The sequence below is a fragment of the Pseudomonas sp. PDM22 genome, assembly GCF_014851965.1.
In the GTDB taxonomy this organism is placed as follows: Bacteria; Pseudomonadota; Gammaproteobacteria; order Pseudomonadales; family Pseudomonadaceae; genus Pseudomonas.
The window spans coordinates 1-113,040 of sequence record NZ_JACVAR010000012.1; the positions used below are offsets into that span (position 1 = coordinate 1).

The 113,040-nt window shown below is 66.9% G+C and carries 101 protein-coding genes; 47 read left to right on the forward strand and 54 right to left on the reverse strand.

Features of this window, described 5'->3' with window-relative positions; translation table 11 throughout:
• Positions 1-186 precede the first annotated feature (186 nt).
• Positions 187-1,047 (reverse strand): LysR substrate-binding domain-containing protein, encoded by an 861-nt coding sequence (locus tag IB255_RS29405; protein ID WP_151186702.1) that lies wholly within the window; start codon positions 1,045-1,047, stop codon positions 187-189.
• A 149-nt stretch (positions 1,048-1,196) separates the two neighbouring features.
• Here IB255_RS29405 and IB255_RS29410 point away from each other — a divergent pair, with 149 nt between their 5' ends.
• Both IB255_RS29410 and phnX read left to right on the forward strand, forming a co-directional pair.
• Entirely contained in the window at positions 1,197-2,312 is a 1,116-nt protein-coding gene (locus IB255_RS29410) for a 2-aminoethylphosphonate--pyruvate transaminase (protein ID WP_081516747.1), read from the forward strand.
• Positions 2,313-2,344: 32 nt separating this feature from the next.
• Positions 2,345-3,172, forward strand: a complete 828-nt coding sequence (gene phnX / locus IB255_RS29415) for a phosphonoacetaldehyde hydrolase (protein WP_192211235.1) — start codon at positions 2,345-2,347, stop codon at positions 3,170-3,172.
• Positions 3,173-3,286: 114 nt separating this feature from the next.
• Here phnX and IB255_RS29420 read toward each other — a convergent pair whose 3' ends face one another.
• Positions 3,287-3,889 carry a helix-turn-helix domain-containing protein gene (locus IB255_RS29420; protein ID WP_081516749.1) on the reverse strand — a complete coding sequence of 201 codons (603 nt, stop codon included), beginning with the start codon at positions 3,887-3,889 and terminating at the stop codon, positions 3,287-3,289.
• A 52-nt stretch (positions 3,890-3,941) separates the two neighbouring features.
• Here IB255_RS29420 and rhtA point away from each other — a divergent pair, with 52 nt between their 5' ends.
• A complete protein-coding gene (gene rhtA, locus IB255_RS29425) occupies positions 3,942-4,817 on the forward strand; it encodes a threonine/homoserine exporter RhtA (RefSeq protein WP_081516750.1) in 876 nt (291 codons plus the stop codon).
• A 198-nt stretch (positions 4,818-5,015) separates the two neighbouring features.
• On the opposite strand, the gene IB255_RS29430 is transcribed toward rhtA, so the two are convergent.
• Positions 5,016-6,419, reverse strand: a complete 1,404-nt coding sequence (locus tag IB255_RS29430) for an MATE family efflux transporter (RefSeq protein WP_192211236.1) — start codon at positions 6,417-6,419, stop codon at positions 5,016-5,018.
• A 143-nt stretch (positions 6,420-6,562) separates the two neighbouring features.
• On the opposite strand from IB255_RS29430, the gene pdxB reads away from it, so the two are divergent.
• Positions 6,563-7,711, forward strand: coding sequence for a 4-phosphoerythronate dehydrogenase PdxB (pdxB, locus tag IB255_RS29435; RefSeq protein ID WP_081516752.1), 1,149 nt, complete (start codon positions 6,563-6,565; stop codon positions 7,709-7,711).
• A gap of 21 nt (positions 7,712-7,732) precedes the next feature.
• On the opposite strand, the gene IB255_RS29440 is transcribed toward pdxB, so the two are convergent.
• Complete coding sequence (locus IB255_RS29440; protein WP_045207896.1) at positions 7,733-7,915, reverse strand: PA1571 family protein; 183 nt, start codon at positions 7,913-7,915, stop codon at positions 7,733-7,735.
• A gap of 247 nt (positions 7,916-8,162) precedes the next feature.
• Between IB255_RS29440 and IB255_RS29445 the strand changes: the two genes are divergently transcribed.
• The 8 genes from IB255_RS29445 to ubiM all read left to right on the forward strand — a co-directional run bounded on the left by IB255_RS29445 (position 8,163) and on the right by ubiM (position 16,653).
• On the forward strand, positions 8,163-9,302 hold the full coding sequence (locus IB255_RS29445; protein WP_192211237.1) for an ATP-NAD kinase family protein: 1,140 nt from the start codon (positions 8,163-8,165) through the stop codon (positions 9,300-9,302).
• Between the two features lie 215 nt (positions 9,303-9,517).
• The gene (locus tag IB255_RS29450; protein ID WP_151186710.1) at positions 9,518-9,919 is read left to right on the forward strand and encodes a GFA family protein; all 402 of its coding nucleotides are present in this window, start codon (positions 9,518-9,520) and stop codon (positions 9,917-9,919) included.
• A 49-nt stretch (positions 9,920-9,968) separates the two neighbouring features.
• Positions 9,969-11,084 carry a saccharopine dehydrogenase family protein gene (locus IB255_RS29455; protein WP_168190474.1) on the forward strand — a complete coding sequence of 372 codons (1,116 nt, stop codon included), beginning with the start codon at positions 9,969-9,971 and terminating at the stop codon, positions 11,082-11,084.
• 165 nt (positions 11,085-11,249) lie between these two features.
• Positions 11,250-11,807, forward strand: a complete 558-nt coding sequence (gene msuE / locus IB255_RS29460) for an FMN reductase (protein WP_081516756.1) — start codon at positions 11,250-11,252, stop codon at positions 11,805-11,807.
• Between the two features lie 10 nt (positions 11,808-11,817).
• On the forward strand, positions 11,818-12,963 hold the full coding sequence (gene ssuD / locus IB255_RS29465) for an FMNH2-dependent alkanesulfonate monooxygenase (protein ID WP_081516757.1): 1,146 nt from the start codon (positions 11,818-11,820) through the stop codon (positions 12,961-12,963).
• A gap of 72 nt (positions 12,964-13,035) precedes the next feature.
• Positions 13,036-14,241, forward strand: coding sequence for an acyl-CoA dehydrogenase family protein (locus IB255_RS29470; protein ID WP_081516758.1), 1,206 nt, complete (start codon positions 13,036-13,038; stop codon positions 14,239-14,241).
• On the forward strand, positions 14,238-15,356 hold the full coding sequence (locus IB255_RS29475; RefSeq protein ID WP_081516759.1) for a sigma-54 interaction domain-containing protein: 1,119 nt from the start codon (positions 14,238-14,240) through the stop codon (positions 15,354-15,356). Before IB255_RS29470 ends, IB255_RS29475 begins: the two co-directional genes overlap by 4 nt.
• A 124-nt stretch (positions 15,357-15,480) precedes the next feature.
• Positions 15,481-16,653, forward strand: coding sequence for a 5-demethoxyubiquinol-8 5-hydroxylase UbiM (ubiM, locus tag IB255_RS29480; RefSeq protein ID WP_081516760.1), 1,173 nt, complete (start codon positions 15,481-15,483; stop codon positions 16,651-16,653).
• Positions 16,654-16,830: 177 nt separating this feature from the next.
• Here ubiM and sfnG read toward each other — a convergent pair whose 3' ends face one another.
• Positions 16,831-17,925 carry a dimethylsulfone monooxygenase SfnG gene (gene sfnG, locus IB255_RS29485; RefSeq protein WP_192211238.1) on the reverse strand — a complete coding sequence of 365 codons (1,095 nt, stop codon included), beginning with the start codon at positions 17,923-17,925 and terminating at the stop codon, positions 16,831-16,833.
• Positions 17,926-18,223: 298 nt separating this feature from the next.
• On the opposite strand from sfnG, the gene IB255_RS29490 reads away from it, so the two are divergent.
• Positions 18,224-18,544, forward strand: a complete 321-nt coding sequence (locus tag IB255_RS29490) for a DUF2025 family protein (RefSeq protein WP_081516762.1) — start codon at positions 18,224-18,226, stop codon at positions 18,542-18,544.
• Between the two features lie 148 nt (positions 18,545-18,692).
• Here IB255_RS29490 and IB255_RS29495 read toward each other — a convergent pair whose 3' ends face one another.
• The 4 genes from IB255_RS29495 to IB255_RS29510 all read right to left on the reverse strand — a co-directional run bounded on the left by IB255_RS29495 (position 18,693) and on the right by IB255_RS29510 (position 23,605).
• On the reverse strand, positions 18,693-19,919 hold the full coding sequence (locus IB255_RS29495; RefSeq protein ID WP_081516763.1) for a c-type cytochrome: 1,227 nt from the start codon (positions 19,917-19,919) through the stop codon (positions 18,693-18,695).
• Positions 19,916-21,679: a GMC family oxidoreductase gene (locus IB255_RS29500; RefSeq protein ID WP_081516764.1), complete on the reverse strand. Its 1,764-nt coding sequence runs from the start codon at positions 21,677-21,679 to the stop codon at positions 19,916-19,918. The genes IB255_RS29495 and IB255_RS29500 overlap by 4 nt, the downstream gene beginning before the upstream one ends.
• Before the next feature lie 7 nt (positions 21,680-21,686).
• Positions 21,687-22,433 carry a gluconate 2-dehydrogenase subunit 3 family protein gene (locus tag IB255_RS29505; protein WP_081516765.1) on the reverse strand — a complete coding sequence of 249 codons (747 nt, stop codon included), beginning with the start codon at positions 22,431-22,433 and terminating at the stop codon, positions 21,687-21,689.
• Positions 22,434-22,846: 413 nt separating this feature from the next.
• Positions 22,847-23,605, reverse strand: a complete 759-nt coding sequence (locus tag IB255_RS29510; RefSeq protein WP_081516766.1) for an SDR family NAD(P)-dependent oxidoreductase — start codon at positions 23,603-23,605, stop codon at positions 22,847-22,849.
• Positions 23,606-23,749: 144 nt separating this feature from the next.
• Between IB255_RS29510 and IB255_RS29515 the strand changes: the two genes are divergently transcribed.
• Positions 23,750-24,673 carry a LysR family transcriptional regulator gene (locus IB255_RS29515; protein ID WP_081516767.1) on the forward strand — a complete coding sequence of 308 codons (924 nt, stop codon included), beginning with the start codon at positions 23,750-23,752 and terminating at the stop codon, positions 24,671-24,673.
• Here IB255_RS29515 and IB255_RS29520 read toward each other — a convergent pair.
• Entirely contained in the window at positions 24,670-25,311 is a 642-nt protein-coding gene (locus IB255_RS29520; protein ID WP_081516768.1) for an HD domain-containing protein, read from the reverse strand. The two genes, IB255_RS29515 and IB255_RS29520, sit on opposite strands and share 4 nt — an antisense overlap.
• Positions 25,312-25,621: 310 nt before the next feature.
• A complete protein-coding gene (locus IB255_RS29525; RefSeq protein WP_081516769.1) occupies positions 25,622-26,857 on the reverse strand; it encodes an NAD(P)/FAD-dependent oxidoreductase in 1,236 nt (411 codons plus the stop codon).
• A 161-nt stretch (positions 26,858-27,018) separates the two neighbouring features.
• Between IB255_RS29525 and IB255_RS29530 the strand changes: the two genes are divergently transcribed.
• From IB255_RS29530 to IB255_RS29570, 9 genes are all read left to right on the forward strand, one after another.
• The gene (locus IB255_RS29530) at positions 27,019-29,220 is read left to right on the forward strand and encodes an OsmC domain/YcaO domain-containing protein (RefSeq protein ID WP_081516770.1); all 2,202 of its coding nucleotides are present in this window, start codon (positions 27,019-27,021) and stop codon (positions 29,218-29,220) included.
• Positions 29,221-29,522: 302 nt separating this feature from the next.
• Positions 29,523-30,023 (forward strand): VOC family protein, encoded by a 501-nt coding sequence (locus IB255_RS29535; RefSeq protein ID WP_081516771.1) that lies wholly within the window; start codon positions 29,523-29,525, stop codon positions 30,021-30,023.
• 28 nt (positions 30,024-30,051) lie between these two features.
• A complete protein-coding gene (locus IB255_RS29540) occupies positions 30,052-30,441 on the forward strand; it encodes a VOC family protein (protein WP_081516772.1) in 390 nt (129 codons plus the stop codon).
• Positions 30,442-30,585: 144 nt separating this feature from the next.
• On the forward strand, positions 30,586-30,870 hold the full coding sequence (locus tag IB255_RS29545; protein ID WP_081516773.1) for a hypothetical protein: 285 nt from the start codon (positions 30,586-30,588) through the stop codon (positions 30,868-30,870).
• 145 nt (positions 30,871-31,015) lie between these two features.
• Positions 31,016-31,516 carry a thiol peroxidase gene (tpx, locus tag IB255_RS29550; protein WP_081516774.1) on the forward strand — a complete coding sequence of 167 codons (501 nt, stop codon included), beginning with the start codon at positions 31,016-31,018 and terminating at the stop codon, positions 31,514-31,516.
• 216 nt (positions 31,517-31,732) lie between these two features.
• Entirely contained in the window at positions 31,733-33,031 is a 1,299-nt protein-coding gene (locus IB255_RS29555) for an MdtA/MuxA family multidrug efflux RND transporter periplasmic adaptor subunit (protein ID WP_081516775.1), read from the forward strand.
• Positions 33,028-36,150 carry an MdtB/MuxB family multidrug efflux RND transporter permease subunit gene (locus IB255_RS29560; protein WP_081516776.1) on the forward strand — a complete coding sequence of 1,041 codons (3,123 nt, stop codon included), beginning with the start codon at positions 33,028-33,030 and terminating at the stop codon, positions 36,148-36,150. The genes IB255_RS29555 and IB255_RS29560 overlap by 4 nt, the downstream gene beginning before the upstream one ends.
• Positions 36,150-39,266, forward strand: a complete 3,117-nt coding sequence (locus IB255_RS29565) for a multidrug efflux RND transporter permease subunit (protein ID WP_081516777.1) — start codon at positions 36,150-36,152, stop codon at positions 39,264-39,266. The genes IB255_RS29560 and IB255_RS29565 overlap by 1 nt, the downstream gene beginning before the upstream one ends.
• Positions 39,263-40,738, forward strand: a complete 1,476-nt coding sequence (locus IB255_RS29570) for an efflux transporter outer membrane subunit (RefSeq protein WP_081516778.1) — start codon at positions 39,263-39,265, stop codon at positions 40,736-40,738. Before IB255_RS29565 ends, IB255_RS29570 begins: the two co-directional genes overlap by 4 nt.
• Positions 40,739-40,745: 7 nt before the next feature.
• On the opposite strand, the gene IB255_RS29575 is transcribed toward IB255_RS29570, so the two are convergent.
• From IB255_RS29575 to IB255_RS29605, 7 genes are all read right to left on the reverse strand, one after another.
• Complete coding sequence (locus IB255_RS29575) at positions 40,746-41,039, reverse strand: hypothetical protein (RefSeq protein WP_081516779.1); 294 nt, start codon at positions 41,037-41,039, stop codon at positions 40,746-40,748.
• Positions 41,040-41,065: 26 nt separating this feature from the next.
• Complete coding sequence (locus tag IB255_RS29580) at positions 41,066-41,662, reverse strand: C40 family peptidase (RefSeq protein WP_081516780.1); 597 nt, start codon at positions 41,660-41,662, stop codon at positions 41,066-41,068.
• Between the two features lie 145 nt (positions 41,663-41,807).
• Positions 41,808-42,470, reverse strand: coding sequence for a C40 family peptidase (locus IB255_RS29585; protein ID WP_230986104.1), 663 nt, complete (start codon positions 42,468-42,470; stop codon positions 41,808-41,810).
• A 126-nt stretch (positions 42,471-42,596) separates the two neighbouring features.
• Positions 42,597-43,022 (reverse strand): VOC family protein, encoded by a 426-nt coding sequence (locus IB255_RS29590; RefSeq protein ID WP_081516781.1) that lies wholly within the window; start codon positions 43,020-43,022, stop codon positions 42,597-42,599.
• Positions 43,023-43,042: 20 nt separating this feature from the next.
• On the reverse strand, positions 43,043-43,504 hold the full coding sequence (locus IB255_RS29595; protein WP_081516782.1) for a hypothetical protein: 462 nt from the start codon (positions 43,502-43,504) through the stop codon (positions 43,043-43,045).
• Positions 43,505-43,596: 92 nt separating this feature from the next.
• Positions 43,597-43,920 carry an antibiotic biosynthesis monooxygenase family protein gene (locus IB255_RS29600; protein WP_081516783.1) on the reverse strand — a complete coding sequence of 108 codons (324 nt, stop codon included), beginning with the start codon at positions 43,918-43,920 and terminating at the stop codon, positions 43,597-43,599.
• A complete protein-coding gene (locus IB255_RS29605; protein ID WP_081516784.1) occupies positions 43,917-44,663 on the reverse strand; it encodes a CTP synthase in 747 nt (248 codons plus the stop codon). The genes IB255_RS29600 and IB255_RS29605 overlap by 4 nt, the downstream gene beginning before the upstream one ends.
• 108 nt (positions 44,664-44,771) lie before the next feature.
• Here IB255_RS29605 and IB255_RS29610 point away from each other — a divergent pair, with 108 nt between their 5' ends.
• Positions 44,772-45,644 (forward strand): LysR family transcriptional regulator, encoded by an 873-nt coding sequence (locus tag IB255_RS29610; protein WP_081516785.1) that lies wholly within the window; start codon positions 44,772-44,774, stop codon positions 45,642-45,644.
• A gap of 48 nt (positions 45,645-45,692) precedes the next feature.
• On the opposite strand, the gene IB255_RS29615 is transcribed toward IB255_RS29610, so the two are convergent.
• Positions 45,693-46,079, reverse strand: a complete 387-nt coding sequence (locus IB255_RS29615) for a hypothetical protein (protein ID WP_081516786.1) — start codon at positions 46,077-46,079, stop codon at positions 45,693-45,695.
• Positions 46,080-46,305: 226 nt separating this feature from the next.
• On the opposite strand from IB255_RS29615, the gene IB255_RS29620 reads away from it, so the two are divergent.
• Entirely contained in the window at positions 46,306-46,632 is a 327-nt protein-coding gene (locus IB255_RS29620; RefSeq protein ID WP_081516787.1) for an I78 family peptidase inhibitor, read from the forward strand.
• A gap of 67 nt (positions 46,633-46,699) precedes the next feature.
• Here IB255_RS29620 and IB255_RS29625 read toward each other — a convergent pair whose 3' ends face one another.
• Complete coding sequence (locus IB255_RS29625) at positions 46,700-46,957, reverse strand: hypothetical protein (RefSeq protein WP_081516788.1); 258 nt, start codon at positions 46,955-46,957, stop codon at positions 46,700-46,702.
• Positions 46,958-47,079: 122 nt separating this feature from the next.
• Entirely contained in the window at positions 47,080-48,003 is a 924-nt protein-coding gene (locus tag IB255_RS29630; RefSeq protein ID WP_081516789.1) for a LysR family transcriptional regulator, read from the reverse strand.
• A 123-nt stretch (positions 48,004-48,126) separates the two neighbouring features.
• Between IB255_RS29630 and IB255_RS29635 the strand changes: the two genes are divergently transcribed.
• Complete coding sequence (locus tag IB255_RS29635; protein WP_081516790.1) at positions 48,127-48,885, forward strand: 3-oxoacyl-ACP reductase family protein; 759 nt, start codon at positions 48,127-48,129, stop codon at positions 48,883-48,885.
• 31 nt (positions 48,886-48,916) lie between these two features.
• On the opposite strand, the gene IB255_RS29640 is transcribed toward IB255_RS29635, so the two are convergent.
• Complete coding sequence (locus IB255_RS29640; RefSeq protein WP_081516791.1) at positions 48,917-50,005, reverse strand: FUSC family protein; 1,089 nt, start codon at positions 50,003-50,005, stop codon at positions 48,917-48,919.
• A 211-nt stretch (positions 50,006-50,216) separates the two neighbouring features.
• Here IB255_RS29640 and IB255_RS29645 point away from each other — a divergent pair, with 211 nt between their 5' ends.
• Entirely contained in the window at positions 50,217-52,280 is a 2,064-nt protein-coding gene (locus IB255_RS29645) for a putative bifunctional diguanylate cyclase/phosphodiesterase (protein ID WP_081516792.1), read from the forward strand.
• A gap of 5 nt (positions 52,281-52,285) precedes the next feature.
• Here IB255_RS29645 and IB255_RS29650 read toward each other — a convergent pair whose 3' ends face one another.
• Entirely contained in the window at positions 52,286-53,152 is an 867-nt protein-coding gene (locus IB255_RS29650; RefSeq protein ID WP_081516793.1) for a LysR substrate-binding domain-containing protein, read from the reverse strand.
• A 109-nt stretch (positions 53,153-53,261) separates the two neighbouring features.
• Here IB255_RS29650 and IB255_RS29655 point away from each other — a divergent pair, with 109 nt between their 5' ends.
• Genes IB255_RS29655 through IB255_RS29665 form a run of 3 tightly spaced genes read left to right on the forward strand, consistent with a single transcriptional unit; the run spans position 53,262 to position 55,595 of the window.
• A complete protein-coding gene (locus tag IB255_RS29655) occupies positions 53,262-53,897 on the forward strand; it encodes an ankyrin repeat domain-containing protein (protein WP_081516794.1) in 636 nt (211 codons plus the stop codon).
• A gap of 25 nt (positions 53,898-53,922) precedes the next feature.
• Positions 53,923-54,378, forward strand: coding sequence for a nucleoside deaminase (locus tag IB255_RS29660; RefSeq protein ID WP_081516795.1), 456 nt, complete (start codon positions 53,923-53,925; stop codon positions 54,376-54,378).
• Between the two features lie 8 nt (positions 54,379-54,386).
• Positions 54,387-55,595: a CynX/NimT family MFS transporter gene (locus tag IB255_RS29665; protein ID WP_081517065.1), complete on the forward strand. Its 1,209-nt coding sequence runs from the start codon at positions 54,387-54,389 to the stop codon at positions 55,593-55,595.
• 54 nt (positions 55,596-55,649) lie between these two features.
• Here the strand turns inward: IB255_RS29665 and IB255_RS29670 are convergent, their stop codons facing one another.
• The 6 genes from IB255_RS29670 to IB255_RS29695 all read right to left on the reverse strand — a co-directional run bounded on the left by IB255_RS29670 (position 55,650) and on the right by IB255_RS29695 (position 63,580).
• The gene (locus tag IB255_RS29670; RefSeq protein ID WP_045207810.1) at positions 55,650-55,850 is read right to left on the reverse strand and encodes a hypothetical protein; all 201 of its coding nucleotides are present in this window, start codon (positions 55,848-55,850) and stop codon (positions 55,650-55,652) included.
• 117 nt (positions 55,851-55,967) lie between these two features.
• Positions 55,968-56,162, reverse strand: a complete 195-nt coding sequence (locus IB255_RS29675; RefSeq protein ID WP_081516796.1) for a hypothetical protein — start codon at positions 56,160-56,162, stop codon at positions 55,968-55,970.
• Between the two features lie 265 nt (positions 56,163-56,427).
• Entirely contained in the window at positions 56,428-57,855 is a 1,428-nt protein-coding gene (locus tag IB255_RS29680) for an efflux transporter outer membrane subunit (RefSeq protein ID WP_081517066.1), read from the reverse strand.
• Positions 57,856-57,860: 5 nt separating this feature from the next.
• A complete protein-coding gene (locus IB255_RS29685) occupies positions 57,861-61,064 on the reverse strand; it encodes an efflux RND transporter permease subunit (RefSeq protein ID WP_081516797.1) in 3,204 nt (1,067 codons plus the stop codon).
• Between the two features lie 109 nt (positions 61,065-61,173).
• Positions 61,174-62,409 carry a multidrug efflux RND transporter periplasmic adaptor subunit MexE gene (gene mexE / locus IB255_RS29690; RefSeq protein WP_081516798.1) on the reverse strand — a complete coding sequence of 412 codons (1,236 nt, stop codon included), beginning with the start codon at positions 62,407-62,409 and terminating at the stop codon, positions 61,174-61,176.
• 256 nt (positions 62,410-62,665) lie between these two features.
• Positions 62,666-63,580, reverse strand: coding sequence for a LysR family transcriptional regulator (locus IB255_RS29695; protein ID WP_017517481.1), 915 nt, complete (start codon positions 63,578-63,580; stop codon positions 62,666-62,668).
• A gap of 313 nt (positions 63,581-63,893) precedes the next feature.
• Here IB255_RS29695 and IB255_RS29700 point away from each other — a divergent pair, with 313 nt between their 5' ends.
• The 3 genes from IB255_RS29700 to IB255_RS29710 all read left to right on the forward strand — a co-directional run bounded on the left by IB255_RS29700 (position 63,894) and on the right by IB255_RS29710 (position 68,067).
• Positions 63,894-64,913: a zinc-dependent alcohol dehydrogenase family protein gene (locus IB255_RS29700; protein WP_081516799.1), complete on the forward strand. Its 1,020-nt coding sequence runs from the start codon at positions 63,894-63,896 to the stop codon at positions 64,911-64,913.
• A gap of 440 nt (positions 64,914-65,353) precedes the next feature.
• The gene (locus IB255_RS29705) at positions 65,354-65,812 is read left to right on the forward strand and encodes a (2Fe-2S)-binding protein (protein ID WP_081516800.1); all 459 of its coding nucleotides are present in this window, start codon (positions 65,354-65,356) and stop codon (positions 65,810-65,812) included.
• Between the two features lie 11 nt (positions 65,813-65,823).
• The gene (locus IB255_RS29710) at positions 65,824-68,067 is read left to right on the forward strand and encodes a xanthine dehydrogenase family protein molybdopterin-binding subunit (protein ID WP_081516801.1); all 2,244 of its coding nucleotides are present in this window, start codon (positions 65,824-65,826) and stop codon (positions 68,065-68,067) included.
• A gap of 55 nt (positions 68,068-68,122) precedes the next feature.
• Here the strand turns inward: IB255_RS29710 and ptrC are convergent, their stop codons facing one another.
• Positions 68,123-68,314, reverse strand: a complete 192-nt coding sequence (gene ptrC, locus IB255_RS29715) for a type III secretion system co-regulatory protein PtrC (RefSeq protein WP_081516802.1) — start codon at positions 68,312-68,314, stop codon at positions 68,123-68,125.
• 207 nt (positions 68,315-68,521) lie between these two features.
• Here ptrC and IB255_RS29720 point away from each other — a divergent pair, with 207 nt between their 5' ends.
• Positions 68,522-68,857, forward strand: a complete 336-nt coding sequence (locus tag IB255_RS29720; RefSeq protein ID WP_024762270.1) for a ribonuclease E inhibitor RraB — start codon at positions 68,522-68,524, stop codon at positions 68,855-68,857.
• 272 nt (positions 68,858-69,129) lie between these two features.
• On the opposite strand, the gene IB255_RS29725 is transcribed toward IB255_RS29720, so the two are convergent.
• From IB255_RS29725 to IB255_RS29740, 4 genes are all read right to left on the reverse strand, one after another.
• A complete protein-coding gene (locus IB255_RS29725; RefSeq protein ID WP_192211239.1) occupies positions 69,130-69,789 on the reverse strand; it encodes a DsbA family oxidoreductase in 660 nt (219 codons plus the stop codon).
• Positions 69,790-69,962: 173 nt separating this feature from the next.
• Positions 69,963-72,374: a TonB-dependent receptor gene (locus tag IB255_RS29730; RefSeq protein WP_081516804.1), complete on the reverse strand. Its 2,412-nt coding sequence runs from the start codon at positions 72,372-72,374 to the stop codon at positions 69,963-69,965.
• Between the two features lie 210 nt (positions 72,375-72,584).
• On the reverse strand, positions 72,585-73,520 hold the full coding sequence (locus tag IB255_RS29735) for a FecR domain-containing protein (RefSeq protein WP_081516805.1): 936 nt from the start codon (positions 73,518-73,520) through the stop codon (positions 72,585-72,587).
• Positions 73,520-74,023 (reverse strand): sigma-70 family RNA polymerase sigma factor, encoded by a 504-nt coding sequence (locus IB255_RS29740; protein ID WP_081516806.1) that lies wholly within the window; start codon positions 74,021-74,023, stop codon positions 73,520-73,522. Before IB255_RS29740 ends, IB255_RS29735 begins: the two co-directional genes overlap by 1 nt.
• Before the next feature lie 258 nt (positions 74,024-74,281).
• On the opposite strand from IB255_RS29740, the gene fusA reads away from it, so the two are divergent.
• A complete protein-coding gene (gene fusA / locus IB255_RS29745) occupies positions 74,282-76,390 on the forward strand; it encodes an elongation factor G (RefSeq protein ID WP_081516807.1) in 2,109 nt (702 codons plus the stop codon).
• A 94-nt stretch (positions 76,391-76,484) separates the two neighbouring features.
• On the opposite strand, the gene IB255_RS29750 is transcribed toward fusA, so the two are convergent.
• Positions 76,485-77,960: an ATP-binding protein gene (locus IB255_RS29750; RefSeq protein ID WP_081516808.1), complete on the reverse strand. Its 1,476-nt coding sequence runs from the start codon at positions 77,958-77,960 to the stop codon at positions 76,485-76,487.
• Between the two features lie 226 nt (positions 77,961-78,186).
• Between IB255_RS29750 and IB255_RS29755 the strand changes: the two genes are divergently transcribed.
• From IB255_RS29755 to IB255_RS29800, 10 genes are all read left to right on the forward strand, one after another.
• A complete protein-coding gene (locus IB255_RS29755; protein WP_081516809.1) occupies positions 78,187-79,338 on the forward strand; it encodes an acyl-CoA dehydrogenase family protein in 1,152 nt (383 codons plus the stop codon).
• A 31-nt stretch (positions 79,339-79,369) separates the two neighbouring features.
• Positions 79,370-79,741 (forward strand): hypothetical protein, encoded by a 372-nt coding sequence (locus tag IB255_RS29760; RefSeq protein WP_017516776.1) that lies wholly within the window; start codon positions 79,370-79,372, stop codon positions 79,739-79,741.
• Between the two features lie 3 nt (positions 79,742-79,744).
• Entirely contained in the window at positions 79,745-80,245 is a 501-nt protein-coding gene (locus IB255_RS29765) for a nuclear transport factor 2 family protein (protein WP_412548139.1), read from the forward strand.
• Positions 80,242-81,393, forward strand: a complete 1,152-nt coding sequence (locus IB255_RS29770; RefSeq protein ID WP_081516810.1) for an amidase — start codon at positions 80,242-80,244, stop codon at positions 81,391-81,393. Before IB255_RS29765 ends, IB255_RS29770 begins: the two co-directional genes overlap by 4 nt.
• A gap of 10 nt (positions 81,394-81,403) precedes the next feature.
• Positions 81,404-82,687 carry an aromatic ring-hydroxylating oxygenase subunit alpha gene (locus IB255_RS29775; RefSeq protein ID WP_081516811.1) on the forward strand — a complete coding sequence of 428 codons (1,284 nt, stop codon included), beginning with the start codon at positions 81,404-81,406 and terminating at the stop codon, positions 82,685-82,687.
• Positions 82,684-83,181 carry an aromatic-ring-hydroxylating dioxygenase subunit beta gene (locus IB255_RS29780; protein WP_081516812.1) on the forward strand — a complete coding sequence of 166 codons (498 nt, stop codon included), beginning with the start codon at positions 82,684-82,686 and terminating at the stop codon, positions 83,179-83,181. Before IB255_RS29775 ends, IB255_RS29780 begins: the two co-directional genes overlap by 4 nt.
• 10 nt (positions 83,182-83,191) lie before the next feature.
• Positions 83,192-83,932: an SDR family NAD(P)-dependent oxidoreductase gene (locus tag IB255_RS29785; RefSeq protein WP_081516813.1), complete on the forward strand. Its 741-nt coding sequence runs from the start codon at positions 83,192-83,194 to the stop codon at positions 83,930-83,932.
• Positions 83,933-84,268: 336 nt separating this feature from the next.
• On the forward strand, positions 84,269-85,219 hold the full coding sequence (locus IB255_RS29790) for a PDR/VanB family oxidoreductase (protein WP_081516814.1): 951 nt from the start codon (positions 84,269-84,271) through the stop codon (positions 85,217-85,219).
• Between the two features lie 255 nt (positions 85,220-85,474).
• Positions 85,475-86,179: a ferric reductase-like transmembrane domain-containing protein gene (locus tag IB255_RS29795; RefSeq protein WP_081516815.1), complete on the forward strand. Its 705-nt coding sequence runs from the start codon at positions 85,475-85,477 to the stop codon at positions 86,177-86,179.
• Positions 86,176-86,547, forward strand: a complete 372-nt coding sequence (locus IB255_RS29800; protein ID WP_081516816.1) for a cytochrome c3 family protein — start codon at positions 86,176-86,178, stop codon at positions 86,545-86,547. The genes IB255_RS29795 and IB255_RS29800 overlap by 4 nt, the downstream gene beginning before the upstream one ends.
• A 158-nt stretch (positions 86,548-86,705) precedes the next feature.
• Here IB255_RS29800 and IB255_RS29805 read toward each other — a convergent pair whose 3' ends face one another.
• Together IB255_RS29805 and IB255_RS29810 are read right to left on the reverse strand one after the other, a co-directional pair.
• Positions 86,706-87,491 (reverse strand): carbon-nitrogen hydrolase family protein, encoded by a 786-nt coding sequence (locus tag IB255_RS29805; protein WP_081516817.1) that lies wholly within the window; start codon positions 87,489-87,491, stop codon positions 86,706-86,708.
• 102 nt (positions 87,492-87,593) lie between these two features.
• On the reverse strand, positions 87,594-89,276 hold the full coding sequence (locus IB255_RS29810) for a flavin monoamine oxidase family protein (RefSeq protein ID WP_081516818.1): 1,683 nt from the start codon (positions 89,274-89,276) through the stop codon (positions 87,594-87,596).
• A 216-nt stretch (positions 89,277-89,492) separates the two neighbouring features.
• Between IB255_RS29810 and IB255_RS29815 the strand changes: the two genes are divergently transcribed.
• Positions 89,493-89,930, forward strand: a complete 438-nt coding sequence (locus IB255_RS29815) for an Lrp/AsnC family transcriptional regulator (RefSeq protein WP_218035509.1) — start codon at positions 89,493-89,495, stop codon at positions 89,928-89,930.
• A gap of 139 nt (positions 89,931-90,069) precedes the next feature.
• Here the strand turns inward: IB255_RS29815 and lysA are convergent, their stop codons facing one another.
• From lysA to IB255_RS29870, 11 genes are all read right to left on the reverse strand, one after another.
• The gene (lysA, locus tag IB255_RS29820) at positions 90,070-91,314 is read right to left on the reverse strand and encodes a diaminopimelate decarboxylase (RefSeq protein ID WP_081516820.1); all 1,245 of its coding nucleotides are present in this window, start codon (positions 91,312-91,314) and stop codon (positions 90,070-90,072) included.
• 79 nt (positions 91,315-91,393) lie between these two features.
• Positions 91,394-92,329 carry a LysR family transcriptional regulator gene (locus IB255_RS29825; protein ID WP_081516821.1) on the reverse strand — a complete coding sequence of 312 codons (936 nt, stop codon included), beginning with the start codon at positions 92,327-92,329 and terminating at the stop codon, positions 91,394-91,396.
• Positions 92,330-92,455: 126 nt separating this feature from the next.
• Positions 92,456-93,058 carry a hypothetical protein gene (locus IB255_RS29830; protein ID WP_081516822.1) on the reverse strand — a complete coding sequence of 201 codons (603 nt, stop codon included), beginning with the start codon at positions 93,056-93,058 and terminating at the stop codon, positions 92,456-92,458.
• Positions 93,059-93,396: 338 nt separating this feature from the next.
• Positions 93,397-96,486, reverse strand: a complete 3,090-nt coding sequence (locus IB255_RS29835; RefSeq protein ID WP_081516823.1) for an error-prone DNA polymerase — start codon at positions 96,484-96,486, stop codon at positions 93,397-93,399.
• Entirely contained in the window at positions 96,483-97,892 is a 1,410-nt protein-coding gene (locus tag IB255_RS29840) for a Y-family DNA polymerase (RefSeq protein ID WP_081516824.1), read from the reverse strand. The genes IB255_RS29835 and IB255_RS29840 overlap by 4 nt, the downstream gene beginning before the upstream one ends.
• 2 nt (positions 97,893-97,894) lie before the next feature.
• Positions 97,895-98,509, reverse strand: a complete 615-nt coding sequence (gene imuA, locus IB255_RS29845; RefSeq protein ID WP_081516825.1) for a translesion DNA synthesis-associated protein ImuA — start codon at positions 98,507-98,509, stop codon at positions 97,895-97,897.
• A 331-nt stretch (positions 98,510-98,840) separates the two neighbouring features.
• Positions 98,841-101,156: an ATP-dependent DNA helicase gene (locus tag IB255_RS29850; RefSeq protein WP_192211240.1), complete on the reverse strand. Its 2,316-nt coding sequence runs from the start codon at positions 101,154-101,156 to the stop codon at positions 98,841-98,843.
• Entirely contained in the window at positions 101,153-102,793 is a 1,641-nt protein-coding gene (locus IB255_RS29855; protein WP_192211241.1) for a VRR-NUC domain-containing protein, read from the reverse strand. The genes IB255_RS29850 and IB255_RS29855 overlap by 4 nt, the downstream gene beginning before the upstream one ends.
• 341 nt (positions 102,794-103,134) lie before the next feature.
• Positions 103,135-104,076, reverse strand: coding sequence for a class I SAM-dependent methyltransferase (locus IB255_RS29860; RefSeq protein WP_192211242.1), 942 nt, complete (start codon positions 104,074-104,076; stop codon positions 103,135-103,137).
• A gap of 59 nt (positions 104,077-104,135) precedes the next feature.
• Complete coding sequence (locus IB255_RS29865) at positions 104,136-104,627, reverse strand: AAA family ATPase (protein WP_081516829.1); 492 nt, start codon at positions 104,625-104,627, stop codon at positions 104,136-104,138.
• Positions 104,624-105,040, reverse strand: coding sequence for a YybH family protein (locus tag IB255_RS29870; RefSeq protein ID WP_192211243.1), 417 nt, complete (start codon positions 105,038-105,040; stop codon positions 104,624-104,626). The genes IB255_RS29865 and IB255_RS29870 overlap by 4 nt, the downstream gene beginning before the upstream one ends.
• A gap of 272 nt (positions 105,041-105,312) precedes the next feature.
• Between IB255_RS29870 and IB255_RS29875 the strand changes: the two genes are divergently transcribed.
• A complete protein-coding gene (locus IB255_RS29875; RefSeq protein ID WP_192211244.1) occupies positions 105,313-105,933 on the forward strand; it encodes a DUF4157 domain-containing protein in 621 nt (206 codons plus the stop codon).
• 2 nt (positions 105,934-105,935) lie between these two features.
• On the opposite strand, the gene IB255_RS29880 is transcribed toward IB255_RS29875, so the two are convergent.
• The 6 genes from IB255_RS29880 to IB255_RS29905 all read right to left on the reverse strand — a co-directional run bounded on the left by IB255_RS29880 (position 105,936) and on the right by IB255_RS29905 (position 112,897).
• Positions 105,936-107,429 carry an efflux transporter outer membrane subunit gene (locus tag IB255_RS29880; protein ID WP_192211245.1) on the reverse strand — a complete coding sequence of 498 codons (1,494 nt, stop codon included), beginning with the start codon at positions 107,427-107,429 and terminating at the stop codon, positions 105,936-105,938.
• A gap of 45 nt (positions 107,430-107,474) precedes the next feature.
• A complete protein-coding gene (locus IB255_RS29885) occupies positions 107,475-107,783 on the reverse strand; it encodes a hypothetical protein (protein ID WP_192211246.1) in 309 nt (102 codons plus the stop codon).
• A gap of 68 nt (positions 107,784-107,851) precedes the next feature.
• Positions 107,852-108,955 (reverse strand): ABC transporter permease, encoded by a 1,104-nt coding sequence (locus IB255_RS29890; protein ID WP_081516834.1) that lies wholly within the window; start codon positions 108,953-108,955, stop codon positions 107,852-107,854.
• Between the two features lie 5 nt (positions 108,956-108,960).
• Positions 108,961-110,103, reverse strand: coding sequence for an ABC transporter permease (locus IB255_RS29895; RefSeq protein ID WP_081516835.1), 1,143 nt, complete (start codon positions 110,101-110,103; stop codon positions 108,961-108,963).
• Positions 110,100-111,896: an ATP-binding cassette domain-containing protein gene (locus IB255_RS29900; RefSeq protein ID WP_192211247.1), complete on the reverse strand. Its 1,797-nt coding sequence runs from the start codon at positions 111,894-111,896 to the stop codon at positions 110,100-110,102. Before IB255_RS29900 ends, IB255_RS29895 begins: the two co-directional genes overlap by 4 nt.
• Positions 111,896-112,897, reverse strand: a complete 1,002-nt coding sequence (locus tag IB255_RS29905; protein ID WP_192211248.1) for an HlyD family efflux transporter periplasmic adaptor subunit — start codon at positions 112,895-112,897, stop codon at positions 111,896-111,898. Before IB255_RS29905 ends, IB255_RS29900 begins: the two co-directional genes overlap by 1 nt.
• Between the last annotated feature and the right edge of the window lie 143 nt (positions 112,898-113,040).

The following is a 113,040-nucleotide window of genomic DNA, read 5'->3' on the forward strand; positions in this document are numbered from 1 at the left end:
TCAGGGAGAGGGAGCAAATCGTGCCGGCTGACGCTGTGGTTTCATCCGGCACCGAACGGTCCCCTCTCCCCCTGGGAGAGGGTTAGGGTGAGGGCCGATCCGAGCACAGATCTATCCGGTAGGAGCAAGCCATGCCCGCGATCGCGCGCAGGGCGGCGCTCCTGCAGTCGATTCAGGCGATGACCCTCAGCCCTCCGCCAATTCCAGAAACGCACTGACCACCCGCAACCCCCGGCGCCGCTCCAGGCAGCCGATGGCGTGGCGGTTGAGCAACCCATCGCCACCCAGTGGAATGGCCTTCACCCGTGGGTCCGGGCTGACCTCCAGCGACGACACGATGCCGATCCCCAGCTCCGCTGCCACCGCTTCGGTCACGGCCTCGCGGCTGTCCAGTTCCAGCAGCACGCGGGGCTCGACCGATGCCGCCGAGCAGGCCGCATCGAAGGTGCGCCGGGTGATTGAGTCAGGCTCGCGCAGCACCATGATCTGCCGGTCCAGCTCCCCCAGCGGTAGTTCGCCAGCATGCTCGCTCCAGGCGTGGCTGGCCGGCACCAGGGCGCAGATGCGCGACTCCACCAGCTCGCGCAGGAACAGTCCGGCGCGCGGCTCCACCTCGGTCAGCACGGCGATATCGACGTGCTCGTCCATCAGCGCGGCAAGGGTTTCCTGCGCATTGCCCAGGCGCAGGTTGACGGTGATGCCGGGGTAGCGCGCGCGCAGCCGGGCAAGCATCGGCATCACCAGGTGCGGGCCGTCGGCGGCCACTTCGATACGCCCGGTCACCAGCTCGCGGCTGGCGTCGAGCACGGCTTCGGCTTCCTCCTCCAGGGCAAACAGGGTGCGACTGATGGCCGACAGGCGTACGCCATCTTCTGTCAGCTCCACGCCGCGCGCGGTGCGGCGGAACAGATTGACCTGGTAGTGCTCCTCCAGCGCCTTCACGTGCCCGGTCACGGCCGGCTGGCTGATGAACAGGCGCTCGGCGGCGCGGGTGAAGCTGCGTTCGCGGGCGACGGCGTCGAAGGCGCGGAGCTGGAAGAGGTTCATGAGGTATATGTCCGGCTTATGCAGTGCATCGTGATAAACAATTTGAACGATATCTTCCCGGCCGGCAAGTTATGCCCAGGCCGCCGCGATCCCGCCCCGGCCCAACCGAATTCAGCCCTGACGACGTTCCCACGAAAGAGGAATCGAGCATGAGCACTGCCGAGCGAGCCCCCATCCTGCTGACTCCCGGTCCGCTGACCACGTCCCCCCGCACCCGTCGCGCCATGATGGTCGACTGGGGCTCCTGGGACCGCGACTTCAACGACCTGACCGCCGACGTCTGCAAGCGCCTGCTGGCGATCATCCACGGCGAGGCGAGCCACACCTGCGTGCCCCTGCAGGGCAGCGGCACCTTCTCCGTCGAAGCCGCCATCGGCACCCTGGTACCGCGTGACGGCAAGGTGCTGGTGCTGATCAATGGCGCCTACGGCAAGCGACTGGCGAAGATCTGCCAGGTGATCGGCCGTGAGTTCAGCACCTTCGAAACCGAAGAAGACGTGCCGACCACCGCCGCCGACGTGGACCGCCTGCTCAGCGCAGACCCGAGCGTCACCCATGTGGCGCTGATCCACTGCGAAACCAGCACCGGCATCCTCAACCCGCTGGCCGAGATCGCCAGGGTCATCGAATCCCACGGCAAGCGCCTGATCATCGATGCCATGAGTTCCTTCGGCGCGCTGGACATCGACGCCCGCCACATCCCCTTCGATGCGCTGATCGCCGCTTCCGGCAAATGCCTGGAAGGCGTACCAGGCATGGGCTTCGTCTTCGCCCGCAGCACCGCCCTGAACGCCAGCGCCGGCAATTGCCACTCGCTGTCCATGGACCTGCAGGACCAGCACGCCTACATGGCCAAGACCGGCCAGTGGCGCTTCACCCCGCCGACCCACGTGGTGGCCGCGCTGCACGAAGCGCTGAGCCAGTACGAGGAAGAGGGCGGTCTCGCGGCCCGTCATCAGCGTTACGCAAACAATTGCCAGACTCTGCTGGCGGAGATGGCCGAACTGGGGTTCCGCAGCTTCCTGCCGGCCGAGATCCAGGCGCCGATCATCGTCACCTTCCATGCCCCCAGTGACGCCCGCTACACCTTCACCGAGTTCTACAACCGGGTGCGCGAGAAGGGCTTCATCCTCTACCCGGGCAAGCTGACCCAGGTGGAAACCTTCCGCGTCGGTTGCATCGGCCAGGTCGACGCCAGCGGCATGCGCGCCGCCGTCGCGGCCATCGCCGAGACGCTGAAGGAAATGGAAGTCTTCGAAATCTGACGCCCGCCCGAATTCCCACAGGATTGAACGCCATGAATTACGCACAACCCAAGCAACTGCAAGCCGTCATCCTCGACTGGGCCGGCACCGTGGTCGACTTCGGCTCCTTCGCGCCGACCCAGATATTCGTCGAGGCCTTCGCCGAGTTCGGCGTCCAGGTCAGCCTGGAAGAAGCCCGCGGCCCGATGGGCATGGGCAAGTGGGACCACATCCGCACCCTGTGCGACATCCCGGCCATCGCCGAACGCTACAAGGCCAAGTTCGGTCGCGTACCGAGCGACGATGACGTCACCGCCATCTACGAGCGCTTCATGCCGCTGCAGATCGAGAAGATCGCCGAGCACTCGGCGCTGATTCCCGGCGCGCTGGATGCCATCGCTGCGCTGCGCAAGGGCGGTCTGAAGATCGGTTCCTGCTCCGGCTACCCCGCAGTGGTGATGGAGAAGGTCGTCGCCCTGGCGAAGACCAACGGCTACGTCGCCGACCATGTGGTCGCTACCGATGAAGTGCCCAACGGCCGTCCGCACCCGGCCCAGGCACTGGCCAACGTGATTGCCCTGGGCATCAACGACGTGGCGGCCTGCGTGAAGGTCGATGACACCTGGCCGGGCATCCTCGAAGGCCGCAGTGCCGGCATGTGGACCGTGGCGCTGACCTGCTCGGGCAACGCCCTGGGTCTGACCTATGAGCAGTACAAGGCGCTGCCGGCGGAGAAACTGGAGCAGGAACGTCGCCGCATCGGCCAGATGTTCGAAGGCTCGCGCCCGCACTACCTGATCGACACCATCGCCGAACTGCCGGCGGTGATTGCCGACATCAATGCGCGCCTGGCGCGGGGTGAGATGCCGCAGGGCAGCTGACGCCTGGTGTTCTTGAAAAAGGCCCGCTTTGTGCGGGCCTTTTCATGGGGGTAGTGCATACGGTCGCGGGCCATGCCCGCGATCAGCGCCGACAGGCGCGACTGTCAGCAGTAATCAGTTCACAACGTTCCGCACAAACCGCACCAGCACATCCCCATGGTTCTGGTAGGAAAACGGCTGGTTGCTCTTGAATACGTGGAAACCGCCGGCGTCGACCTCCACCGTTTCCTCGGCAAGGACGATGGTCAGCCGGCCTTCGATGACATAGGCCATGTCGTACCAGCCTTCGGCATCGGGCTCGGCGTTGTAGCGGTCGCCGGGGGCGAGCGTCCAGTGCCAGAGCTCGGCCTGACGGGTGGCGGGGGTGCTGGCGAGGAGGGTGCCGCGGCTGTCGGCCTGTTGGCCGCCCCAGGCGACGGCGTCGACGCGGGACAGGCCGCCGGTGGACGGCGGGCGAACCAGGTCGGCGAAGGTGACTGTCAAAGCGGCGGCGATGCGGTCGAGGGTAGCGAGGCTGACGTTGGTGTCGCCGCTCTCGATGCCGACCAGCATCCGCCGGCTGACGCCCGAGGCCTTGGCCAGCGCGTCCTGGCTGAAGCCGGCATTGCGGCGGTGCGTCTTCACGTTATCGGCGACGTGCACCAGCACGCTGGGACGTTCGGAAGGAGTGGGCAGTATATTGCTCATTCTGGCCTTTTTGCGCATTATGTTGCGCATAACAGTCAACCAAGAAATCCCAACCGTTGCAACGCCTGTTCAGGTCCGCATCATGCCTCGCTCTCGCTTTATTTCCACTGCCTTCCCCATTCTCATCCTGATCGTGTCCATGGCCTCGATCCAGACCGGCGCATCGGTCGCCAAGAGCCTGTTCCCGGTGCTCGGCGCCGAAGGCGTGACCTCCATGCGCCTGATCTTCGCGGCCATCCTCCTGCTGGCGATCCTCCGCCCGTGGCGCACCTCGCTGCGCGGCAAGCCGCTCAAGCCGCTGTTCATCTACGGCGTGACGCTGGGCCTGATGAACCTGACCTTCTACATGGCGCTGCAGACCATTCCGCTGGGCGTTGCCGTGGCGCTGGAGTTCACCGGGCCGCTGGCAGTCGCGCTGTTCTATTCGCGCAAGCCGATCGACTTCCTGTGGATCGCCATTGCCGTGGTCGGCCTCGGCCTGCTTCTGCCGATCGCCGACTTCGGCCACGGCATCGACCCCAAGGGCGCCGCGCTGGCGCTGGGGGCGGGCGTCTGCTGGGGGCTCTACATCATCTTCGGCCAGCGCGCCGGTAACGACCTGGGCGCGCAGGGGGCTGCGCTGGGCATCAGCATCGCGGCGATCTGCGTGGCGCCCATCGGCCTTGCGCACAGCGGCATGGCGCTGTTCGATATCAGCCTGTTCCCGGCGTTGCTGGGCGTGGCGATCCTCTCCAGCGCCTTGCCCTACACCCTGGAAATGGTGGCGCTGACTCGCCTGCCGGCGCGGACTTTCGGTACCCTGATGAGTATCGAGCCGGCCTTCGGCGCGCTGTCCGGCCTGGTGTTCCTGGGCGAGCAGCTGACTTCGCATCAGTGGATCGCCATCGGCGCGATCATCGTCGCCTCGGTGGGCACGACGCTGAGCAGCCGGCCGAAGCCGGCGCTGGTTACCGACTGATCCTCCCTGCGCTACGAAGAAGCCGCCCTTGGGCGGCTTTTTGCTTTTGTAGGATGGGTGGAGCGCAGCGATACCCATGCTGTCCGTGCACGGGACTGATGGGTATCGCTGCGCTCCACGCCATCCTACGCAGTGTTTTTCCTGCACGACTCCCAAATAAAAAAGCCGCCCTCGGGCGGCTTTCTGCGTTGTGGGCGATCAGCCCGCCGTGCGCATCTCGTTCAGCACGATCTGCCGCCTGGCGCTGCGCGACAGGCGAATGCACAGCATCACCGCGGCGCAGGTCAGACCGACGATCAGGCCCTCCCACAGGCCGCGCGGGCCGGTGGGCTCCTGCAGCCAGTGGGTGAGGCCGAGGCTGTAGCCCACCGGCAGGCCGATGCCCCAGTAGGCGAACAGGGTCATGATCATGGTCGCGCGGGTGTCCTGGTAGCCGCGCAGGGCGCCGGCGGCGGTGACCTGTACGGCGTCGGAGAACTGGAACAGCGCCGAGAACACCAGCAGCGTGGCGGCCAGCGCCAGCACGTCCGGGTCCTGCGTGTAGAGCCCGGCGATATGCTCACGCATCAGCAGCATGCCGCTGGCGGAAATGCAGGCGTACGCCAGCGCCGCGCCCATGCCCACGCCGGCAGCGAAACGAGCATCGCGCGGCGCACCGGCACCGAGCGACTGCCCCACGCGGACGGTGACGGCCATGGCCAGCGAGTAGGGGATCATGAACACCAGTGCGCTGAAGTTCAGCGCCACCTGGTGGCCCGCCACCACTTTCTCGCCGAGTTCGCCGATCAGCAGGGCGATCACCGAGAAGATGCTGGACTCGGCGAACACCGCGATGCCGATGGGCAGGCCGACCCCTACGAGGCTGCCGATCACCTGCGGCTTCGGCAGCTCCCAGTGGCTGAACAGCTGGCTCGGTTTGTAGACCTTGGCCCAGTTCACCCAGACCAGCATGCCCAGCAGCATGAACCACATCACCGAGCCGGTGGCCCAGCCGCAGCCGGGGCCGCCCAGCGCCGGGAAGCCGAGGTGGCCGTAGATCAGCACGTAGTTGATCGGGATATTCAGCATCAGCCCGCAGATGCCCAGCACCATGCTCGGCCGGGTGCGCCCCAGGCCATCGCTGAAGCAGCGCAGCACGTGATACAGCGCCACCGCCGGCAGGCCGCACGCGATGCCGCGCAGGTAGAAGCAACTGGGCTCGATCAGCGCTTCCTCGACTTTCATCGCCCGCAGCACCGGCTCGGAGAGCAGCCACAGCGTCGCTCCCGCCAGCGGGCCGACCAGCAGCGCCAGCCAGAGCGCCTGGCGCACCAGCGGACCGGTGCCGGCCTGGTCGCCGGCGCCGTAGCGCTGGGCCACCTTGGCGGTGGTGGCGAGCAGGGTGCCGGTCATCAGCAGGAAGATCGGAATCCAGATCGAGTTGCCCAGCGCCACCGCGGCCAGGTCGCGCGGCCCCACGCTGCCGGCCATCACCGCATCGACGAAGCCCATGGCGGTGGTCGCCAGCTGGGCGATCATGATGGGCGCTGCGAGGGTCAGCAGTTCCTTGAGTTCGGTGGCGGTGCGCCGTCCGCGGGAGACGGGCTGGGCGAGGCTGGTCACGGCTTTCCTTGGCAGAAGAAATGAACGGGAAGCCGGCCAGTTTAAGGGCTGTCCGCGCGGTCAGCAAAGCCTGGCGTGTGTGGCGCGGGACCGCGCGCAACGGCGCTGGTAAAGTAGCCGGTGACGATTTCTGGAGTCAGTCCATGCGTATCCTTGCCGATGAAAATATTCCCCTGGTCGAAGCCTTCTTCGGCGCCCATGGCGACATCCGTCGCCTGCCCGGACGCGGGATCGACCGCGCCGCCCTGGGTGATGCCGAAGTATTACTGGTGCGCTCGGTGACGGACGTCAGCCGTGAGCTGCTTCAGGGCAGTCAGGTGAAGTTCGTCGGTACCTGCACCATCGGCACCGATCACCTGGACCTGGACTATTTCGCCGAGGCCGGCATCGCCTGGTCCAGTGCGCCGGGCTGCAACGCGCGCGGTGTGGTGGACTGGGTGCTGGGCAGCCTGCTGGCGCTGGCCGACGTACACGGCGCCAAGCTCTCCGAACGCCGCTATGGCGTGATCGGTGCCGGGCAGGTGGGTGGTCGCCTGGTGGATGTGCTGCGCGGATTGGGCTGGGACGTGCGCGTCTGCGACCCGCCGCGCGCCGCTGCCGAAGGGGGTGATTTCCGCAGCCTGGAAGAAGTGCTGCGCGAGTGCGACGTGATCAGCCTGCACACACCGTTGACCCGCGACGGCGACAACCCGACGCGCCACCTGATCGACGCGCAGCGCCTCAAGGCGCTGCGCCCCGGCACCTGGCTGATCAATGCCAGCCGAGGCGGCGTGGTCGACAACACGGCGCTGCGCATCCACCTGGAGTCCGGCGCGGATATCGACGTGGCGCTGGATGTCTGGGAAGGCGAGCCGGAAGTGAACGTGCAACTGGCCCATCACTGCCGTATCGCCACCCCGCACATCGCCGGCTACAGCCTGGATGGCAAGTTGCGCGGCACGGCGCAGATCTACGAGGCGTTCTGCGCCTGGCAGCGTTGCGAGCCGGCCGTCGATCTCGACGACCTGCTGCCGGCGCAATGGCTGGCCGAACTGAGTCTGAAAGAGGAATGCGATCCGGACTGGGCGCTGGCGATGCTCTGCCGCGCGGTGTACGACCCGCGCAGCGATGACGCCGATTTCCGTCGCAGTCTGATCGGAGACACCCAGACCCGGCGGGCGGCTTTCGACGCGCTGCGCAAGCACTACCCGCCGCGCCGGGAAATCACCGGGCTGTGGGTAGACATCCAGGGCGATTCGCCGCGCCTGGAAAGCCTGCTGACCGCGCTGGGGGCCAACCGGGTCGGGGAGTAGGGCGGACGTGCTGCCGCGCTGTTATTCCGCTTGGCGGCGTGGCGGCTCGCAGGTCTTGTCCAGTTCCTGGCAGGCGCGCTGGATCATGTCTTCGGTAATCGGCACTTCACGGCCCTGGGCATCGATGATCGAGCCGCCGACCGGCTGTTGCGGCTGGCGCGGAGTGGGGCGGGGGGCGGATTCACGGTGGGTTTGCAGGCTCATGGCCAATCTCCTCTACATCAGTGCATTGCAGTCTAGGCAGATCAGATGAAACCCCGGTGACAGAGGCGGCCAAGGGCAGCGCCTGAAAATCGTCACCGAAGACAGACGACCCGATCGCTCGCAGATTGCGTGCCAATCGCGAGGTCCCCGGTCGTTTGCTTGTCGTTATAGTCAGTGGAGTTGCCGCTTCCCTGGTCCGACCCGGCGTTGCGCCGGTGGTTCGAAGAAGTTTCCCTCGAGGTTGAGTATGGACAGGATTCGCATAGGGCTGATCATCAATCCGCTGGCCGGTATCGGCGGCCCGACCGCGCTCAAGGGCAGCGATGGCGTGGCCGCGCTGGCCCTGGCCCGCGGCGCCGAACCACGGGCGGCGGAGCGCACGCGGGTTGCCCTGGAGCACCTGCTGCCGGTGCGCGAGCGCCTGGAGTTCCTCACCTTTCCCGGCCCGATGGGCGCCGACCTGCTGGCGGACATGGGCTTCGCCCATCGCCTGGTTGGGGCGCTGGAGAAAGAGCAGAGCAGCGCGGCGGATACCCGTCACGCCGTGCAGGCGCTGCAGGAGGCCGGCGTGGCGCTGATTCTCTTTGCCGGTGGCGACGGCACCGCGCGGGATGTGGCCGAGGTGGCCCGCGAAGGCCAGCCGGTGCTGGGCATTCCCGCCGGGGTGAAGATCCATTCCGGGGTCTACACCATCAGCCCGCGCGCGGCCGGGGAGCTGGCGCGGCGGCTGGTGGATGGCGGGCTGGTGCGCCTGACCCAGGGTGAAGTGCGCGATCTCGACGAAGCCGCGCTGCGTGAGGGACGCGTCGCCGCGCGCTGGTACGCCGAACTGACGGTGCCCGAGGAAGGCCACTTCATGCAGCACGTGAAGCAGGCCGGCATGGAGACCGAGGAGCTGGTGCTTGCCGATCTCGCCGCCTGGCTGGAGGACAGCTGGGAGGACGATGTGCGTTACGTCTTCGGCCCCGGCTCGACGCTGCACGGGCTGGCTGCCGACCTGCACCTGGACACCACCCTGCTGGGCGTGGATGTGATCGAGAACGGCGAAGTGATCGCCCGCGACGTCACCGAGGCGCAGCTGTTCGAGCTGGTGGACGGGCACCCGGCCTTCCTGCTGGTGACTGCCATCGGTGGTCAGGGCCACATTCTTGGGCGCGGTAACCAGCAGATCAGCCCGCGCGTGCTGCGCGCCATCGGCATCGAGCGACTGCGGGTGATTGCCACCAAGCGCAAGCTCGGCACCCTCGAGGGCCGGCCGCTACTGGTGGACAGTGGCGATGCCGGGCTGGACGCGAGCTTCCCGGCGGCGGTGCGGGTGTGGGCCGGCTACAAGGAAGAACTGCTCTATCCGCTGGGCTGGGGCAGCGAAGACGAGCTGCCTGCGTAGGGCGAATAACGCCTGAGGCGTTATCCGCCGTGCTGGCGGATAACCCGTTCCGGGTTATGCGCCCTACGGGTGTGGTGGTGCTGGCATCCATCCAAGGCCGCACGCGGTGAGATCGGAGCCGCGAAGCTGAACAACCACTCCTCGGTACGGTGGTGCAGGTAGCCGAGCCTGATCTAGACTCCTTCGCTCCGCGAAACCGGAAGAGGGGGCAGGGCATGCATTCGGGCGGTTGTCTGTGCGGCGCGGTGCGCTACGAGATCAGCGGCGAGCTGGCGCCAATCCAGGTCTGCCATTGCGGCCAGTGTCGCAAGGCACAGGGTGGGCCGTTCGCCACCAATGTCCCGGTGCAGCGCACGGCGTTCCGTCTGCTCAGCGGTGAGTCGGAGCTGGCCGAGTACCGCGCCACGCCGGAAAAGAAACGCGTGTTCTGCCGCACCTGCGGCTCGCCCATCTACAGCGCTCGCGATGCGCTGCCGGACACTTTGCGGGTGCGGGCGGGAACCCTGGACGAGCCCGTGCGGACAAAGCTCGAAGCACATTACTACGTCGACTCCCGCGCCAGTTGGTGGCCGCTGGAGGACAATCTGCCCCATCACGGGGGCGCCAGGTCGGAATGAAGGAGCTGGCACCGCCAGCAGCAGTCAGGGAGCAATAAGGTCAGTGGCAATGGAACGGAAATTTCGCGTGCTGGTGCTGGGCGGTTACGGCAACTTCGGCAGCCTGATCGTGCATCGCCTCAGCGGCATCGAAGGCATCCGCGTGCTGGTCGGCGGGCGCGACCAGCGCCGCGCCAATGAACTGGCCGCGCAGGTGGGCGGCGAGGCGGTGTGCCTGGACATGAACCAGCCGACGCTGGCCGGCCGCCTCAATGAACTGAAGGTCGACCTGGTGATTTCCACCGCCGGGCCGTTCCAGGGTCAGGACTATCGCGTTGCCCGCGCTGCCATCGGCGCTCGCGCCCATTACATCGATCTGGCCGACGCCCGCCAGTTCGTCTGCGGCATCCACGAACTCGACCGCGCCGCACGCAGCGCGGGGGTGCTGGTATGCAGCGGCGCCAGTTCGGTGCCTGCTCTGGCGGCCTCGGTGATCGACGAGTTGCTGCCACGTTTCCAGCGCCTGGACAGCATCCACCACGGCATCAGCTCCTCGGCGAAGATTCCCGGCCAGGCCACGGTCTCCGCGGTGCTGGGCTACTGCGGCAAACCTTTGCGCCAGTGGCGCCAGGGGCGCTGGCAGGACGTACACGGCTGGCAGGGGCTGAATCGCCACCGCTTTCCCGCCCCGCTGGGCAAACGCTGGCTGGCCCACTGTGATGTACCGGACCTCGACCTGTTCCCGCAGCGCTACCCCGGTGTGCAGGACGTGCGTTTCTCCGCCGGCCTCGGCCTGAAGCTCACCCAGTTCGGCACCTGGGGCCTGTCGTGGCTGGTGCGCGCCGGGCTGGTGAAGGACGCTGCGCGCCTGGGCGCCAGCCTGCACCGCCTGGCTGTGGCGATGCAGCCATTGGGCGATGGGCGCAGCGGCATGTTCGTCCACCTGCAGGGCGTCGATGGCGACGGCAAACCCCTGGCGCTGTGCTGGGAAATTCTCGCGCATCAGGACCACGGCCCGAACATCCCCTGCATGGCGGCGGTGGCGCTGGCGCGCAAGCTCGCCGCCGGGCAGTTGCGGCAGCGCGGCGCGACCCCCTGTATCGGCCTGCTCACCACGGATGAATATGTGGCCGAACTGGAAGGGCTGGACATCTCCCAGGGGCTGCGCGAACTGGCTGCGCATTGATAGCAGACTGTTGCCCAGGCAACAGTCGATCAGCAGCGTTGTTGCCTGAGTGACATGAAGCGCCGGAAAAACCGGCTGAAGTGCCCGAAAATCATACATTTCCCTGTTGGTACGGCCCTTGCTCAAGGCTTCTGTACCTAGCGCAACAGTCAACAGGGAAAACCCATGACCAGCCCCATCAAAGTGGTCGCCGTCTCCGGCGGCACCTATCGCCCCTCGCGCACCCTGGTGCTCACCCAGGCCGTGCTCGACGCCCTCGGCGAGCAGCTTCCGGTAGAAGCCCGAGTCATCGAACTGGCCGATATCGCCCGCCCGCTGGGCGCCGCGCTGTCGCGCCAGGAGCTTTCCGCCGAGCTGGAAGCCACCCTGCGCGAGATCGAGACCGCCGACCTGCTGGTGGTGGCCTCGCCGGTCTACCGCGGCTCCTATCCGGGCCTGCTCAAGCACCTGTTCGACCTGGTGGACATGAATGCCCTGATCGACACCCCGGTGCTGCTTGCGGCCACCGGCGGCAGCGAGCGCCACGCGCTGGTCCTCGATCATCAGCTGCGCCCGCTGTTCAGCTTCTTCCAGTCGATCACGCTGCCGATCGGCGTGTACGCCAGCGAGGCGGACTTCGCCAACTACCAGATCACCAGCGACACCCTGCGCGCCCGCATCCAGCTGGCCGCCGAGCGCGCCGCGCCGCTGTTCGCCCGTCCGCAACTGCGCAAGACCGCCTGAGGAGCCTTCGATGAATGTGTTCTGGTTCCTGCCCACCCACGGCGACGGCCACTTCCTCGGCACCAGCGAGGGCGCGCGCCCGGTGTCGCTGCCGTACCTCAAGCAGATCGCCCAGGCCGCCGATTCCCTGGGCTACTACGGCGTGCTGATTCCCACCGGGCGCTCCTGCGAGGACTCCTGGGTGGTCGCCTCGGCCCTGGCGCCGCTCACCGAACGCCTGCGTTACCTGGTGGCGATCCGTCCGGGAATCATCTCGCCGACCGTTTCCGCGCGCATGGCCGCGACCCTGGATCGCCTCTCCGGCGGGCGCCTGCTGATCAACGTGGTCACCGGCGGCGACCCGGATGAAAACCGTGGCGACGGCATCCACCTCAGCCATGCCGAGCGCTACGAAGTCACCGACGAATTCCTGCGCATCTGGCGCCGCGTGCTGCAGGGCGAATCCGTGGACTTCGCCGGCAAGCACCTGCAGGTAGAGAACGCCAAGGCGCTCTATCCGCCGATCCAGAAGCCTTATCCGCCGCTGTACTTCGGCGGCTCCTCGGCCGAGGCCCACGACCTGGCCGCCGAGCAGGTCGACGTCTACCTGACCTGGGGCGAGCCGCCGCAAGCGGTCGCGCAGAAGATCGCCGACGTCCGCGAGAAGGCCGCGAAGCAGGGGCGCAGCGTGAAGTTCGGCATTCGCCTGCACGTGATCGTCCGCGAGACCGCCGAGGAAGCCTGGCAGGCCGCCGACAGGCTGATCGCCAACATCTCCGACGAGACCATCAGCAATGCGCAGAAGTCCTTCGCCCGCTTCGACTCCGAAGGCCAGAGGCGCATGGCTGCGCTGCACGGCGGGCGCCGCGACCAGCTGGAGATCTACCCCAACCTCTGGGCCGGTGTCGGCCTGGTCCGTGGTGGCGCCGGCACCGCGCTGGTGGGCGACCCGCAGCAGGTGGCCGAGCGCATCAGGGAGTACGCGGACCTCGGCATCGACAGCTTCATCTTCTCCGGCTACCCGCATCTGGAAGAGGCCTATCGCTTCGCCGAGCTGGTCTTCCCGCTGCTTCCTGAGCCCTACGCCAGCCTTGCCGGGCGCGGCGTGACCAACCTCACCGGGCCCTTTGGCGAAATGATCGCCAACGATGTGCTGCCCGGACGCAAGGCCGGCTGACCCGGCTCTCCGCGCCCCGACTTGCCGGGCACAGGCCCGGCTTGCCCTGAACAGACTCAAGAGGAAGCGAGCGTGAACGCCAAGACGCGTCTCGACGCACAGACATCCGGGCAGTTCGAAGCGACTCCCGGACAGATTGCCCAGCGCCTGGCCGCCGGTTTCGCCGAAACCGCCGCCGAACGCGATATCCGTGGCGGCACGCCGAAGGCCGAGCGCGACGCGCTGCGCCAGAGCGGCCTGCTGTCGCTGATCATCCCCAGCGAGTACGGCGGCCTGGGTGCCGACTGGAGCACCACGCTGGAAATCGTCCGCCAGTTCGCCGTGGTCGACAGTTCCATTGCCCACGTGTTCGGTTTCCAGCACCTGATGCTGGCCACCGTGCGCCTGTTCTCCCGCCCCGAGCAGTGGCAGCCGTGGTTCGAGCTGACCGCGCGCAATCAATGGTTCTGGGGCAACGCACTCAACCCGCTGGATACCCGTACCGTGTCGCGCAGCTTCGCCGGCTGGCGCGAGTTCTCCGGGCGCAAGAGCTTCTGCTCCGGCGCGCTGGATTCGCAGATGCTTATTGCCTCGGCGCTGGACGGCGAGGGCGGCAAGCTGCTGATCGCCGCCATCCCCACCGCGCGCAGCGGCATCAGCCTGGCCCACGACTGGGACAACATGGGCCAGCGCCAGACCGACAGCGGCAGCGCCACCTTCGAGCGCGTGCGGGTGGAGGAGAGCGAGCTGCTGCTCGATCCGGGCCCGCTGAGCACGCCCTTTGCCTGCCTGCGCCCGCTGATTGCCCAGCTGATCTTCACCCACGTCTTCCTCGGTATTGCCGAGGGCGCGTTCGAGGAAGCGCGGCAGTACACGCTCAAGGAGGCCCGCCCGTGGTTCCGTTCCAGCGCCGCAACGGTGGCTGAAGACCCCTACGTGCTCGCGCACTACGGCGAGTTCTGGGTTGGCCTGGAAAGCACCCGCCTGCTGGTGCGCCGTGCTGCGCAACTGCTCGACGAAGCCTGGAACAAAGGAGCGGCACTGGACGCCGAGGAGCGCGGCCGGCTCGCCGTGGCCATCGCCACCGCCAAGGTCGCGGCCACCCGCAATGGCCTGGACATCTGCAACCGCCTGTTCGAAGTCACCGGCGCGCGCTCCACCCATGCCGCGCTGCGCATCGACCGCTACTGGCGCAACCTGCGCACCCAGACCCTGCACGACCCGGTGGACTACAAGGTCCGCGAGCTGGGCGACTGGGCGCTGAACCAGCAACTGCCGCAACCGACCTTCTACTCATGAACGCGACCACACCCGAGGGGCTGCTGACCCTGCCCAAATCGCCCGCGCTGGCCACCTCCATCCGCGCGACCGCCCAGGTCTTCGAAGACCCGAAATCCCAGGCGCTGCTCGACCACCTGCAGCAGGTCGCGCCCAGCGAGGCCAGCGTGCTGATCATCGGCGAGACCGGTACCGGCAAGGAGCTGGTGGCGCGGCACATCCACAACCTCAGTGCGCGGCGCGGCGGTCCGTTCGTGGCGGTGAACTGCGGGGCCTTCTCCGAGTCGCTGGTGGAGGCCGAGCTGTTCGGCCACGAGAAGGGCGCCTTCACCGGCGCGCTGGCGGCCAAGGCCGGCTGGTTCGAGGAGGCCAATGGCGGCACGCTGTTCCTCGACGAGATCGGCGACCTGCCAATGCCGATCCAGGTCAAGTTGCTGCGTGTGCTGCAGGAGCGCGAGGTAGTACGCCTGGGCTCGCGCAAGAGCATCCCGATCGACGTGCGGGTGCTCGCGGCCACCAACGTGCAACTGGAGAAGGCGATCAACGCCGGGCATTTCCGCGAGGACCTCTACTACCGGCTCAACGTGGTCAGCCTGGAGCTGTCGCCGCTACGCGAGCGGCCCGGCGACATCCTCCCGCTGACCCGCCATTTCATCGCCGAGTACAGCCGGCGCCTGGGCTACGGTCAGAGCCAGCTGAGCGCCGAGGCCGCGCAGAAGCTGCGCAGCTACTCGTGGCCGGGCAACATCCGCGAGCTGGAAAACGTCATCCACCATACGTTGCTGATCTGCCGCGACGGCGTGGTGCGCGCGGAGGACCTGCACCTGTCCAACCTGCGCATCGAGCGCAGCGAGGAGCCACGGCTGGAGTCCCTGGGCGCCGAGCAGATTCTCCAGCAGGCCTTCCAGCGGCTGTTCGAGGAGCAGGGCGGCAACCTGCATTCGCGGGTGGAAGATGCGCTGCTGCGCGCGGCCTATCGCTTCTGCCACTGCAACCAGGTCCACACCGCCAATCTGCTCGGCCTGAGCCGCAACGTCACGCGCACGCGGCTGATCGAGATCGGCGAGCTGGTGGTGAACAAGCGCCGGAGCGCGGCGGTGATCGACCCGCAGCGGGGCGTGCGGCTGTCGATCTAGCCCGCTCTGCTCGGGCCCGTCTATTTGGAGGTATTCGCCGCGGGCCACTGATCCACGGCAACGAAACGGACCAGTGGCCAGTCTAGACTCCGGGACCGCCCATCCATCGCGAAAGGAGTCTCCCATGCACGTGGACATCGCCATCGTCGGCGCCGGCCCCGCCGGGCTTTGCCTGGCCCGCTCGCTGTCGGGCAACGGGCTGTCGATCCTGCTGATCGACCGCCAGCCGCTGGCCGCCGTGTCCGAGCCCGCCGAGGACGGCCGGGAGATCGCTCTGACCCACGCCTCCCGCGCCGAACTGCAGCGGCTGGGCATGTGGTCGCGGATCGATCCGCAGGAAGTCTCGCCGCTGCGCGATGCCCAGGTGCTCAATGGCCCCTCGCTGTTCACCCTGCGCATCGAGGCCGAGCACGCCGGCGCCGAGCAGCTGGGTTACTTCGTGTCCAACCAGATGATCCGCCGCGCCACCTTCGATGCGGTGCACGAATGTGCGGACGTCTCGCTGGTCTGCGGCCGTGCCTTGCGCACGTTGCAGGTGCAGCAGGATGGCGTGTCGCTGACGCTGGACGATGACAGCCGTGTCCATGCGCGCCTGCTGGTGGCGGCCGACAGCCGCTTCTCCGAGACCCGCCGCATGCTCGGCATCGGCGCGCACATGGAGGACTTCGGCAAGACCATGATGGTCTGCCGCATGGCCCACGAGAAACCGCACCACAATGTCGCCTGGGAATGGTTCGGCTACGGCCAGACCCTGGCGCTGCTGCCGATCAACGGCGACCGCTCCTCGGTGGTGCTGACCTTGCCGCAGCGCGAGATGGCGCCGCTGCTGGAGCTGGACGAGAAGGCCTTCGCCCAGGAGATGGAGCGCCGCTTCGACCGCCGCCTGGGTGGCATGCAGCTGCTCGGCCCGCGCCACAGCTACCCGCTGGTGGGTGTGTACTCGGACCGCTTCGTCGGCCCGCGCAGCGCACTGATCGGCGATGCCGCGGTCGGCATGCACCCGGTCACTGCCCACGGCTTCAACTTCGGCCTGCAGAGCCAGCGTCGGCTGGCCAATGAAATCCTCGCGACCCATCGCCGAGGCGGCGATATCGGCGGCACCTGGCCGCTGCGTCGTTACGCCATGGCCCACCGCCTGGCGACCTGGCCGCTGTACCAGGCCACCCGGCTGATCGTCGGCATGTACACCGACCCGCGCCCGCCGGTGCGTCTGCTGCGCAATGCCGGCCTGCGCCTGGCGCAGAACCTGCCGCCGCTGCGCACGGCGATTGCCAAGCATCTGACCCAGGGGGCCTGATAGCTGGCTTGGTATCCGCCACAATGGCGGATAACGCCGTAGGCGTTATGCACCCTACGGGGCTTGCTCTGGAGCGTAAAAGCGTTCGCGAGCAAGCTCGCTCCTACGAAAAGCATACCGAGTGGCTCGGTGACTGTAGGAGCGAGCTTGCTCGCGAATGGTACGGCTCCTGACGCATCAGGCAGCCTCGGTCTGCCGTGCCTTCTTCTGCTCCAGCTCGCGCACCAGCGGCAGCACCTTCTCGCCGAAGTAGCGCACTTCTTCCTGGAAGTGCAGGAAGCCCGTCAACACCAGGTCCACGCCCACCGCCTTGAGCGCGACGATGCGTTCGGCGATCTGCTGCGGCGTGCCGATCAGGTTGGTCTTGAAGCCGTCGTTGTACTGCACCAGGTCCTCGAAGCTGGATTTCGCCCAGTTGCCTTCGCCCTCCGGCGAGGCGGCGCCGGCTTGCTTGGCAGCGTGGCCGAAGGCGTTTACCGCTTCCGGGTCGGCCTTGTCGATGATCTCGGCGAGCACTGCGCGGGCTTCCTCCTCGGTATCGCGGGCGATGACGAAGGCGTTCACCCCGATCTTCACCGCGTGACCGTTGGCCGCGGCCTTTTCGCGGATGTCGTCCACCTGTGCCTTGATCCCTTCCACGCTGTTGCCGTTGGTGAAGTACCAGTCGGAGACCCGTGAAGCCATGTCGCGCGCGGCCCGCGAGCTGCCGCCCTGGAAGATCTCCGGATGCGGGCGCTGCAGTGGACGCGGTTTCAGGTTGTAGTCGTGGAAGCGGTAGAAGTCACCGTGGAAGCTGAAGTTGTCCTGGGTCCAGATGCCCTTCAGGGCGCGGATGAATTCCTCCGCGCGGCGGTAGCGCTCGTCATGCTCCAGCCAGGGTTCGCCGATGGCCTGGAACTCTCCCTTGAACCAGCCGCTGACGATGTTCACTGCGATGCGCCCGCCAGTGAGCTGGTCGATGGTCGCCAGTTGCTTGGCCGCCAGCGCGGGCGTCCATGGGCCGGGGAGGATGGCGGCGATCACCTTGAGCTTTTCCGTGGCGCCCAGCAGGGCATGGCTGAAGGCTACCGACTCGTGCTGGTACTCGGCGCCGTAGCCGGCGGTGAAGCGGATCTGCGTCAGCGCGTAGTCGAAACCCGCGTCCTCGGCGATGCGCGCGAGCTGGCGGTTATAGTCGATGTCCCAGTGGGTGCGCTGCTCGATCTTGCTGACCACCAGGCCGCCACTGACGTTGGGGACCCAGTAGGCGAAGCGGATCGGTTGTTGGCTCATGGCTCGGGCTCCTCGGGGCTGCACAGCGGCGAAGGTGCCGCAGGCTGTGCAGAGCGAAAGCCGTGCCACGCGGGGAAATTCCCAGCGGATCAGCAGCTTGGCGTTTGGCCAGGACAGCGGCGGGTGTTCCGTACGGCGCACAGCTGCTGGGCAAGTGTTGGTCAGGCAACAGTGCCGGGTGCGACAACCGGCCCCTGAGCAGACGCCGGCAAGGCTGTCAGAATTCGAAGTTCACCCGCTCACAGAAGCGGGGACCTCCTGCGTGCGAATCCACAACAGAACAAATCCAGGGGGCAGCATGGCCATCACTTCCAGCGATATCTGCAACGCCGCCGACGGGCTGTCCGGCTTCGTCGGCTTCAACCTCAAGACCGGCAAGTACATCGTGCGCTTCAGCGAAGACTCCTTCGGCATGGACGTGGCCGAGGACAGTATCCGTCCGGCCTGCGAGTTCGTCTGGGCACCGAAAAACGGCGTGGTGATGACCCTGAGCCGCGAGTGCCTGCAGATTCTTGCCGAGCAGAACATCCACGACCGCCTGAACCTCAACGAGGCGCTGCTGACCTACCTGCGCCGCACCGACCTGCCGGAGATCGCCGCCGAGCGTTGCCTGAAGTGATCACCACGCCCGCGCGCCGGGCGTTCGCAGGGGCGGGGAGCGCCGGGCAGCGCGAAGCCGGGGAGGGGTTCGCGGGCCCGCTCCTGCAGAAACCGGGATTCGGGACCAGCCGGAGCGGACGGCGTCCGCTCCGGTGTCTTGCCGGACCCTACTGGGCCAGCTCCTTGCGCAGGTCCGCCACCTGGCCGGCGGTGACCGGCGCCGCTGCGTTGCCCCAGGTATTGCGCACGTAGGTCAGCACGTTGGCGACCTTCTCGTCGTCGAGGTTCCAGGCGAACGAAGGCATGGCTGGCGAGGTGGGCGCAGCCTCGGTGCCACCGGCCCGGCTGCCGGCCAGTACCACGCGGATCAGCGAGGTCGGGTCGTCGTTGTTGACCAGCGGTGCGGCGGCGAGGGTCGGGAACAGGTTCTTCACCCCGGTACCGTTGCTCACGTGGCAGGCAGAGCAGCGGTCGGCGTAGATCGCCTTGCCCGCGACCATCGCCGCGTCGCTGGCCGCCACCGGCGTCGGTGCCGATTTGTCGGCCGCACCATCCTTGAGGTACACCGCGACGGCCAGCAGGTCTTCGTCGTTCCAGTGCTGGGTCGAGTTCTCCACCGCTTCGGCCATGGGGCCGGAGGCGATGTCGAAGCGGTTGGCGCCGGTCTTCAGGTACTGCACGAGGTCCTCGGTGCTCCACTGGCCGATGCCGCTGTGCGGGTTGGCGGTGATGTCCGGGGCGACCCAGCCCTGCAGGTTGGCGCCGGCGAGGAAGCGGTCGTTGTCGTCGCCGCCGATCAGGTTCTTCGGCGTGTGGCAGGTACCGCAGTGGCCCAGGCCTTCAACCAGGTAGGCGCCACGGTTCCATTGCGGCGATTTGTCCGGCGAGGGCACGAATTCGCCCTGGGTGAAGTTCAGCCAGTTCCAGCCGATGAGGCTGGTGCGCACGCTGAAGGGGAAGGGCAGCTGGTTGCTTTCCACCGGGTTGCGCACCGGCTCCAGGGTCTGCAGGTAGGCCCAGAGCGCCAGGTTGTCCTCGCGTCGCACCTTGGTGTACGCGGTGAAGGGCATCGCGCCGTACAGCCGCTTGCCGTTGCGCCCATGGCCGGTGGACATCACCGCCTGGAAGTCGTCGAAGCTCCAGCGGCCGAGGCCGGTTTCCGTATCGGGTGTGATATTGGCGCCCACCAGCTTGCCGAACGGCGTTTCGATCGCCACGCCACCGGCGAAGGGCGCCTGGCCGGGTACCGTGTGGCAGGCGGTGCAGTCGCCCAGCACGGCGAGGTATCGGCCTTTTTCCACCAGGTTGTAGGAGTCAGCAGCCGTGCCGGCAACGGCCGATTGCAGGTTGAGCCCGAGCAGGGCGAGGGTGCCGAGGGAGAGAAGAGTCTTCATGCGCTGATCATCTCCCCGGGGCGTTTCAGGTAGAGCCGGCGGATCGCATCGGCAGCCTTGAAGGCCAGGGCGCCGACGGTGCCGGTCGGGTTGTAGCCGGGGTTCTGCGGGAAGGCCGAAGAGCCGACCACGAACAGATTCGGTACTCCCCACACCTGCAGGTGCTTGTTCACCGAGCTGTTCTTCGGGTCGGCGCCCATGATGAAGCCGCCGACGATGTGCGAGGACTGGTAGGAGGTGTTGGACCAGGGGCCCTTGCGCGGCGCCGGGACGATCTGCTGCGGGTTCATGCTGCGGGCGATCTCGGCCACCTTGTCGGTGCAGTACTGCGCCATGCGCAGGTCGTTCTCCGGGAAGTCGAAGGTGATGCGCAGCAGCGGCCGGCCGTGGGGGTCGTTGTAGTTCGGGTCCAGCGACAGGTAGTTGCCGCGGGTGGTGTAGCTGCTGGCTTCGCAGCCGATGGACATGTTGCTCAGGTAGCTTTCCACCGTGGCCTTCTTCCACTTCGCGCCCCAGGTCGGGGTGCCCGGCGGCGTCGGGCGCGAGTCGATGGGCGCGGCACCGATGGGTGTCACGCGGGTGCTGCCGCCGCCGACGAAGCCGAGCCCGGAGTGATCGAAGTTGTCGTTGTTGAACTCGTCGATGCCCATGCCGATGGCGCCGCCACCGATGAAGGGATTGAAGTTCTTGTCCTTGAAGAACAGCTTCACGCTGTTGGCCGTCTGGTAGGCGAAGTTGCGCCCGGTGGTGCCAGTGTTGGCGATCGGGTTGTACGGCTCACCGATGCCGGAGAGCAGCATCAGGCGCACGTTCTCGAAGATGAACGCGGCGACCACCACGATATCCGCCGGCTGCTCCCATTCCTCGCCGCTGGAGTCGACGTAGACGATACCGGTGGCGCGCTGGCCGGTGCTGTCGAGGGTGACCTTGAGCACTTCGGAATTGGTCCGCGCGGTGAAATTGGGTTTGCGGATCAGCGCCGGCATCACGTTGACGATGGCGCTGGCCTTGGAGTAGTTGGCGCAGCCGTAGTTGGTGCAGAAGCCGCAGAAGGTGCACGGCCCCATGGTCACGCCGAGCTGGTTGGTGTAGCCCTGGGAGGCCAGCGCCGAGGGCACCGGGAACGGCTTGTAGCCCAGGTTGCGCGCGGCCTCGGCGAACAGGGTCGGGGCGTAGGTCTGCGCGGTGGGCGGGTTGGGGTACTCGCGCGAGCGCGCACCCTCGAAGGGGTTGCCGCCCTCGACGATGCTGCCCTTGAGGTTGCCGGCCTTGCCGGAAACCCCGGCCAGCCGCTCGAAGGCGTCGTAGTGCGGTTCCATTTCCTCCCAGGTGGTGCCCCAGTCCTGCAGGGTCAGCTCTTCGGGCACTTCCTTGCCGTAGCGCTCCTTCAGATGACTGGCCAGGCGGAATTCCTCGGGCTGGAAGCGGAAGGTGATACCGGCCCAGTGGTTGCCGGCGCCGCCGGTGCCGTTGCCGGGGTGGAACGAGCCCCAGGAGCGCATCGGCAGGGCGGTTTCCGTTTCCTTGTTGCGCATCGTGCAGGTGTTCTGCCGGGTGCGCAGCATCAGTTCCTGGCGACGGTTGTAGCGCAACTCGTCAGCCGCCGAAGCGAGGTTGAAGTCGGCGGCGGTGTCGCGCCACGGCCCGCGTTCGAAGCCGATCACATTGAGGCCGGCGTCAGCCAGCTCGTGGGCGATGATGGAACCGGCCCAGCCGAGTCCGACGACCACCACATCGGTGGAAGGTAGTTTCTTGGCCATGCGGTGGTTATCCCTTTTTCGTCCAGGCGGAGCTGCCGATGATGGAGAGCGGCACGAGGTCGAGCTTCTGGTTGTGCAGGGCGATGTAGTCGCGGTAGTCGTAGCGTGCGCCAGGGAAGCCGAGCATCTTCCACGACACCATGTCGCGGTTGCCGCCATAGATCGGGTCGGCGAAGAAACCTTCCATGGTGTTGTCCAGCACCTGCTGGAAGAACAGTCTGGCGTCGATGCCTTCGAGGGTGATGGCGCCTTTTTCCAGGTCAGTCAGGACCTGGTCGCGCTGCTCGCCGGGCAGGGCGCTGAAGTTCTTCTGGAACTTGCTCTGGCAGTACTTGCCCAGCGCGGCGAGGCCGATGTGATAGCGCTCACGCGGCACCAGCGGCGACTGATCGGCCTGGGCCGGAGTGCCCGGCGTGAAAGGGCCTTGCATGTACAGGCGACCGAAGTCGCCGTAGTCGCTGACCAGCTGGCGGTCGATGAACACCGCGCAGCCGGCGTCCTTGCCGCTGACGCTCAGCTCGTCGGCGGGAATCAGCTGTTCGACTATCGCTTCCACCTCGGTGGCTTCCTCGGCGGTGAAGAACTGCCAGCCGGGGCTGTCGTAGTGCAGCGGGCCGTTGTGGTCGAAGGGCAGCCATTTCGGCGTGCCGATCACGGTGGCGGCCTGGGCGCTGGCGGCAGCGCCGACGGCCAGCGAGGCGGCGGACGACTTCAACAGCTGGCGCCGGGTGAAGCCCTTGGGGTGTTCGGTCATTTCGGCTCCTGAGGCAATACCCGTCCGCTCGTTGTCGAGGGGGAATGGAAGGGTCCTGCCAGGTCAGTTCACGGTGGTGCGCTCTGTGCCGCGGCAGTCGAGCGGAGCGGGGGTGCGAAGTCGGCCCGCAAGGGGGCACTGTGCCGATCGGCTGGCCGGAAATGGTCCCTGGCCTGTGCCGGATTGGCGCTTCGTCTTTTCCACGCGCGTTTTTAGACTAGAGGCCGTAACAAAATGTTGCAGGTTTTTTCGCGGTAAAGGCTTGTTGCGGATTTTGAGAAAATCCGCGGGCCAGACGCGCCGCGGACTAACAGGGTGTGCAGGAGCGGACTTTGTCCGCGATGACCCGGTGCGATGCGGACCGATCGCGGACGCAGTCCGCTCCTACGCCAAGGTCACGCAGCTGCGGGGGTTCAGAGGAACATCCCGCCCGAAGCCTCCACGCGCTGGCCGTTGATCCAGCGGCCGCCGTCGGAGAGCAGGGTGGCGATCACCGCGCCGATATCGTCCGGCAGGCCGACGCGGCCCAGGGCGGTGTTGCTGGCGATCTGCTTGTTCAGCTCGGCGTTGTCGCGCACCTGGCCGCCGCCGAAATCGGTCTCGATGGCGCCCGGGGCGAGGATGTTCACGGCGATGCCGCGTGCGCCCAGCTCCTTCGCCTGGTACTTGGTGAGGGTTTCCATGGCGCCTTTCATGGTTGCGTAGGCGGCGTAGCCGGGCAGCGAGAAACGCGTCAGGCCACTGGAGACGTTGAGGATGCGGCCGCCTTCGGCGATCAGTGGCAGCAGCTTCTGGGTCAGGAAGAACGGGCCCTTGAGCTGGATGTTCATCAGTTGGTCGAACATCTCTTCGCTGGTCTCGGCGAAGCTGGCGTAGAGGCCGATGCCGGCGTTGTTCACCAGGAAGTCGAAGTCCTGCCGGCCGAAGGTGTCGCCCAGGGTGGTGCGGATCTGCTGCGCGAAGGCCGCGAAGCGGGTGCTGTCCGCGACATCCAGTTGCAGCATCACGGCGCGGCCGCCGTGCTGCTCGATCTCGGCGGCGACGGCGTGGGCTTCGTCAGCCTGGCTGCGGTAGGTGCCGATGATGTCGACGCCGGCAGCGGCGAGGTGCAGGGCGGCGTTGCGGCCAAGGCCACGGCTGGCGCCGGTGATGAGAGCGATCTTGCGGGTCATGGCGAAGCTCCTGTGCTGGTTTGGAGAGCAGGTGGGATTGAGGGAAAGCTTATTGTTCGATTGGCTGGTGATAAACAGGCATGAATCGGAAATACTGGTCGACATTGCCGAACAATAAGCCGTGCATTCCACAGAGAGCCACCCATGATCCGCCCCGACCTGCTCCGCACCTTCGTCCGCGTCACCGAGCTGGCCAGCTTCACCCAGGCCGGCGAGCAGCTCGGCCTGCCGCGCTCCACCGTGTCCGAACACATCCAGGCGCTGGAGGAACTGCTCGGCACGCGCCTGCTGCAACGCACGACAAGACGCGTTACCGCAACCCAGGACGGCCTGGTGCTCTATGAGCGCAGCAAGGACATGCTGGCCCAGCTGGACGAATTGCAGGGCCTGTTCCGACAGGACGACGAAGCCCTCGGCGGCCGCCTGCGGGTGGACATGCCGACGGTGATGGCGCGCAAGCTGGTGATGCCGCGCCTGGGCGAATTCCTCGCGCGGCACCCGGCGCTGGAACTGGAGGTGAGCTGCACCGACCGCCGCGTCGACCTGGTGCGCGAGGGTTTCGACTGCGTGGTGCGGGTCGGTTCGGTGAGCGATCCATCGGTGGTGGCGCGCAGCCTCGGGCAGTTTCCGCAGGTGACCTGCGCGAGCCCGTCCTATCTCGCCGAACACGGCGTGCCGCAGACACTGGACGACCTCGCCGGGCACCAGCTGATCCACTATGTGACGGTGCTGGGTGCGCGGCCGCCGGGCTTCGAGTACCTGCACCATGGCGAGGTGCGCTTCGTGCCGATGGGCGGGGCGCTGTCGGTGAACAACGCCGAGGCCTACGAAAGCGCGGCCATGGGTGGGCTGGGGATCATCCAGGTGCCGATCCATGGCGTGCTGGACGACCTGGAAGCGGGGCGGCTGGTGGCGGTGCTGGAGCACATCCCGTTGCCGCCCATGGAAATCTCCCTGCTCTACGCCCATCGCCGCCTGCCGCAGCGGGTGCGGGTGTTCATGCAATGGCTGGCACAGTTGCTGGGCGAACCCGGGGTGCTGGGTACTCCCGTGACTGTGAAGACCTAGCTGGCCCAGTCGGAATTCAGGATCACTTCGCAGAAGTTGCCGCGCACGAAGTCCGCATCCTTCATCGCCAGCACGTCGGCCTTGACGTTGCCGAAGGTGGTTTCCGGCTTGGCTTTGATGCCGTCGTAGAAGGCTTGCAGGATGTCCTGCTTGAACTGCCCGCCGCGTGGATGGGCGGCGACCACGGCGTCACGCTGGGCGTCGCTGAACTGCGGGTAGGCGATGCCCAGCACGTCCATTTCCACCCCGGCGGTGACCAGGGCGATCTCCGGCTTCATGTGCTGCGGGATACCGGGCGTGGTGTGCAGGGCGATGGCGGTCCACACCGTGTCGATGTCGCTTTCGGCGATGCCGTGGCTGCGCAGGAACTGGGCGGCGCAGTCGGCACCGTCCACTTCGAAGCGTTCGCACTGGCTGCAGTAACGCGGCATCAGGCCCATGTCGTGGAACATCGCGCCGGCGTAGAGCAGCTCGGCGTCGAACTTCAGTTCCTTGCGCGCGCCGGTCAGCGCGCCCCAGTAGTAGACGCGCGAGGAATGGTGGAAGAGCAGCGGGGTGGCGTTGTCGCGGACCATCTCGGTGATGGCCTTGGCAAGGGCGCTGTCGGGGACTTTGACGCCGTTCAGGTCGAGGCTCATGGCGGGCTCCTGGGCTGGGTTTCCAAGGCGCGAAGCGGGCTGCGTCGCGCTCCATGCCATTGGAAATCCGCGGCCCCCGAGGGACAACGAGGGCGAGGGAGCGAATCCGGACAGCCGTGCATCCTTTGCTGCCAGCAGCCTGTAAACCTCTGAAATCGAGCTCACCTGCAGGAGCGCCGATGCGGGGCGAAGATCGTAGGGCGCATAACGCGCCAGCGTTATCCTCCGCCAGGCAATCGGCGGATAATCCGTTCCGGGTTTTGCGCCCTACGGTCCTACCGTTCGAAAGCCTCGGCGTGGGGCGTCTGCCTTAGACGAACTGCGCCGCCGCATAGCCTGAGGCCCAGGCCCACTGGAAGTTGAAGCCGCCCAGGTGGCCGGTGACGTCCAGCACTTCGCCGACGAAGTACAGGCCGGGGGATTTCAGCGACTCCAGGGTCTTGGACGACACCTCGCGGGTGTCGACGCCACCCAGGGTCACTTCCGCCGTGCGGTAGCCCTCGGTGCCGGCCGGCACCAGCTGCCAATCGCCCAGGCGCTCGGCGATCGCCTTCAGCTCGGCCGGCGTGTACTGCTTCATCGGTCTGGAGACGAACCACTGCTCGGCCAGCAGGCCGGCCATCTTCTTGGTGAACAGCTCGCCCAGCAGCGTCTTCAGCTCGCTGTTGGGGCGCTCGCGCTGCTGCTCGACGAGCCAGACGGGCAGGTCGATGCGCGGCAGCAGGTCGATGCTGATGGTGTCGCCCGGCTGCCAGTAGGAGGAAATCTGCAGGATCGCCGGGCCGCTGAGGCCGCGGTGGGTGAACAGGATGTTCTCGACGAAGCTCTGGCCGTTGCAGCTGACCCGGCAGTCCTCCACCGAGGTGCCGGACAGCTCGGTACACAGGGCCTTGAGCTGCGGATCGGTAATGGTGAAGGGCACCAGGCCGGCGCGGGTCGGCAGCACGCTGTGGCCGAACTGGCGGGCGACCTGGTAGCCGAAGCCGGTGGCGCCCAAGGTCGGGATCGACAGGCCGCCGGTGGCGATCACCAGGGATTCGCAGCGCACCAGGCCGAGGCTGGTCTGCAGTTGGTAGCCGCCTTCGTCGAGACGGGCGATCTCGCTCACCGAGGTGTCCAGGCGCAGGTCGACGCCGGCCTGCTCGCACTCGTCCAGCAGCAGGCCGAGGATGTCGCTGGACTTGTTATCGCAGAACAGCTGGCCGAGCTTCTTCTCGTGGTAGGGCACGCCGTGCTTGGCCACCAGGGCGATGAAGTCCCACTGGGTGAAACGCGCCAGCGCGGACTTGCAGAAGTGCGGGTTCTGCGAAAGGAAGTTGACCGGCTCGCAGTACATGTTGGTGAAGTTGCAGCGCCCGCCACCGGACATGAGGATCTTCTTGCCGGCCTTGTTGGCGTGGTCGATCAGCAGGACCTGACGACCGCGCGCGGCGGCGCTCATGGCGCACATCAGTCCCGCGGCGCCGGCGCCGATGATGATGACCTGGGATCTGAGCACGGTGGATTCCTCGTGGACGAGCGCCTGGGCGACGCAAAAGCCGCGCATCTTACCCCAAGGGCGCCGTGCGGGCTGCCTGTAGCCGACCACGTGTCGATTGTGCAAGCACGCTTCCCGACCGGCGCCGGGCACGTCGGGATATCCCCGCGGCGCTTTTGTCCGGATAATGCGCGGCAGTTCGCTTTCTACTTTTTCGTGGTAATGCCCGCATGGAAATCAAGGTCAATTTTCTCGACAACCTCCGACTCGAAGCCAAGTTCGACGACTTCACGGTGATTGCCGACCAGCCCATCCGCTACAAGGGCGACGGTTCGGCACCGGGGCCGTTCGATTACTTCCTGGCTTCCTCGGCGCTGTGCGCGGCTTACTTCGTCAAGCTCTACTGCCAGACCCGCGACATTCCCACGGACAATATCCGCCTGTCGCAGAACAACATCGTCGACCCGGAAAACCGCTACAAGCAGATCTTCAAGATCCAGGTGGAACTGCCGGCGGACATCTCCGAGAAGGATCGCCAGGGCATCCTGCGCTCCATCGACCGCTGCACGGTGAAGAAGGTGGTGCAGACCGGCCCGGACTTCGTCATCGAGCAAGTCGAGAACCTCGACGCCGACGCCCAGGCGCTGCTGATGCCGAGCACCGCCGCCGGTGCCAGCACCTATATCCAGGGCAAGGACCTGCCGCTGGAACAGACCATCGCCAACATGTCGGAAATCCTCGCCGGCCTGGGCATGAAGATCGAGATCGCATCCTGGCGCAACATCGTGCCCAACGTCTGGTCGCTGCACATCCGCGACGCGCAGTCGCCGATGTGCTTCACCAACGGCAAGGGCGCCACCAAGGAAAGCGCGCTGGCCTCGGCGCTGGGCGAGTTCATCGAGCGGCTGAACTGCAACTTCTTCTACAACGACCAGTACTGGGGCGAGGAGATCGCCAACGCGCCGTTCGTGCATTACCCCGACGAGCGCTGGTTCAAGCCGGGCGCAAAAGACGAGCTGCCGGAAGAAATCCTCGACGAGCACTGCCTGGAAGTCTTCAACCCGGACGGCGAACTGCGTGGCTCGCACCTCTACGACACCAACTCGGGCAACACCGAGCGCGGCATCTGCTCGCTGCCGTTCGTGCGTCAGTCCGATGGCGAGACGGTGTACTTCCCGTCCAACCTGATCGAGAACCTCTACCTGTCCAACGGCATGAGCGCCGGCAACACGCTGGCCGAAGCCCAGGTGCAGTGCCTGTCGGAAATCTTCGAGCGCGCGGTGAAGCGCGAAATCCTCGAGGGCGAACTGGCGCTGCCGGACGTGCCGCAGGAGGTGCTGGCCAAGTACCCGGGCATTGTCGCCGGCATCAAGGGCCTGGAGGAGCAGGGCTTCCCGGTGCTGGTCAAGGATGCCTCCCTGGGCGGCGAGTTCCCGGTGATGTGCGTGACCCTGATGAACCCGCGCACCGGCGGCGTGTTCGCCTCCTTCGGCGCGCACCCCAGCTTCGAGGTAGCACTGGAGCGCAGCCTCACCGAGCTGCTCCAGGGCCGCAGCTTCGAAGGCCTCAACGACCTGCCGCGGCCGACCTTCGAAAGCCAGGCGCTGACCGAGCCGAACAACTTCGTCGAGCACTTCATCGACTCCAGCGGCGTGGTGTCGTGGCGCTTCTTCAGCTCCAAGGCCGATTACGAGTTCGTCGAGTGGGACTTCTCTGGCCACGGTGACGATTCCAACGTGCAGGAAGCGCAGACCCTGTTCGGCATCCTCGAGGAGCAGGGCAAGGAGGTCTACATGGCCGTGTACGAGCACCTGGGCGCCACCGCCTGCCGCATCCTGGTGCCGGGCTACTCGGAAATCTACCCGGTGGAAGACCTCATCTGGGACAACACCAACAAGGCGCTGGCGTTCCGCGCGGACATCCTCAACCTGCACAGCCTGAACATCGTCCGCCTCAAGTCGCTGCTCAAGCGCCTGGAAGCCTGCGAGGTGGACGAGTACACCGACATCACCACGCTGATCGGCATCGAGTTCGACGACAACACGGTCTGGGGCCAACTGACCATCCTCGAGCTCAAGTTGCTGATCAATCTCGTGGCGAAGCGCTTCGAGACGGCCAAGGAGCTGGTGGAAATGTACCTCCAGTACAACGACAACACCGTCGAGCGCGGGCTGTTCTACCAGGCGCTCAGCGCCGCCCTGGAAGTGCACCTGGACGAGGAGCTGGAGATGGCCGACTTCGAGGCCAACTTCCGCCGCATGTTCGGCAACGAGCGCATGGACGCGGTGCTCGGCTCGCTGGACGGCAGCGTGCGCTTCTACGGCCTGACGCCGACCAGCACCAGGCTGGAGGGGCTGGACAAGCACCTGCGCCTGATCGACAGCTACAAGAAACTGCACCAGGCACGGGCCAGGGCGGTGGCGGGCCGCTGATCCGACAAAGTCGATTTCGCGTAGTCAGCGAGTCAGTAGGGCGAATAACGCGCAGCGTTATCCGCCGCGGAGCAAACGGCGGATAACCCGTTCCGGGTTATGCGCCCTACGGAACTGCACGGAAAGGGCACCTTCGGGTGCCCTTTTTCATGTCTGGCCATTGGGTTGGCAGTCCTGCATGCCGCTCGACCGGTCGTCCGGTGAAGCGTGAAAGTCCGCCTAGACTTGTCGATTCCGCCGTCGCCCAGGCGACCAAGCTGCATGCCGGTCAAGCCGACCGCGCGAGAATCAGGAGATTCACCATGTCCAGCCTGCAACGCGTCACCCCCTGCCTGTGGTTCGACGGCAAGGCCGAGGAAGCGGCCGAGTTCTATGTCGCCATCTTCCCCAACTCGCGGATTGTCCAGACCGCCTACTACCCCGAGGCCGAGAAGGACCGCCACGGCGGCGTGCCCGGCTCGGTGCTGACGGTGGAGTTCGTCCTCGACGGGCAGACCTTCATCGCGCTGAACGGCGGGCCGACCTTCAACTTCACCGAGGCGTTGTCGCTGCAGGTGATGTGCGACAGCCAGAAGGAGATCGACCACTTCTGGGACAAGCTCGGCGCCGGTGGCCCGGAGGAGGCGCAGGTCTGCGGTTGGCTGAAGGATCGCTATGGGGTGTCCTGGCAGATCTGCCCGCGCCACGTCGGCGACATGGTGGCCGACCCGAACCCGGCGAAGGCCAGCCGAACGCTGCAGGCGGTGATGGGCATGAAGAAGCTGGACATGGCCGCCATCGAGCGCGCTCACGCCGGCAACTGATTCCCACAGGCAGAGGAGGGCGCGCGGCATGTTCAGCCATATCACCGTCGGCACCAACGACCTGCCGCGTGCCATCGACTTCTATTCCAAGGTGCTCGGTGCGCTGGGGATCGTCCTCAAGGCGCATCGCCATGCGCCCGAGCGGGCGATCTTCGCCCACCCGGACAGCGACGTGGTGTTCTGCGTCTACCAGCCCATCGACGGCCGGCCAGCCAGCATCGGCAATGGCAGCCTGGTGGCCTTCGAGGCGCGCACGCGGCACCAGGTCGACAGCTTCCATGCCCGCGCCATGCAACAGGGCGGGGTCGACGAAGGGCCGCCGGGGGTGCGCCTGAACTACTCGCCGACCTACTACGGTGCCTACGTACGTGACCTGGACGGCAACAAGCTGTGTTGCGTCTGCCATCTGCAGGAGTGAGCCGGCGCGACAGAAATTTCGAACCTGCCAGCGCGGCGGCTCGTCCAACTCCCTGAGCGTCGCAGTCACCGGGTACGCACCGATTGCCCGACTGCGGCACCGCCAAGCGGCGAGGGTGCGCTCGCCGGACAGGGAGAATCTGCGATGGTCACTCACTACAAGGTCAAGGGGCACCTGGCCTGCGGGCATGCGGGCAAGCACCTGGAATCCACCACCGAGCTGAACCGGGTGAAATGCCGCAGCTGCCGCAACACCGAGGTCTACAAGGAAGCCCGCCGCGATGCGCGCAACGCCGCCCGCCGCGCCCAGCGCAAGGCCCGTGCCGAAGCCGTGCACAACGACTGGCGCAGCTTCTGGGAGAAACGCCTGGTCGCCATGCCGGGCAGCCAGCGCCTGCCGCGCGGGTTCCAGGACCAGCCGTTCGTCTGAGCCGGGCGTGGGCAGGAGGAGAGAGCGGATGCATGCCCGAGCGTTAAGCTCGGGAAAGTCGTGCTAGCATCTGCCCCGGCCCCGAATCCTCCTGCGGCGCTGGCAACCCGCCAGCGCCGCCATCCCTCACAGAAGGACCCATGCAATGGCTCAAGTTACCCTCAAGGGCAACCCGGTTTCCGTCGACGGCAAGCTGCCGCAGAAAGGCGAGCAGGCTCCGGCCCTGTCGCTGGTCGCCGGCAACCTGTCCGACGTCACCCTGGAAACCTACGCCGGCAAGCGCAAGGTGCTGAACATCTTCCCCAGCGTCGACACCCCGACCTGCGCCACCTCCGTGCGCAAGTTCAACGCTGAAGCCAGCAAGCTGGCCAACACTGTCGTACTGTGCGTTTCCGCCGACCTGCCGTTCGCCCAGGCGCGCTTCTGCGGTGCCGAAGGCCTGGAGAACGTGGTGAACCTGTCCACCCTGCGTGGCCGCGAGTTCCTCGCCAACTACGGCGTAGCCATCGCCGACGGCCCGCTGGCCGGCCTGGCTGCCCGCGCTGTCGTGGTGCTGGACGAGCAGAACAAGGTGCTGCACAGCGAGCTGGTAGGCGAGATCGCCGACGAGCCGAACTACGCCGCCGCCATCGCCGCCCTGGCCTGATGGAAGGATCGGGCCGGTCCATCAGGACTGGCCCCAATGGCGCGGAACCTCCCGCGCCATTTCCGGGTCGCAATGCCCCGGTAATTCGTAACTCCCGGTAAATCAAAGGTAAATAGCGGGTAAAGAGACTTTGCCTGCGGCCATGCTGTGCTTATCGTTCAGCCTCGGTATTCTCACTTCCTTGCGCCAAACCCCCTTTTCAAAAGACAGAGTCCCATGACTGCAAGCAACGGATCGCCCTCGAAACTTCGCACCCTGCGCCCCTGGCTCATCACCGCGCTGCTGTTCGCCGCCGTGGTCGGGCTGATCATGTGGCTGCACTCGACGTCTTCGGGAACGCCGGCAGCCCAGGGCGGGCGCGGCGGGCGACCGGGGCCGGGGCAGATGGCCGCGGGGCAGGGCGGCACGGCGGTGACCGTCAGCGTCGCGCCGGTGCTCAAGGGCGACCTGCCGGTGCACTACCATGCGCTAGGCACGGTGACGGCCTACAACACCGTCAATGTTCGCGCGCGGGTCAGCGGTCAGCTGGTCAAGGTGCCGTTCCAGGAAGGCCAGGAAGTGAAGGCCGGCGACGTCCTCGCGGTGATCGACCCGCGTCCGTTCCAGGCCGCGCTGGACCAGGCCCAGGGCACCCTGCTGCAGAACCAGGCGCAACTGAAGAACGCGCAGATCGACCTGGCCCGCTACAAGGGCCTGTACGCCGAGGACTCCATTGCCAAGCAGACCCTGGACACCCAGGAAGCCCAGGTGCGCCAGTTCGAAGGCACCCTGAAGACCAACCAGGGCCAGGTCGCCGACGCCAAGCTCAACCTCGAATTCACCCAGGTGCGCGCGCCCATCTCCGGCCGCGTCGGCCTGCGCCAGGTGGACGTGGGCAACCTGGTCACCTCCGGCGACACCACGCCGCTGGTGGTCATCACCCAGGTCAAGCCGATCTCCGTGGTGTTCAGCCTGCCGCAGCAGCAACTGGGCACCATCGCCCGCGAGCTGTATGGCAACAAGCCGGTGCCGGTCGAGGCGCTGGACCGCAACCAGAACCAGACTCTGGCCACCGGGGTGCTGAAGACCCTGGACAACCAGATCGATACCACCACCGGCACCGTCAAGCTCAAGGCCGGCTTCGAGAACGCCGACCACAAGCTGTTCCCCAACCAGTTCGTCAACGTGCGCCTGCTCGCCGAAACCCTGCCGGGCGTGCTGACCATCCCGGCCAACGCCGTGCAGCGCGGCAACGATGGCACTTACGTGTACCTGGTCGGCGAGGAGAGCAAGGCCAAGCGCCAGCTGGTCACCCTGGGCACCAGCGAGAGCGAGCGAGTGGTCGTCACCGAGGGCCTGAAAGAAGGCGACCGCGTGGTCGTCGAAGGAACCGACCGCCTGCGTGACGGCACCCGCATGAACATCGCCACCTCCGACGAGAAGGCCCGCGCGGCCGCCACTGAAGAGGGCGACAAGTCCACCGCCAAGCCGTTCGGTTCGGACACTCCGGTCCAGGACAGCGGTAAGAGCGAATGAACCCGTCGCGCCTGTTCATCCTGCGGCCGGTCGCCACCACGCTCCTGATGGTGGCGATCCTGCTGTCGGGGATCATCGCCTACCGCTTCCTGCCGATCTCGGCGCTGCCGGAAGTGGACTACCCGACCATCCAGGTGGTGACCCTGTACCCCGGCGCCAGTCCGGACATCATGACCTCCTCGGTGACCGCACCGCTGGAGAACCAGCTGGGGCAGATTCCCGGCCTGAACGAGATGTCCTCCACCAGCTCCGGCGGCGCCTCGGTGATCACCCTGCAGTTCAGCCTGCAGATCAACCTCGATGTGGCCGAGCAGGAAGTCCAGGCGGCGATCAACACGGCGCAGAGCCTGCTGCCCAAGGACCTGCCGAACCAGCCGGTGTACAGCAAGGTGAACCCGGCGGACGCGCCGATCCTGACCCTGGCAGTGATGTCCCCGGACATGCCGCTGCCGCAGATCCAGGACCTGGTGGACACGCGCCTTGCGCAGAAGATTTCGCAGATTTCCGGCGTCGGGCTGGTCAGCATCAGCGGCGGCCAGCGCCCGGCCGTGCGCATTCGCGCCAACCCCGGCGCCCTCGCGGCCGCCGGCCTGAGCCTGGAAGACCTGCAGACCACCGTCACCAACAACAACCTCAACGGCCCCAAGGGCAGCTTCGACGGCCCGACCCGCTCCTCGACCCTGGACGCCAACGACCAGCTCAAGTCCGCCGACGCCTACCGCGACCTGATCATCGCCTACAAGAACGGTTCGCCGCTGCGCGTGCGCGACGTGGCCAGCGTGGAAGACGACGCCGAGAACGTGCGTCTGGCCGCCTGGGCCAACACTTCGCCGGCGGTGGTGCTGAACATCCAGCGCCAGCCGGGCGCCAACGTCATCGAGGTGGTGGACAGCATCAAGAAGATGCTTCCGCAGTTGCAGGCGACCCTGCCCGGCAGCCTGGAAGTGACGGTGCTCACCGACCGCACCACGACCATCCGCGCCTCGGTGGCGGACGTGCAGTTCGAGCTGTTCCTCGCCGTCTGCCTGGTGGTGATGGTCACCTTCCTGTTCCTGCGCAATATCTCCGCGACGCTGATCCCCAGCTTCGCCGTGCCGCTGTCGCTGATCGGCACCTTCGGCGTGATGTACCTTGCCGGCTTCTCGATCAACAACCTGACGCTGATGGCGCTGACCATCGCCACCGGCTTCGTGGTGGACGACGCCATCGTCATGGTGGAGAACATCGCGCGTTACCTGGAGCAGGGCGACGAGCCGCTGGAAGCGGCGCTCAAGGGCTCGAAACAGATCGGCTTCACCATCATCTCGCTGACCTTCTCGCTGATCGCCGTGCTGATCCCGCTGCTGTTCATGGGCGATGTGGCCGGGCGGTTGTTCCGCGAATTCGCCATCACCCTGGCGGTGGCGATCCTGATCTCCGGCTTCGTTTCCCTGACCCTGACGCCGATGCTCAGCGCCAAGCTGCTGCGCCACGTCGAGCCGGAGAAGGAAGGTCGTTTCGCCCGCGCCGCCGGGCGCTTCATCGATAACATGATCGAGCGCTATGCCGCCGCCCTGCGCGTGGTGCTGCGCCATCAGCCGCTGACCCTGCTGGTGGCCATCGCCACCGTGGTGCTCACCGCGCTGCTGTACATTTTCATGCCCAAAGGCTTCTTCCCGGTGCAGGACACCGGGGTGATCCAGGGCATCGCCGAGGCGCCGCAGTCGATCTCCTTCCAGTCCATGGCCAGCCGCCAGCAGGACCTGGCGAAGATCGTGCTGAAGGACCCGGCGGTGGACAGCCTGTCCTCGTTCATCGGCGTCGACGGCACCAACGCCACGCTCAACACCGGGCGCCTGCTGATCAACCTCAAACCCCACGCCGAGCGCGACGTGACCGCCAGCGAGGTGATCCACCGCCTGCAGCCGGAGCTGGACCAGATCGCCGGCATCAAGCTGTACATGCAGCCGGTGCAGGACCTCACCATCGAAGACCGCATCGCCCGCACCCAGTACCAGTTCACCCTGCAGGACGCCGACCCGGATGTCCTCGCCGACTGGGTGCCGCGCCTGGTGGACCGCCTGCAGCAACTGCCGGAGCTGGCTGACGTCGCCACCGACTGGCAGGACAAGGGCCTGCAGGCCTACATCAACATCGACCGCGACACCGCCTCGCGCCTGGGCGTGAGCCTGTCGAGCATCGACAGCGTGCTGTACAACGCCTTCGGCCAGCGACTGATCTCCACCATCTTCACCCAGGCCACGCAGTACCGCGTGGTGCTGGAAGTGGCGCCGGAATTCCAGATCGGCCCGCAGTCGCTGGAGAACCTCTACGTGCCGTCCAGCGACGGCACCCAGGTGCGCCTGTCGAGCCTGGCGAAGGTGGAGGAGCGCCACACCCTGCTGGCGGTCAACCACATCGCCCAGTTCCCGGCCGCGACCATCTCCTTCAACCTGGCCAAGGGCGTTGCCCTCGGCGAGGCGGTGCAGGCGATCCGCGATGTCGAGGCGCAGATGGAAATGCCCGTCAGCCTGCAGGGCAGCTTCCGTGGTGCGGCGCAGGCCTTCGAAGCTTCGCTGTCCAACACCCTGCTGCTGGTGTTGGCGTCCATCGTCACCATGTACATCGTGCTGGGCATCCTCTACGAGAGCTTCATCCACCCGGTGACCATCCTCTCCACGCTGCCCTCGGCGGGCGTGGGCGCGCTGCTGGCGCTGATGCTCTCGGGGCAGGACATCGGCATAGTGGCGATCATCGGCATCATCCTGCTGATCGGCATCGTGAAGAAGAACGCGATCATGATGATCGACTTCGCCCTGGATGCCGAACGCAACGAGGGCAAACCGCCCCATGAGGCGATCTACCAGGCGTGCCTGCTGCGCTTCCGGCCGATCCTGATGACCACCATGGCCGCGTTGCTCGGCGCGCTGCCGCTGATGCTCGCCGGCGGCGCCGGCGCCGAGCTGCGCCAGCCGCTGGGCGTCACCATGGTCGGCGGCCTGCTGGTCAGCCAGTTGCTGACGCTGTTCACCACGCCGGTGATCTACCTGTACTTCGACCGTCTGGCCACGCGCTGGGCCAACTGGCGGCAGCGCCACGGCCTGGACGTGAACAGCATCGACCCGGCGGAGCGTGGCTGATGGGCGGCCTGTCTCGCCTGTTCATCCTGCGCCCGGTCGCCACCTGCCTGCTGACCCTGGCGCTGATGCTGGCCGGTGCGCTGTCGTTCAGCCTGCTGCCGGTGGCGCCGCTGCCCAACGTCGATTTCCCGACCATCCTGGTGCAGGCCTCCTTGCCCGGCGCCAGCCCGGAAACCATGGCCTCCACGGTGGCAACACCGCTGGAGCGCTCGCTGGGGCGCATCGCCGGGGTCACCGACATGACCTCCAGCAGCTCCCTGGGCAACACCACCATCATCATCCAGTTCGACCTGTCCAAGGACATCGACGGCGCCGCGCGCGAGGTGCAGTCGGCGATCAACGCGGCCATGAGCCTGCTGCCCTCGGGCATGCCGAACAACCCGACGTACCGCAAGGCGAACCCGTCGGACATGCCGATCATGATCCTCACGCTGACCTCGGACACCTACACCCGCGGGCAGATGTACGACCTGGCCTCGACCATCGTCTCGCCCAAGCTGGCGCAGGTGAAGGGCGTGGGGCAGGTGAGCATCGGCGGCTCCTCGCTGCCGGCGGTGCGCGTCGACGTGAATCCGGACCAGCTCAGCCACTACGGCATTTCCCTGGACACGGTGCGCAACGCCATCAACAACACCAACGCCGACGGGCCCAAGGGCTCGCTGGAGTTCGGCGAGCGGCACTGGCAGGTGGACTCCAACGACCAGCTGCGCAAGGCCAGCGAGTACGCCCCGCTGATCGTCCACTACAACGCCGACACCGGTGCGGCGGTGCGCCTGCGCGACGTGGCCAAGGTCACCGATTCGGTGGAAGACGTGCGCAACGCCGGCTTCTCCGACGACCTGCCGGCGGTGCTGCTGATCATCACCCGCCAGCCCGGCGCCAACATCATCGAAGCCACCGACGCCATCCACGAGCAGCTGCCGATCATCCAGGACGTGCTCGGCCCGCAGGTGAAGCTGTCGGTGATGGACGACCGCAGCCCGTCGATCCGCTCCTCGCTGGAGGAGGCTGAGCTGACCCTGATCATCTCCGTGGTGCTGGTGATCCTGGTGGTCTACCTGTTCCTGCGCAACGGCCGCGCCACGCTGATCCCCAGCCTCGCGGTGCCGGTGTCGCTGGTGGGCACTTTCGCGGTCATGTACCTGTGCGGCTTCTCGCTGAACAACCTGTCGCTGATGGCGCTGATCATCGCCACCGGCTTCGTGGTGGACGACGCCATCGTGGTGGTGGAGAACATCGCCCGGCGCATCGAGGAAGGCGACCCGCCGATCCAGGCGGCGATCCGCGGCGCGCGGGAAGTGAGTTTCACCGTGCTGTCGATGACCCTGTCGCTGGTGGCGGTGTTCATCCCGCTGCTGCTCATGGGCGGCATCACCGGGCGGCTGTTCCGTGAGTTCTCGGTGACCCTGGCGGCGGCCATCCTGGTATCGCTGGTGGTCTCCCTGACGCTGACGCCGATGCTCTGCGCGCGCCTGCTCAAGCCGGTCGAGCGCGGGCCGAAAAAGGCCTCGGTGGAGCGCCAGAGCAACCGCTATTTCGTCGCCTTCATGCAGCGCTACCGCGCCAGTCTGAGCTGGGCGCTGGAGCACTCGCGGCTGATGGTGATGATCATGCTCGGCTGTATCGCGCTGAACCTGTACCTGTTCGTGGTGGTTCCCAAGGGCTTCCTGCCGCAGCAGGATTCCGGGCGCCTGCGCGGTTTCGCGGTGGCCGACCAGAGCATCTCGTTCCAGGCGCTGGACAAGAAGATGGCGCAGTTCCGCAAGATCCTCTCCGAGGACCCCGGCGTGGAGAACGTGGTGGGCTTTGTCGGCGGCGGCAAGTGGCAGTCGAGCAACACCGGCTCGTTCTTCGTCACCCTGAAGGACATCACCGAGCGCGACTCAGCCGAGACCATCGTCAACCGCCTGCGCAAGAAGCTGGCGGAGGTGCCTGGCGCCAACCTGTTCCTGGTCGCCGGCCAGGACGTGCGCATCGGCGGCCGCCAGGGCAACGCGCAGTACGACTTCACCTTGCGCAGCGATGACCTCAACCTACTGCGCGAATGGGCGCCCAAGGTCGAGGCGGCGATGAACAAGGTGCCGCAGATCGTCGACGTGAACAGCGACGCCCAGGACAAGGGCGTGCAGAGCCGCCTGGTGATCGACCGCGACCGCGCGGCGAGCCTGGGGGTGAACGTCGCCGAGGTGGACGCGGTGCTGAACAACTCCTACGGCCAGCGCCAGGTCTCGACCATCTTCAACCCGCTGAACCAGTACCACGTGGTGATGGAAGTCGCCCAGCCGTACCAGGAAACGCCTGAGGAGCTGCGCCAGGTCTACGTGATCAACAGCGAAGGGCAGCGCATTCCGCTGTCGGCCTTCACGCATATCGAGCCGAGTCGCGCGCCGCTGGAGGTCAACCACCAGGGCCAGTTCGCCGCCACCACCTTCTCCTTCAACCTCGCCCAGGGCGCGCAGATCGGCCCGGCCCGCGACGCGATCCTGGCGGCGGTGGAGCCCATCCACCTGCCGATGGAAATCCAGGCCACCTTCGAAGGCAACGCCGGCGCGGTGCAGGACACGCAGAACGACATGCCCTGGCTGATCCTGCTGGCGCTGGTGTCGGTCTACATCGTGCTGGGCATCCTCTACGAGAGCTATGTGCACCCGCTGACCATCCTCTCGACGCTGCCTTCGGCGGGCGTCGGCGCGCTGCTCACGCTGATGCTGTTCCGCACCGAGCTGTCGCTGATTGCGCTGATCGGGGTGATCCTGCTGATCGGCATCGTGAAGAAGAACGCCATCATGATGATCGACTTCGCCCTGGACGCCGAACGTACCCAGGGCCTGTCCCCTCGGGATGCGATCCTGGAGGCGGCGATGAAGCGCTTCCGGCCGATCATGATGACCACCCTGGCCGCCATCCTCGGCGCACTGCCATTGATCTTCGGCATCGGCGGCGACGCCGCGCTGCGTCGCCCGCTGGGCATGACCATCGTCGGCGGCCTGATCGGCAGCCAGTTGCTGACCCTGTACACCACCCCCGTCGTCTACCTCTACCTCGACCGCCTGCGCCATTGGGTCAACAAGAAGCGCGGCGTGCGCACCGACGGCGCCCTGGAGACACCCGTATGATCCGTTCCCGTTCACTTCTTCCCTTGGCGTTGGCCGTGGCCCTGGCCGGTTGCGCCATCGGCCCGGACTACCAGCGCCCCGAGCTGACGGTGCCCGCCAGCTTCAAGGAGGGCGAGGGCTGGCAACTGGCGAAGCCGCAGGACGGCTTCAACCACGGTGCCTGGTGGGAGCTTTACGGCGACGCCACGCTGAACGATCTGCAGACCCGCCTGGTGGCTGCCAACCAGACCCTGGCACAGTCGCTCGCGTCCTATCGCCAGGCCCAGGCGCTGGCCAAGGGGGCGCGCTCTTCCTTCTTCCCCACGATCAGCGCCGACGTCGGCAAGACCCGCTCCGGGCAAGGCACCGGCAGCGGCGGCAGCGTGCGCCTGCCGGACGGTTCCACCGTCAGCAGTGGCGGCGGCAGCAGCTCGATCAGCAACAGCTACTCGGCGAGTCTCGGTGTGAGCTGGGAGCTGGACCTGTGGGGCAAGCTGCGCCGCCAGCTGGAAGCCGACAACGCGAGCATGGACGCCAGCGCGGCCGACCTGGCCAACTCGCGGCTTTCGCTGCAATCGCAGCTGACCCAGAACTACCTGCAACTGCGCGTCATGGACCAGCAGATCAAGCTGCTCAACGACACGGTCACGGCCTATCAGCGCTCGCTCAAGCTCACCGAGAATCAGTACAACGCCGGCATCGTCACCAAGGCCGATGTCGCCCAGGCGCGCACCCAGCTGAAAAGCACCGAGGCCCAGGCCATCGACCTGAAGTACCAGCGCGCGCAACTGGAACATGCCATCGCCGTGCTGGTCGGCGTGCCGCCGGCGCAGTTCTCCCTGGCTGCCGTGGACGGCGTGCCGAACCTGCCGGCAGTGCCGGCGTTGCTGCCGTCGGAGATACTCCAGCGCCGCCCGGACGTGGCTTCCGCCGAGCGCCAGGTGATTTCCGCCAACGCCAAGATCGGCGTGGCCAAGGCCGCCTGGTTTCCCGACCTGACCCTCACCGCCGCCGGTGGCTACCGCAGCGGCAGCTTCCAGAACTGGATCGAGACGCCCAACCGCTACTGGTCCATCGGCCCGCAGTTCGCCATGACCCTGTTCGACGGCGGGCTGATCGCCTCCCAGGTCGAGCAGGCCGAGGCGAGCTACGACCAGACCGTGGCCAGCTACCGGCAGACCGTGCTGGACAGCTTCCGCGAGGTCGAGGACTACATGGTCCAGCTCAAGGTGCTGGAAGAGGAAAGCGGCGTGCAGCAGGAAGCGCTGGATTCCGCCCGCGAGGCGCTGCGCCTGACCACCAACCAGTACAAGGCCGGCACCATCGACTACAGCAACGTGGTCACCACCCAGACCAGCGCGCTGTCCAACGAGCGCACGTTGTTGACCCTGACGGGCAGCCGGCTGACGGCCAGCGTGCAGCTGATCGCCGCGCTGGGCGGCGGTTGGGATGCGGCGAAGATCGCCGAGGAAGGGCAGGCGACGCGGGACTGAGCCCGCGTCAGTCCTCGATCAGGGCGCTGAGGGGAATCCGAAACCGGTTTTCCCCTTCCAATGAGCGAATACCCCGGGGTTGCTCGGTGCTGACCAGCGCCGTGCCGCCCTGGCGTTCGAGCACTTCGCACTCGATCCGGCCCATCGCGGGCAGCTGATCGTCCTGGTTCGGGGTATGCAGCCGCGCGCGTGGCTTGAGGAAATGCCAGTCGCGCCCTCTAGCATCGACCAGGCGGCATTCGGCCCAACCGGGGAAGCACTCTTGCGTGTAGCGCACTATCTCGACCAGCAGGCTGGGCATCGTTCGGGAAATCCTGTGACGTGGAGTCAGCCGTTGAAGCGGCGGGCGGTGGTGAAACTGCGTTCCCAGTAGCTGTTGTCCAGCGAGTCCATGCGGATACGTTCACCTGAACTGGGGGCGTGGATGAACTGGTTGTTACCGATGTACAGGCCGACGTGGCTGACATCACCGCGACCATTGCGGTTGAAGAACACCGCGTCGCCAGGTTTGAGGTCGTGGCGGCCGACGCGCTTGCTGCCGCTGTCAATCATCTCCCCGGTGGTGCGTGGCAGCTTCATGCCGGCCTCGGTACGGAACAGGTAGACCAGCAGCCCGCTGCAGTCGAAGCCGCTGGCAAGGGTGGTACCACCCCAGCGGTAGGGCATGCCGATCAGCTCACGGGCGCGGTTGACTACCCGTGTACTGGTCGTCCGCTGGGGCCTGCGCAAGCTCGACTGCAGCGGGTGCTTCATGCTCCGAAGGGGGCGGACGTTCTTGCGAATGACGAGCTTGGTCTGGGCGGCGCGCGTCGGCTTGGGCGCGACCTTGTGGGCGGGTGGGTGCTTCACCTCACGGGCTTCGGCGACAGGGAAAGTCAAGGCGAGCAGCAGTGCGGTGCCCAGCAGGGTAGGGAGGAAGCGCATTTGGGGTACATCGTGTGTCTAACGTGAAAAACGGGGCGCTATCGTATGAATCTCCTTGCTTTCAGGAACGTGGACTAACGCCATGCAGGCGTGGGAATTTTCCCGTTTTTACCGCTGCGGTGACTTCCCGTGCATTTCTCAGCCATCAGCCACTGAAGCGTCGTGCGGTGGTGTAGCGGCGTTGCCAATAACTGTTGTCCAGAGAGTCGATGCGGATCGTCTTGCCGGTGCTGGGGGCGTGAATGAACCGTCCCGCGCCGATGTACAGGCCCACGTGGCTGGTGCGGCCGCGACCGTTGTGGTTGAAGAACACTGCGTCGCCGGGCTGCAGGTCGCGCTGGGCAACCAGGTTGCGCTGTTGCGCGACCATCAGGCCGGTGGTGCGCGGCAGTTGTCGCTTGGCGATGCTGCTGTAGAGGTAGACGAGCAGGCCGCTGCAATCGAAGCCGGCTTTCTCCGATTCGCCGCCCCAACGGTAGGGTGTGCCGATCAGTTCGTGGGCGCGGGCGACGATGCGGTCGGTGTCGACCGGACTCTGCTGCCCAAATTGCCTGCGCAACCGATCGAGTTTAAGCATGGCGAAGCGCTGCCTGCCGTTCAGGGCTTCGGCCGGTTTCGCCGTGGCTTGTCCCTCGGATTTGGGCCGGCCTTCGCGGCGGGGGGCGGAGAGTGCGCTGCCCAGCGCCAGGTTCGAGGCCTGGGGCGCATCGAAGCGGCGCCAGGCCGGGGCGTCGAAGTCATCGGCCTGGGCCACGGGGCCGGCGAGTGCCAGGGCCAGGTAGAGAGGAAGGCAGCAGCGGATGCGCACGTCGCATCACCTCGCGGTGAGAAATCGGGACGGGCGTCATCCTAGGAAGGGAGTAGGAAAATCTATGTAGGAGTTTTCTAGTTGGCTTGAAGGTGGATTCCATGCGTGGATCAGTGGTCACAGTCTTCAGTGGGCGAACAGCTGGCCGATGTCCTTGAAGGCCTTGAACTCCAAAGCGTTGCCGCAGGGGTCGAAGAGGAACAGCGTGGCCTGTTCGCCCACCTGGCCCTGGAAGCGTACATGGGGCTCGATGACGAACTGCGTGCCACGCTCGCGCAACCTTTGCGCCAGGCGCTCCCAGTCTTCCCACGGCAGCACCACGCCGAAGTGCGGTACCGGCACGTCATGGCCATCGACGGCGTTGGTGTGCGCCGCCTCCTGGCTGGCAGTGCGCGGGTGCTCGTGGATCACCAGCTGGTGGCCGAAGAAATCGAAGTCTACCCACTGGGCGCTGCTGCGGCCCTCGGCGAGGCCGAATACCTCGCCGTAGAAACGCCGGGCCAGGGCGAGGTCGTAGACGGGAATGGCCAGGTGGAAGGGCGATAGCGCCATGGACGTGCTCCCTGTCAGGTTCAGGCCGGTACGGCCAGCAGGCGGCTGATGGTGGCCTTGGCCGCGCTCATCTGGCCCTCGCGGGCGAGGCGGGTGAAGTCCAGCAGGGCGTGTTCATGCTCGGCGAGGTCGTCGAGGATGTCGCGGTCATCGTCGTCGCCCTCGATGGCCAGGCTGTCGTAGCGCTGGACGTAGGGCTCCACCAGCACTTCGAGTTTTTCCAGGGTCTGCGGCCAGTCGAGCCCGAGCCAGTCGGCGGCGCGCTGGCGGCCCTGGGCGGCGGCGTGTGCGGTGTCGCCCAGCGGCAGGCCATGGCGCTGCAGCAGCCGCGCCATACGCAGGCCGGTCTGGCGCTCCAGTCGCGCCAGCAGGAGCATCGAGGATGCCCCCTCCGGCAGTTGCTCGGCCAGGCCGAGGAAGAAGTTTTCACCGCGGACTTCGCCCAGGTAGGCGGCCTGCAGTTCACTGGCTTGTCGGTGCATGCGTCGGTCCCCCGTGCTCAATGGGGACCAGCCTAGACGATGTGCGCCGGGCATCGAACCCGGCATGTCGTGTCTGGGCCAGAACGGGTCGCTCAGCGTTCGAAACCGTATTCGCGCTCGACCCGGCTGATACGTACGCGGAAGGCGCTGTACCAGTCGCGGCGGCCGGCCTGCTGGGCCATGCGGTGCTCGGTCTGCTGCTTCCACTGGCGGATGGCGGCCTCGTCGCGCCAGTAGGACACGGTCAGCCCCAGGCCGTCAGCGCCACGGGCCGACTCGACGCCGAGGAAACCGTCCTGCTGCGCGGCCAGTTCCAGCATGCGTTCGGCGGTGGCGCCATAGCCTTCGTCCAGCTCGGTGCGGTAGGAGGTGAAGGTCACGGCGTAGTAGGGCGGTTGCGGTGTGCTGGCGATCATGCGGGACTCCCGATGCGAGTGGGCTCTTGACTGGATTGATGGCGGAAGGCAGCGGACAGGAACGCTTCGGCCAGGGGCACGGCGATGCCGGCGAGGGCCTTGCGTTCGGGCTGGAACAGGGTGGCGACGAAGAACGGATGGTCGGTCGCTTCCAGTGCGCGGATGCTGCCGTCCTCGCCGTGGGCACAGGCGCGCAGCGAGCCGCCGAACAGCTCGTCCTGGAACTGCGGGTTCACCCCGTAGCTGCAGCGATAGCCCTCGCGGATATCCGGCAAGCCGTAGATCGCCGCCAGGTGCGAGCCGGCGGTGAGGCGGATGGTCTCGCTGACTTCCACCAGTGAGCAGGGCAGGGCATGCACCACCGGGCGCGCCGCTTCCGGGTCGGTCTCGGCGTGGGCCGCGTCGCTCCAGCCGAGGACGTTGCGGGCGCGCTCCAGCAGGGCGTGCTGGAAGCCGCCGCAGGTGCCGAGGAAGGGCACCTGGTTCTCGCGGGCGAAGGTGATCGCCCGCAAGGCGCCTTCGGTGTTCTGGTAGGGGCTGCCGGGGATCGCCCAGAAGCCGGAGTACGGATCAAGGTCCATCCCCTGTGCCAGGCGCGGGGTGTCCAGCCAGTCCACGCGCAAGGTGCCTGAATGTGGCAGCAGCGATTGCTGCAGGGCCAGGGGAATCGCCCAGTGGGCGGTGACGCGGCTATCGCGGTCGCCGATCAGGCCGATGCGCAGTGCTTTACGACGTTTCCCCATCTTTTGTTCCCCCTGGCGTCGTGGCCCATTGGCGGGCCCCTGGGAGGCAATTTATAGTTGCGCAGGCGCAAGCGAAAATGGGCAATTGCGCAACCTTGGAGTGCGTCGATGCAATACCGTCTGGAATACGCCGATCTGGCCCTGGTGCTGGCGCTGGTACGCGGAGGCAGCCTTGCGCGCGCCGCGGAATTGCTCGAGGTAGACGTCTCCACCGTATTCCGTGCTGTGCGTCGGCTGGAGAAGGCGCTGGGCACCGCGCTGTTCGAAAAGGGCCGCAACGGCTACCTGGCGACAGCCACCGCGCAGCAACTGGCGACCCAGGCGGAACTGGCCGAACAGGCGCTTGAAGCGGCGCGTCTGGGCCTGGAGCAGGGCCACGACGTGCTCAGCGGCACCGTGCGCCTGACCTGTTCCGACACCGTGCTGCAAGGCCTGCTGCTGCCGGCCCTGGCGCGCTTCATGAAGCGCTACCCGGCGCTGAACCTGGAGCTGACCACCTCCAACGCCTTCGCCAACCTCAGCCGCCGTGACGCCGACATCGCCCTGCGCCTGACCAATGCGCCGCCGGAGCATCTTGTCGGACGCAAGCTGGGCGAGGTGCACTACGTCCTCTGTGCCCATCGCGATTACCTGGCCGAGCAGGGCGACCGCCCCTGGCAGGACATGAGCTGGATCGCCCCGGACGACTTTCTGCCCGACCACTCCAGCGTCGCCTGGCGCCGCCAGGCGTTCCCGACGGTGCTTCCGGCCTACCGCTGCAACAGCATGCTGTCGGTGCTCGACCTGTGCCGCGCGGGGCTGGGGCTGGCTGCGCTGCCGGCGTTCCTGCTGCGCCCGGACGACGGGCTGCAGGTGCTGGAGCCGGAACTGCCCGGTTGCAGCATCCATCTCTGGTTGCTGACCCGGCCGGACTGCCGGGCGCTGCGGGCGGTGGTGACGCTGTTCGAGGAACTGGCCGGGAGCATTCGTCTGCCGGCCTGAATGAAAAGACCCCGCCAGGGAAGCGGGGTCTTTGGTCTGTAGCTGTACCTACCAGTGGCGGTAGTGCCCCGGCGGGCCGTAGTAGCCGGGGCCGTAATAGCGTGGCGGACCATAGTAGCGGGGCGGGCCGTAGTAACGCGGGCCGGGTACCACCACGACCGGGCGGTAGACCGGCTGGTACACCGGTTGATACACGGGCTGGTAGACCGGCGCCGGCTGGTAGTACACCGGTGGCGGCGGGTAATAGGCGACCGGGGGTGGCGGAGCGTAATAGGGCGCCGGCGCGGGTTGCGAGCCGGCGACCACGGCACCCCCGACAACGGCGCCGACCACCGCGCCGATTGCCGCGGCATCGGTGTTGCTGTTGGCCGCGGCCTGGCCGGCGAGGGCAAGGCCGGCGCAGAGCAGGGCGATCTGGGGGAGACGGTGAAGCATGATGCACCTCCTGAGGAACCCGGCGAGGAACCAGGTATCTATGAGACATCGGCCTCGAAAGAATCGTAACGCCGCCGGTGTAAAGGTTGTGTAAATGGCGCCGTACGGCTCTGCGACGGGCATTGCATGTATCAGCCTGCAATACATCCATCGCGCTGCCGCAGCCTCCGGGCTGGTAAGGTGGCGCCTTTCGCGTTTTTTCCATGCAGAACCAGGGAGACCTTCCATGCCCTTCAACCGAGTGACGCTCCTGTCGCTTCTTGCTGTTGCTGCCCTTGCCGGTTGCAGTTCCAAGGATTCCTCGTCCGATGCCGCCCAGCCGGCCGCGGACGACTCGCCGGCCATGACCGGCACCTGCAACGCCAAGGCGGTGCAATCGATCATCGGCAAGGTCGTCAACCCGACCCTGACCGAGGAAGCCCGCCGCGACGCCGGCGCCAGCGTTGCCCGCGTGCTCACCCCGCACCAGCCGGTGACCATGGAGTACAACTCGCAGCGCCTGAACATCGATGTCGATGACAACCAGGTGGTGAAGCAGGTCTCCTGCGGCTGAGTCCTTCGCCGGCCGACGCCCATGAAAAAGCCCCGCCTAGGCGGGGCTTTTTCGTTGCCAGTGCGGATCAGCGATTGGCGGGCTTCTTGATCACGCGCAGCGCCTGGCTCGACTGGTTGACGCACTCCTCGTAGTTGCCGGCCTTCTTCGCCGCCTCGGCCTTGGCGACGTACTCGTGGACCGCATTGACCTTCACGCCGGTCGCGTTCTTGCTGGCGGTCTTGAGGAAGTCGTTGATCTGCTGCAGGTTGCCGTCGCACAGCGCGCTGTCAGCGAAGGCCGGTACGGAAAACATCATGGCCAGGAGCAGGGCATATTTTTTCATCCAGGTTCTCCTCGATTCTCGATGCGCAAGCTTCTGGTCTGCGTAGCTTGCTAAGTATCGACCCGCTGGCGACCGGCAAGATTCATTTCAATTTTCGCAACAAGGGTCGAGGTCGTAGCGCTTCACAGCGCACTGAAGCGCTGCTCCAGGCCCTGGCTGCGGAAGTGCTCGATGACGTAATCGACGAAGACCCGCGTCTTGGCCGGCAGCAGTTTCTGCGCGGCGTAGTAGAGCGCGGTGTTGCCGGCGTCCACATACCACTCCGGCAGCACGCGCACCAGGCGCCCGCTGTCGAGGTAGGGCACGGCGTGCTGCATGCTCACCAGGGTCACGCCCAGGCCCATCAGTGCGGCGACACAGGCGGCTTCCGGGTCGCTGAAGGTCATGCGTTCCTTCAGTGAGATCGGCGCCTGGGCCTGCTGGCGGTTGGTCAGCGGCCAGGGTCGCACGCGGCCGGTCTGCGGCGAGCGGATGCGGATGCCGTCGTGGCTGGGCAGGTCCGACGGATAGCGGATTGCCGGGCGGCCGTCGAGGTAGGCTGGCGAGGCCAGCAGCACCAGGTGCGCCGGGCTCAGCTTGCGCGCCACGACGCCGGGCGGCAGCTCGAAGCCGCCGCCGATGGCCGCGTCGAAGCCTTCGGCGATAAGGTCGACCTGGCGGTTGTCGAAGTGCCAGTCCGGGCGGATCGCCGGGTAGCGCCCGAGGAAGTCGCCCAGCAGCGGCAATATGTAGTCGCGGCCGAACACCAGCCCCATGCTCACCTTCAGCATGCCGCTGGGCTGGCCGTCGGCGCTGGCCAGATTGGCGATGGCGCTCTGCAGGCTGGCCAGGCCGCCGCTGGCTTCGTCGAGAAATCGCGCGCCGGATTCGGTCAGTGTCAGGCTGCGGGTACTACGCTGGAACAGCCGCACGCCCAGGTTGCTCTCCAGCCTTGCCACGTTCTTGCTCACCGCCGCGGGCGTCAGCCCCAGGTTTCTCGCGGCGGCGGCGAAGCTGCCGGCCTCGGCGCTGCGGACGAAGCATTCGATACTGATCAGGCTTTCCATGGGTGGTATTCCGGACGTTTGGTATCGACTGAATATAGCGATTGCTGGCTACCGAGTAACGAGTCCGCGAGGGAAACTGGCCCCGTCGAACTTACTCCCCCACTGGATTCCTGGAGACACGAAATGACCACCACGCAAACCCATCAACCTCTCGCCGGCAAAGTCGCTTTCGTACAGGGCGGCTCCCGCGGCATCGGCGCCGCCATCGTGCAGCGCCTGGCCCGCGAAGGCGCTGCTGTGGCCTTTACCTACGTCAGCTCGGCGCAGAAGGCCGAAGACCTCGCCGCCAGCATCGAAGCCGGCGGCGGCCGCGCCCTGGCGCTGAAGGCCGACAGCGGTGATGCAGCTTCGGTGCAACAGGCCATCGACACCGCAGCCCAGCGCCTGGGCGGCATCGACATCCTGGTGAACAACGCCGGCGTGCTGGCCATCGCCCCGGTGGAAGAATTCAGCCTGGAAGACCTCGATCGCACCCTGGCGGTGAACGTGCGCAGCGTCTTCGTCGCCACCCAGGCCGCCGCGCGGCACATGGGGCAGGGCGGGCGCATCATCACCATCGGCAGCACCAACGCCGACCGGATGCCCTTCGGCGGCGGCGCGGTCTACGCCATGAGCAAGTCGGCCATCGTCGGCCTGACCAAGGGCCTGGCCCGTGACCTCGGCCCGCGCGGCATCACCGTGAACAACGTGCAGCCCGGCCCGGTGGATACCGACATGAACCCGGCCGACAGCGACTTCGCGGCCTCCCTGATGGACCTGATGGCGGTGGGTCGTTATGGCCGCGCGGAAGAAATCGCCGCCTTCGTCGCCTACCTGGCCGGCCCGGAAGCGGGCTACATCACCGGTGCCAGCCTGACCATCGACGGTGGTTTCGGCGCCTGACGGGCAGTCGATGACAGCAGCGCGGCCGGGCTCAGGCCCGGTCGCGGCTCTGGATGTTCCAGTGCCCGGAGGTGGCGGCGAGCTTTTCCGAAAGCATCTCCACCTGTTCATAGAGACGCAGCGTGAGCCAGTAGAAGCCCTGCTTCTCGAAGGAGTCGGTCAGGTTGTGCGGCCGCACCGGGAGGTTTTCCAGACCCTGGCAGGCCTGCACCAGCTTGCTGGTGCGACTGAACTTGAGGGCATGGGCCGATTGCAGCAGCAGGCGGCCGATGATCTGCCGGTGGCTGTCGAGGCTGGCTGGCACCGGTTCTATCTCCCCGGCCTCGGCGGCGAACTGCCGTGAGGCGATCAGCGATTCCAGGGTGCCCATGATCGCGCGGTGGATGCGCTGGAGAATCTCCAGCTCGCGCAGCGGCATGCCGGTCTCCCGCGACACCGGCCCCAGGTGCGCACGCGATGCCACCAGACGGTGGTCCAGCTCCTCCAACTGGCGGGCGAAATGCTCGGGGGTGAAGTCGTGGTTGGACGACAGCTGCCCGTACATCCGCGCGCAGGCACGCAGGTTGTCCGAGAGCAGGTAGCGCCAGACGTAGACCGCCCGCAGCGGGTAGATCTGCGAGAACAGCAGGGCCACGGCGACGCCGATCAGCACGTTGGCCGAACGCCACAGCCCTTCGGTGAAGCCCGTCTCACCGGGACCGGCGACGATGCACATGGTTATCCCCGCCAGCAGCGCGACGTAGCCGGGCCGGCGGATCGCATAGAAGGCCGAGGCCGCGCCCAGCACCGACATGGCCAGGTAGGTGAGGGTGAGCGAACGGGTCTGGTCGTAGATCGCGATCACACACAGCCCCAGCGCCGCACCCACCAGGGTACCCATCACCCGCTCGTAGGACTTGCCGCGGATCGTCCCCTGGTGCACCAGCCCGCCCATCACCACCAGCACCGTCACCGAGGCCCAGAGACCGTGGGGCAATTTCAGCGCGCTGGTCAGCAGCATCGAGGCGAGCAGCGCGAGGCCGACGCGCACGCAGTGAATCCAGGCGGCGTAGCGGTAGCGGGTATAAGGGTTGGCCAGGCGGCGGAACGGCAGGGTGAGGATCGAGGGTTGCTTCGCCAAGGGAAGCGGCTCCGGTTGTGGGGGACTCTGCAAGGGTAGCCGGTTGCGCCGGCCAGAGCCTGCGGTGGATCATTCTGGCGAGCCGCCGAACGGGCTCAAGGCAGCTGCGGGCACGCCGATAGAAATTCCACCGGAAGCGCTGGTTCCTCTTCACCGGTCTTCGCTAGAATTCCGCACTTTTGCGCCCGCCCCACGGGCACCGAGATTTCCCATGCTTGCCGGTAGTTACGATCCCTCCCTTGTCCTGATTTCGCTGTGTGTCGCCATGCTGGCGTCCTACACGGCCCTGGACCTGGCCGGGCGCATCGCGACCACCCGTGGCTGGCCGGTGCTGCTGTGGATCGGCGGCGGCGGGGTGGCCATGGGCATCGGCGTGTGGTCGATGCACTTCATCGGCATGCTCGCCTTCAGCCTGCCCATCCCACTGGGTTACGACCTCACCCTGACGCTGTTGTCGCTGGCCATTGCCGTGCTCAGCTCGGGCTTCGCGCTGGCGCTGGTCAGCCAGGATCGCCTGCCGCTCTGGCAGCTGATCTGCGGCGCGCTGGCCATGGGCACCGGGATCAGCTGCATGCACTACCTGGGCATGTACGCGATGCTGATGCAGCCGGGTATCGATTACGACCCGGCGCTGTTCGGCCTGTCCCTGGCGATCGCCGTGGCGGCTTCCGGCGCAGCACTGTGGATTGCCTTCAAACTGCGGCAGAACACGCCCTACGTGCGCCTGGCCCGTGCTGGCGCGGCGCTGGTGATGGGTGTGGCCATAGTCGGCATGCACTACACCGGCATGGCGGCCGCGCGTTTCCCAGCGGACAGCTTCTGCGGCGCCTCCCCCAGCGGGTTGAACAGTGACTGGCTGGCGCTGCTGATCATCATCGTCACCCTGGCGGTGATCGGCATCGCGCTGCTCACCTCGGTGCTGGACGCACGGCTGGAGTCGCGCACGGCGCAGCTCACTTCGTCGCTGGCCCTGGCCAACCAGGAACTGACCCAGCTCGCCCTGCACGACAACCTCACGCGCCTGCCCAACCGCATCCTGCTGGAAGACCGCATCGAGCAGATGATCGGCAAGGTGCAGCGCGGCGGCGGGCACTTCGCGCTGATGTTCCTCGACCTCGACGGCTTCAAGCCGGTCAACGATGCCTTCGGCCACCATGTCGGCGACCTGCTGCTCAAGGCTGTGGCCCAGCGCCTGCGCGACAGCCTGCGCAGCGAAGACACCGTGGCGCGCATCGGCGGCGACGAGTTCGTGGTGCTCGCCGAACTGGCCGAGGCCGAGGACGCGGTGACCGTCGCCGGGCAGCAGATCAGCCTGCTGGCCCAGCCGTTCCAGGTCGCCGGGCAGGAGCTGCGCATCGCTGCCAGCATCGGCATCGTCGTCTATCCCGGCGACGGCGCCAGCCAGCACGAACTGCTGCGCAACGCCGACGCGGCGATGTACCACGCCAAGGGCAACGGCAAGAACGGCTACAGCTTCTTCGAGCAGTCGATGAACACCAATGCGCGCAACCACCTGCAGTTGCTGCACGACCTGCGCGCGGCCCTGGAGCGTCGCGAGTTCATCCTGCATTACCAGCCCAAGTTCGCCGCCAGCGGCGAGCCCATCGGCGCCGAGGCGCTGCTGCGCTGGCAGCATCCGCAGCGTGGCCTTCTGATGCCTGACACCTTCATCGCCCTGGCCGAGCGCACCGGGCTGATCATCCCCATCGGTGACTGGGTGCTGGACGAAGCCTGCCGGCAGATGCGCGAGTGGTACCTGCAGGGCCATGAAAGCTGGCGTGTGGCGGTGAATCTCTCGGCGCTGCAGTTCTGCCATGCGGCCCTGGTGCAGTCGGTGGCCGACGCACTGCAGCGCCACCAGCTGCCGGCGCGCTGCCTGACCCTGGAGATCACCGAGACCACCGCCATGCGCGACGCCGACTCCAGCCTGGAAATCCTCGGCAGGCTGTCGGACATGGGCGTCGACCTGTCCATCGACGACTTCGGCACCGGCTACTCCAGCCTGCTTTACCTCAAGCGCCTGCCGGCCAACGAGTTGAAGATCGACCGCGGCTTCGTCCGCGACCTGGAGCAGGACAGCGACGACGCCGCCATCGTCTCGGCCATCGTCGCCCTGGGCCAGGCGCTGGATTTGCGCATCGTCGCCGAGGGCGTGGAAACCTCGGGCCAGCAGAACTTCCTCACCCGCCTGGGCTGCGACTCGCTGCAGGGCTTCCTGCTCGGCAAGCCGGTGCCGGCCGAACAGTTTCTCGAGCGTCTCGGCACGCCGGCCTGAGCCCTTCAGTTTTCCGGCGCAGTCGCTGCGAGCTGCGCGCACAGTTCGCGCAGTTGCTCGCACAGGCTGCGCCCGGCGCTGCCCAGCTCCGGGCGCGCATAAAGCGCCAGTTCCAGCCCCTCGATGGGCGCGAAACCTTCCTCGGCGGTCAGCACGCGGTGGCCTTCGTGACGGCCGCGCAGGGGCAGCAGGCTGACCCCCATGCCCGCCGCCACCGCCGCTGAAAGGCTCGCCAGGCTGGCGCTGCTGTAGCTGATGCGCCAGCGCCGGCCGCTGGCTTCCAGGGCGTGGATCATCTCCTGGCGATACAGCGCCCCCAGCGGGAAGACCACCAGCGGCAGCGGATCACGGGCGGCGGCGGGGGTGGCGGCGCTGTCCTGCCAGGCCAGGGGTTCGGGCCAGTGGGCGAGGCAGTCGCTGTCCGCGCCCCATTGCTTGACCAGCGCCAGGTCCAGTTCGCCGCTGCGGTACTGGCGCAGCAGCTCCTGGCTGAGGCCGCTGGAGACTTCCAGGCGCAGCCTCGGGCGTTCTGCGCTGAAGGCCGCCAGCAGCGGCATCATCCGTTCGCCGGCGAAGTCCTCCGGCATGCCCAGGCGCAGCACGCCTTCGCTGTGCTCGCTGCTCAGCGCCTCGCGCGCCTCCGAGCCGAGTTCGAGGATGCGTCGCGCGTAGCCCAGCAGCTGCTCGCCCTGTTCGGTGGGCAGCACCTGGCGCTGGCTGCGGTCCAGCAGGCGGCAGTCCAGGCTCTGCTCCAGCCGCAGGATCTGCTGGCTGACGGTGGACTGAGTGAGGTGCAGCAACTCGGCGGCGCGGGTGAAGTTGCCGGCGTCCACCACCATCACGAAGCTGCGCAGCAGGTTGGGGTCAAGCATTGCGATTCCCACTGAAAGTCATGTTTCTATTTAATTTCAGCATAGAACATCCCTTCGTCATACTGGCTGCATTGATTAGAGGCACGACAGCCATCACGGGGGAGCGCCCATGGAAATGCCGATTGTTCAGACCGAGGACGTGCACAACCGTGCCGCCGCAGACTCGCTATTGGGCGCTGCCAGCGACGGTCGCGAAGCCGAGGTGGCGGCCCTGCTCAAACGCGGCGTACCGGTGGATGTGAGCGACGGGCAGGGCAACACGCCGCTGCTGCTGGCCACCGCCGGCAACCGTGTGGAAGTCGCGCGGCTGCTGATTGCCGCTGGCGCCGACGTCAACCGGCAGAACCGCATCCATGACAGCGCCTACCTGCTGGCCGGTGCGGCGGGACGCCTGGAGATCCTCCGGCTGACCCTGGCCCACGGCGCCGACCTGCGCAGCACCAACCGCTATGGCGGCACGGCACTGATCCCGGCCTGCGAGCGCGGCCATGTGGAGGTGGTAGCGACGCTGCTCAAGGCTGGCGTCGACCCCGATCACGTCAACAAGCTGGGCTGGACCGGGTTGCTCGAAGCCATCCTGCTCAGCGACGGCGGCCCGCGCCACCAGGCCATCGTGAAACAACTCATAGAAGCCGGGGCGAACCTGAACCTGGCCGACAACGACGGCGTCACGCCGCTGCAACACGCCCGCCAGCGCAACCAGACCACCATCGCCAGGATGCTGGAAGTCGCCGGCGCGCATTGATCGAACCGATTCGCTGGAAACTGCCATGTCACACGAAGTCTTCATGCGCGAGGCCCTGCAACTGGCCCGTGAGAACATCGAGGCCGGCGGCCGCCCGTTCGGCGCCGTGCTGGTCAAGGACGGCCGGGTGATCGCCCGCGCCGCCAACTCCATCCACCTGGATTTCGACCCCACCGCCCACGCCGAGCTGCTGGTGATCCGCCGTGCCTCGGCGGTGCTGGGCATGTCGCGGCTGGACGGCTGCGTGATCTACGCCAGCGGCCACCCATGCCCGATGTGCCTGGCGGCCATGCACCTGTGCGGCGTGGAGGGCGCGTACTTCGCCTATTCCAACGACGATGGCGAGCCGTTCGGGCTGTCGACCGCCGCCGTGTACCAGCAGGTGACCCAGCCGCCGCAGTGGCAGTCGGTACCGCTGCGCGCTCTGCGTCCGAGCGGTGAAGAGGGTCTTTACAACCATTGGCAGGAGCAGCGCTCGTGAGCCGCGGCATGAGCCTGCCGGCGCAGGGAGAGTCGGCGGAGCAGAGCAGCCACGCCGGCTGGATCGGCCTGCTGGTGATCGTCGCACTGGGCATCAACCTGCGGCCGATCCTCACCTCCATCGGCCCGTTGCTGGCCGATATCCACGATGCCACCGGCCTGGGCTTCCAGGGCCTGTCGATGCTGACGGTGTTGCCGGTGCTGTGCATGGGCCTGTTCGCCCTGGGCCTGCCGTGGGTCGGCCCGCGCCTGGGCGAGAGCCGCGGCATGGTGCTCGGCCTGCTGGCCATTGGCGCGGCCTGCTTCTGGCGGCTGCTGCTGGACAGCGGCTTCGCCCTGATCGCCAGCGCGGTGTTGGCGGGCTGCGGCGTGGCGGTTATCCAGGCGTTCGTGCCGGGCGTGATCAAGCGCTGGTTCCCGCACAAGGTGCCGTCCGCCATGGGCCTGTACTCGGCATCGCTGATGGCCGGCGGCGGCAGCGCGGCCGTACTGGCGCCGGTGGTATCGGAGCACTTCCACCGCTGGCAGGACGGCCTTGGCGCCTGGCTGCTGCTGGCTGTCGTCGGCCTGCTGCTGTGGTCCGTCGCCCGCCCGCGCGAGACGCCGGTGGCCGCGCCGCCCAGGCAGAAGGTGCAGCACTATTTCGGCAGCCGTCGCGCCTGGCTGTTGGCCTTGTACTTCGGCCTGATCAACGGCGGCTACACCAGCATGGTGGCCTGGCTGCCGGTGTATTACCGCCAGCTTGGCTGGACGGCCCAGGCCAGCGGCCAGCTGATCGGCCTGATGACCATCTTCCAGGTGATCGCCGCGCTGACCATCCCGCTGCTGATCCGCCGCTCGCTGGATCGCCGTGGCTGGCTGTGCCTGTGCCTGCTGATCCAACTCGCCGGCTTCGTCGGGCTGATCTGCGCGCCGCTGCACCTGCCGGGCATCTGGGTAGCGATGATCGGCTACGGCCTGGGCGCCTGCTTCGCCCTGAGCCTGACCCTGACCCTGGACCACCTTGCCGACGCCGGCGCAGCCGGGCGCCTGGCGGCCTTCGTGCAGGGCATTGGCTTCATCGTCACCGGCATCGTGCCTTACGTCACCGGCTGGCTGCGCGACAGTACCGGCAGCTTCCAGGCTTCCTGGGTCCTGCTGGCGGTGTCGGTGGTGCTGATGCTGGGCGTGACCCTGCGCTTCTCGCCCAAAGGCTATGCGCGGGCGATGCAGCACTGAGGCTGGCTGAAACGAAAATGGCGCCCCGAGGGCGCCATTTTTTTGCCTGCATCGTTACACCGAGGTAGCGATGTAGATGCGGTAGGCAATGATCGACAGCATGCTCAGCGTGCCGACCCACATCAGGAACACGCCCACTGGGCGCTGGCGGATGGTGAAGCCGATGCCCAGCATGAACATGCCGAAGACGATGATGCCGAGGGTGATGAAGAGAGACGTGGGGTCCAGCGGGATGAAATGGGCAGTGGCGTCCACGGCGTGTCCTTGTCTGAAATATCCGATATAGAGAGTCTAGGCCAGAGCAGGACCGAACTCCTTTGATCCCTGGCAAGTCGGTCCGGATCATAGCGGCCCGCGGCGCTCAGCCCAAGCTCAGGTCTCCAGCAGGAGCCGGCCCTTGCCCGTGAGGGCAAGCTGCAGGCCGCGCCGTTCGGCGAATCCGAGGTGTACCAGCAGCCACTTCAAACGAGGGTGGATGACCTCGCCGCGTCTGACGCCGAGGAGGAGCCGGCACAGCTCGCTGTCGCCGGAGGATGGTGGACTTCTCTCGACCTCGTTGTTGAGCACTGAGCGGCTTCCCTGATTCTTGATGTCAGTGAATTCTGAATTCGAACCGGCTTCAGCTTATTTTTATTTGCTATCGGAAAACACTGATCGACATCTGGGTTTCTGACAGATTCTCGAACCGGCGTCCTTGGGGCTTGCCTGCGTGGGGCAGAAAGTGACCGGCTGCGCGGGAACTGCCTGGCGGCGGGCATAAAAAAGCCCCGCGGTCCGGAGCGTCAGACCGCGGGGTCAGAAGGTCGGGAGATTCCCGACCGGGGAGGATCGATCAGGCTGCCGGCGTCGGCTGCCAGCCGCCGCCAAGGGCCTTGTAGATCGCCACGATGCCGCGATACACGTCGACTTCCGCCAGGGCCTGGGCGTCCTCTGCGGCCAGCTGTTCGCGCTCGGCGTCCAGCAGGTTGAGGAAGTCCACGGTGCCCTCGCGGTATTGCAGGCCGGCCTGTTGCGCGGCATTGCGGCTGGCTTCGGACTGGCGCACCAGCGACACTAGGCGCTGCTGGCGCTTGCCGTAGTCACTGAAGGCGTTCGACGACTCTTCCAGCGCCAGCAGGACCTGCTGCTCGTAGGTCGCCAGGGCGCCGTCGGCATCGGCCTTGGAGGCACGCAGGCGGGCCCGCACGCTGCCCAGGTCGAAGGCCGCCCAGGTGATGCTCGGGCCCACGCCCCAGGCGCTGGCGGCGGACGAGCCGATCTGCGAACCACGCCCGGCGGTGTAGCCGAGGAAGCCGCCGAGGCTGACTTTCGGGAACAGGTCGGCGGTGGCCACGCCCACGTCCGCGGTGGCGGCCGCCAGGCGGCGTTCGGCGGAGGCGACGTCCGGCCGGCGACGCAGCAGCTCGCCCGGATCACCAATGGGCAGGGCCTTGGCGATGGCCGGCAGTTTCTTCGGCGACAGGTCCACGCTCAGCGCGTCCGGGCGCTGGCCGAGGAGGGTGGCGATGCGGTTGCGCTGGCGTACTTCCTCGGCCTGCAGTTGCGGCACGCTGGCTTCGGTGGAAGCCAGGCGCGCTTCGGCACGCTGCACGTCCAGTTCGCTGCCGACGCCGGCGTCGCGCAGCTGGATGGTCAGATCACGGGACTCGCGCTGGTTGTCCAGGTTGCTCTTGGCGATGCTCTCGCGCAGTTGCGCACCGCGCAGCTGTCCATAGGCATCGGCCAGCTCGGCGATCAGGCTGACCTGCAACTGCTGCAGGTCGGCGACTATGGCTTCGCTCTGCGCGTCGCTGGATTCCAGCTGGCGACGCACGCGGCCGAACAGGTCGACTTCCCAGATCATGTCCAGGCCCAGGTCGTAGCGCTCCTGGTTCACCCGGTCCTCGGTCTGGCCGGGCACCTGGCCCTTGCCAACCTGGCCTTCGGCGCGGCTGGTGACCGTGGGGAAACGGTCATTGGCAACGTCGTCGCGGATCGCCCGCGAAGCCAGCACGCGGGCATAGGCCACGCGCAGCTCGCGGTTTTCCTTGAGGGCCTGGTCGACCAGCTGGGTCAGCACCGGGTCATCGAACTGTTTCCACCAGGCGTCTTCGAAGCGGGTGCGGTCGTAGTTCTGCGCCTGGGCGTTGCTGTCCAGTTGGGCCGGCGCAGTGTCCGGCTTCTGGTAGTCGGGGCCGACCATGCACGCGCTGAGGGCCAGCGCGAGCAGGGAAGGGACGAACAGTTTCACGGCACTCTTGCTCACAGCATTGATGGTCATGACGCTCATGCCTGGTGGGCCTCGTTATTGGTCGTGTGGCTCAGGGCGGCGCGTTCCTGTTTCTTCGCCTCACGAGCTTCCATGAAGCGGCGGATCAGCACATAGAAGACCGGGGTCAGCAGCAGGCCGAAGAAGGTCACGCCGAGCATCCCGGAGAACACCGCGACACCCATGGCATGGCGCATTTCGGCGCCGGCGCCGGACGACAGCACCAGGGGCACCACGCCCATGATGAAGGCGATGGAGGTCATCAGGATCGGCCGCAGACGCAGGCGGCAGGCTTCCAGTACCGCGCTCAGGCGGTCCATGCCTTCGTCCTGCTTGTCCTTGGCGAACTCGACGATCAGGATCGCGTTCTTGCACGCCAGACCCACCAGTACGATCAGGCCGATCTGGGTGAAGATGTTGTTGTCGCCACCGGACAGGATCACGCCCGCGATGGCCGACAGCAGGGTCATCGGCACGATCAGGATCACCGCCAGCGGCAGGCCCCAGCTCTCGTACAGCGCGGCCAGCACCAGGAAGGCGAGCAGCACGCAGAGCGGGAACACGTAGATCGCGGAGTTGCCGGCGAGGATCTGCTGGTAGGTCAGCTCGGTCCATTCGTAGGTCATGCCATTGGGCAGCTCCTGCTTGAGCAGGCGCTCGATGGCAGCCTCGGCCTGGCCGGAGCTGTAGCCCGGTGCGGCAGCGCCGTTGATCTCGGCGGTGATGAAGCCGTTGTAGTGCATCACGCGGTCGGGGCCGGAGGTGTCGCTGATCTTGATGAAGGTCGCCAGCGGAACCATTTCACCCAGGTTGTTGCGCACCTTCAGCTGGCCGATCTGCTCGGGTTCGAGACGGAACTGCTGCTCGCCCTGGACGTTCACCTGGTAGGTGCGGCCGAAGCGGTTGAAGTCGTTCGCGTACAGCGAGCCTAAGTAGACCTGCAGGGTGTCGAAGATGTCGCTGATCGCCACCCCGTGGGTCTTGGCCTTCTCGCGGTCGATGGCGGCATCCACCTGCGGCACGTTCACCTGGTAGCTGGTGAACACCGACATGGGGTTCAGCTCCGGCAGCGCGCGGGCCTTGTTGAGGATGTTCTGGGTCTGCGCGTAGAGCTCCTCGTAACCGGCGTTGCCACGGTCCTCGATCTGCAGGCGGAAGCCACCGATGGTGCCCAGCCCCTGTACCGGCGGCGGCGGGAAGATCGCGATGTAGGCGTCCTGGATATCGGCGAACTGCTTGTTCAGCTCGGCGGCGATCTCGTTGGCCGACATGCCCGGGCCTTTACGCTCGCTGAAGTCCTTGAGCGGGGTGAAGACGATGCCGCTGTTGGGGCTGTTGGTGAAGCCGTTGATCGACAGGCCGGGGAAGGACACGGTGTGCTCGATGCCCGGGTGCTTGCCGGCGATTTCCGACATGCGCTTGATCACAGCTTCCGTGCGGTCCAGCGTGGCGGCGTCGGGCAGTTGCGCGAAGGCCACCAGGTACTGCTTGTCCTGCTGCGGCACGAAGCCGGTCGGGGTGCTGGAGAAGCCCAGGTAGGTCAGGCCGATCAGCCCCGCATACAGCAGCAGCGCAATCGAGCTGCCACGCAGCACGCGGGTGACGGTGCCGACATAGCCGTGGCTGGCGCGGTCGAAGAAGCGGTTGAACGGACGGAACAGCCAGCCGCCCAGCAGCTTGTCCAGCAGCACCGAGAAGCGGTCCTTCGGCTCGTGGTGCCCCTTGAGCAGCACGGCGGACAGCGCTGGCGACAGGGTCAGCGAGTTGAACGCGGAGATCACCGTGGAGATCGCGATGGTCAAGGCGAACTGCCGGTAGAACTGCCCGGTGAGGCCGGAGATGAACGCGGTAGGGATGAACACGGCGCACAGTACCAGCGCGGTGGCGATGATCGGCCCGGTCACTTCCTTCATGGCGCGCTTGGTCGCCTCGATGGGGGTGAGGCCCAGCCCGATGTTCCGCTCGACGTTCTCCACCACCACGATGGCGTCGTCCACCACGATGCCGATGGCCAGTACCAGGCCGAACAGCGACAGCGCGTTGAGCGAGAAACCGAAGGCGTGCATCACCGCGAAGGTGCCGATCAGCGACACCGGCACGGCGGCCAGTGGGATGATCGAGGCGCGCCAGGTCTGCAGGAACAGCACGACCACCAGCACCACCAGGATCAGGGCTTCGAACAGGGTGTGCACCACTGCTTCGATGGAGCCGCGGACGAAGATGGTCGGGTCATAGACGATGGAGTAGTCCACGCCCTGGGGGAAGTCCTTCTTCAGCTCGGCCATCTTCTCGCGCACCAGGTTGGAGATGGCGATGGCGTTGGAACCGGGGCGCTGGAAGATCGGGATGGCGACCGCCGGCTGGTTGTCCAGCAGCGAGCGCAGGGCGTACTGGCTGGAGCCGAGTTCGACGCGGGCGATGTCCTTCAGGCGGGTGATCTCGCCGTCCGGGCCGCTGCGGATGATGATGTTCTCGAACTCTTCCTCGGTGACCAGGCGACCCTGGGTGTTGATCGACAGCTGGAAGCTGGTGTCGCTCGGCGAGGGCGGGGCGCCCAGCGAACCGGCGGCGACCTGGCGGTTCTGTTCGCGGATCGCGGCGACCACGTCGGTGGCGGTCAGGTTGCGCGAGGCGACCTTGTTCGGGTCCAGCCAGACACGCAGGGAGTAGTCGCCCATGCCGAAAAGCTGCACGTCGCCCACGCCGTCCAGGCGCGCCAGCTCATCCTTGATGTTGAGGATGGCGTAGTTGGACAGGTAGAGCATGTCGTAGCGGTTATCCGGCGAGGTCAGGTGCACGACCATGGTCAGGTCGGGCGAGGCCTTGTCGACGGTAATGCCGATCCGCGTGACTTCCTCGGGCAGCTTGGGCTGCGTACGGGTCACACGGTTCTGCACCTGCACCTGCGCGTTGTCCAGGTCGGTGCCCAGGGCGAAGGTGATGGTCAGGGTCATCTTGCCGTCGGCGGTGGACTGCGAGGACATGTAGAGCATGTTCTCGACGCCGGTGATGGCCTGTTCCAGCGGCGCGGCGACGGTCTCGCCGATCACCTTGGGGTTGGCGCCGGGGAAGTTGGCGCGCACCACCACGGTGGGCGGCACGACCTCGGGGTATTCGCTGATCGGTAGCTGGAACAGCGAGATGGCCCCGCCGATCAGGATGATCAGCGACAGCACGGCGGCGAAGATCGGCCGCTGGATGAAGAATTGCGAAAAGTTCATGGCTGGTTCCTGTCGCGAACGCTGCGGTTCGCCAAACCCGGGACAAAGGTCACCCAAGGCCCTGGTGGGACAGGGCCTGGTACATCAGTTCATGGATTACGGGTTGGGGTCAGCCGCGCGGCGCACCCGGCCTGGCCGATTTCTCGGCGACCTTCGGTGCCTCGAAGCTCTCCAGCGCACGACGCTGGCTTTCGAGGTTGGCGAGGGTTTCCTTGCTGGCCATCTCGACACCCTGGGCGTCGACCTGGGCGCCCGGGCGAACCCGTTGCAGGCCGTTGACCACGATGCGGTCGCCCTTCACCAGGCCGCTGCGGACGATACGCAGGCCTTCGAGTTTCGGGCCCAGCTCGATGCCGCGGTATTGCACCTTGCTGTCCTTGTCGAGCACCAGCACGAACTTCTTGCCCAGGTCCGTGCCGACCGCTTCGTCCTTGATCAGCGCGGCGGGGTAGGTGCCGCTGCCGACCAGCTTGATGCGGGCATACAGGCCGGGGGTGAACTGGTTGGCGTCGTTGTCGAACACGGCGCGGCCACGGATGGTGCCGGTCTTGGGGTTGACCTGGTTGTCGAGGAAGTCCAGGCGGCCCTGGTGGGGGAAGCCGTCCTCGCCGGTCAGGCCCAGGTACACCGGGCTGGTGCCGCGGGCGTCCGGGCCGCCCTTGCGGGCGAGGTCGACGTACTTCAGGTAGACGCGTTCGTCGGCGTCGAAGTAGGCGTAGACCTTGTCGGTGGAAACCAGGGTGGTCAGCACGCTTTCGCCGCTGTTCACCAGGTTGCCGGCGGTGACCTCGGCGCGCGAGACGCGGCCGTCGATGGGCGCGGTGACCTGGGTGAACGACAGGTTCAGGCGGGCGTTGTCCAGTTCCGCCTGGGTCGCGGCGACCACGGCTTTCGCCTCGGTGGCGGCGGCGGTGCGGGCGTCGGCGAGTTCCGCGGAAATGGCATTGGTGGCGCGCAGGCGATCGCCACGGGACGCTTCGTTGACGGTACGGGTCTGGTTGGCGCGAGCCTGTTGCAGCTGGGCTTCCAGGCGATGGACCTCGGCCTGGAACGGCCGCGGGTCGATCTGGAACAGCAGGTCGCCTTTCTTCACCAGCGCGCCTTCACGGAAGGCGACGCGGTCGATGTAGCCGGAGACGCGCGGACGCAGTTCGACGGACTCAGGAGCCTCCAGGCGGCCGGTGAACTCGTCCCATTCGTTGATCGGTTGTTCGATGACGTCCGCCACGCTGACCTTGGGGGCGGCCATGTTCTGCGCCGCTTCCTGGCCCTTGCCGCAGGCGCTGAGAACCAGCACGGCGGCCAACGCCAACGGAATACGCAAGGTGTTCAGATTTCGCTCCATGGAAATACTCCGGCGATCTAATTGGTTTTGGGATTTCTGATGGAGCGGAGTCTGCGCAAGGGGGCGCCCGGGAACTAATCGAACGAGCAGATTTTGATTATCACGCGCAGTGATAAATGCTTTTGCACTATGCGCAGGAATAGATAGAAGGAGTGGGCACGGGGATTGCCGCGAGCGCGCGTTCCCCTGTAGGAGCGGGCCATGCCCGCGATCGCGCGCATGGCGCGCTCCTGCAGGTTGAATCGGTTGTCGGGTGTCAGAGACTGTCCGGATCACCCACGAACATGGTGATGCGCGAGCGCAGCCAGCGCTCGGCCGGGTCCTGGTCCTGGGCGCCGCGCCAGACCATGGACAGCTCGGCCAGGCGGGTGGGGAAGGGCGGCTCCTCGGCGCGCAGGCCGCCGGCGGCGGTCAGCGCCAGGGCCACGTATTCGGGCACGGTGGCGATGATGTCGGTGCCGGCCAGCAACTGGGCGAGGCCGACGAACTGCGGCACGGCCAGCACCACCTGGCGCTTGCGGTCCATCTCGGCGAGGGTCTGGTCGACGAAGCCGTCCAGGTCGCCGGCGTAGGACACCAGCGCGTGGGGCCGCGCGCAGTAGTCATCGAGGGTCAGCGCACCGGGAATCGAGTCGGCACGGAGGATCTTCCAGGTGCTGCGGCGCAGGGTCTTGCGCTTGGCGTTGGCCGGCAGCTCGTCGGTGTAGCTCACGCCTACGGAAATTTCTCCGGACGACAGCAGTTGCGGCATCAGCAGGTAGTTGGCGCGGCGCACCACCAGGGTGATCCCCGGCGCCTCGGAGCGCAGGCGGCGCAGCAGCGGCGGCAGCAGGCCGAACTCCACGTCATCGGACAGGCCGATGCGGAACACCGCCTTGCTGGTGGCCGGGTCGAAGTCGGCGGCGCGGCTCAGGGCGGTGGAAATGGAGTCCAGCGCCGGCGAGAGGTGGCCGAAGATTTCCTGCGCCCGCGCGGTAGGCTCCATGCTGCGCCCGGTGCGGACGAACAGCGGATCGTCGAACAGACCGCGCAGGCGTGCCAGGGCCGCACTGATCGCCGGCTGGCCGAGGAACAGCTTCTCGGCGGCGCGGGTCACGCTGCGTTCATGCATCAGCGTCTCGAAAACGATCAACAGGTTGAGATCAACCTTGCGGAGGTCGTTGCGGTTCATAGGGACTCCCTGGCGATGGGGGAAAAGTGGGGCCGAGCGTGTCCTGAGTCAAGTCTGTCAGATAAGTCCTTGATCAATTTCCACTTTTTTAATGAGAATCTCGCCCCGGCAGTGTGGTCAGACTCTGTAGGAACAGAGCTGCCCCGTTCCCTCCCGCAGCCCCGTCGCAGAGCCTTGCAGCCGCGCCGGACAAGGCTTTCAACGCGGGCCGAATCATCGGCGTTTATGTCAATTATCAATGGTGAACGGTGGCGTCACCCCTAAAGCCCGGATAGAGTCCGTGGCTATGAGCACTACTAAGGCGAGGTATGTGATGTCCCGCATGATCCGTTTCCACCAGTTCGGTGACGCCTCGGTCCTGAAGATCGAGGAAATGCCGACCCCGCAGCCGGGGCCGGGTGAAGTGCTGGTCCGTACCCAGGCACTGGGCGTCAGTTGGCGCGACGTGCTCTGGCGGCAGAACCTCGCCCCGGATCAGGCCAAGCTGCCGGCGGGCATCGGCTATGAACTCTCCGGCATCGTCGAAGCCGTGGGCGAGGGCGTTGAAGACCTCGAGCCCGGCGTGGCGGTGGCCAGTTTCCCGGCGAACTCGCCGAACCTGTACCCGGCCTGGGGCGACCACGTCATCGTGCCGCGCACCTCGCTGACCCGTTATCCCGAGGTGCTGACCCCGGTCGAAGCCGCCGTGCACTACACCGGCCTGCTGTATTCCTACTTCGCTCTGGTGGAGTTGGCGCAGATCAAGCCCGGCCAGCGCGTGCTGATCACCGAGGCCGGTCATTGCCTAGCCCCGCAGGCGGTACAGTTGGCCAAGGCGCTCGGCGCCCAGGTGATCGCCACCACCAGCCATGAGGAAACCCGCGAGTTTCTGAAGGGCCTGGGTGCGGACAAGATCATCTACACCGAGGAGCAGGACCTGGTGCTGGAAGTCGAACGCTTCACCAAGGGTGAAGGCGTGGAGATCGTCCTCGACCAGTGCGCCGGCCCGCAGATGAAACTGCTGGGTGACGTCGCCGCGCCGCGCGGCAAGCTGATCCTCTACGGCATCAATGGCGGCAACGACGCAGCCTTCCCGGCCTGCGCGGCGTTCAAGAAGCACCTGCAGTTCTACCGCCACTGCGTGCTGGACTTCACCGGGCAACCGGAGATCGGCCTGACCCGCAACGACGAAGCCGTGCAACGGGCGCTGACCGCGATCAACCAGATGACCGCCGACCAGCTGCTCAAGCCGAGCATCGACCGGGTGTTCGATTTCGCCCAGTACCGCGACGCCAACTACTACATGGAAACCTGCCCGGGCGGCGGCCGTGTGGTGATGAAGATGCCGGAGTGATCCGTCATCGGTAGCTGAAAAAGCCACTCTTCGGAGTGGCTTTTTTGTGCGCGCCCATTATCGCTACCCCGGCGACGGTTAAAGGCTTGCTGAAATGTAGGATGGGTGGAGCCTAAGCGATACCCATGCTGTCGCCGCGCAGGATTGATGGGTATCGCTGCGCTCCACGCCATCCTACGAGAAGCAGCATGGGTTTTCCGAGTTGTACTCGTCCGCCGCAAAGCTTCGGAGTAGAGGCCTCTATACACCGCGATATCCCCCGCAGTATCAGGCAAGCCTCGGGAGAACCAGGCAAACCGCTCGGCGCCTTCCTCGCGTATCGTCGCGGCACCTGCCGGCCGCTGCGCCTAGGCTGAATCCATTGCGTGCCGGAGCCGCTGCGCTTGGCTCCCTTTCAAGACCCTGTTTTTTATCACCCAGTGAAAGAGGTGAAATTCCTGATGATTACCGTGAACCTGAACGGCAAGGACCACGAGCTCGACGCCCCCGGTGAGATGCCGCTGCTCTGGGCCATCCGCGACGTCGCCGGGCTGACCGGCACCAAGTACGGCTGCGGCATGGCGCTGTGCGGCGCCTGCACCGTGCACATCGACGGCCAGCCGACGCGCTCCTGCGTCACCCCGCTGGCGGCGGTGGCCGGCAAGAAAATCACCACCATCGAGGCGGTGGCCGAGCAAGCCGCCGGCAAGGCGGTGCAGGAGGCCTGGCGCAAGCTCGACGTGGTGCAGTGCGGCTACTGCCAGTCCGGGCAGATCATGTCGGCCACTGCGCTGCTGGCTTCGAACAAGAAGCCCAGCGACGCTGACATCGACGCCGCCATGAGCGGCAACATCTGCCGCTGCGCCACCTATGCGCGGATCCGCGCGGCCATCCACGACGCCGCCCAGACCCTGGCTTGAGGACCGAAGTCATGCTCGAACCCCGTACCGACGAACAGCCGGCGCAGCCCGGCAGCATCCTCAACGTCAGCCGCCGCGGCTTCCTGCGTGGCGCCGGCGGTCTGGCCCTGGGTATCTATTTCGCGCCGCTGCTGGGCAAGCTGGGCGACGCCCAGGCGGCCAGTGATTTCGAGGCCAACGCTTTCGTGCGCATCGCCCCGGACGGCACCGTCACCGTGATCGCCAAGCATGTGGAAATGGGCCAGGGTAGCTACACCGGCCTGGCCACGCTGGTGGCCGAGGAACTGGACGCCGACTGGAGCCACGTGCAGGTCGAAGGCGCACCGGCTGATGCCAAGCGCTACGCCAACCTGGCCTTCGGCAACCTGCAGGGCACCGGCGGCAGCAACGCCATGGCCAACTCCTTCGAGCAGATGCGCAAGGCCGGCGCCAGCGCCCGCGCCATGCTGGTCGGCGCAGCGGCGGAACAGTGGAAGGTGCCGGCGGCGCAGATCGAAGTGCACGACGGCGTCGTCACCCATCCGGCTTCCGGGCGCAAGGCCGGCTTCGGCGAACTGGCCGAGGCGGCGGCGAAGCAGCCGGTGCCGGCGGACGTGAAACTCAAGGACCCGAAGGACTTCAAGCTGATCGGCCAGGTCAAGCTGCCACGCAAGGACAGCCCCTCGAAGACCGATGGCACCGCGCAGTTCACCCAGGACGTACACCTGCCCGACATGCTGGTGGCCGTGGTTGCCCATCCGCCGCGCTTCGGTGGCGTGCCGGCGAAAGTCGATGCGAGCAAGGCCAAGGCCGTGCCCGGCGTGGTCGACGTGGTGCAGTTCCCCGGCAGCGAGCGGCGTTTCGCCGGCGTCGCGGTGCTGGCGAAGAACACCTGGGCCGCGCGCCAGGGCCGTGACGCGCTGCAGGTCGAGTGGGACGAGAGCAAGGCCTTCAAGATGGGCAGCAAGGAAATCTTCGCCCAGTACCGCGACATGGCCAGCAAGCCAGGCCTGGTGGCGCGCAACGAAGGTGACATCGGCAAGGCGCTGGAGAAACCGGCGCACCTGATCGAGGCGGAATACCAGTTCCCCTATCTTGCCCACGCGGCCATGGAGCCGCTGAACTGTGTGGTCTTCCTCAAGGAAGACGGCTGCCAGATCTGGAACGGCGAGCAGTGGCAGACCGGCGACCAGATGTCGGTGGCGCAGCTGCTGGGCATGCCGCCCGAGCAGGTGAGCATCACCCAGCTATACGCCGGCGGCAGCTTCGGCCGCCGTGCCAATCCGCATTCGGACTACGTGCTGGAGGCGGTCGCCATTGCCAAGGCGGCCCGCGAGCAGGGCGTGAAGGTGCCGATCAAGATGGTCTGGACCCGCGAGGACGACACCCGCGCCGGCTACTACCGTCCGGCCTTCCTGCACCGCGCGCGGCTGGCGGTGGATGCCCAGGGCAACCTGGTGGGCTGGGAGCAGCGGCTGGTGGGGCAATCCTTCATCGTCGGCACGCCGTTCGAGAAGTTCATGGTCAAGGACGGTGTCGACAAGATCGCCGTCGAGGGCGCCGCCGATCTGCCTTACGCCGTGCCGAATCTGCGCGTCGAACAGGCGCTGGCGGAGAACGTCACGGTGCCGACCCAGTGGTGGCGTTCGGTGGGCCATACCCACACGGCGTTCTCCACCGAGACCCTGGTCGACGAAGCGGCCATTGCTGCCAAGCAGGACCCGTACGAGTTCCGCCGCAAGCTGCTGGAAAAGCACCCGCGTCATCGTGGCGCGCTGGAGCTGGTGGCGCAGCGGGCGAACTGGCTGGCGCCGCTGGAAAAGGGCAAGGACGGCGAACAGCGCGGTCGCGGGATCGCCGTGCACGAGTCGTTCGGCAGCTTCGTCGCCCAGGTGGTCGAGGTGACTTACAAGGCCGACAAGAGCTTCAAGGTGGACCGCGTGGTCTGCGCGGTGGACTGCGGCCTGGCGATCAACCCGGACGTGATCAAGGCGCAGATGGAGGGAGGCATCGGCTTCGCCCTGTCGGCGGCGCTGCACAGCGCCATCACGCTGACCGACGGCAAGGTCGACCAGTCCAACTTCCACGACTTCCAGGTGCTGCGCATCAACGAGATGCCGGTAGTGGAGGTGCACATCGTGCCGTCCGCCGAACCGCCGACCGGTGTCGGTGAGCCGGGCGTGCCGCCCCTGGCGCCGGCGCTGGCCAACGCGCTGTTCGCGGCGACCGGCAAGCGTATCCGCACGCTACCGATCGGCAATCAGTTGCAGGCGTGAGGTTCGAAGCCTGAAGCAATAGCCCCGCGAATGCGGGGCTATTGCTTTGCAGGGTCTACGCTGAAAGAACCGCCGGGGCCTGCTCGCAGATCAGTTCGCGCAGCGCCCGGCGTTCGGCTGGCGGCGTGGCGGCACGGAGCAGGGCGAGGCCACCGTCCTCGTCGGGGATGGCGATTTCGGTCTCGAAGTGCAGTTGCACCTCGTCCAGGGTGATGTAGGTGATGCGGTAGGCCTCGGTGCTGTGCATGGTCGCAGGCTCGATGAGGGGAGGGCGCAGGCCCGATGAACACATCCTCGCGCCAGGCGGGCAAGCTCGGAAGTGAAACGCCGTGATGGTGAACATCACGAAAGGCGATGGTGCCGGCGAGATTTTCCGGCAGTTGTCATGCAGGACGGGTATCCTGCGCGGGCGTGCCCACACCGGGCACTTTGTAAATCGAACTGGAGCAGTGACATGAGCCGCGACAAGCAGCTTTTCCCGGAAGACGAAATCGGCGATGCCCTGTGGGCCCTGCAGGAAGACGGCGAAGACCTCTCCCTCGAGCATGAGGTGGAGTTCGCGGTGATCTTCCCGGACGAGCAGTCCGCCCTGGACTTCGCCATCATGCTGCTGCAGAACGGGCAGAAGGTGGCGTACTCCGAGTACGACGGCAACGACAAGCTGCCCTGGCAGGTCCTGGCCTACCCGGTGATGGAGCTCTCCCACGAGCACATCAGCGGCTACGCGGCGCTGCTGTCCGAGCACTCCGCTGACCTGGGCGGTCAGATGGACGGCTGGTCGGCGCTCTGATCGGCTGTTGCTGCACGAGAAACGGCGCTTTCGGGCGCCGTTTTTCTTGGGTGGCAAATGCAGGCGGGCGGCCCTTGTAGGGCGCATAACGCGCCAGCGTTATCCGCCGTGCGGGTGCCTGCGCATAACCTGTTCCAGGTTATGCGCCCTACGGTCCTGCAATCCTTCGCGGATAATGTCCGCTCCTGCAGGGGAGCACCGCGTTCGCAGGAAACGACCGTGCCAAATGAAAAGGCCCGCGCGAAGCGGGCCATTTCACTGCGGAGGAAGGCTCACTCCGGCAACGGTGCATTACGCGCCACCTGGCGCAGCGCCTGCTCGTAGTAGTCGGTGCTCTGCGCCCCGGAGATCAGCTGGCGACCATTGAGGATCACTGCCGGCACCGCGCGGATGCCATGGCTGGTGTAGAAATCCTCCTCGGCCACCACCTCGTCGGCGTAGGCGTCGCTGTCGAGGATTTCCCGCGCGCGCACCGCGTCCAGGCCGACGCTGACGGCCACTTCCAGCAGCACTTCCGGGTCGCTCGGGTCGCGCCCTTCGCCGAAGTAGGCGTGCAGCAGCGCCTGCTTCAGGGCGATGTCGCGGTGCGATTCACCCGCCCAGTGCAGCAGGCGGTGGGCGTCGAAGGTGTTGTAGATGCGGCTGCGCTTCTTCAGGTCGAAGTGCACGCCGACTTCCTCGCCCATGGAGCGCAGGTGCTCCTGATTGCGGGCGATGTCCTCGGCACTGCTGCCGTACTTGCGCTGCAGGTGCTCCACCAGGTCTTCCCCTTCGGCGGGCATGTCGGCATTCAGCTCGAAGGGCTTGATGCGCAGTTCCACGGTCAGTTCGCCGTCTACCCGGCGGATGGCGGCCAACAGGCCGTTGAGGCCGATGGCGCACCAGGGGCAGACCACATCAGAGACGAAATCGATGGTGATGGCGTCGCTCATGGGGCGAACTCCGGCAATTGGGCGAGCTTCCAGCATGGACCCGGAAGGGCGTTTCGATCCAGTGGCGAGACGGCCGGGAGTGCTTTTCGCCTGATTGCCGGGGGCCTGCACCGCCGGGCTGAAGCGCCGGCGGCGGGGGGATGGGGTGCGACTTCCTTGTCGCGATGGGGAAATCAGAAGTCGACGGTCATCGACAGCTTCAGGGTGCGCGGGTCGCCCTGGGTCAGGTAGCCGCCGATGGTGGAGGCCCAGTACGACTTGTTGGCGACGTTTTCCAGGTTGGCGCGCAGGGTCACGTCGCGCTCGTCCACCTTGAAGGCGTAGCGGGCGCCGAGGTCGAAGCGGGTCCAGGCCGGGATGCTCAGGTCGTTGGCCGCGTCCAGGTATTGACCGCCGGTGCGCAGCACGCGGCCGTTGAGGGCGGCGCCCTGGATGCCGGGGACGTCCCAGTCGGCGCCCAGGTTGTACTGGAAGGTCGGCACGCCCACGGCTCGGTTGCCGTCGGTCTTGCCGCCGGCAGTGTTCTTCAGCTCGGTGTCGATCCAGGTGCCACCGGCCAGCAGGCGCAGGCCGTCGACCGGTTCGCCGAAGACGTTCAGCTCGATGCCGCGGTTCTCCTGCTCACCGTCGACGCTGAAGATCTTCGAGTCCGGGTCGGTGGTGCTGAACGGCTGCTCGATGCGATAGAAGGCCAGGTTGCCGCCGTAGCTACCGAAGTCCAGCTTGGCACCCACTTCCACCTGCTTGGAGCGGTTCGGCGCGAAGACTTCGCCGAAGTTCGAAGCGCTGCTGGGTGCGGTCGGGCCGGCGGCCAGACCTTCGATGCGGTTGGCGTAGAGCGACAGGTACTCGGTGGGTTTCACCACCAGGCCGTAGACCGGCGTGGTGATGGATTCGTCGTAGCTGGCGGTGCGCTTGCCGACGTAGTTCCAGCCGTCGGTGCCGATGCTCTGGCGGCGCACGCCGACGGTCAGCAGCACGCGGTCATCGAGGAAGCCCAGGGTATCGGCGGCGGCCACGCTCCTGTTCAGCGTCTTGCCGACGATGCCAGGGTCGCTGTAGTCGCCGCCGGCCAGGGTCGGCGCGGGCTTGGGCGTCTGCACCGGGTTGTAGAGGTCGGTCGGATAGCGCTTGGTGGTCATGGTGTAGGCGCTGCGCTGTTCGGCCCAGATGCCGGCGACGCTGAGGTTCATCTGGTGGCTGACCGGGCCGGTGGCGAAGTGGCCGTTGAGGCCGGCCATGGCGCTCTTGTTGTCCTCGTCGTGGGTGGCGTCCATCATGCCGCCGCCCGCGTCGCCGCTGTTGTCGTTGAGGGTCAGCGCGGAGTAGGCGCCGTTCTCGCGGGTGTGCTTGGCGCCACCGGAGAGGTAGGCCGTCCAGTTGTCATTGAGGTCGTACTCGGCGCGGAACATGCCGAAGGTGTCTTCCAGCTGCGAGTAGCTCCAGGACTGGCCGTAGTTGTGGTCGGCATCCGGGGCGTGGGGGATGCTGGTGACACCGCTGCCGACGTAGACCACCGGGCGGCCCTGGTTGATGCGCTGCTTCTGGTAGCCGAAGTCGGTGTTCAGGCGCAGGCGCTCGCCACGGTAGTCGAGGTTGACGGTGGCCAGCTTGTAGCGCTGGTTCTCGTCGTCAACGCCGGTCTCGCCTTCGCGCTGGGCCAGGTTGACCCGCGCGCCGAAGCGGTTGTCCTCGCCGAAGCGCTGGCCGAGGTCGAGGTGCTCGCCGATCTGGTTGTCGCTGCCGTAGCCCAGGGTCACGCTGCGGGTGGGGGTGTCCTCGGCGCGCTTGGTCTGCAGGTTGACCGCGCCGCCGATGCCGCTGCCGCTGGGCGTCACGCCGTTGATGAAGGCGTTGGGGCCCTTGAACAGCTCGACGCGCTCCAGCGACTCGGTGCCGATGATCTGCCGCGGGGTGACGCCGTACAGGCCGTTGAGCGAGACATCGTCGGTGCTCAGCGGCAGGCCGCGGATGACGAAGATCTGCGAGAAGTTGCCGTAGCCGTTGCCCTGGCGCACCGAGGCGTCGTTGAGCAGTACGTCGCCGACGGTCTGCGCCTGGGTGTCCTGGATGGTCTTGGCGGTGTAGCTGGCGAAGCTGAAGGGCACGTCCTGGATATCCTGGTTGCCCATCATGCCCAGTTGCGCGCCCCGTGCGACCTGGCCGCCGGTATAGGCGGGCGGCAGGTCACCGGGTTGCCGGGCGGCGCCGCTGACGGTGGTGGCGTCCATTTCCAGGGCGCCGCTGTCATCGGGGGCGGCCTCCACGCCGTAGCCACTGCTCTTGCGCACCAGGCGGTAGCCGCTGCCTTCAAGCAACTGCTCCAGGCCCTGCTCGGGGGCGAAGCTGCCTTTCAGGCCCGCGCTCTGCTGGCGGTTCAGCGCCTGCGCCTCGAACGCCAGCGGCACGCCGGCCTGGGCGGCGAAGCGCGCCAGCACCTCGCCCAGCGGGCCGGGGGCGATGTCGTACTGGCGCTGCTGGCTGGCGGCTTCGGCGGCCAGGCTGGGCAGCACGACGCCGCCGGTCAGGGCCAGGCCGACGGCCAGGGCGAGGGAGTGCGGGCGGAGGCGGGAGCGGAGGAGCATGGAGTGTTCCTGTCGGCGAATGGAGGTTGTCTTCCTCTTCACCGGGCGAAGTCGAAAAAGGTGTCAGGGGTGGGCGAAAAAATTTCAGAGAGGCCATTTGTAGGATGGCGTGGAGCGCAGCGATACCCATCGGCTCGTGCGGAAACAGCAGGGGTATCGTTTAGGCTCCTCCCATCCTGCAAAGGTGCTGATGGCGAGGACGGTTGGCAGTCACGCCGGCTCCACCGTGACCCAATAGCGCGTCATCCGCCGCAGCTTCACCGGCAGCATGTCCGCCAGCAGCGCGAGGCCGGCGTCGCTGTCGCCCAGTGGGATCGCCCCGGTCACGCGCAGGTTCGCCAGGCGCGGGTCGCAGCGCAGGAAGCCGCTGCGGTAGCGGCCCAGCTCGCCCAGCAGGTCGTCCAGGCGCATGCCCTGAGCCAGCAGCATGCCGTTTTCCCAGGCGCTGGCGTTGGCATCCGCTGTCTGCAGCGGCTGGAAGCCCTGCGCGCCGAACACCAGTTGCTGGCCGGCGCCGACTGTCTGGCTTGCATAGCCCGGCAGCTCGACGCTGACCTCCTTGTCGAGCACCGCGACGCGGCATGCATCGCCCAGGTCGCGCAGGCTGAAACGTGCGGCCGGGGTGCGCAGCTGGCCGTGGCGGCTGTCGACGAGGAAGGGGCGCGGGTCGGGCAGGGCGTCGACGAGGATTTCGCCTTCGAGCAGGCTCAGGCGCCTTTCGCGGGCGTTGAAGGCCACGTTCACCGCGCTGTCGGTATTCAGGGTCAGCTGGCTGCCATCGGGCAGGCGCAGGTGCTTGCGCTCGCCCACGGCGGTGCGCAGGTCGGCGTTCCATTCCGCCCAGGGCAGCTGCCGCGCTGCCAGCCAGGCGGCCGGCGCCACGGCCATCAGCACGCCCAGGCGGTTGAGCATCTGCCGGCGGCTCAGGCCGCTGCGTTGCAGGCTCTGCCGGCCAAGGCCCGGCGGCAGCTGGCGCAGGCCCAGCAGGGCTTCGGCGCGGCGCCAGGCTTCGGCGTGTTGAGCGCTGCGCGCGCGCCATTGCTCGATGGCCTGCAGGTCGGCGCTACTGGCCGGGTGTTCGTTGAGGCGCACCAGCCAGTCGGCGGCTTCGCCGAGGATGCCGGGGTCCAGCGGTTGCTCGCGCATCAGGCGATGCTCAGGCAGGCGACGAAGCCGGCGCGCATGTAGCGCTTTACGCTGGCCAGGGAGATGCCCAGCTGCCCGGCGATCACCGGGTAGGTCAGGCCATCCAGTTGCGACAGCAGGAAGGCCTCGCGGGTCAGTGCCGGCAGCTCGCTCAGGGCGGCATCGATGCGCTCCAGCGCTTCGAGGATCAGCTCGCGGGTTTCCGGGCCGGGCGCCTGCTCTTCGGGCATCGCGGCGACGCTTTCCAGATAGGCGCGTTCGATCTCCTGACGCCGCCAGCGGTCCACCAGCAGGCCCTTGGCGATGTGGGTGAGGAGGGCGCGCGGGCGCTCGCCGAGGTCCTCCAGCGGCCGCCGCAGCAGGCGCAGGAAGGTGTCATGGGCGAGGTCGGCGGCATCCCAGGCGTTGCCCAGCCTGCCGCGCAGCCACTGCTGGAGCCAGCCGTTGTGCTCGTTGTAGAGGGTGTGCAGATGCTGCGGGGACGGGGTTTCGACGAGGGCCACAGTGTGTGCGTCAGATTTTCATTTGAGAATGCCTATCATTTTATGGTTTTCCCGCCGCATAGCGCAATGGCACGGCGGCGCAGCCGGTCGGACGACACCGCCCGCGACCCTCCGACACTGGAATTGCCACGAAGACGCGCTACCTTGAGCCTGTTGCGCTCAGAAATTTCTGACGCCGCACTTCCTCTCGCCGTCCCGCGCAGGCAACGGACCCGCAGCAGCAGGCCCGGCAGTCACCCAGCAGATACGGAGCACACCATGGCTCGCACCACGCCCATCGAGCTTTACCGCAACATCGGCATCGTCGCCCACGTCGACGCCGGCAAGACCACGACGACCGAGCGCATCCTTTTCTACACCGGTGTGAACCACAAGATGGGCGAGGTGCACGACGGCGCGGCGACCATGGACTGGATGGTGCAGGAACAGGAGCGCGGCATCACCATCACCTCGGCGGCCACCACGGCGTTCTGGCAGGGCTCCTCCAAGCAGTACCCCAACAAGTACCGCTTCAACATCATCGACACCCCCGGCCACGTGGACTTCACCATCGAGGTGGAACGCTCCCTGCGCGTGCTCGACGGCGCGGTGGTGGTGTTCAGCGGCGCCGATGGTGTCGAGCCGCAATCCGAGACGGTCTGGCGCCAGGCCAACAAGTACCACGTGCCGCGCCTGGCCTACGTCAACAAGATGGACCGCCAGGGCGCCGACTTCCTCCGCGTGGTGGCGCAGATCAAGCAGCGCCTGGGGCATACCCCGGTGCCGATCCAGCTGGCCATCGGCTCGGAGGAAACCTTCGCCGGGCAGATCGACCTGGTGAAGATGAAGGCCATCGTCTGGAACGACGCCGACCAGGGCACCAGCTACACCGAGGAACCCATCCCGGCCGAACTGCAGGCGCTGGCGGACGAGTGGCGCGCACACATGGTCGAGGCCGCGGCCGAAGCCAACGACGACCTGATGAACAAGTACCTCGAAGGCCAGGAACTGACCATCGAGGAGATCAAGGCCGGCCTGCGCCAGCGCACCCTGGCCAACCAGATCGTCCCGGCGGTGCTGGGTTCCTCGTTCAAGAACAAGGGTGTGCCGCTGGTGCTCGATGCGGTGATCGACTACCTGCCGGCGCCCACGGAAATCCCCGCGATCAACGGCACCGATCCGGACGACGAAGAGAAGCACCTGGAGCGCCACGCCGACGACAGCGAGCCGTTCTCCGCGCTCGCCTTCAAGATCGCCACCGACCCCTTCGTCGGCACCCTGACCTTCGCCCGTGTCTATTCCGGCGTACTGAGCAGCGGCGACGCTGTGCTCAACTCGGTGAAGATCAAGAAGGAGCGCGTCGGCCGCATGGTGCAGATGCACGCCAACCAGCGCGAAGAGATCAAGGAAGTGCGCGCCGGCGACATCGCCGCGCTGATCGGCATGAAGGACGTCACCACCGGCGACACCCTGTGCTCCATCGACAAGCCGATCATCCTCGAACGCATGGACTTCCCCGATCCGGTGATCTCCGTGGCCGTGGAACCCAAGACCAAGGCCGACCAGGAGAAGATGGGCATCGCCCTGTCCAAGCTGGCCCAGGAAGACCCCTCGTTCCGCGTGAAAACCGATGAGGAAACCGGGCAGACCATCATCTCCGGCATGGGCGAGTTGCACCTGGACATCATCGTCGACCGCATGCGCCGCGAGTTCAACGTCGAGGCCAACATCGGCAAGCCGCAGGTGGCCTACCGCGAGGCGATCCGCAGGAAGTGCGAGATCGAAGGCAAGTTCGTCCGCCAGTCCGGTGGCCGTGGCCAGTTCGGCCACTGCTGGATTCGCTTCGAGCCGGGCGACGAGGGCAAGGACGGGCTGGAGTTCGTCAACGAGGTGGTCGGCGGCGTGATCCCGCGCGAGTTCATCCCGGCGATCCAGAAGGGCATCGAGGAACAGATGCAGAACGGCGTGCTCGCCGGCTACCCGCTGATCGGCCTGAAGGCCTCGGTGTTCGACGGCTCCTACCACGACGTCGACTCCAGCGAGATGGCGTTCAAGATCGCCGCTTCCATGGCCACCAAGCAGCTCTCGCAGAAGGGCGGCGCGGTGCTGCTGGAGCCGGTGATGAAGGTCGAGGTGGTGACGCCGGAGGATTACATGGGCGACGTAATGGGCGACCTCAACCGCCGGCGCGGACTGATCCAGGGCATGGAAGACACCCCGGCGGGCAAGGTCATCCGCGCCGAGGTGCCGCTGGGCGAGATGTTCGGCTACGCCACGGACGTGCGTTCGATGTCCCAGGGGCGGGCGAGCTACTCGATGGAGTTCACCAAGTACGCCGAGGCGCCAGCGAACATCGCCGAGGCGATCATCAAGAAGTCCCAGGGGTGAGTTGTTTCTGAACCGATAACGGCGCCCACGGGCGCCGTTTCTTTTTTGCAGTTGTTGCGCAGCGGCCGGCTGAGCCTGCTCCTACAGGGGGGCATCACTCCGCCAACGGCAACTCGAAACAGAACATCGCGCCACACGGCTCGACATTCTCCGCCCAGATATCACCGCGATGCCGCGAGACGATGCTCTGGCACAGCGCCAAACCAATGCCGTTGCCGCTCACCTTCGAGGTGAAGAAGCCATCGAACAGCCGTTCCTTGGCGCCGGCATCGATGCCCCGGCCCTGGTCGAGGACTGACAATCGCGCGCTGTTCCCTTCGCTAGAAGTGCGAATGCGCAGCAGGCGGCGCTCTTCGGGGAGGTTGAGCATCTCCTCGATGGCGTTGAAGGCCAGGTTGAGGATCACCTGGCCGACCAGCACCTTCTCGCAGCTCACCCACAGCGGCTCCTCGCAGCGCTCCAGCTCCACGCGCACATTGCTCGGCTGGGCCTTGAGGCTGATGAAGTAGAGGGTTTCGCCGAGCAGTTCGTTGAGGTCGATGCGCTGCTCGGCCTGCTCCAGCTTCACCACGTATTCGCGCACGCTCTTGATGATCAGCGAGGCGTGCTCGATCTGTCGCACCGCGCTGTCCAGGCCCCAGGCGGCGGAGGCTTCGGTCTTCTGTTCGCGGTCCAGGCGGATCAGCGCGCCCTCGATGAAGTTGCGCGTGGCCGCCAGCGGTTGGCTGAGCTCGTGGGCAATCGCCAGGGCCATCTCGCCCATGGCGTTGTAGCGCGCCAGGTACTCCAGCTTCTGGTCGCTCTGGCGCTGCGCCTGGGCCGCGCGCACCTGGTCGGTGACGTCGCGGAACAGCAGCAGGTGGCCGACCAGGTCGTCCTCGATCTCGATGTAGCGGCAGGTCGCGTGGTGCCAGCGCCATTCGCCGTCCAGGCGCTGCAACTGGTAACTGACGGAATAGGGCTCGCGGCTCGGCGGCTGCATGGCGAGGTGGTGTTCCAGGCGCGGGCGCGTGGCGGTGTCGCAGCGGCCGAGGAAGTTGTGCGCCAGCCAGTCGTCCTGGCTGCCGCCCAGCAGGGGCAGGGCGGATTCGCTCAAGAAACGCAGGTTGCCGTCGGCATCCAGCACCGCCACGCCTTCGGCGAGGTCCTGCATGAAGGCCTTCAGCCGGCTCTCGAAACGCTGCAGGTCGCGCTCGACCTGCTTCTCCTTCGAGATATCGCGGAACTGCACCATCAGCACATCGCGCTCCTGCAGGTGGACGCGGGTGGCGACGGCTTCAGAGAGGATTTCCACGCCCTGCTTGGAGCGGTAGCACCACTCGATGGTGCGCTGCCCGGTGCGCGCGGCGCCTTCCAGCCAGCGCAGGCCGACCGAGCGGCGGTACTGCGGGGCCTTGGCGGTCATGTCCGGCGCCTTCAGCGGCACCAGTTCCTCCAGGGTGAAGCCGAGCACGGCCAGGGCTGCGTTGTTCGCCCAGAGGATTTCCTTGGTCTGCGCGTCGTGGAGGATCACGCACAGCGGCATGGCCTGGAGCAGGGCGAGGAAGTCGTCGGGCTTGGGTTGGAACATCGAGATCGCTCTTGATTGCAGGGACGGCAGGGCAGTGGCGTCTTTATACCGCGCAGCGTAGCGCGAAGGGACTGCGGAGTAACCCGGCGCCGACTAGGGGATTTCTTTAGGCATGGGGCTGCACGCACCAATAGTTGGGCGGGCAGGGCGGTTCATACACTGGCCCCAACGACGACCGACCCGCATCGAACGGGCCGGCCCTACAAGAACAACCGGAGATGACGCCATGCTGCGTGCCGCTGCTGCCAAACCGCTCGATGCGGACGGCCGTGCCCTCGAATTCCAGCGCGTACTGGATGAAGTCCGCCAGCGCCGCGAGGAGTTCGACACCCGCTCCCATGTGCCGCGCGACATGATCGAACGCTTCCGCGACGTCGGCATCTACCGCGCCGCCACGCCCAAGTGCTTCGGTGGCGACGCGCTGCCGCCCGCGCAGTTCCTCCGTCTGGTCGAGCGCATCGCCGAAGCCGACGGCTCCGCCGGCTGGGTTGCCAGCTTCGGCAGCGCCAGCACCTACCTCACCGCGCTGCCGCGCCACACCCTCGCCGAACTCTATGCCGACGGCCCGGACCTGGTGTTCGCCGGCGGCCTGTTCCCGATCCAGCCAGCCACCCAGGTGGAAGGCGGCTGGCGCGTCAGCGGCACCTGGAAGTTCGCCAGCGGCTGCAAGGGCGCCGACGTGCTCGGCGTCGGCATCGGTATCGGCGGGCCGGGCGGCAAGCCGCGCACCGCGCTGCTGCGGGCAAAGGATGTGGAGATCGTCGAGAACTGGAACGTGGTCGGCCTCAAGGGCACCGGCAGCCACGACCTGAAGCTGGACAACGCCTTCGTCGCGGACGACTGGACCTTCATCCGTGGCGGCCAATCGAACATCGACGAGCCGCTGTACCGCTACCCGACCATTGCCTACGCCGCCCAGGTACTCGCCGTGGTGAACCTCGGCCTGGCCCGCGCGGCGCTGGACGAGATCACCCGCATGGCGTCGTCCAGCGGCGTGACCGGTGCGCCCAAGCTGGGTGATCGGGCCTACGTGCGCATCGAGATCGGCAAGGCCGAAGCCGAACTTCAGGCCGCGCGCGGCTTCTTCTATGACGCCACCGAGGCCGTCTGGGCATCCATTCTTGCCGGCGATGCGGTCAGCCCGGAGCAGGTCAGCCAGCTGCGCCTGTCCGCCGTGCACGTGTCCCGCGCTGGCGCCGACGTGGTGCGCCGCGCCTACACCCTGGCCGGCACCACGGCGATCTACCTGCACCACCCGCTGCAGCGCTATCTGCGCGACGCCATGGTGGTCACCCAGCACGCTTTCCTCAGCGATGGCATGTACGACGGCGCCGGCGCGGTGCTGCTCGATGTGCCGCCGTTCCCCGGATACATCTGATTCGAACCCATAAGAACAAGGACCCAGAAACATGACCCGTCCGACCACCGAACCCTTGCGCGTACTGTTCTGCATCGGCATCGCCCAGCCGTTCTTCGACCTGCCCACCGGTGAAGGCATCACTGTGTGGAAGGGCTTCTCGCAGATGATGAGTGACCTTGGCGCGCTGCCGGGCATGAACGTGCTTGGCGTGCTGGATGACGACCGCCTGATGGTCGGCCCGTCCACCACCTCGCCCTGGACCGTCTACATCATGGCCGACGTGGACTGCCACCAGACCGTGATCGACGCCTGCAACCTGTTCCGCACCACTCCGGTGGGCGAGTACAGCCTGTGGAAGTACGCCAAGGTCGAGGCGCGCATCGGCCGCCCGCTGACCATTCCCGAAGCCGCGCGGACCTGAGCCATGAGCAGCCTGAGCATGGCCGAGCTGAACCGCCGCCTGGAGACCCTCGAAGGGGAAAGCCAGGTGCGCCGGTTGATGGCCCGCTACATGGACCTCTGCGACGTGCCGCACGCGCCGGTGGCGATGAGCGAGCTGGCCGAGCTGTTCAGCGAGGACGCGGTGTGGGAGGGCATCGGCTCTTCCACGGCGCAGACCTTCGGTCATCACCAGGGCCGCGAGGCGATTGCCGCGTTCGTCTTCGGCTACCTGCCGCCGTCGCCGCACTTCACCCTGAACCTGCACTTCCTCACCAGCGAGTCGATCCGCGTCGACGGCCGCACCGCGCGCGGGCAATGGATCATGCAGCAGCTTTCGACCTACGCCGAGGGGCACACCGAGCTGTTCGGCACGCGCCTGGACATCGATTTCCGCGAGATCGACGGGCGCTGGCAGATCAGTCACTTCCGCACCCAGCGCCTGTCGCAGCGTCTGCTGGGTAGCGCAGAGGAGCGCCACGCATGAGCACCTTCGTCAGCGAATTCCTCCTGGGCAGCGGCGACAAGCGCGTCGCGGTCAAGGACAGCATCGACATCGCCGGCTACCCGACCCGTTGCGGCACCCGCGCGCTGGCCGACGCCGCGCCAGCCGAGCGCAACGCCTTCGTGGTCGACGCTGTGCTCAACGCCGGCTGGCAGATCGTCGGCAAGACCAACCTTCACGAACTGGCCTTCGGCGTCACCGGCATCAACGACTGGACCGGCACGCCGATCAACCCGATGGCGCCCGACCGCGTGCCGGGCGGCTCGTCCAGCGGTTCCGCGTCTGCCGTGGCGGCCGGGCTGGCGGATATCGCCCTGGGCACTGATACCGGCGGTTCGGTCCGCGTACCGGCGGCCTGCTGTGGCATCGCCGGGCTGAAGCCGACCTTCGGCCGGGTCAGCCGCGACGGCGTGCATCCGGCGCAGAGCAGCCTGGATTGCGTCGGCCCGTTCGCCGCCAACATGGCCGACCTGATCGCCGCCATGCAGGTCATCTGCCCCGGCTTCGGCGAGGTCCGGATGCCGGGCGAGGGTGCCCGCGTGGCCTTCCTCGAAGTGCCGGCGGCGCCGCACATCCAGGCTTGCCTGGGTGCCGCCGCCGACCGCGCCGGCTGGCGCCGCAGCCACCTGTTCCTCGGCGAGTTCGAGGCGGCTTTCCAGGCCGGGCTGGTGGTGATCAACCACGAGAACTGGGCCGCTTATGCGGCGCTGACCGGCAAGGGCCTGATCGGCGCCGATGTCGAGCAGCGCCTGCTGCTGGCCAGCCGCACCACCGACGCCGAGCGCGCCGAGGCCCAGAAGGTGCGCGACGGTTTCACCCGCGCTATCGACGCTGCGCTGGAGGACTTCGAAGTCCTGCTGTTGCCGACCATGCCCGACCTGCCGCCGCTGCTCAGCGATGCGCGCAACGGCAAGTCCGTGGCCGGCATGACGCCTCTGGTGCGGCCTTTCAACCTGAGCGGACACCCGGCGCTGACGGTGCCGGTGGACCTGGATTGCGGCGGGCTGAAAGTCGGCCTGCAGATCGTCGGCCGCAAGGGCGACGACGAACGTGTGTGTGCCTTCGGCGCGCAACTCGAACACAGCCTGGCTGCCACGCGGCCTGCGCAAAAACATAAGAAATCGGCATGAGGAGATGGGCATGAGCGCTCACGAATACCGGCTGATCGCCCGGTCGCGCAGCGTCGAAGAGCTGGTCGGCGACGACCGCGTCGATGTTTCGCTGTACAACGACCCGCAGCTGTTCGAAGTGGAGATGGACAAGATCTTCTACCGCACCTGGGTGTGGGTCGCCCACGAAAGCGAAGTGCGCAACGCCGGCGACTTCAAGACCACCAGCGTCGGTCGCCGCCCGGTGATCGTGGTGCGCGACAAGAAGGGCACTATCAACGTCCTGGAAAACCGCTGCCGCCACCGCGGCGCCACCGTGTGCGAGAAGCACAAGGGCAATGCCACCGGCTTCACCTGCCCGTACCACAGCTGGTCCTATGCGCTGGACGGCAAGCTGCGCGCGCTGCCGTACCCGGACGGCTACGAGGACATCCTCGACAAATCCGAGCTGCCGCTGACCAGCCTGCGGGTCGAGAGCTACGCCGGCATGGTGTTCGCCACCTACAACGACGAGATCGAACCGCTGGAAGACTTCCTCGGCGGCGCCAAGCACTGGATGGACCTGTTCATGAAGCAGGGCGCCGGCTACCCGATCAAGACCCAGGGCGAACACAAATTCACCTTCCGCGGCAACTGGAAGATCCAGCTGGAAAACACCACCGACGGCTACCACTTCCCCATCGTGCACAAGTCGTTCATGTCCTCGGTGGATGAAGAGACCGAAGAGATGCTCTCGTTCATGAGCGACGAGCAGGCAGTCACCCACGCCCTGGGCAACGGCCACAGCGTGATGGTGATGGTTCCCGAGCACGTCGACCTCGACCACGACGACGGCACCGAGCAGCTCCAGGAGCGCTTCGCCCACGTCACCGAGGAACTGTCGAAAACCATGCCGCCGGAACAGGTGCGCCGCATCGTCCGTTCGCTGCACGGCGCCGGCTTCAACCTCAACCTGTTCCCCAACGTGGCCATGTCCATGTCGTTCTTCCGCGTGCTGCGGCCGATCTCCGTCACCGAGACCGAGATTCGCCATGTCGCGCTGGGCATGGACGGCGGCCCGGAAATCGCCAACCGCGAGCGCATGCGCATCCACGAGCACTTCCAGGGCCCGTTCGGCTTCGGCAGCCCGGATGACGCCGAGGCCTGGGACCGCGTGCAGCGTGGCTCCTACGCCGGCGTCGACGCGCCGATCCTGGTCAACCGTGGCCTGAACCGCGAAGTGGTCGCCGAAAACGGCGACAAGGTCTCCCACGCCACCGACGAAGGCGGCATGCGCGAGGCATACCAGATGTGGAAAAGGATGATGAGCCAATGAGCAACGACACCCTGAACGGCTTCTCCGGCCCGCTGGCCAAGGCCATCGAGTTCGTCTGGCGCGAAGCCGAACTGCTGGACCGCAAGGACTACGCACAGTGGTCGCAGCTGTGGAGCGAGGACGGCGTCTACGTGGTGCCGATCGACGGCGAGGACGATGACTTCGCCTCGAGACTGAACTACGTCTTCGACGATGCGCGTATGCGCGCCCTGCGTATCGAACGCCTCACCGGCGGCCACTCGCCGTCGGCAGTGGATGCGGCGAAGACCGTGCGCACCATCTCGCGCTTTTCCCTGGTGGAAGCGGCGGGCGACCTGGTCGAGGTGAACTCGGCGCAGGTGCTCTACGCCTACAAGCGCGGCGTGGCGACGCCGTTCATTGCCGACCTGAACCACCGTATCCGCTTCGTCGACGGCCAGCCGCGACTGGAGCGCAAGGTGATCCGCCTGATCAACGCCGAAGACGCGCTCAACGCGCTCGGCTTCCTGCTCTGAGGGCCGCGCCATGCAACGAGTAGCCCTGGTAACCGGCGCCGCACGTGGGCTGGGTGAGGTCATTGCACGCCGACTGCACGCTGCCGGCCTGCGCGTGGCGCTGGCCGACCTGAACGAAGAAACGGTACAGCGCCTGGCCGACGAGCTTGACCCCGAGGGCCGCACGGCTGTCGGGTTGAAGCTGGACGCGCGGGAGAAAGCCGATTTCGAGCGTGCCCGTGACCTGCTCGCCGAGCGCTGGGGCGGCACCGACATCCTGGTGAACAACGCCGGGATGTCCAAGGTGGCCGCGCTCATGGACATCAGCCCGGAGGACTTCGACGCCTCCATGGCGGTGAACCTGCGCGGCACCTTCGTCGCCTGCCAGGTTTTCGGCACGCACTTCGCGGCGCGCGGTTATGGCCGCATCGTCAACATCGCCTCGCTGGCCGGGCAGAACGGCGGCACCGCCACCGGCGGCCACTACGCGGCAGCCAAGGGCGGCGTGGCGACCCTGACCAAGGTGTTCGCCCGCGAACTCTCGGGCCAGGGCGTGACCGTCAATGCCATCTCGCCGGGGCCGCTGGACTTGCCGGTGGTCTACGAGAGCGTGGCGCCCGAGCGCCTGGAACTGATCCTCAAGACCATCCCCACCGGCCGCCTGGGCGACCCGACCTTCATCGCCGACAGCGTGTTGCTGCTCTGCGCGGAGAACGCCGGATCGGTGACGGGCGCCTGCTGGGATATCAATGGCGGGTTGTTCATGCGCTGAGGCTTCGGGCTGAGTGATCGGCGGATAACGCTGCGCGTTATCCGCCCTGCGCTCGGTCCTGGCATGGGTGATGGGCTTCAAGCCCCCTCACCCTAACCCTCTCCCGAAGGGAGAGGGGACCGTCCGGAGCAGGATGAAACCGCATCGTCAGCCGGCACATTCTGCTCCCTCTCCCTCCGGGAGAGGGCTGGGGTGAGGGCAGTGCCCTTGCTCCGAAATCAATCAAACGGAGAGAGGAAACCTCTCTCCAGAGCAACATCGACAACCCGTCCGCTCGTGAAAAAGAGGCCGGAAAGGGGCCACAGAGCCCGCACTCAACGCCTTGCAGGTAACGCCATGATGAAGGTCAGAATCGAAAGGATCGTCGAGGAAGCGCAGGACATCCGTTCCTTGCGCCTCGTACGTTGTGATGGCCAGCCGTTCGACGCCTACGAGCCGGGCGCCCACGTCGACGTCACCGGCCCCACCGGGGTGACGCGCCAGTATTCGCTGTGCAGCCCGCCGGATGACCGCGCGGCCTATCTGGTAGCGATCAAGAAGGAAGGCGCCTCCCGTGGCGGCTCCAGCGCGCTGCACGAAGTGCGCGAAGGCATGGAGCTGGACATCGGCGCGCCGCGCAACCTGTTCCGCCTGGCGCCGGAAGCCCGCGAGCACGTGCTGTTCGCCGCCGGCATCGGCGTCACGCCGCTGCTGAGCATGGCCTACCGCCTGAACGCCATGGGCGAGTCCTATCGCCTGCATTACTTCGCCCGCTCCGCCGAACACGCGGCCTTCGTCGAGCTGCTGGCCAGCGAGGCCTTCGCCGGCAAGGTGGAGCTGCACTACGGCGTCGAACCCGCCGACCTCGACCGCGTGTTGGGCGAGTGCCTGGAGCGCGCGCCGCAACAGGCCCACGTCTACACCTGCGGCCCGGCGCCGTTCATGAACAAGGTGGTCGAAATCGCCGCGCGCAGCCGCCCGGAAGACGCCATCCACCTGGAACACTTCCAGGCCGACCCGGCTGCCAACGCGGCGCCGACCGGTTCCTTCGAAGTGGAACTGGCCAGCTCCGGCGTGGTGCTTCACGTACCGGCGGACTCGACGCTGGTGGATGTGCTGCAGGCCCATGGCTGCGACATCGACACCGAGTGCCGCGAGGGCATCTGCGGCACCTGCATCGTCGAAGTGCTGGAGGGCGAGCCGGAGCACCGCGACAACTGTCTGTCGAACAAGGAGAAGGCTGCCAACAAGCAGATCTGCGCTTGTGTGTCTCGCGCCAAATCGGCGCGGCTGGTGCTGGACCTGTAATCCGGACTGCTCTTCGTAGGATGGGTGGAGCGCAGCGATACCCATGCTGCTGGTGCGCGGATTGATGGGTATCGCTTCGCTCCACGCCATCCTGCGTGGTGTTTCCTGGTGTGCTACGGAGCCCAGCGCAGGAGCGGGCCATGGGGCGCTCCTACAGCGTGTGGCACAGGCGGCAATTCGTCTGGCAGGCAGCGACACTCGCGCGCCACCGGTGCTTGCTAGCCTCCGGTAATAGACCCGTGTTCGGAGTCCCCCATGCCTGCGCTGTTTGCGCGCCTGGCGCTCGGTTGCCTGCTGCCGGTCGCCATCCTGCTCGGCCTCGGCGCCATGCCGGGGCTCGGCTATGCCTGGGATTTCGCCAACGCCGCCGGGCTGCTCGGGGCCTGCCTGCTGGGGCTGTTGTTCGTCATCGGCGGTCGCCCGCAACCGCGCCCGCTCTATGAGGGCAAGTTCTTCCTGCGCCTGCACCGCGACCTGGGCTTTGCTGCCGTCGCATTGCTGCTGGTGCACATCATCGTGCTGCTGGTCGATGAGCCGCTGCTGATCGAGGACCTGTTGCCATCCGCCCCCGGCTACATGCTGGCCGGGCTGGCGTCGGCGATCCTGATGCTGGTGCTGGCGGTATCCAGCCTGAGCCGCGTCCGCCCGCGCTGGAGCAGCAGCGCCGCTTCGTTCCGCCGCTGGCATTACGGCGGCAGTCTGCTCGCCCTGTCGCTGATGGCTGTCCATGTGCTCGGCGCGGGCTACTACAGCGGCGGAGTCTGGAAGGGCGCGTTGCTGGTGGCGCTGATGCTGGCGGTGGCCCTCTGGCCGCGCCTGCCCAAGCCTGCCAACGGCGTCAGCGGTCGCAAGCGCAACACCGCGCAGCGCGCCACCTGGTTGGTGCTGGCGGCCAGCGGGTTGATCATCGGCCTGTCGGCGCTCTACAGCGTGCTGGCGAATCTGGAGCTGCCACTGTGAGGCGCATCTGGATCGGGTTTTCAGTTACCGCAGTCATCGTGCTGTCGGCAGGGGCGTGGTTCGCCCACGAGCACTGGCAGCGCAGCCGCCCGCTGATGCCGCTGGCGTTCCTCCATGAGCCGCACGCCTCGGTGAACTGCATTACCTGCCACCACGACTACCAGGACCAGTCGCCCTCGGTCTCTGGCAACCGCACCTGCATCCTCTGCCACAAGCAGAGCCCGGCGCTGGCCGCGCGCATCGAGGCGGATTTCCACCAGCTCTGCCAGAGCTGCCACCTGCAGCGCCTGCAGGCGCTTCACGCCAGCGGACCGGTGCGCAGCTGCCAGGCGTGCCACCGTGATACAGCCGGGAAGTCGTACCCGTAGCACCACGGAGAGCACACACCTGTAGGAGCGGGCCATGCCCGCGAACGGCGGACAAGGTCCGCCCTTCGCAGTTGGAAAAGGATGGCGCTGCTTTCGGGCCGGTCGCGGGCATGGTCCGCTCCTACAAAAGCTGGCCCGGCATCAAGCCGGGCCTTTTTTCAGCTGCGATACAGCACCGGCCGCCGCAGGTGCACATAGCTGTACCCCTCACGCGCCAGGGCGATGCGGTGCGGGTCCAGTTCGGCCACCAGCAATTCCTCGCCTTGCTTGGCCTTGGTCAGCACCTGGCCATCCGGGGCGACGATGCTGCTCAGGCCGCAGTACTCGATTTCGCCCTCGCTGCCGACGTAGTTGGCGTAGGCCAGGAACACCTGGTTCTCGTAGGCGCGGGTCGGCACCAGCACCTGGGCGACGAATTCGTAGGGGCGCATGTTCGCAGTGGGCACCAGCACGACATCCGCGCCGGCCAAAGCGAGCGTGCGCACGGCCTCGGGGAATTCCACGTCGAAACAGATCAGCAGGCCGACCTTCCAGCCGTCGAGCTCGAAGATCGCCGGCGGCTCATCGGAGGCGCTGAACTGGCTGCGGTCGAGGTCGCCGTAGAGGTGGGTCTTGCGGTAGTTGGCGCGGCGTTCGCCCTGCCGGTCGATCAGCTGCACGCTGTTGAAGATGGCGTCGCCGTCACGTTCGGGATAGCCGTAGAGGATGCCGAGCTTGTGCTCGCGGGCGATCTCGGCGATGCGCAGGGCAGACGGGCCGTCGCAGCTTTCCGCAAGCTCCGCGACACGCTTCGCGCCGATGTTGTAGCCGGACAGGTACATCTCCGGCAGCACCAGCAGGTCCGCACCGTTCTGCACCGCCTGTTGCGCGGCCTGCTCCAGGCGGCGCAGGTTGCCGGCGACGTCGTCGGGGCCGGGAGGGCACTGGTAGAGGGCGAGGTACATGGGGTTCTCCTTCGAAACGCGCGGGGCCGGGATCAGGCAGTTTGCACCCGATCCCGGCCCCGCGCGAGCCGCTGTTCAGTCAAGGCAGGGGAGTGGCGCGGATCAGTCCGGCAGTTCCATCGGGCCCAGTTCGGCGAAGCGGTCGCCGGGGCCGGGGTTTTCCGGATGGGTCGCGCCGCCGAAGTGCTTCATGATGCCCCACACGGCGTTCAGCGAGGTCTGCACCGCGCCTTCCACCCAGGCCGGGGTCCAGGACACATCGTCGCCTGCGATGAAGATGCCGCGCTGCTCGGCGGGCATGTCGTCCTGCATGAAGTGCGCGTACATGCGCTGGTTGTAGCGGTAGTGGCCCGGCAGCGCGCCCTTGAAGGCGCCGAGGAAGTGCGGGTCGGCCTCCCAGGACACGGTGATCGGGTTGCCGATGATGTGGCCGGCGATATCGACCTTCGGGTAGACCTTCTTCAATGCATCCAGCGCAAGCTGCACGCGCTTCTCCACCGGATGCGGGAGCATCTTCATGGCGTCGCTCATCCAGGAGTAGGACAGGCAGATCACCCCCGGCTTGTCGTCGCCGTTGTCGAACAGGTAGGTGCCGCGGGTGAGGCGGTCGGTGAGGGTCATGCTCATCACGTCGCGGCCGGTCTGCGGGTCCTTGTCCTTCCAGAACGGCCGGTCGACCATCACGAAGGTCTTCGAGGACTGCATGTAGCGGGTGCGGTCCAGGGCCATCCACATCTTCTGCGAGAACAGCGCTTCCTCGCATTCGATCTGGGTGGTCAGCAGCCAGGTCTGGCAGGTCGCCAGGACGGCCGCGTAGTGGCGGGTGTCACCCCAGTAGTCGGTGACGGCGAAGGTGCCGTCGGCGGCGCGGGCGATCTTCTTCACGCCCGGACGCGGCGCGCCGTTGTGCAGGGTGGCCAGGGAGGTGCCGGCCGGCCAGTGCGCGCATTGCTCCGGCACATGGCTCCAGATGCCGCGTGGCACCTGCTCGACGCCGCCCACGACCAGATGCTGGTGATCGTCGCAGTTGGTCATCACCACGCGGAAGATTTCCAGCATGGAGTTGGGGAAGTCCGAGTCCCAGCCGCCGGTGCCGAAGCCGACCTGGCCGAAGATTTCGCGGTGACGGTAGGACAGGCGCGAGAAGGCCTTGGAGGTGGCGACGAAGTCGTAGAAGGTGCGGTCGTCCCACTTGGGCACCAGCTCGTCCCACAGGGCCTTGAGCTTGACCGTGTCGCGCTCGCGCAGCGCGTCCTGGACCTCGGAGAAGCGCGCGCCGTCTTCCAGCGCTTCGGCCCAGGCCTGGGCGACTTCGCGGAAGATTTCCGGCAGGTCGGCCATCTTCTCGGCGTAGTGGCTGGTGCCTTCCAGGTCGATCACGGTGCTGCCCGAGGCCGGGGTCAGCGGGTTGGGGAAGGGCCGGGTTTCCAGGCCGAGCTTGTCGACGTAGTGGTAGAAGGCGGTGCTGGAGACCGGGAAGCGCATGCCGCCCAGCTCGGCGATGATGCCGTCGGCGCCTTCGAAGGTCTCCGAACGCAGCCGGCCGCCCATCTTCGAGGCCTCGTAGACCACGGGTTTGAGGCCCATCTTCATCAGCTCGTAGGCCGCCACCAGGCCGGAGATGCCGGCACCGACGATGGCCACTTCCTGGCCGTGCTTCTCGGCGGGGATGCTGCCCAGGCCGGCGGGGTGCTCGATCCAGTCGTCGAAGGCGAAGGGGAAGTCCGGGCCGAAGATGGTCACCGGTTTCTTGCCGGGGGTGTGGGGGTGGCGGTTCTTGTGCATTGGGGTATTTCCTTCTTGTTCGACGTGCCGGCTTGTAGCACCAGCTTGGCAAGGCTTTCTGCGACCCGCCGGGGCCAGTCGATGGATGGCGCGCGGGCAAAGAAATGGCGAGCTGTGAGGGCTCGCCGTGGCGTCCACTATTGCAAAGGACGTCGTTGAAATGAACCTGACAATCTGCAAGATTGTCGGGAGCTTTCAGGCAGATTGACCAATACCATGAGCAATATGACGAAAAATGCCGACACGGCCTTGCTGAACCTGCTGCGCGCCAATGCCCGCGAGTCGATCTCCGAGCTGGCGCGCAAGCTCGGGGTGTCGCGCTCCACGGTGCAGAGCCGTATCGAAAGGCTGGAGCAGCAGGGCGTCATCACCGGCTATTCGATCAAGGTGTCGGACAGCTACGCGCAGTCGCTGGTACGCGCCCACGTGCTGGTGACGGCGCTGCCCAAGCTGTCGCACCAGGTGGTGCAGGCACTGGAGAAGATCGCCGAGGTGAAGACACTGCATTCGGTGAGCGGCAACTTCGACATGATCGTGATTGTCGAGGCGCTGTCGATCCGCGACCTGGACGCGGTGCTGGACCGCATCGGCGCGCTGGACGGGGTGGAGCGGACGATGTCGTCGATCATTCTGTCGACGCGCATCGATCGGTGAGGGGCGGACGCTTCCGGCAGAGGGCGGGCTTTGCCCGCCTTTCGCGTGCAGGGCACGCTCCTACAGGTTGAGCGCTGACTGTAGGAGCGGGCCACGCCCGCGACCCGCCGGCAGGGCCGGCGGATCGTGACGGCGGGGATCAGCCCAGCTCTTCTTCCAGCGCCAGCAGCTCTTCCACGCGCTGGCGGCGGCGGATCAGCTTCGCGTCGGCGCCTTCGAGCAGCACCTCGGCAATCAGCGGGCGGCTGTTGTAGTTCGACGACATGGACGCGCCATAGGCGCCGGTGTCCTCGATCAGCAGCAGGTCGCCGACCTGGGCGCGCGGCAGGGCGCGGGGAATGACCACGCCGCCATCGCCCTGGGTGAACACGTCGCCGGACTCGCACAGCGGGCCGGCCACCACGGTATCGATCACCTCGCGGCTGGCGACGTCGCCGGCCAGCACGCGGATGCCGTGGTAGCTGCCGTACATGGACGGGCGCATCAGCTCGTTGAAGCCGGCGTCCACCAGCACGAAGTGGTTGCGGCCGGCGTCCTTGGTGGCGCGCACTTCGCTGAGCAGGCAGCCGGACTGGGCGACCAGGTAGCGGCCCGGTTCGATCTCCAGGTGCAGCTTGTGGCCGACCACGGCCTCGGCGGCCTTGCGCGCCTTGTCCCACAGCTGGAAGTAGTGCGCGGTGTCCACTTCCGGGTCGCCGGCGCGGTAGGGGATGGACAGGCCGCCGCCGGCAGAGATGCCGGACAGATCATGACCGGCGTCCTTCACCTGCTGCACCAGGCCGAGCATGGCTTCGCCGACCTGGGCCAGGTGGCCGTAGTCGACGCCCGAACCGATGTGCATGTGCAGGCCGACCAGACGCAGGCCGCGCTCGCGGATCACGTCCAGGGCGGCGCGCAGGTCGCTGTGCCAGATGCCGTGCTTGGAGTGTTCGCCGCCGGTGTTGGTCTTGTTGCTGTGGCCGTGACCGAAACCGGGGTTGATGCGCAGCCACACCGGATGACCGGGGGCGACCTCGCCCAGCTGGCGGAGCATGTCGATGGAGCCGGCGTTCACCGGGATGCCGTGCTCGACCACGGTTTCCAGGGTGGTGCGGTCCAGCAGGTCGGCGGTGAAGACGATCTCGGATTCATCCTCGCGGCACGAGTAGCCGGCGGCCAGGGCACGCAGCAGTTCGCCCTGGGATACCGCATCGACCTTCACCCCCTGTTCGCGCATCAGGCGCAGGATGTGCAGGTTGGAGCAGGCCTTCTGGGCGAAGCGGATGATGTCGAAGCTTTTCAGGCGCTCGATCTGGCCGCGGATGGTGGCTGCGTCGTAGATCCACAGCGGGGTGCCGAATTGCAGGGCGAGCTGTTCGGCGCGGGGCAGGGCGAGGAAAGTCATGAATGGGCTCCGAAGGTAGATGGCGCTAGTCTACCGGCCCTTTGCATGGCTGAATAATGCCGCTTGTTATCGGATCAATTCAATTTTGATATAGGGTGCAGCCCACGCCGGCTTCGCGCAGGCGTTGTACCAGCACGCCAGCCTCTGCCTGAAGTGCCGCCACGAAGCGCTCGCGCAGCGGCGTAGCGGGGCGGTACAGCGGTTTCGCCACGCTGACCTGGAACGGCAGCGAGAAAGCCAGCGGGCGCAGCTGGATGCCCTGGCCCTGGAACATCAGCGCGGTGATCGGGTTGACCACGGCCAGGCCCAGGCCGGCGCGGACCATGCTGCACACCGAGACGGCGCTGTGGGTTTCCACCTGCATCTGCCGCTGCACGCCAGCGCCGAGGAACACGGCGTCGATCAGGTGCCGGTAGCGGTCGCTGGTGGCCAGGCTGACGAAGGGCTGGCCGGCGAAATCTGCCGCCGCCAAGTGCTCGCGGGCCAGCAGCGGGTGGCCGTCCGGGAGGATGCACACCTCGTCCACCGCCAGCAGCGGCTGCAGCTCGGTGCCGCGCGGGGCGTCGTCGTTCTCGATCAGGCCGATGTCGTGGTGCTGGGCGCTGAGCGCCTCTTCCAGGTGCGGCGACTCCAGCGCCGCCACTTCCAGGCTGATGGCCGGGTTTTCCCGGCTGAAGCGCTTGCAGGCTTCCGGCAGCAGCGCCTGTGACAGCGCCGGCAGGCAGCCGATGGAGAACTTGCCCTCGGCGAACTGCCCGAGGCTGTCGGCGAAGGCGACGATGCGATCCAGCCCGGTGAAGGAACGCTCCACCTCCTCGAACAGCATCAGCGCCCGCGCCGTCGGCGCCAATCGCCCACGTTCGCGCAGGAACAACTCGAAGCCGACCAGTTGCTCCAGCCTCGCCAGCTCGCGGCTGACGGTAGGCTGGCTGGTATGCAGGAACGCCGCCGCGCGGGTGACGCTGCCGGTGGTCATGACCGCGCGGAAGACTTCGATGTGGCGGAGGGTGATCATGAAGGGCTCAAGTTACCGGGGGCGGAAGGGCAGGTTGCCAACCCGGTGCCTTCAAATCAATCCATCGGTGCGGCCCGTGAGGTCGGTTTGTCCCTCGTTCCGGCAGCAGGAGTTTACTTTCGCGAGTTATAAGCCGGCTCGGCAGAAGTTCTTCATGAAGTCTTCTTCGGGCTTGCTCAGTCGCGTCTTGAGCTCATTGCTGATCTGCTGGATATAGCTTTGCTCTTCTGAGGAGACAGTCGTCGGGATTGAGCGGTAGGTGGACTTGGTCAGACGTTTGAGTTTTGAAACAGCTATTGCATCGATTTTTAGCAGATCCACTATCAGGAATGGCGTTCCATCCATTCTTCCCGGGATTTTCAGGTCCGCAAAAAATTGATAAACCTGACCATCAGTTAGAACAGAGAACTGGGCGCCACTTGCATTGTGAATTCTGGCCAGTGCGCTCTTCTGAACCGCACCCAGGCGCGTGCCCTCTGGTACCTGCTTGACCAGGCCATATACGGCCTCGTCCCTGAAGATGACGTAATCGACCTTTTCAGTCTGGCCTGTCGCTGTCTGGCAGGCGTAGTCCGCGGCAATTTCATCAGGGTTTTCTGTACCGTATCCCAGCACGGTTTTGATGAAGGGGATAACGAGACGGCTTTTGGGGGCCTCGGAGCTTTCGATGGAGGTGCTTTCCAGGCGAACCTTCTCGGCGAAAGCGCTTAGTTTTTCGAAGAATTTCATGCCAAATCCCTTGCCGGCCGAGCGTCCCTTAGCCGTTGAGTCAAAAAGGTGGTGATCACCCGTCATGGATCGTTGAGCAAAAATGCCCGCGCGCCAGCGCTAATAGGGTGATGACTGGCTGAATGAGATTATCAGCCTTGAAGCTCAAGAGGAGTGAAGGGGTATTGTTCAATCCGTTTTTTCCTACCAATTCCCCTCTCATTTGGAATGATATCAAAATGACTCTCGATTTTGTTGGTGCAATGCCGATTGAGTTCTTCAATTCTTCTGGGAACACCGGACTAGCTGAGGGAGCAGGCATCTATCTGCTGCAATTTCCATGGAACACTCGGGGTGTTTCAATGGAAATCCCGACTCCGCACATCCAGCCCCTCCAGTAGCTCACTCAGGTCCGTCAGCCGTCCGGCGATCACATGGCGCACACCGTCCTTGGCTTCCAGGGTGCCGTCCACCTGCATCAGGCGGGCGCTGAGGAAGGGGCGGCGCTGCTGTTCGGCGAGGTCGCGCCAGACGATCACGTTGATCATGCCGAACTCGTCTTCCAGGGTGACGAAAGTGACGCCGCTGGCCGTGCCGGGGCGCTGGCGGCCGACCACCAGGCCGGCGACGCGCACCAGGCGGTCGGCTTCCAGGCTGGCCAGTTCCCTTGAACTGCGGCAGCGACGGGCCTTGAGGGCGCCGCGCAGCAGGGTCATGGGGTGCGGGCCGAGGGTAGTGCCGAGGGTCGCGTAGTCGGTGAGCAGGTCTTCGCCGCGGCTGGGCAGCGGCAGGCTGACCGGCGTTTCCTCGGTGGCCTGGCCGGCGAACAGCGGCAGCTGCGGCTCGACTCCGGCGATCGCCCAGCGCGCCTTGTGCCGGTGGCCGGCGAGGCCGCGCAGGGCGCCGGCGTCGGCCAGTTGTTCGCGGGCGCGGCCGTCGAGATGGGCACGCAGGCAGAGGTCAGCGACATCGGCGAAGGGGCTTTGTTCGCGCGCCCGGGCCACGGTGTTGGCGACGTCCTCACGCAGCCCGCGGACCATGCGCAGGCCGAGGCGGATCGCCGGCTGGCGTTCGGCGATGGGTTCCAGGGTGCAGTCCCAGTGGCTGTGGCGCACGTCCACCGGGCGAATCTCCAGGCCATGGCGGCGGGCGTCCTGCAGCAACTGGTCGGGGCTGTAGAAACCCATGGGCCAGCTGTTGATCAGCGCGCAGGTGAAGGCCGCCGGCTCGTGGCATTTCAGCCAGCAGCTGGCGTAGGTGAGCAGGGCGAAGCTGGCGGCATGGGATTCGGGGAAGCCGTAGCTGCCGAAACCCTTGATCTGCTCGAAGATGCGGTCGATGTATTCCTGCTTGTAGCCCTTGGCGCCCATGCGTTCGGACAATCTCTGGCGGTGCGGCTCCAGCCCGCCATGGCGTTTCCAGGCAGCCATGGAACGACGCAGTTGGTCGGCTTCGCCGGGCGTGTACTCGGCAGCAACCACCGCCAGCTCCATCACCTGTTCCTGGAACAGCGGCACGCCCAGGGTGCGTTCGAAGATCGGGATCAGCTCTTCGTGCGGGTACTCGACCTTTTCCTCCTTGTTCCGCCGGCGCAGGTAGGGATGGACCATGTCGCCCTGGATCGGGCCGGGACGGACGATGGCCACTTCGATCACCAGGTCGTAGAAGGTTTCGGGCCGCAGGCGCGGCAGCATGGCCATCTGCGCGCGGGACTCGATCTGGAACACGCCCACGGTGTCGGCGCGGCTGATCATTTCGTAGGTCTTCGCGCACTCCTGCGGCAGCGTCGCCAGGGTCCACTGCTGGCCACGATAGTCGGCGACGAGGTTGAAGCAGCGGCGCAGGGCGCTGAGCATGCCGAGGGCGAGGACGTCGACCTTGAGCAGGCCGACGGCGTCGAGGTCGTCCTTGTCCCACTGGATCAGGGTGCGCTCGGGCATTGCCGCGTTCTCCACCGGCACCAGGGTTTCCAGTGGCTGCTGGGAAATGACGAAGCCGCCGGGGTGCTGCGACAGGTGCCGGGGGAAGCCGACCAGTTGCCCGGTCAGGGCCAGCACGCGGCGCAGGATCGGGCTTTCCGGGTCGAAGCCGGCCTCCAGCAGGCGCTCGGGCGGCGGCGCCTCGCGGCTCCAGGCGCCACAGCAGTCGGCCAGCGCGCCGACCTGGTCCGGCGGCAGGCCCAGCGCCTTGGCCACGTCGCGTACCGCACCGGCGCCGCGGTAAGTGCTGGCCACGGCGGTGAGCGCGGCGCGGCTGCGGCCGTAGCGCTGGAACACGTACTGGATGACCTCCTCGCGGCGGTCGTGTTCGAAGTCGACGTCGATGTCCGGCGGCTCGTTGCGCTCGCGGGAGATGAAACGTTCGAACAGCAGCCTGGCCTTGGACGGGTCCAGCTCGGTGATGCCGAGGGCGAAGCAGACCACCGAGTTGGCCGCCGAGCCGCGCCCCTGGCAGAGGATGCTCTGGCGGCGGGCGAAGGCGACTATGTCGTGGACGGTGAGGAAGTAGCTGTCGTAGCCCAGCTCGGCGATCAGCTCCAGCTCGTATTCCACCTGTGCGCGCGCTTTTTCTGTCTCACCATCCGGCCAGCGGCGCCGGATGCCTTCCTCGGTCTTCTCGCGCAGCCAGGTAGTGGGTGTATGACCATCGGGCACCAGCTCGCGCGGGTACTGGTATTTCAAATCCTTGCCCAGGTCGAAGGTGCAGCGCCCGGCGATCTCCAGCGTTTCCGCTAGCAGCTCGGCCGGGTAGATCGACGCCAGCGTCTCCCTCGGCCGCAGATGCCGTTCGCCATTGGGATAGAGGTGCTGGCCGGCCTCGTGCACCGGCAGGTGCTGGCGGATGGCGGTCATGCAGTCCTGCAGGGCGCGGCGGCCGCGGGCGTGCATGTGTACGTCGCCGCAGGCCACGGCGGGAATCTCCAGGCGTGCGGCCTGTTCCTGTAGACGACGCAGCTTGCTGGTGTCGTCCGGGCCCTTGTGCAGTTCGACGCCCAGCCACAGGCGCTCGGGGAACAGTTCGCGGAGCCAGAATCCGTCGTCGTCCTGATCATCCCGAGGCAGCCAGATTGCCAGCAGGTGGTCGAGGTTGCCGTCGAAGTCCGTGCGCACCAGGCGATAGCTGCCTTTTTCGGCGCGACGGCGGGCGTGGGTGAGCAGGCGACAGAGGTTCTCGTAGCCGGCCAGGTTCTCGGCCAGCAGCACCAGCTTCGGGCCTTGCTCGATGCTCAGTTCGCTGCCGGTGATCAGCGGGATTTCCTTCTCCTTCGCCGCCTGCCAGGCGCGGACGATACCGGCCAGGCTACATTCGTCGGTGATCGCCAGTGCCTGGTAGCCGAGCGTCTTCGCCCGCTCGAACAGCTCGGCGGCGCTGGAGGCGCCGCGCTGGAAGCTGAAGTTGGACAGGCAGTGCAATTCGGCGTAGCCGATGCTTTCACTTTCCGCGCTCATGCGAACCAGCCGTGCAGCAGCAGGGGCCCGTCGTCACCCACCGGGCGGAACACCCAGGCGTGCTGGCCGCTGCGGGTGCGCACCTGGTAGTAGTCGCGGCGGATGTCCTCGCCGTCCCACCAGCCGGATTCGATGCGCTCGGGGCCGGCCAGCAGGGCCGGGGCGAACTCGCGCAGTGGCTGGGGCTCGGCCAGCAGCCAGCCGGGGCGCGGGGCTTCGATGATGGCCTGCAGCGGCGTCGGGCTGCCTTGCCAGGCGCGCTCCGGGCGATGGTCGGCGCGGCCGCCGAGACTGTGCACGGCGTCGTCGCCCAGCCGCGCGCGCAGGCGTTCGCGCAGCTGTTCCCAGGGCAGCGATTGCTGCGGGCGGTCGTCGAACAGCTCGCGGTGCTGCGGCACGAAGGCCGGCAGGTCGTCGGCCAGCAGCCGCACGCTGTGCACCGGGGCGCGCAGTTGCAGTTGCTCCAGGCGGCCACGGGTCAGCTCGAAGAGCATCGCCGCCTCGCGTTCGGCGCTGAGCAGACCGACCGGCATCAGCGTGTCGCTGCCTTCGTGGTGCTCCAGATGGAGGACGAAGCGCTGCACGCCGCTGTCGCGTCCGGCGAGGAAGGCGGCGAGATCGGCAGTCAGGCGGCGCAGCGGGAACAGCAGCGCCTGGGTGGACTCCACGTCGAAATTCAGCTCGATACGCGACTCGAAACAGTCCGGCGGCCGGTAGAACTCCAGGGCCAGCGGGCGTTGGCCGAGCAGGGTGTCGACCTGCCGCAGCACCTGTGGCGGGAAGCGCCGGGCCAGGCTTTCGCGCGGCAGGGCGAGCAGTTGCTGCAGGCTGCGCAGGCCCATGCGCCCCAGCGAGGTGGCGGCGTCGCGCTCCAGGCCCAGGCGCTCCAGCGGCATCTTCCCCAGGTACTGGCGCAGCTGCTGGTTGTCGTGGATCGCCAGGCCGTCGTGGCCGTTGGCGAGGATGCGCGCGGCGGCCGGGTTGGGCGCGGCGGTGATGCGGTGGCGGAAGCCCAGTCCGTTCAACTCGTCGCGCAGGCGTGCCTCGAAGCGCGGCCAGGGGCCGAACAGTTGCAGGCTGGACTGCACCTCCAGCAGCAGCGCGCGCGGGTAGTGCTGGCTGACCTGCGAGCTGAAGCCATAGGCCCAGGCGGCCAGCAGGTTCTGCCAGCGCTGCACGTCGCGCAGGTCGTACTCGGCGGTGGCGAAGTCGCGGCTCAAGGCCTGGGCGGCGGTGAGCGACTGGCCGGGCTTGAGCCCCAGCGCCCGCGCAGCCGGGTTCACCGCTTGCAGCACGCGGCGCTGGGTCGGCCCGGCGAGCAGCGCCAGGGCGGCGTCCGGCTCGGGACGGCCGCGCAGCACGCCGTCCATGGCCAGCTGTGGCAGGAGAATGCAGGCCCAGAGCATGGTCAGTGCCAGGGCAGCGGGATGGGCCGCGCCGGCGCCAGGCCACCCCGGCACTTGAGCACGCGCAGCTGCGCCGGGTTGGCGTCCAGCGCCAGGCGCAACGCGGCGGGCGAGGGGTTGAGCGCTTCGCGCTGCGAGCGGTAGGCGATGGCCAGGGTCTGCCCGGTTTCGGCGGCCACCTGCAGGCGGCGCAGGGCGCGGTCGTCGGCCTGCTGCGGCCAGCACAGCACGGCACCACAGCTGCCCGAGCGCAGGCACTGTTCGGCGGCCCAGAGCGCATCGCGCCCGCGCGCCTGGATGATGGCGAGCTGCTCCAGCGCCACGCCTGCTGCCTGCCAGGCGGCCGGGTAGGGCACGTGGGGCGGTGCGACCAGCACGATGCGCTCGCCCGCCGCGCTGAGCCGCGCGAGGGTCGGCCAGACCAGTTGCAGCTCGCCGGTGCCTTCGGCGGCCAGGAGGATTTCGCTGAGCGCCGCTTCCGGCCAGCCGCCGCTGGGCAGGGCAGCGTCCAGCAGCGCATGGCCGGTGGGCTGTTGGCTGGGCGGCAGGCCTTGCGGTTGGCCCTTCCAGACCTGCCGCTGGTGGAACAGGGTGTCGAGTGCGACCACGCTGCCCATCACGGCCTCCCGGCCGGCGAACGGCGACGGTCATGCGCCCGGCGAGAGGGCCGGGGGAGGGAACTGGCGTGGCGGGGCATGGGATGACTCGGATAATGCTGTATGGATATACAGTTTATCCGGTGGGAAGGCGCCGTCAATGGCGGTTGGACTGACGGACGTTGGGTGGCTCACTGTAGGAGCGGGCCATGCCCGCGACCAGAGTTTCCGCTCGCACCTGAATCACGGCGGAGCACGAACGTAGGATGGCGTGGAGCGCAGCGATACCCATCGATGCCGGCGCACCGACAGCATGGGTATCGCTGCGCTCCACCCATCCTACAAAAGAGCACTACAGCAGCAGATACCCCTGCGGCGCCTTGAACCGAGGCGGATCGGCGATGAACTTCAGTCGCTCCGGCTTCCACCACCCCGGCAGCAACTTCCGCACCGCCGGCTGGTTGAAACGGTCGTCGAGCAGATAGATCACCCCCGAATCCGTCGGCGTGCGAATCACCCGGCCCGCCGCCTGAACGACCTTCTGCAAGCCGGGGAACAGGAAGGTGTAGTCGTAGCCGTCGCCGAACATCCCCTGCATGCGCTGCTTGATCTCTTCGTTGACCTCGTTCACCTGCGGCAGCCCCAGCGTGGCGATGAAGGCGCCGATCAGGCGCTCGCCCGGCAGGTCGATACCTTCGCCGAAAGCACCGCCGAGCACGGCGAAACCGATGCCGCGCGAGCCGGTGGTGAAGCGGTCGAGGAAGGCCTGGCGCTCCAGTTCGTTCATGCTGCGCGACTGGGCCCAGTGCGGGATGTCCGGGTGCTCGGCGGTGAAGCGGTCCAGCGCCTGTTGCAGGTAGGCGTAGCTGCTGAAGAAGGCCAGGTAGTTGCCGGGGCGCGCACGGAACTGCCGGGCCATCAGCGTGCTGATCGGCGTGAGGCTGGCCTCGCGGTGCTGGTAGCGAGTAGAGAGGTTGCTCAGCGCGTGGACTTCCAGCTGCTGCGCGTGGAAGGGTGACTCCACCTCGCGCCAGCCGGTGTCTTCGGGTAGGCCGAGCAGGTCGGCGTAGTAGTGCGCCGGGGTCAGGGTGGCGGAGAACAGCGTGGTGCTGTGGGCCACCTTGAAGCGCTCGGCGAGGAAGGGCGCCGGCACCACGTTGCGCAGGCACAGGGTTGAGAGCACGCGGCGCGCGCTGACGTCGTGGCGGGTGATGTCGAACAGCGAGTGCGGCCCGTAGGCCTCGGCCAGCCGGCAGAACAGCATGGCGTTGAGATAGAAGCTCAACAGCTCGGCCTCGTTGCCGGTGGGCTGGTCGGTGAGGTGGTCGGTGATGGCGCTGACGGCCTTCTGCAACGCGGCGATGAACAGGTCGGGGATGGTCGGGTAGATCTGGTAATCGACGTCCTGGTCCTGGTGCAGCTGGTTCCAGTGCCGGCCGACGCGCTCCAGCGCGCTCTTCAGCTTGGCCGGGGCGACCTTGCGCAGGGCGTTGAACTCGCCCTGGTCCAGCTCGGCGCTGTACATGCCGCGGCCGCGCTCGATGAGGTTGTGCGCCTCGTCCACCAGCAGGGTGACCTTCCAGTCGTTGAGCACGGTGAGGCCGTAGAGCAGGGCGGTCATGTCGAAGTAGTAGTTGTAGTCGCCCACCACCACGTCGGACCAGCGGCACAGTTCCTGGCTCAGGTAGTAGGGGCAGACCTGGTGCTCCAGCGCCACCTTGCGCACCGCCTCCTGGGTCAGCCAGCACTGCTTGAGCGCGGCCTCGCGGGCGGCGGGCAGGCGGTCGTAGAACCCCTTGGCCAGCGGGCAGGATTCGCCGTGGCAGGCCTTGTCCGGGTGCTCGCAGGCCTTGTCGCGGGCGACGTGCTCGAGCACCCGCAGCGGCTGGGCGGCCTCCTGCTGGCGCAGGGTCGCCAGGGCGTCCAGCGCCAGGCGCCGGCCGGGGGTCTTGGCGGTGAGGAAGAACAGGCGGTCCAGCTGCTGGCCGGGGAAGGCCTTGAGCTGCGGGAACAGCGTGCCGAGGGTCTTGCCGATGCCGGTGGTGGCCTGCGCCATCAGCGTCTGGCCGTCGCGGGCGGCGCGGTACACCGATTCGGCGAGCATGCGCTGGCCCTGGCGGAAATCGGCGTAGGGGAAGCGCAGCGTCTCCAGCCCCTGGTCGCGTTCGACGCGGTGGGCGCTTTCCTGCTCGGCCCATTGCACGAAGCGCTGGCATTGCAGCTCGAAGAAGGCGCGCAGCTCGGCGGCGGCGAAGCGCTCGCGGAACTCGGTTTCCTTCTGGGTGATGACGTTGAAGTAGACGACGGCGAGATCGATGGCGTCGATCTCCAGGGTCTGGCACAGCAGCCAGCCATATACCTTCACCTGCGCCCAGTGCAGCAGCCGGTGGTTCTGCGGGATGCGCGCGACGTCGCCGCGGTGGGTCTTGATCTCTTCCAGCAGGTTTTCGTTCGGGTCGTAGCCGTCGGCGCGGCCGCTGACCACCAGCCCCGGATATTCGCCGCGCAGCGGCAGCTCGGCGATGTAGCCCAGCCCGCGGCGGGAGACCACCGTGGCGTGGCCGGCCATGCCTTCCTGGGCGGTGGGGGCGGGGGTGAAGCGCAGGTCGAGGTCACCTTCCTTGGCGGTGAATTCGCAGAGCGCGCGCACGGCGATGGCGTAGCTCATTCGACCTCGCCCTGCCAGCGCACGTAGCAGACTTCCACTGGCATGCCGTGCTCGGCGCAGAAGGCCAGCCAGCGCTTCTGGTTGTCCTGCAGGCGGTCACCGGGGCCTTTCACCTCGATCATCCGGTAGCGCGCCTCGGCGGGCCAGAACTGGATCAGGTCGGGCATGCCGGCGCGGTTGGCCTTCGGGTCGGCCAGCAGGCGCTCGAACCACAGCTTCAGGTGCGCCGCCGGCAGGCAGTGCAGGGCCTGCTCCAGCAGGTTTTCGTCGAGCAGCTCCCAGTGTACGAAGGGCGAGAGGATGCCGGTCTTGGCGGCCCAGGTTTCGCGGATCGCCTTCAGGTACGCATCGCTGTCTAGCAACGCCAGGCGTGCGGCGAAGGCTTCCGTGCGGCGGCTGACGAAGTCGCTGCGGTTGAGATCGCTGGGCCCGACCTGGAAGGGGTGGAAGAAGGCGCCGGGCAGCGGGGCGAAGATCACCTCCCAGCAGAGCAGGCCGAACAGGCTGCAGATCAGCGCGTTCTCCACGTAGTAAACCGGCGCTTTGTCTTCGTGAAGCACGGCCTGCACGGCGAATTCGACGTTGACGTCCGGGCGCGGCAGCTCCAGGTCGATGCGCAGCGGCGGCGCGGCCTTGGCGGTTTTTTCCTTTGGCAGCCCGAGCTGGCGGACCAGCCGGGTCAGCGCACGCTCGACCAACTGCAGCTCGCCGTCGCTTTCCGGCGCGGCCAGGGCGGCTTGCACCAGCGCATGGGCTTCCTCGAAGCGTTGCAGGCGTTCCAGCACGCGAATCTGCCGCTGCCGCGAGCCCCCGGCGGTGGTGCGTTGGTAAAGCGCCAGTGCGGCGTCCAGCTCACCTTCGCGCTCCAGCTGGTAGGCCATGCGGTACAGCAGGCGGTCGTGGCGGGCTTGCAGATAGCTGTTGTCGCTGTGGAAGTCACCCAGTTCGGCCAGCAGTTCGGCGATGGGTTCGCCGGTTTCGAAGCGCACCGCGCCGTTCCACAGGTGGATGTAGGCCTCAAGGTCATCGCGGCGGCGGAAGGCTCGGGAGTCGGCAGTGAAAGGGACGGTTTCGTAACGGAAGATGCCGAGGTCGGCAAGGACGAATTCGGACCAGTCCTGCTGCAGGTTGCCGAAGAACAGCAGACGCAGGCGATCGCACAACGGCGTCGCCATCAGCGTGTAGAGTTGGTCGAGCTCCGGGTACCAGCCGGCGAAGGGTTGTACCTGCTCGTGGTAGGCGTGCAGGTGCTCGTACAGCTCGGCCTTCTTCAGCGCGCCGCGCGGCAGGTCAGCGCGGAAGCGCGCGAGCAGTTCGTCCTTGAGCAGCAGTGGCAGCAACTCTTCCAGCGCGAGAGGGTAGGCATCGTCCAGCCAGCCCAGTTCCAGCAGCGGCGCGGCGGCGCTGGGGATGTCGCCGATCTCCGCGTAGCTCAGCTTGCCGGCGCGAAAGTGCGGCCCCTTGCGCATCACCAGCCGCACCAGCAGCGCCCGCGACGGCAGCGGCAGCGCGCGGAAATCGGCGATGAACCGGGCTTCCTCGGCGTCAAGCAGGTCGGCGTAGCGTTCGTCGATCCAGTCGAGGGCGCGGTGGAAGTTGGTCAGGTAATAGAGGTTGGGGTCGAGCGGCGCGGGCATCTGCAGGCACTGGTTTTACATACAGTGGCAAGGATGGCGTGATGGTGGCTTGGCCGCAAGGGTTGGTACGGCCTTTCATCGGGAGAAGTTGGGCTTTTCTGTAGGAGCGAGGGGGGCGCCCAGTTCTTGCGCGCGAACGCATTGCACCGGATAGGCCGGCGTGAAGCGGGGTTCGCGAGCAAGCTCGCTCCTACAGTGGACGCCGGGTTTGCGGTAGGGCGGCGGATAACGCTGTAGGCGTTATGCGCCCTACGGGTGACTCAGTCGGAGCGCTCGTTCGTAGGGCGAATAACCGTTCACGGTTATCCGCCGTTCAATGCCAGGCGTGGTGAAGTGGTGGATCAGTCCAACCGGAACACCAGCGCCTTGAGGCCGCTGTCTTCCTCGATGTCGGCGAACTCCGGCGGGTTTTCCAGGCGTTCGATGAAGCGCAGCTGCGGCGCCTCGGCGGCCATGCCCCGGAGCAGGAAGTCCACGCCGATGCCTGGGTCGTTCACGCAGGCCAGCACGGTGGTGCCGGCGCCATCCAGCAGTTCCGGCAGGCGGCGCAGGACGCGGGCGTAGTCCTTGTCGAGGACGAAGCTGCCTTTCTGGAAGCTCGGCGGGTCGATGATGATCAGGTCGTACGGGCCGGACTTCTTCACCTTGCCCCAGGACTTGAACAGGTCGTGGTCGAGGAAGCTCACCTTCGACAGGTCGTGGCCGTTCAGGCGGTGGTTGTCGCGGCCACGACTGAGCGCGGCGCGGGCCATGTCGAGGTTGACCACCTTCTGCGCGCCGCCGGCCATCGCCGCCACGGAGAAGCCGCAGGTGTAGGCGAACAGGTTGAGCACGCGCAACCCGGCGGAGTTAGCCTGCACCCACTGGCGGCCGTAGCGCATGTCGAGGAACAGGCCGTTGTTCTGCTTGCGGCCCAGGTCCAGCTGGTAGCGCAGGCCATGCTCGCTGATCTGCCAGCCGTCGAAGGCTTCGCCGTGGAGCACTTCCATGGTGCTTTCCAGGGTGTAGCGGTGCTGCAGCATCAGGCTGCGGGCGCCGGTAGCGCGCCAGACATCGCCTTGCGCCAGCTCCACCAGCATCGCCCGCAGCGCGCTCAGCTCGTCTTCGGCGGGCTCGCGGAACAGCGACACCAGCAGCACGCCTTCCAGCCAGTCGGCGGTGACCTGCTCCAGCCCCGGCCAGCGGCGGCCGCGGCCGTGGAACAGGCGGCGGGTTTCCGCAGGGGCGGGGTTCAGGGCGGTGAGCAGTTGCTCGCGCAGGGTAGCGATGGCTTCGGTGTTCATCTATCCGGTCTTTCTGAATTCAGGCGATTGGGGCAAATCGGGGCGGCGATTCTACGCGCTCAGGCGCCATGGCGCTGCACCTGCAGTTTTTCCTCCGGGCGCGGGGCGACGAAGTAGCGGTTGAGCGCCTCGTAACCGGCCGGGTCCAGCGGCGCGGCCAGTGGGGCGATGGCGTGGCGCGCCAGCAGGCGGCTGCGGCAGGTGGCCGGGTCGACGTCGAGAAAATGCAGGCAGTGCGCCGCACCGGCCTGCTGCGCCAGGTCGATCAGCCAGCGGCGGTCGGCCAGGGTGTTGGCGGGGATGTCCAGCACCACGCTGGTGCCGGCGCGGAGCAGGCCGACCACGTGCGGGCCCATGACCTTGCGCACGCGGCGGGCGTAGAGCTGGTAGTCGTCGGGGTTGCTGATGCCCCAGGGGAACAGCTCGGCCAGCCACTGCTCCTCGGCCAGCATCACGGTGCCCGGTGCCTCCGCCAGTTCGCGGGCGAGGCAGGATTTGCCCGACGCCGCCTTGCCGCACAGCAGGTGCAGCGTGCCTGTCTGTGTATTCATGTGGTGGCCTCCAGCAGGTCGGTGCCGTAGGAGTTGTCGACCGCGCAACGCCAGGCGCCGTCGGCTTCGCGGCGGAACACGTAGGTGGCGCGGCGGCTCAGCTTGCCGTGACTGGTATCCAGCAGGGTTTGCGCGACAACGAGCGCGGTGTCGCCGGTTTCGAGGATGTCCAGGCGCCCCTGGCGCACCCGCAGGTTGTGCCCGAAGTGCTCGGCGATGGCGACGAAGGCCTGGCGGATCTGCGCCTTGCCGCGTGCCAGCAGGCCGGGCTTGACCACCAGCAGGGCGTCTTCGGTGTAGAACCCGAGCAGCGCGTCGAAGTCCTCGCGACCGATGGCGTCGTCGGCGGCCTGGATGAGCGCTTGCAGGGGGTGCAGCTCCGGGGAAAGAGCGGGGGAAGGTGCCTGGTCCATCAGTGTCTCCTCGATCGGGAGCCTCGGACGGCGGGCATTAAAAAACCCGCCGGGAGGCGGGTTTGGTTGTTCGCGGAATGCGCTAACCCACCATCGGAGCGATGGTGGTAATAATCTGCTGGAAGGTGCGATTGGCGGCATTCATGGCTCAGAAGCTATCAGAAGTTTCATACGTCGCGCCAGCGCTCTTTTTTTGCTGGCGGCATGGCATGATCGCGCCGCGCCATGGTCTGAGCACCATGCCTTTCTCCACGTTGTAGCGGAGTCTTTTCATGCCATCCCCCCTCGCAACCCGCTTCCTGCACGCCCTGGCGCTGCTCGCCGGGTTGGCCGCGTCCGTCGATGCCCTTGCCGCGACCTGCCCGCCGGGGCAGCGCCAGGTCTGCCTGGATACCTGCACCTGCCTGCCGGACCTGGGCGCAGTGCTCGGCCCGGTGCTGTCGGATACCCGCAAGATGGCCGCCCAGGCGCTGGGCGTGTGGCTGCAGCAGTCCCGCGAACAGGCGGCGCAGGGCGGCACCGAGCCGATCCCGCTGGAGATCCGCGCCCAGTTGCAGCCGTATTTCTCTGACGACGTGCTGATGGCCGCGCGCTATTCCACCGGTGCGCTGGACGAGCTGAACGCTGCCCAGGCGATCATGCAGAATCCCGACACCGAGGCGGTCACCCTGGTGGACGTGATCGTCTTCCGCAGCGAGGACGACGCGCAGAATGACGTTGCCCTCTGGGCCCACGAACTGTGGCACGTGAAGCAGTACCAGGAGTGGGGCGTGCAGGGCTTTGCCACGCGCTACTCCGAGGACTTCGATGCCGTGGAGGCACCGGCCTACGAGATGCAGCGCCGGGTCGCCAAGGACCTGCGCGACGGCAAGGTCACCGCACAGCAGAACTGACCTCAGCGGCTGGCGCTGGCCACCGGCGCCGGCGTGCCGCCGCCGAGCGCCTTGCACAGGGCGATCAGCGTCAGGCGCAGCTGGGTATCGCTGTCCACCACATCGCGGCGCGACTGCAGGAATGCGCGCTGGGCGTCCAGCTCCACCAGGAAGTCGGTCATGCCGCCGGCATAGCGCGCCTTGGCCATGCCATAGGCGACGTCGCTGCTGTGCAGCTTCTCCTGCAGGCGCTGGTTGCGCTGGCGCTCGGCGCCGTAGTGGTTGAGGGCATCGTCCACTTCCTGCCAGGCCTTGAGCACGGTCTGCTGGTAGGACACCGCCGCTTCCTGCTGCTCCAGCTTGCGCAGGTTGATCTGCGAGCGCCGCCGGCCGTTGTCGAAGATCGGCAGCGACAGGCTCGGGCCAACGCTCCAGGTGCGGCTGCCCCAGTCGCTGAACTTGCCATCGTCGGCGGACTCGTAGCCGAAGCTCGCGCCCAGGCGAATGGACGGGTAGAGGTCTGCCACGGCCACGCCGATGTTGGCGGTGGCGGCGTGCAGCTGGGCCTCGGCGGCGCGGATATCCGGGCGACGGCGGGCCACTTCCGACGGCAGGCCGAGGCTCAGGTCGGGCGTTTGCGCAGTGGTCTGCGCGACGGGCTTCAGGTCATCGCGCAGGCTGCCGGGCTCGGCGCCGATCAGCACGCCGATCTGGTTGATCGCCGCGCTCTCGCTGGCGTGCAGCTGCGGCAGGCTGGAGCGCAGGTCGGCGAGCTGGCCGCGCTGGCGTTCGACGTCGAAGTCGTCCACCAGGCCGCCGTCGGCGCGCACCTGGATCAGTTGCAGGGACTGCTCGGTGGCGACTATGTCCTGATTGGCCACGACGATCTGCTGCTGTACGCCGCGCAGCTCGAAGTAGGCGCGGGCCAGTTCGGCCGAGACGCCCAGGCGGGTTTCCTCGAACATCGCCTGCTGCGCCGCCACGCTGGCATCGGCGGCTTCGATGGAGCGGCTCACGCGGCCCCACAGGTCGGGCTCCCAGGAGGCGTCGAAACCGGCCTGGTAAAGGGTGAAGGGCTGCGCCAGCACCTTGCTGATCTCGTCGCTGCTGGCGCCGGGGGCGATGCGCTGGATCATCAGCGCGTTGGCGCCGTTCTCGCTCATGCGCTGGCGGGTCACGCCGCCGGAAGCGTTGACATCCACGCCACGCTGGGCCGCCACCATTTGCCGCTGCATGCGGCTCTGGGCGAAGCGCAGCACGGCGCTGTTGAGGTCGGGGCTGGCCTTGTCGGCGCGGCGTTGCAGGTTGTTCAGCACCGGGTCGTTGAACAGCGTCCACCAGTCTTCGCTGAGGTGGACATCGCCCTGGGCGGGGTGCAACTGCGCATCGCCCGAGTGCGCGGCCTGCCAGCTGGCTGGCGCCTGGGTTCGCGGCGCTTCGTAGTCGGGGCCGACGGCGCAGCCGGCGAGGCCTGTGCCGAGCAGGGCGAGGGAGACGAGGCGAGACGTGCGGTTCATCGATGGCACCTTTTCAGAATTGCACCTTTTCAGATTCGCTGGGCGCTAGTCATCGGACGAGCCCTCGAAACGCCGTGCGACGTAACCCAGCAGCAGGCCTGCGGCAATGCCGGCGAGGCCCAGCGTCAGGCCCATGGAGCGGTTGCTGACCATGCCGACGTTTTTCACATGGGTCGGCAGACCGAGCAGGCCGATGAAGAACAGCATCGCCAGCGACAGGGCGATCAGGTAGATGCCGCCGGCTCGCCAGGTGTCGGTGGCGATGCCCTTGCGGCGGCAGTACAGGTAGCCCAGCCCGAACGGCAGGGCGAGCTGGGTGACGGCGAAGACGACGAATTGGCTGGTTTCGCTCATGGGTGGCGGCTTCTGAAGTGGGGTTCCGGGTGAGGGTATTGCATCGCGGGGCCATCTCCAGTGATCGACTACGCAAGCCGGTGGCGGAACAGCCACGAGGCGAGCGGGAGGGTGACGGCGGCCACCACCAGCATGGGAATCAGGTTGTGCCAGACATCGGCCAGGGTCGCGCCTTCGAGGTAGACGCGCTGGATCAGGTCGATGCCGAAGCGCAGCGGGTTGGCGTAGGTCACCACCTGCAGGAATTCGGGCATGTTGCGCACCGGCGTGGCAAGGCCGGAGAGCAGCGTCAGCGGCATGATCAGCACGAAGGTGTAGAGCATTGCCTGTTGCATGTTCAGCGACACCGCGCTGATCGACATGCCCAGCCCGACACAGGCGATGGTGAATACCGCCAGCCCGGCGTAGAGGTTGAACAGCGAACCGGCCATGGGTATTCGGAACCAGAACAGCGCCATCAGCAGCACCAGTGTGGCCTGCAGCATACCGATCAGCAGGGGCGGAATGGCCTTGCCGAGCATGATCTCCAGCGGCGTGTAGGGCGTCACCAGCAACTGGTCGAAGGTGCCCTGTTCGCGTTCGCGGGCCACCGAGAGCGCGGTGAGCATCAGCGTCTGCATCATGCTCAGGGTGGCGATCAGCGCCGGGATCAGCGGCCAGCGGGTCTCCAGGTTGGGGTTGTACCAGGAGCGGCTGACCACGCTGATGGGCGCCGAGGCCAGGCCCTGTTCCTGGTTGAACTGCCCGACCACCACGGCCAGCCCGGCAGCGGCGGAGCCGGCGGTGTTGGAGTTGCGCCCGTCGAGGATGACCTGGATCGGCGCCGGGTCGCCCTGCGCCAGGCGGGTCTGGAAATCCGACGGGATATGGATCACCAGCAGGGCCTTCTGCTCGTCGATCACCGTCTGGATTTCCTCCACGCGGGTCAGCGTCGCCACCCGGTGGAAGATACCGCTGCCGTCCAGGCGCGAGGCGAGGCGGGTGGAGGATTCGCTGTGGCTCAGGTCGAGGATGGCGTAGGGCGCATCGTTGAGGTCGAAGGTCACCGCGTAGCCGAACAGCACGCTCTGCATCAGCACCGGCGCCACCAGCACGATGCGGTTGGCCGGGTCCTTGAGGATCACCAGCAGTTCCTTGCGCCACAGGTTGAGGATGCGCCAGAGAAATTCCATGGGATTCAGTCCAGCCGCTTGCGCGTCACCATCCGCGCCAGGCCCAGCAGGGCGACGGCGTAGGCGGCGAGGATGGCGCAGTTCTTGAGGATCATCGGCCAGAAGTCGCCGGCCAGGAACAGGGATTTCACCAGCTCCATGAAGTAGGTTGCCGGCAGCAGGTTGCCGATCACCCGGATCGCGGTGGGCACGTTGCGCAGGTCGAAGATGAAGCCCGACAACATCATCGCCGGCAGGAAGCTGGCGAGCAGGGCGATCTGGCTGGCGAGGAACTGGTTCTTGGTCACCGCCGAGATCAGCAGGCCGATGCCCAGCGCCACCAGCATGTAGAGCATCGAGGCGATCACCAGCACGACGAAGGAGCCGTAGATCGGCACGTCGAACAGGAAACGCGCGGCGAGCAGGCACAGGGCGAGGCCGATCATGCCGATGCCGAAGCAGGGGATGATCTTCGCCAGGAGGATTTCCACTGGCCGCACCGGCGTGACGAACAGCGCCTCCAGCGTGCCGCGCTCCCATTCGCGAGCCATCACCAGCGCGGTGAGAAAGGCGCCGACCAGGGTCATGATCAGCACGATCAGCCCCGGCACCAGGTACCAGGTGCTGGTGTTGGCGGCGTTGAACCACATGCGCTGGACGATGGTGACCGCGCCGCGCTGATCCGTGGATTGGGCCGTGCTGCCGGCGCTGCGGTCGGCCTGCTTCTCGCCATAGCCGGCCAGGGCGCTGCTGACGTAGGTGGATACGCTGGCGGCGCGGGTGGCATCCGAGCCCTGCACAAGTACCTGGACCTGCGCGTTGCCGTCGTTCAGGCGGCGGGTGAAATCGGCAGGGAACTGCACCAGCGCGTCCACCTCGCGCGCCTTCATCAGCGCCTCGCCTTCGGCGAAGGAGCGCACCAGGTGAGGCTCCAGGTACTCGGTGCGGCTGATCCCGGCAGCCACGTCGCGGGCCACGGGGGACGGGTCGTCGAGGACGATGGCGACGATGGCGCGCTTCACGTCCAGCGACAGGCCGTAGCCGAAGATCAGGATCAGCGCGATGGGCAGGCCGATGCCGATCAGCAGGTTGCTGCGGTCGCGCACCAGCTGCCGCACTTCCTTGCGCGTCAGCGAGGCGAGGCGCCGCCAGAAACCGCCGGCGCTCATGCCGCGCCCGCCTTGGCCGGATGGCTGTTGCTTTCGACGCGATTGCTCTCAAGGCGATTGCTTTCAACGATCTGGATAAAAGCCTGCTCCATGTTCAGCGTGCTGCCCTTGCCGCCGGCCTGTTCGCGGACTTCCTGCGGGGTGCCCATGGCCAGCAGCTTGCCGGCATCCTGGATGACGATGCGGTCGCAGTACTCGGCCTCTTCCATGAAGTGGGTGGTGATGATGATGGTGGTGCCAGAGGCCGCCAGCGCCGTGATGCGCTGCCAGAAGCCCCGGCGGGCGAGGGGATCGGCGCCGCTGGTGGGTTCGTCGAGAAAGAGGATTTCCGGCTCGTGGAGCAGCCCGACCGCCATCGCCAGGCGCTGCTTGAAGCCGCCGGGCAGCTGGCCGCTGGGCGAGTCCTCCTGGCCGCTGAGGTCGAACTGCCGGGACACCGCGTCCATCCGCTGGCTCAGGCGCTTGCCGCCCAGGCCATAGGCGCCGCCGAAGAAGCGCAGGTTCTCGGCGACCGAGAGGTTGCCGTAGAGGGAGAACTTCTGCGACACGTAGCCGACTTTGCGCCGCGCCTGGGCCCGCGCGTGGCGCAGGTTGACCCCGGCGACCTGCAGAGTGCCGCTGGTGGCCGGCAGCAGCCCGCAGAGCATGCGGAAGGTGGTGGTCTTGCCGGCGCCGTTGGGCCCGAGCAGGCCGAAGATTTCCCCGCGGCGCACGCTGAAGCTGGTGCTGGCGACGGCGGTGAAGTCGCCGAACTTGCGCACCAGGTCCTTCACTTCGATCACTGCTTCGTTGCTGTCGTCATGACGGTGAGTACCGGCTTTCAGGGATTCCATGTCGACGGCTTCGGCATCGCTGCGGGCGCGCAGGAGGAACATGAAGCCGTCTTCCAGGCGCGCGTCCACCTGGCGTACCGGTGCGCCGTCGAGCATCTGCTCGAGCTTGCCCTGGTCGGCGTCCGGCTGACGGATGAAACGCACCTCGCCGGACTGCGGCACCGCGTCGACGATGTTCTGGTGGTCGTCCAGCAGCCGCGCCTGCAGGGTGCGTGCGGGCTCGTCGGCGGGCGGGGTGGCGATGAAACAGAGGTTGTCGGCGTGTTCGCGGATCGACGCCGGGTCGCCCTTGGCCATCAGCTGGCCCTGGTGCAGCAGGAAGACTTCGGCGCAGCGCTCGGCTTCGTCCATGTAGGAGGTGGAGACCAGCACGCTGAGCTGCTCCTGCTCGATCAGTTGCTGGATGATCTCCCACAGCTCGCGGCGCGACAGCGGATCGACGCCGACGGTGGGCTCGTCGAGCAGCAGCAGGTCCGGCGAGCGCACCAGGGTGCAGGCCAGGCCCAGCTTCTGTTTCATGCCGCCGGAGAGCTTGCCCGCCGGGCGATCGGTGAAACGTGCCAGGTCGGTCATCTCCAGCAGGCGCTGGTAGCGCTCCTGGCGCTCCTTGTGCGGCACGCCGTGGAGGTCGGCGTAGAGGTCGAGGTTCTCCTGCACGCTCAGGTCCTCGTAGAGGCCGAAGCGCTGCGGCATGTAGCTGATACGGTCCTGCACCTGCTGCGGGTGGGCGTGGACGTCCACGTCCAGCACCGTGAGCGTGCCGGCGTCGGCCTGCAGCAGCCCGGCGACCAGACGCAGGAAGGTGGTCTTGCCGGCGCCGTCCGGGCCCACCAGCGCGGTGAGCTGGCCGCGCGGGATGTCCAGACTGATGTCCTTGAGCGCCTGCACGGTCTTGCCCGACTCTTTCACCAGAAAGTGCTTGGCTAGGCCCTCGGCGCGAATTACTGGAGCGTCAGACATCAGCGCGGCTCGTCGGCGAAGCGCACCGTGGCCGGCATGCCCAGGCGCAGGCGGTTGTCCGGGTCGGCCACCAGCACGCGCACCTCGTAGACGAGGCTGGTGCGCAGTTCCTCGGTCTGCACCGACTTGGGTGTGAACTCGGCCACCGAGGAAATGAAGCCGACATGGCCGTCGATGGCCTGGTCCGGGTGGCTGTCGGTGAATACCTGGGCCTTCAGGCCGGGCTTGATGCGGCCCAGGTTGGTTTCGCTGACGTAGGCGCGGATCCATTTCGGATCGGTCAGCGCCAGGGAGTACACCGGGCGCTGCGGCGAGGCCATGTCGCCGGGCTCCAGCAGGCGCGAGCGCACGGTGGCGTTCTGCGGCGCCTTGAGGTCGGCTTCATCGAGGTTGTGCTGCAGCAGCGCCACGTCCGCACGGGCGGCGGCGAGCTGGGCGTCGGCCTGGGCGATGTCTTCCGCGCGCGGGCCGATCTGCGCCAGGCGCAGGGACTTCTGCCGGTCTTCCAGCTCGGCCTGGGCGACCTTCTGCTGCGAGGTGGCACTGTCGATGTCCTGCTGGCTGACGGCGCGGCCGCCGGGGCTGTTGGCGCGGATGCTCTCCAGCCGGCGCAACTGGGTGTTGGCAAGGTCGAGCTGGGCGCGGGCGGCCTTGTCCTGGGCTTTCGCCCGGTCGATGTCCTCGGGGCGCGAGCCGTTCTTCAGGCGCAGCAGGTTCTGCTCCTGGGCGGCAATCTGTGCCCGGGCCTTGTCGATCTGCAGGCGCAGGGCGCGGGTGTCCAGGCTGGCCAGCACGTCGCCGGCTTTCACCACGTCGCCTTCCTCGACATTCATCTTCGCGATGCGCTCGCTGCCGGTGAAGGCCAGCGACACCTGACGGATGTCCACGTTGCCGTAGAGCACCAGGCGTTTGTCATCACTTTCGCGGGACTGCAGGTACCACCACAGCCCGCCCCCCAGCAGCAGCGCAACGAGCGCCACCAGCACCAGCTTCTTAGGCATCGGCCCATCCCTGATTCATGACAGCCCGGAGAAGGATAGACAGTTATTCGCCCCAGGACTCTGACGCAGGCCGCTACCCCGCGTCGCAGAGCCTGCCCTTCGTCAGTTGCCGTGCCGCTGGGGGCGTCGCCTGTTAGCGTGGA

Coding starts and splice junctions, on each gene's coding strand:
- phnX (WP_192211235.1), top strand. CDS start 2,345: ATGAATTACGCACAACCCAAGCAACTGCAAGCCGTCATCCTCGACTGG.
- IB255_RS29660 (WP_081516795.1), top strand. CDS start 53,923: ATGTCACACGAAGTCTTCATGCGCGAGGCCCTGCAACTGGCCCGTGAG.
- IB255_RS29635 (WP_081516790.1), top strand. CDS start 48,127: ATGACCACCACGCAAACCCATCAACCTCTCGCCGGCAAAGTCGCTTTC.
- IB255_RS29450 (WP_151186710.1), top strand. CDS start 9,518: ATGCATTCGGGCGGTTGTCTGTGCGGCGCGGTGCGCTACGAGATCAGC.
- IB255_RS29570 (WP_081516778.1), top strand. CDS start 39,263: ATGATCCGTTCCCGTTCACTTCTTCCCTTGGCGTTGGCCGTGGCCCTG.
- IB255_RS29850 (WP_192211240.1), bottom strand. CDS start 101,156: ATGAGCTACGCCATCGCCGTGCGCGCGCTCTGCGAATTCACCGCCAAG.
- IB255_RS29420 (WP_081516749.1), bottom strand. CDS start 3,889: ATGCGCAACATAATGCGCAAAAAGGCCAGAATGAGCAATATACTGCCC.
- msuE (WP_081516756.1), top strand. CDS start 11,250: ATGACCAGCCCCATCAAAGTGGTCGCCGTCTCCGGCGGCACCTATCGC.
- IB255_RS29510 (WP_081516766.1), bottom strand. CDS start 23,605: ATGACCCGCAAGATCGCTCTCATCACCGGCGCCAGCCGTGGCCTTGGC.
- IB255_RS29680 (WP_081517066.1), bottom strand. CDS start 57,855: ATGACCATCAATGCTGTGAGCAAGAGTGCCGTGAAACTGTTCGTCCCT.
- IB255_RS29490 (WP_081516762.1), top strand. CDS start 18,224: ATGGCCATCACTTCCAGCGATATCTGCAACGCCGCCGACGGGCTGTCC.
- IB255_RS29540 (WP_081516772.1), top strand. CDS start 30,052: ATGTTCAGCCATATCACCGTCGGCACCAACGACCTGCCGCGTGCCATC.
- IB255_RS29905 (WP_192211248.1), bottom strand. CDS start 112,897: ATGCCTAAGAAGCTGGTGCTGGTGGCGCTCGTTGCGCTGCTGCTGGGG.
- IB255_RS29645 (WP_081516792.1), top strand. CDS start 50,217: ATGCTTGCCGGTAGTTACGATCCCTCCCTTGTCCTGATTTCGCTGTGT.
- IB255_RS29890 (WP_081516834.1), bottom strand. CDS start 108,955: ATGGAATTTCTCTGGCGCATCCTCAACCTGTGGCGCAAGGAACTGCTG.
- IB255_RS29830 (WP_081516822.1), bottom strand. CDS start 93,058: ATGAAATTCTTCGAAAAACTAAGCGCTTTCGCCGAGAAGGTTCGCCTG.
- IB255_RS29600 (WP_081516783.1), bottom strand. CDS start 43,920: ATGATCGCCAGCACACCGCAACCGCCCTACTACGCCGTGACCTTCACC.
- IB255_RS29665 (WP_081517065.1), top strand. CDS start 54,387: ATGAGCCTGCCGGCGCAGGGAGAGTCGGCGGAGCAGAGCAGCCACGCC.
- IB255_RS29765 (WP_412548139.1), top strand. CDS start 79,745: ATGAGCAGCCTGAGCATGGCCGAGCTGAACCGCCGCCTGGAGACCCTC.
- IB255_RS29615 (WP_081516786.1), bottom strand. CDS start 46,079: ATGCTTCACCGTCTCCCCCAGATCGCCCTGCTCTGCGCCGGCCTTGCC.
- ptrC (WP_081516802.1), bottom strand. CDS start 68,314: ATGCACAGCACCGAGGCCTACCGCATCACCTACATCACCCTGGACGAG.
- IB255_RS29810 (WP_081516818.1), bottom strand. CDS start 89,276: ATGCACAAGAACCGCCACCCCCACACCCCCGGCAAGAAACCGGTGACC.
- IB255_RS29705 (WP_081516800.1), top strand. CDS start 65,354: ATGATTACCGTGAACCTGAACGGCAAGGACCACGAGCTCGACGCCCCC.
- IB255_RS29775 (WP_081516811.1), top strand. CDS start 81,404: ATGAGCGCTCACGAATACCGGCTGATCGCCCGGTCGCGCAGCGTCGAA.
- IB255_RS29620 (WP_081516787.1), top strand. CDS start 46,306: ATGCCCTTCAACCGAGTGACGCTCCTGTCGCTTCTTGCTGTTGCTGCC.
- IB255_RS29780 (WP_081516812.1), top strand. CDS start 82,684: ATGAGCAACGACACCCTGAACGGCTTCTCCGGCCCGCTGGCCAAGGCC.
- IB255_RS29520 (WP_081516768.1), bottom strand. CDS start 25,311: ATGAGCCTCGACCTGAACGGCGTCAAAGTCCCCGACAGCGCCCTTGCC.
- IB255_RS29610 (WP_081516785.1), top strand. CDS start 44,772: ATGCAATACCGTCTGGAATACGCCGATCTGGCCCTGGTGCTGGCGCTG.
- ssuD (WP_081516757.1), top strand. CDS start 11,818: ATGAATGTGTTCTGGTTCCTGCCCACCCACGGCGACGGCCACTTCCTC.
- IB255_RS29455 (WP_168190474.1), top strand. CDS start 9,969: ATGGAACGGAAATTTCGCGTGCTGGTGCTGGGCGGTTACGGCAACTTC.
- sfnG (WP_192211238.1), bottom strand. CDS start 17,925: ATGAGCCAACAACCGATCCGCTTCGCCTACTGGGTCCCCAACGTCAGT.
- IB255_RS29575 (WP_081516779.1), bottom strand. CDS start 41,039: ATGCCCAGCCTGCTGGTCGAGATAGTGCGCTACACGCAAGAGTGCTTC.
- IB255_RS29655 (WP_081516794.1), top strand. CDS start 53,262: ATGGAAATGCCGATTGTTCAGACCGAGGACGTGCACAACCGTGCCGCC.
- IB255_RS29815 (WP_218035509.1), top strand. CDS start 89,493: ATGAGCAATATGACGAAAAATGCCGACACGGCCTTGCTGAACCTGCTG.
- IB255_RS29730 (WP_081516804.1), bottom strand. CDS start 72,374: ATGCTCCTCCGCTCCCGCCTCCGCCCGCACTCCCTCGCCCTGGCCGTC.
- fusA (WP_081516807.1), top strand. CDS start 74,282: ATGGCTCGCACCACGCCCATCGAGCTTTACCGCAACATCGGCATCGTC.
- IB255_RS29760 (WP_017516776.1), top strand. CDS start 79,370: ATGACCCGTCCGACCACCGAACCCTTGCGCGTACTGTTCTGCATCGGC.
- IB255_RS29625 (WP_081516788.1), bottom strand. CDS start 46,957: ATGAAAAAATATGCCCTGCTCCTGGCCATGATGTTTTCCGTACCGGCC.
- IB255_RS29405 (WP_151186702.1), bottom strand. CDS start 1,047: ATGAACCTCTTCCAGCTCCGCGCCTTCGACGCCGTCGCCCGCGAACGC.
- IB255_RS29805 (WP_081516817.1), bottom strand. CDS start 87,491: ATGTACCTCGCCCTCTACCAGTGCCCTCCCGGCCCCGACGACGTCGCC.
- IB255_RS29475 (WP_081516759.1), top strand. CDS start 14,238: ATGAACGCGACCACACCCGAGGGGCTGCTGACCCTGCCCAAATCGCCC.
- IB255_RS29505 (WP_081516765.1), bottom strand. CDS start 22,433: ATGACCGAACACCCCAAGGGCTTCACCCGGCGCCAGCTGTTGAAGTCG.
- IB255_RS29840 (WP_081516824.1), bottom strand. CDS start 97,892: ATGCTCTGGGCCTGCATTCTCCTGCCACAGCTGGCCATGGACGGCGTG.
- ubiM (WP_081516760.1), top strand. CDS start 15,481: ATGCACGTGGACATCGCCATCGTCGGCGCCGGCCCCGCCGGGCTTTGC.
- IB255_RS29410 (WP_081516747.1), top strand. CDS start 1,197: ATGAGCACTGCCGAGCGAGCCCCCATCCTGCTGACTCCCGGTCCGCTG.
- IB255_RS29735 (WP_081516805.1), bottom strand. CDS start 73,520: ATGCGCGAGCAACCGCTGGACCCCGGCATCCTCGGCGAAGCCGCCGAC.
- IB255_RS29700 (WP_081516799.1), top strand. CDS start 63,894: ATGTCCCGCATGATCCGTTTCCACCAGTTCGGTGACGCCTCGGTCCTG.
- tpx (WP_081516774.1), top strand. CDS start 31,016: ATGGCTCAAGTTACCCTCAAGGGCAACCCGGTTTCCGTCGACGGCAAG.
- IB255_RS29865 (WP_081516829.1), bottom strand. CDS start 104,627: ATGAATACACAGACAGGCACGCTGCACCTGCTGTGCGGCAAGGCGGCG.
- IB255_RS29605 (WP_081516784.1), bottom strand. CDS start 44,663: ATGGGGAAACGTCGTAAAGCACTGCGCATCGGCCTGATCGGCGACCGC.
- IB255_RS29495 (WP_081516763.1), bottom strand. CDS start 19,919: ATGAAGACTCTTCTCTCCCTCGGCACCCTCGCCCTGCTCGGGCTCAAC.
- IB255_RS29875 (WP_192211244.1), top strand. CDS start 105,313: ATGCCATCCCCCCTCGCAACCCGCTTCCTGCACGCCCTGGCGCTGCTC.
- pdxB (WP_081516752.1), top strand. CDS start 6,563: ATGCGTATCCTTGCCGATGAAAATATTCCCCTGGTCGAAGCCTTCTTC.
- IB255_RS29785 (WP_081516813.1), top strand. CDS start 83,192: ATGCAACGAGTAGCCCTGGTAACCGGCGCCGCACGTGGGCTGGGTGAG.
- IB255_RS29790 (WP_081516814.1), top strand. CDS start 84,269: ATGATGAAGGTCAGAATCGAAAGGATCGTCGAGGAAGCGCAGGACATC.
- IB255_RS29720 (WP_024762270.1), top strand. CDS start 68,522: ATGAGCCGCGACAAGCAGCTTTTCCCGGAAGACGAAATCGGCGATGCC.
- IB255_RS29750 (WP_081516808.1), bottom strand. CDS start 77,960: ATGTTCCAACCCAAGCCCGACGACTTCCTCGCCCTGCTCCAGGCCATG.
- mexE (WP_081516798.1), bottom strand. CDS start 62,409: ATGGAGCGAAATCTGAACACCTTGCGTATTCCGTTGGCGTTGGCCGCC.
- IB255_RS29695 (WP_017517481.1), bottom strand. CDS start 63,580: ATGAACCGCAACGACCTCCGCAAGGTTGATCTCAACCTGTTGATCGTT.
- IB255_RS29555 (WP_081516775.1), top strand. CDS start 31,733: ATGACTGCAAGCAACGGATCGCCCTCGAAACTTCGCACCCTGCGCCCC.
- imuA (WP_081516825.1), bottom strand. CDS start 98,509: ATGGGCAGCGTGGTCGCACTCGACACCCTGTTCCACCAGCGGCAGGTC.
- IB255_RS29825 (WP_081516821.1), bottom strand. CDS start 92,329: ATGATCACCCTCCGCCACATCGAAGTCTTCCGCGCGGTCATGACCACC.
- IB255_RS29880 (WP_192211245.1), bottom strand. CDS start 107,429: ATGAACCGCACGTCTCGCCTCGTCTCCCTCGCCCTGCTCGGCACAGGC.
- IB255_RS29685 (WP_081516797.1), bottom strand. CDS start 61,064: ATGAACTTTTCGCAATTCTTCATCCAGCGGCCGATCTTCGCCGCCGTG.
- IB255_RS29525 (WP_081516769.1), bottom strand. CDS start 26,857: ATGCGCGGCTTTTGCGTCGCCCAGGCGCTCGTCCACGAGGAATCCACC.
- IB255_RS29445 (WP_192211237.1), top strand. CDS start 8,163: ATGGACAGGATTCGCATAGGGCTGATCATCAATCCGCTGGCCGGTATC.
- IB255_RS29870 (WP_192211243.1), bottom strand. CDS start 105,040: ATGGACCAGGCACCTTCCCCCGCTCTTTCCCCGGAGCTGCACCCCCTG.
- IB255_RS29860 (WP_192211242.1), bottom strand. CDS start 104,076: ATGAACACCGAAGCCATCGCTACCCTGCGCGAGCAACTGCTCACCGCC.
- IB255_RS29770 (WP_081516810.1), top strand. CDS start 80,242: ATGAGCACCTTCGTCAGCGAATTCCTCCTGGGCAGCGGCGACAAGCGC.
- IB255_RS29595 (WP_081516782.1), bottom strand. CDS start 43,504: ATGCACCGACAAGCCAGTGAACTGCAGGCCGCCTACCTGGGCGAAGTC.
- IB255_RS29440 (WP_045207896.1), bottom strand. CDS start 7,915: ATGAGCCTGCAAACCCACCGTGAATCCGCCCCCCGCCCCACTCCGCGC.
- IB255_RS29515 (WP_081516767.1), top strand. CDS start 23,750: ATGATCCGCCCCGACCTGCTCCGCACCTTCGTCCGCGTCACCGAGCTG.
- IB255_RS29795 (WP_081516815.1), top strand. CDS start 85,475: ATGCCTGCGCTGTTTGCGCGCCTGGCGCTCGGTTGCCTGCTGCCGGTC.
- IB255_RS29590 (WP_081516781.1), bottom strand. CDS start 43,022: ATGGCGCTATCGCCCTTCCACCTGGCCATTCCCGTCTACGACCTCGCC.
- IB255_RS29725 (WP_192211239.1), bottom strand. CDS start 69,789: ATGAGCGACGCCATCACCATCGATTTCGTCTCTGATGTGGTCTGCCCC.
- IB255_RS29560 (WP_081516776.1), top strand. CDS start 33,028: ATGAACCCGTCGCGCCTGTTCATCCTGCGGCCGGTCGCCACCACGCTC.
- IB255_RS29755 (WP_081516809.1), top strand. CDS start 78,187: ATGCTGCGTGCCGCTGCTGCCAAACCGCTCGATGCGGACGGCCGTGCC.
- IB255_RS29565 (WP_081516777.1), top strand. CDS start 36,150: ATGGGCGGCCTGTCTCGCCTGTTCATCCTGCGCCCGGTCGCCACCTGC.
- IB255_RS29535 (WP_081516771.1), top strand. CDS start 29,523: ATGTCCAGCCTGCAACGCGTCACCCCCTGCCTGTGGTTCGACGGCAAG.
- IB255_RS29500 (WP_081516764.1), bottom strand. CDS start 21,679: ATGGCCAAGAAACTACCTTCCACCGATGTGGTGGTCGTCGGACTCGGC.
- IB255_RS29650 (WP_081516793.1), bottom strand. CDS start 53,152: ATGCTTGACCCCAACCTGCTGCGCAGCTTCGTGATGGTGGTGGACGCC.
- IB255_RS29895 (WP_081516835.1), bottom strand. CDS start 110,103: ATGAGCGCCGGCGGTTTCTGGCGGCGCCTCGCCTCGCTGACGCGCAAG.
- rhtA (WP_081516750.1), top strand. CDS start 3,942: ATGCCTCGCTCTCGCTTTATTTCCACTGCCTTCCCCATTCTCATCCTG.
- IB255_RS29885 (WP_192211246.1), bottom strand. CDS start 107,783: ATGAGCGAAACCAGCCAATTCGTCGTCTTCGCCGTCACCCAGCTCGCC.
- IB255_RS29855 (WP_192211241.1), bottom strand. CDS start 102,793: ATGCCCGCGCCGCTCGACCCCAACCTCTATTACCTGACCAACTTCCAC.
- IB255_RS29710 (WP_081516801.1), top strand. CDS start 65,824: ATGCTCGAACCCCGTACCGACGAACAGCCGGCGCAGCCCGGCAGCATC.
- IB255_RS29835 (WP_081516823.1), bottom strand. CDS start 96,486: ATGAGCGCGGAAAGTGAAAGCATCGGCTACGCCGAATTGCACTGCCTG.
- IB255_RS29545 (WP_081516773.1), top strand. CDS start 30,586: ATGGTCACTCACTACAAGGTCAAGGGGCACCTGGCCTGCGGGCATGCG.
- lysA (WP_081516820.1), bottom strand. CDS start 91,314: ATGACTTTCCTCGCCCTGCCCCGCGCCGAACAGCTCGCCCTGCAATTC.
- IB255_RS29580 (WP_081516780.1), bottom strand. CDS start 41,662: ATGCGCTTCCTCCCTACCCTGCTGGGCACCGCACTGCTGCTCGCCTTG.
- IB255_RS29900 (WP_192211247.1), bottom strand. CDS start 111,896: ATGTCTGACGCTCCAGTAATTCGCGCCGAGGGCCTAGCCAAGCACTTT.
- IB255_RS29630 (WP_081516789.1), bottom strand. CDS start 48,003: ATGGAAAGCCTGATCAGTATCGAATGCTTCGTCCGCAGCGCCGAGGCC.
- IB255_RS29530 (WP_081516770.1), top strand. CDS start 27,019: ATGGAAATCAAGGTCAATTTTCTCGACAACCTCCGACTCGAAGCCAAG.